The following is an 84429-nucleotide window of genomic DNA, read 5'->3' as shown; positions in this document are numbered from 1 at the left end:
ATTACATTGGCAATCAATTTATTATAAAGTTTTATTCTTTTTACGACAGTCCCTAATTAGATGTGATTTTTATGGAAGGATAAGTTAACAGATGGGCGGTAAAAGCAGAACCCTAAAAGCTATTCCAACTTTTAGGGTTCATAAAGAATGGGGGGAATCCCATTATGTTTTAGGGAAACTTATTGTTTTATAATCGAGCTTGATACGGTTCCATTTGTCGTTTTAATAACAATTTGGTAGAAGCCGGGTGCAAGGTCTTTTACTTGCAACTGTCCTGAGGCTAAGATGTTTGACGAGAGTACCAGTGTACCGGTAATGGAGTAAACATCGGCCTGATAAGCATTGATTGCTCTGATGTAGAGTACATCGCTGACCGGATTGGGGTAGCATACAACTGCTGATTTTTCGGCATTGATATGGCTGATTGCACTAGATGTGCCGGAATATTGGTAGGCTCCCAAGTCGATGTTGAGGTCATCGTCGATGCAGGGATTACCGTCCAAATCGTAAGCTGTGCCTAAAAGGCCTGCAGGGTCATCGCCTGCGGCTATTAACGGAGAAGTGGAAGAAAGGTGGAAATCTCCATTTTCGGGATCGACAAAGAGCGGAGCTTTAGCATCGCCATTATCTTGATTATTGTCCATTGCCAATTTGATGCAGTTATCATTGATGACAATTTGTGAACCTTCTTTTTGAGATTCGGTGATGAGATAGTCGTAACCCCAAGTATTGCGTCCGTCGGCATTTTCGGTAAGTCCGATTGCTGTATTTGAAAATTCTACCGAGGCGCCCGAGGTGGCGTCGCAACGGATGTTGCCCGGTGTATTTCCCCAGAGTATCGTGTTGTAGAATCGCACGTTGCCTTTTTCGATGAAGATACCGCCAACTCGGTTCCAGTCGAAGTTGCCAGAGCCCACATTATTGACGATGGTGGTATTACAGAATGTTACGTCACCTTGGCTGCGCATGATACCAAACTTGGACGAGACGGTATTGTTGGCAAACAGACAGTTCGAGATGGTAAGGTCGCAACCCGCATAGGCCAGGATACCGGCCGTTTCGGTGGCTTTGTTGTTGCGGAAGATACAGTTGTTGAATTGAGCCGAACCGTAGACTTCGATGATTATGCGGTTCCCGGCACTAAGCAAATCGCAGTTAGCAATCTCCAATCCGTCGAAATAGACTGTGCGGGAGGTGCTGTTGCCTCCGACTGACATCATGGTGCAATTTGACGTTAAAACAGGTCTGATGGTTTTGTCGCGTTGGTCGAAGGAGGTTTCGTTACCTTTGAATCCGCCGTATAATTGGGCTCCTTGTCCCAAGTAGAATCCGGCATCGATAGTGTAGTTGCCTTCTTTAATCCAGGCCTCTACATCTACTTTTTTGGCTAATGAACTGATGTTGGCTCCATCTTCCCAGGAGGTTCCACTACCTGTTCCATTAGGAACGATGTAAATCACTTCGGCAGCAGCTTGGAGACCCCATGCTGCGATGGCTGCCGTTAAAAGAGAAGAAAGTAATCGTTTTGCTTTCATAGCTGTTAAATTTTAGTGAATGATTTTTATGATAGATCGAAGTCAATTATATATGGTTTAATCGTAGAAGTATTATGGTTTGTTTTCGATGATGAGAATCCCATTAGAAATTTTCCGGGCTCCTGTACTATCCGACGGTTTGTTTAGTAGAGGAAAGGAGGCCGATTCATCGGGTGTATCTTCTCTTATGATCATTGTAGAAGAACCTCCTCCATCTAATGCAATGGCATCTGAGCAGTTTAGGGCCTGGAATATTGTAGCGAGATCGTTTAGACTGGCACCGGCAGAGTAGCCCGGTTGACGGCCATCGACAACTATTAGGTAAAGCGTTTTACCATGGTTGGCGATTCCAACACCCGTACGGGGATGACGTTCTTCTGCCAGACTAACCTGATCGTTTACTATTTGTTTTATCCCATCTCTGATTAAAAGGCCTCGTCCGCCAATTACATCTTGCATTTCGAAGAGACGAGGAAGTATATCGTCGACGATGCCGATACCTACATTCCCGTCTTTCGTCTTGTAAATCACTTCGGTGTGTTGGTTGTAATAAGATGTTTGAATAGCGAAACCTTCTTTGTAAAAAATACTCATGGGAACTAAGCCGCCGGGAACCGAAGTGGTTCTGGCCCAATAGTCGCCGTTGACACCCAACCACACGGTCTTACCATTGTTTTCGGCAGCTTGAGCGTGAACAGAGAGTATGGCATCGGGATTAGCCAATTCGGGTTTGTCGTTGGGGGTAGAGGCAACCCAGGTAACCTGGTTGAGATCGACTTGTGCGACAAACATATGGGTTCTATCACCGTTACTTTGGCAGTCGATGTCAAATATTGTTACTCCATCTCGTAGTAAATGGACAGATTCGCCATTTATCTTTTCAATAATACCACTTTTTTTGTTTAGCGTATTTGATAAGTTGGAGTAAGAACGCTTCGAATTATTCGATATTTGATGTACAGGGGGATAACTGAAGGTATTATCGACCATCCAGCGAGCTTTATACATCTTATAATTCGGTTTTTGAAAAATTACCTTTCCAGAGGAATCGATCAGGCGGTCGGACCACCACGACTCCGTGGGTTGAAGCATCATTGTGGACGTGTTGTCCGGTCCCGACGAGATGCTTTTAATTTCTTTCAGGCAGTAGCAGACGTTACATTGCCCGGTAATGAGGTCGTATTTGTATACCTTGCTGTTGGTTGTCCAGAAGAGAGCGCTCTCGCCATAGACTGGGAACAGATCGTGCGAGCCTTCCGACCCGTTTCCGGTGAGGCGGTATATTTCTTTCCGGTTGAAGAGGGCCGGGGTATCTTGATTGAAATTGTATTCATAGGATACCAGGCAGTTATTGTCGGTTGTATACAACAGGCTTTTCATACGGTCCCACACGACATTGTGGGCTGCCGAGACCTTGTAGCTATTGATAGCTTGGCCGGTTCCGAGTACCGTGTCGGTGCGGAATATGCTTATTTGTTGGTCGGTCGACGACGCCGTGACAATGTTTCCGTCGGGGAGCAGCTCGGCCGAGTGCGGGTTTTCGCCAGCGTAAGCATAGAACATGACCTTCTTGTCGGCAATTCTGATTAGAGCCACCGCACCTCCCGAAGCAGTTACAAGCAGATATTTGCCGTTGTAGACCGGTTTTACCTCACTGGGGTTATGAAACCATATTTGTTTGGAGGCGGGAATTGACGATGAGGCGGCCTCCCATTTCCACAGAATTGTACCATTTTCTTGTGCGATGACAAAAGCCCGATTTGATTGTTCGGCAATGGCGATTGTCTTGGAGTTTTGCGGTGTGCAACTACAAGCAATTGCAAAAGACGGGAGGATAAACGAAATAAGAAGTCCCGATAAGAGAACTATTTTGTAATGTACACACATGGTATTATTGTTGTTTTTCGATAACCAGAATTCCATTGGATATAGTACGAGCTCCATCATTGTCTGAAGGCCTGTTTATGATGGGAAATGTAACTAATCCGTCGGGTTTTACCTTTCGTACAATCATCGTAGATGATCCACCTCCGTCTAATGCGATGGCATTGGTACAGTTTAGTGAATGAAGTAACGAAGCAATAGCATTTAGGTCGAGACCTGAAGAATATCCTTGTTGACGACCATCGACAACAAGAAAGTAGAGAGTATTGTTTTTTTTGTTAATGCCTACAGCCGTCCGGGGATAGCGTATGGTCGATTGTGAAATATCATCGAATACGGTTTGTTGAACGTCGTCTTTTATGAGTAGGCCTCGTCCGCCTATTACCTCTTGCATGTTATCTAATTGGGGGAAAATATCGTTGACGGTGCCGATACCTATATCTCCACTTTTTGTCTTGTAGATAACTTCGGTATGCTGATTGTAATAAGTCGTTCGAATAGCGACGCCATCTTTGTAAAATATACCCATAGGAACCAATCCTCCGGGAACCGAAGAGTTTTCGGCCCAATAATCTCCATTGACTCCTACCCATACGGTTTTTCCGTTGCCTTCAGCCGATCCGGCATGTACAGGCAGTATGGCATCGGGATTAGCCAATTCGGGTTTGTCGTTGGGCGTAGAAGCTATAATAGTTACTTGATTCAAGTCTATTTGGGCAATGAACATATGAGTTCGTTCTCCTTCGCTTTCAAAGTCGATGTCATGTACGGTAACCCCATTGCGCAAAGAATTGATAGACTCATTATATATATCACCAATAATCCCGGTCTCTGTTTTTAGGGTATTGAGTAAATTGGAAAAGTTTTTTTCCTCTTCATCAGATGAAGTACAAGACATAGATATGGTGATGAGAGATAAGAACAACAATATGGAAGTCAGTTTATATAATTTCATAATCGATGTTTTTTAGTATTTAGAAATTTATCATTGAGGGTATTCATAGGCTCCTATATCGACTGATGATCCTGCAATACGATGATTCCCTGTGATGTCGTAGAAGATATTTAATGTTTCAATGGCACTGCTCAGCCCTTTGTCTATGCAGCTTGAAGAACTCCGAAGACTAAAATCTTCGGTTCCTGAATTGATGTTAGTAAATTGAGGCCCGTCGGATGCATCGTTGTCGGAAGATAAAGAAATCACATTACTCTTGGTTGGCTCTTGGTAAATGGCATCTCCAGTCTGTATAGCACAATTATATAGTTTTACATTTGAGTCGGAGTATAATTGGTGGTATCCTCCTTTGGGTCGGGTGTCTTTGTTGCCCCACAGAATGGTGTTGTAAGCTTCGGTTCCTTTATCCATTCGGATACCACCTCCGGCTCCACCACCACCTTGGTTGTTGACGATAGTTACATTATAGAGTTTTGTGCCGTTGGCAACATGAACCACGGCTCCGGTAGAGCCTAACGAGGAGTTTCCATAGAAGAGGCAGTTTATAAGTTCGCAATTATCATAATATCCACCGGAGTTTTTCCCGTATGTATTGTTCCTGATAATACAGTTTCTAAGTCCACGCCCTTTGTATATCTCAAGCGGACCCATGTAATCTGATTGGCTATTGGCTCCTTCAAAAATGAATCCATCGATGAATACTCGAATTCCATTCTCATTGTTCCAGGCATTCATCGTCTGGAACGGACCTCCGATGATTCGTGATTTTTGGGAAAAATCCCGGTCTTTGCGTTTTACTTCATTCCCTTCGAAGCCACCGAAAACATTAACCTCTTTCCAGTTGAGGGTAGTGGTGATTTGATAATCTCCTTTGGCCACCCACAGTTCTTTCAATTTGGCATAGTCGGCAGCTGTCATACCTGCAGAAATGGTATTAAATGCTCTTTCCCAGGAACTTCCGTCACCACCTGCCGGGGCATCGGCTCTTACATATACTATCTCATTGGCTGCACGTTGAGCAATATAAATAGTATCGCAAGAGTTGTCGATATTCCCTTTCTCTCCGACAAGGATATAGCCGTAACGCTCATCATAGTCGAGGTTCTCGTCGATTGATACCGTTACTTTTACATCTGTCTTCTCGGTACTGTTTGTTGCCGGGATTGCACTCACCTTAATCCAGTTGGCCGAGCTTCGGGTCTCGGCTTCCCGGTTGAGTGTAACCAGAAATTCGTGACTTTCGCCGGCTCGTTGTACGATGCAGTCTTTTTCTTCGGGGAGAAGAGCCCATGCCACTAGTTCGTCTCGGGTACTTTGGATAATTGTTAACTGATTTTCGACCGTACGGTTTTCGTCAAAGAGTCTGATGGATTGTTGGCGGGTATTACCGGTTGTATTCATCTCGGCATGGATAACCATCTTCCCGTTTTCCGATTTCGAGATAGAGAAACCCTCACCAGAGATGGTTTCGAACTGCCAATCTTGTTCGGTGATGATGTCGACGATTTCGTCGCCGCCCTGACGGTTAAAATAGATAACCTTCTTGGGGAGTGTGATGAGGCTGCCCCGGCTCAGTTGGGTGACAGGTATTCTCTTGGAGAGTTGGTCCATCAGTCGTATTTCGATATATCCTGTACGGTTGGCCATTTCGGTATTCTCGGCAATTTCGAGAATGATGGAGTCGGGTTTAAGGGCATGGCCTCTCACTCGACGAATGTTTATCCAGTCGGCTTCGGTCTCGGCAAACCAGGGGTACGACGATTTCAGGTTGATCACTAGTCGTTCGGCCATGGGGCCGACCGAAATTTCGTCTTGAATAGTGAGTTCAGGCGTTATTCGGCGAACGATTCCGTCATCGTCGCACGAAATCATAGCTCTCATAAAAAAGGAGAGGAATAGCCCTAAAAGGAGATAAGAGAATATTTTGTTTTTCATCGTTTGTCGCTTTAATATGTTACTGTTTTTGAGTAATTATTAACCCATTCAAAACCTTTTGAGGTGTATTTTGAGAAAGCCTGTTAATCGTCTTGAATACAACACCCGAAGGGGTTTCTTCCCGTACTGAAAAAGTTGAGTATACACCATCGCTGAGATTGGTCGCTTGATAGCAACCCGCCCCTTGGCAGATGAGCATGGCGTCTCGGAGTCTGATTCCGGTAGAATATTCGGGAGTGCTACCTTCGACTACGAAAATATAGAACTTGGATGCATCTATATTGGTACCTACGAAAGTGCGAGCTTGGAGGGACATGGTGTTGTCATCAGCCAGAAATGCACCAAGATTTCCATCTTCCATAAGACGTTGTTTGCCTCCTATGGTATGTACTGCCTGCTGACGTAGAACCAGAAATTCTGAAACGGAACAAACCCGTACTTTACCGTCGCGAGTGACTACGACACAGTTGTCATACTCTTTCTCTGCGGTCTCTTTGATAGCAACGCCGTCTTTATAGAAGAGACCTTTGGCTTCGGTTGAATTAAATTCTCCCCCGTTAATGGCTAACCAAACTTTCAATCCGGCCTGTTCGGCACTCATGGCCTGTTCGGGTATTGTTTGTAATTCGTTGATTCCGGTCGTTTTATTGTTAGGAGACGATGCTGCTACTATGACATTTTTACTTAAATCGATGACCGCAATGATCATGCGAGTAGGTTTTTTCATGTACGTAAAAGAGAGGTCGGTGATTTCTATTCCATCACATAAATTATAGGAGGTTTCCGATTGGATACTTTGGATATATTCTACATGAGTTGCAATATTTTGCACCATAGGTGATTGGGCTCCTTTGGTGTCGAGAGCGTTGTCGTTTTCTCCACAACCGGTTATCGTTGTAATTATCAGGAGCGTTGTTAGTATACGGGTACTATGTTTTGCTAGTTGTTTCATAATCGAATATTTTCGGGTTGAAATATATTATTCCCAACCTGGGTTTTGAGGTAAAAGATTGGGGTTCAATGAAATTTCGTTTAGAGGAATGTTGAATAGATAATTCTTCTCGGTGAAATTTGGCTGATAGTCTATTCGAAGATCATAAGGCATGATAAACCCATCTTTGATAGGAACTTTGTCGGTGAGATAAGCCAATTCTTTAGCTGTATACATGTTGGATTTTGCTCCTCTCCTTGGACGATTTAACAAGTGTCCACAGTGCCAACGCAAGATATCCATGTATCGAAGTCCTTCGGCAAAAAGTTCGACACGTCGTTCGCGTCTGATTTCACGAATGAGGTAGGCGTTAGGCCCCTTGATGTCGGGATATTTTTCAATCATGTCGGGATCTTCACCCTCTGCCGGGGGAGTAGGTGATAGCATGAATGTCAGCCCGGCTCGCTTTCGGAGTAGGTTTATTGTTTTATCCAGTTCGGGATCTTCACCCAGTTCGGCTCCAGCTTCAGCTCGGATCAATAAAATTTCGGCGTAGCGGAAGATGGGGGAGTCGACACTACCTTTGAAGCGTAAATCTACATATTCGGCGGGATTATAGTATTTGGCAATGCAGTATCCCGTCGTGGAGGTTCCGTAATAGGGTCTGTCATCGGTTCCTTCCATGTAAGAGAAGATATTGGGCGCACCGCCTACTCTTTTCCCATTGACAGTTTTCCAAAGGTAGTAGCAGTCTTCGCCATCGGCTGGGTTGCAGATCGTTTGCAATAAGCGAGGGTCACGAAGTCTCATCTCTATCGAAGAACTCTTGTTTTTGTGACAGCTACATTGCGAGATGGGCAATCCTGTTTTTGCACAGAGGTATTCTTCGAAGCAGTCGCGGCTCATGCCATAATTGGATAAGGGTAAAGTACGGCTTATGTCATGGCCCATATTGATAGATGCGTCATATTCTTTGGAAAGAATAATTTCACTGTTCCCGGTGTAATTGTCTTGAATGAAAAGATTGTAATAGGGTTTATTCCCAGTGTTGTATAGGCTATATCCATATTCGGGTTTCATAAGTTCTCCGGCGGCATTGTAAGCCTCTCGGAGGAATTTTTCAGATCCCTCAAGATTCCGATACAGCCGCCATGTTCCTTCAAATAGGCAGACTCTTGCTTTAAGAGCAAGTGCGGCATCTTTGCTAACACGGGCTACATTGGTCTTTTTGGCCATTAGTTCTACGGCTCTATCTAGGCACATGAGAATAGAGTCCATGACTTCGTATCGAGAGTTTCGACCTTGATACAGTTCGGGACTATTAGTCGTCAGAGGTTTTGTATACCAAGGTACATCGCCGAAACGAACAACCTTGTTGAAATAATCCAAAGCTTTAAAGAAGTATATTTCTCCGGCATATTGGTTTTTAGCCGATTCCCCTGCTGGAGATCGCTGATAGTTGTTCAAGAATTCGTTGCACCCTCTGATAATAGACCATGACCATTGACTATCGGAGGTGGTGATGAGATTTTGTCCCCAAGCGATGTTATTGGCGCCGGTCGAATAGATATTATCCGATTGGCAGTCGATTGAGATGAATTCCATGGCTCCGTCGGTATTGGGATTTCCTTGTCCGATAATAAGTTTTGGATAGAATGTATTACAATATTGCTCCAAGGCAGAGGCATTTGCAGTCTCCCAATAGTGATTACTTTCGATTACATCCTCGGGCTTGAGATCAAGGTAGTCGTTACATCCTGAAAACAGGGGACTCAATAAAACAGAACAATAAAAAAATATTTTTTTCATAAGACTTGATACATTAGAAAGTGATGTTAATACCACAGGAATAGCTTCTCATAAAAGCATATTCTTTTCCAGAGTTGACACCGGTATTGTTGACCATATTATCTACAATATCGGGCGTCATGAATGGAGGAAGACTCGTTTTTTCCCATAAATTGAGTCCGCTGGCATATATCTTGACCTGCTCTAAGCGTAATTTGGAGAACCATTTCTTTGGAAGAGTATAGCTTATTGTTACATCTTTTAACCGGATGTATGCAGCATTCTGAAGATATTTGGTCTGTACCTGTTTGCTATGATTGAGAGAGGACGGACGTGGATAGTAGGCACTGGTATTTTCGTAACTCCACGTATTATCGATATGGTATTGGGTGATGTTTGAATTGTATATACCCCGTGAAAATCCCCAAAACAGGTCACTGTTGGTCCATAAGTCTCGTTTCCCTATTCCCTCGAACATGACTCTTACGTCGAAATTGTACCAACTGAATCCTCCCTGTAGATTGAAGTGGTATCGAGGGGTGGTATTCCCGATAATTTTTACGTCGCCGGGGTCAGAGAGAGTTACACTCCCTCTGTCTATTACCCCGTCGCCGTTAAGGTCTTTGTAGCGAATATCTCCAGGCTTCCAATTTGAGTAGATGAATTTCTGGACATAGTCCATTTCAGATGCTTCTACTTCGTTTGTGATGAATCCTTCGGTGACATAGCCCCATATTTCGCCTAACTTTTGACCTTTGTAGTACATGCCGCCTGCGATAGATCCCGTAGGATTATCATATTTGGTAATCTCTGCTTGATAGTCGGAAAGGCCTACCGATACATAATATCCGAATGGGCTTCCAAGCAGGTCATTGATATGGTCTCTCCAACTTATCTCTAGTTCCCAACCCGTTGTACGCATATCGGCGATATTCTCTTTTCCACCACTGGCGCCTAATACGGCAGGGTATGTTTTGGATCGTACCATACCGTTGACATCGCGTATATAGAAGTCGAAAGAACCACTCAATCGATTATTCAGCAAATTCCAATCGAGACCTATATTTTTAGAAATTACTTTTTCCCATGTGATGTTGGTGCTTGCTAGTGTGGGTTGATTGAGCCCTGTAATGATAGATCCGTTTATTACGTAATTTTGTAATGAGGAACTTAAGTAGCTGTAGTGTTGGTAGTAGCCATCGGTTACCTGGTTGCCTAAAGACCCGATTGAAGCCCTTATTTTAAGGTTGTCCAACCAATCTGCTGCTTCCATGAATTTTTCTTCAGAGATTCTCCATCCAATTGAGGCCGAAGGAAAGAATCCCCATTTATGACCAACAGCATATTTGGAAGAGCCATCATAGCGGCCATTCAGTTCGAGCAGATAACGCGATTGATAATCGTAGTTTGCCCGAAAAAAGAGACCTTGTACAGCCCAACTTTTTTTGGTTTCGGTTGTCGATTTGAATGTTTCGGCCATACCGGCAATAGGTAGTTCGTTGTCGAAGAGATCGGAGACTATAACTTGATTGGTCTCATAGCTTTTTTTCTCTTGATTGTATCCTACCATTATTTGAAAGTTATGATTTTGGGCAAACGATTTTTGATACTCAGCCCAGATATTGAATACGGAATATATTTCGTGTTCTTGGTTATTGGTAACGCCATTAGGGGTGATATTTTCTTCTTGTATGGCACCTCCTTCACGGTCGGGCATGGTTTGGTAAATGGTTTTTTTGTGAGCCTTTTGAGTATTGTAGTATTGGTTTTGAGTGAAATCTCCCTTTATAGAGAGTCCTTTAATAGGCTTTAAAGTAAATTGGGCGCCATACCAAAAGTCTTGAGTCTTATTGGTTTTCCTTCCCGATTCGGCCATAGTGCCAATAACACTGTTGACACCTTTTCTAATGGTTATGCCGGCATAATCACCATTCGGGAGGAATATAGGAACAGTAGGAAACATGCGATAAACTTCGTAATACCAAGTTTCGGATGAACTCCCTTCTTTATAGGGTTCGTCACTTCTCATGTCGTTGTATTTGAAATTTACGCCAAAATCGAGCCATTTGGTTATGGCTGTATTGTAGTTGAATGTCGCATTTAAACGAGAGTACGAGTCGTTTCCATAGCGGAAGATTCCGGTTTGATCTTTATATCCGAGAGATGCGTAGTAGTTGTTCCGTTCGTTCCCACCCGACAAACTTACATTGTGTTGTTGCATAAAGGCGGCTTGACGGTAAAATTCTTTCATCCAGTCGGTATTCGACACATATAGCCAACCTGGGTTGGAGGGTGTATTACGAGGGTCTTGAATCCCTTCGGTATCAACCATTACGCCGGGATTGTTAGCAGGATCGGCGATATGGGCATCGAGTAATTCTAAGAAACGGTCGCTGAAGTAATAGTCTCCCGGAGTCTCATAGTCCATCATTTGATTGACGGCTCGGCACCAAATATCGGCGCGAGGCATATCGGGTAGTCGGGCCGGGGTATTCCAAGAGAAATTGTTGTTGTAGTTGATTCGTATTTTCTTATTGTTGTCACCTCTTTTGGTTGTAATAAGTATTACACCAAAAGCACCTCTTGGACCATATACGGCGGCCGTAGAGGCATCTTTGAGTACCGAAATGTTATCGATGTCCTGAGGATTGATAAGGGACAAATCGGATATTTCGACTCCATCGACTAAAATGAGAGCACTACCACCATTCAGAGAGGTATTTCCTCGGATGTTGTAACTGGCAGCTTGGTTGGGTTGTCCACTATTGAATGTAATATTGAGATTAGGAATTACACCTTGCAGACCTTGGGCTACATTTGCAATAGGGCGATCATTTAGAATATCACCAGATACAGAAGCGACAGCTCCTGTTAGATTCAGCTTTTTTTGTGTGCCATATCCTACTACTACAACCTCATTTAGAGACGAAGATATTTCTTTTAAAGTAATGTGTATAGAGTTGTTTGACGGGGAGACCTTTTGTGATTGAGTTTCAAACCCTACATAAGAGATGGTTAATTCGGCTTCTTTGTCCGAATCTATTTCAAGATGGAAATTTCCATCGATATCGGAGATGGTACGCTCTTTCCCATTGGCTATAAAGATATTGACCCCAGGTAGAGGGTCGCTGTTTTCATCGACAATACGACCTGAAACAATGTATCTGTTCGGCTCTGTTTCTATAGGGGTACTTTGAGCTGTCGTTCGGCTCTTTTTAGCTACAATGATTTGTCTCCCTTTTATAGTATAGGTGAGATTTTGTTGGGGTAATATCTTATCCAGAACTTTTACGACAGGTTCATTCGTGACTTTGACATTGATGCGGACATTGGGGTCGATGATACTTTTGTTGAAAAAGAAGATATATCCACTTTCTTTTTCAAGGGCATGAAAAAATGTAACTAACGAGACATTCGATAGGTTTAATGTTACCCCCTTTTTAGATTCATTGGCAACGGAGAGGAAAGGTAAACTTATAAAAAAGCAAAATAATAATGTTTTCTTTAAAATAAGTGTTAACTGATTGCCGGTCGTTTTTAACCGCAAATTTAATTTCATATCTTTGGATAATTAAAATTAGTGAATAACAAAACGGTTTTTTTACTAATTGTTAACCGGATAGTATCTAGCCCATATTATCCGGCTTTTTATGTGTTTTTGCTGTATTATTCGTTGTTCATAGGCATTAGTAGATTGTTGTGTTTATATTAGTGTCGGATATTAGGGCTTGGGATATACTATTATTTTTTCTCCTTCTCGTCGATAGGCGAGAGGCACTGTATAAGCAATTGCTTCCAATACGTCGTCAATCGAAAGGTTCAAATCCATATTTCCATAGCAGGTATCGTTATTTAGCGAGGTAATACCTTCGATAGGTATATTGTAATAGCGCGAGAGTGATTTGAGTATGTCGTGTAACTTCATATCATTGAAGTTGATGATATCGTCTTTCCAACAGATGTAAGGTGTTACATCGACATTCCTTACATTTGTTTGTCCGCATTCATAAGCTAGTCTCTGATTGGGTGAGAGTTTGGTACGGCTTTCGCCGGTTGTAACTTCTACACTCCCTTTTACAAGGGTAACTGACGATTGTGTATCGATATGATAGTCCGAAACATTAAACTTCGTACCTAAAACTTTTACTTCGATGCGATTGGTTTTTACGATGAACGGGTGATTTACGTCTCTTCGCACATCGAGGTAGATTTCACCATCGACATATAAGTGCCGATTCTCTTCGAAATCGGATTTATATATAACTCTAGAACCCGAATTGATCCATAAGGCCGAGCCATCGGGTAGCGTCATGTGTGAGCGTTTTCCGTAGGGTACTATTATTTGGCTGTTAGTCGTTTTGGATTTTGCATTTATGTTGGCAACTTGTACATCATCGACCATGATTACTCCACCTTTTTCAATTGATATACTTGCCATTGTTTTGTCGACATTGATAGATTGATTGTCGTCAATGATAATTTGAATGTTATTTCCCATTTCTACCGAATCGGAGAGAAGGGCTAGGCAAGCATCGGGAGTTTGTACAAAGTACTCTTTTGATAAGAACCAAACACTTGTAGAGAGTATGAGCCCTATTGCTATACTGGCTGCAATTCCCCATTTCTTGAAACTACGAGATCTTTTGCGCTTTTTCCCGGCTCGTTTGTAGATATTGTTGAGTAGATCGTTTTTGTAAGAATTTATGAAAATGTTCTTATCGGGAGTTATTGAGATACTACGTATCATGGAAATAGCCAAATCTATTTTTCTCTCTTCTCCCGGATATTTTTTCTTGTAAGCTTCTAAATCAAAATCGGATTTTTGAGGACCATACTTTGCCCACAGAAAAAGTTCATCGTCGAGAATGAATTTCTCTATATCTGTAAATGTATGGTCCTTGTTCATCTTTTTATGTTTTCTCGCTTTAGAGAGGTCCTTTCATATAGAAGACAAAGCAAGGGGCTATTTTATACTCACAGGGATGCTAATTTTTTGTGGAGGATTCAAGTTATATTAGGATAATAATGGATACTTTAGTAGAGCTTTCCCGTAATTTTTGCAGACTGCGAGAAATAAGATTCCGAGCCGATTGAGTGTTTATGTCCATGATTTGAGCTATTTCATCGATTGTCATATCATGGATGAATCGCAGGTAAATAATCTCTTTTTGCCTTTCGGTCAAAGAGTCCATTATGTTCTTTACTTCATCGGTTAGAGCATATTTATCTTGAGAAAATAGTTTTTCTTCTATGGTATAAGAAAGTGTAAACTCCAGATTTTCGATATTGAGTTCGGTACTTCTAGCGTTACGTATCAGTTGATTGTAAATTGTGTTTTTCAGAGCCCTAAATAGAAAAGGTTTAAGTCGGGAGGTGTCGTTGAGGGTAAAACTCTTCTGGTAAAGTTTCAGAAACAGGTCTTGAATAGCATCTTCAACGACTTCTTGGTTTCGACTCAAGCGCCAACCATAGTGCATTAAATCATCAAACAGAGCATTGTATAAGGGAGAAAATGCGTCGTCATCTCCACATAAGAATTGTAGATAGAGTTGTTGAATATGTTTTTCTTTGGTTAACATTATGGCAAATTAGATTTTGGTCAAAAGAGCTCAGTGTGAATGAATCCTGTCGAAATACGGCGGAAATTTACAAATATATTTAAGTTTACCAAAATTATATTCCAATTTTTATGGTTAATATATCTATTCTCTGATATATACAAAAAAAAAGTCGCCCCGGGTGAGAGGCGACTTTTGCGGTGTATGAAGGTCTGTTTTTATCGGGTTCGTCGTACCGAGCGGACAGGAGCCGATGAGGTCTTTTGCTGCTTGGGTTGCTTTTGCTTTTTGGCTTTGGCCTCTTTCTGTTTCTTGGCTCGGGAGGAGCGCGAGGTACTTTTTGCCTTCTCCTGTTTGTCGGTGGTTACCTCCTCGCCGTTGGCCTGAGCCTCTTTGGCCTCCTGAGCTTCGCGGGCTTTGGCCAGCTCCTCGGGGGTAGGTACCCACAGGTTTTTGTTGAAATTCTTCAGCTGGGTCTCGATGCTGTCTTGAGCCTGTTTGAGCGTCGAGTCGTTGGGGTACATCTGCATGAGCGACTGGTTGCGCAGGTTCTGCGTCTTGTAGATTTCGCCGTCGTACATGCGCATCTGGAAGTAGTCGTCGTAGTTATACTGCGCGATGTTGTTCTCGTTGCTGGCCAGGATATACTGGCGGGCGATGTAGGGGCGGATATCGTTGTACTTGACCCAGAACATGGGGTATTTCACCGGCTCGCCGCCGAAGTCGCCGGTGCGGTGCAGCACGGGGCAGAGGGCCTCGATCGAGGGTTTCAGCTGCGAGGTGCGGCGGTCGAATTTCCACTTCTCCAGAATGTAGTACGAGAGTACCTCGTTGGCGGGGATGTCGCTCTCTTCGAGGGTGAACCGGGGGTTCTTCTCGGAGTAGCCCTTGGCCTCGGCATAGAGTATGTGGAAGCGGTCGAACATCTCGCGCACCTTGATGCGGTATTCGTCGGTGAAGATTTCGCGCCCGTCGAGGTATTCGTATGCGGCTATCTGGTTGTTGGCCAGCAGCTTCATGATGATTCGGAAGAGGTTCTCCTGATCGGCGGTCGACTCTTCGGGGTAGTAGAGCGGCAGATTCTTCTCTTTGGTGAGGTCGATTTGACGATAGATGACCCGCATCCAGGGGATGTCGGCGTCCGAGGCATCCTGGGTGTCGTAGAGCGACTGGGCCCGCACGCTCAACTGGGTGTCGGGCTTTTTGCTGTCGTTGGAGTCGCTTTTCTTGATTACTTGCGCTTGACCTCCCACCACCGAGAGCAGCAGGCCGAGGGTGAGGCAGCTTTTTATCAGGATATTCATGTTTATCGAATTGTATGTCATGTTATTAGCCTTAGTTTACAATTACTTCGATAGGCGAGAGGTCGCGCTCTATGCCGTCGGGACCCACGGCCCGAACTCTCGAGATGTAGAACCGCTTGCCCCGCGAGAGCCGGCGGAAGGAGTCTTTCTGCCGTTGCGAGAAGTTGGCTCCGTCGGAGACTTCGGGAATAGCATTACCCATGGAGTCGAAGAAGACCGTTTCGAATCGCAATACGCGGTACGACACGTTCAGCAGGTCGTCGTCGATGGCCGCCTGTATGCCGGGGGCTGCGAGCAGCCGGGTCTTGGGGAAGGGTTTCCCGCCTTTGTATTTCTGTTCATAGCCGTTTTCGTCCTTGTAGGCGATGTAGGGCATGGGGTCGGGCAGTTGCCGCACGCGGAACTGGGTGTTGGCTACCGTCTGCGAACGGCCGTCCATGGTGGCCGTTACGGTGATGACAGCGTTTTGTCCTACCTTGGAGGGTTTGGCAATCCAGTTGTCGCCTTGCCGGGTGAGGGTTCCGTTGGTCATCGTGGCCTGGATGGCGTGGTTGGGGATGCCGGGAACCGATATGCTGATGGGGTTGCCGATACCGGCGTAGAGTACGTTCATCAAGGTGGCCGAGATGGTGGCGCTGGGTTCTACTACGGTGTAGGACGAGGAGAACTCGTGGCGCGTCATGGAGCCGTCGCCCCGCGGAACTTCGAGGTATCCCTTGAAGTCGAATATGCCGGTGCTGCCGCAATAGGTCTCGTAGAGGCCGCGGTTCTCGTCGGGCAGGCGTTTGCCGTTGATGTAGATGGCCGGCCGCTGGGTGGTATCGATGGCGGCCAGCACGATGTTGGCGCTGTATTTGCCGCCCCGCATGATGTTTTTGGAGTTGGGGATGACAAAGGCGTTGAGCTGGTTCACGCGCACGTCGCCCTCGTCGATGTTGTTGATGAGGGTGTGCAGGGCCTCGCTCTCGGCGTAGCGCACGTCGCTCTGTATTTTGGTGAGGATGGTGACGGCGGCGATGACGGGCATGTTTTCAAACATGGTCGTCTCCCACAGAGAGGGGTTGTGTACCACTCGTCTGTTGCCCGAGTGAATCGAGGTCGAGAGGTAGTTTTCGATGGTGGCCCGTTTCACCGAGTCGGTCATGAAGCCGCTGATGAGGGTACGGTAGTCGTCGATCTTTTTTCTCAGTTTCGCACCTTGCCGTTGGGCGGGCGAGAGCATGATGTATGAGGCGGCCTCGAGGTCGTCCTGGCGTTCGATATTGTTCACGTCGCCGTCTTTACCGTCGGCTTTCTTGACGATGAGGGTCTTGAGCGAGTCGATGTAGTTGTACAGCTCTGAGGTTTGTCTTTTGACATCCAGCGATTTTTTGTACCACTGGCCGCCCTTTTCGGGGTTCTGGCTGTTGAAGGCCGCCAGTTTCTGGTAGAGGGCGTCGTTTTGGAGCGAAGCATTCGAGGTAGATCTTTCCAATCCGTCTTCAACTTGCTTGAATCCGTTGAGCACATCGGACGACACGTTGAGGGCCAGCATGGCAGTGAGGACGATATACATGAGGTTTATCATCTTCTGCCGGGGTGAAAGTCTGTTGTTATTCGATGCCATGTCGTTACTTTTGTTCGGGGTCGTCTTTGGGTTTCTCGGTCGGGTCGGGGGTGGGTGCGGGTGCAGGTGCGCCTCCCATGGGCCGGTACATGTTGATGGTCATGGCGGTGATCATTTTCTCGTAGACCGAGTTGAGTTGTTGTATGTATTGGGTCATCTTTTCGGCCTCCTGGCAGTAGCGGGTACTGTCCGATGCCGAGCGTTCGTACATGTCGCGTATGTTGCGCAGGCCGGTGTTCACGCGGTCGATGTTGTCGATTTGCGAACTGATGCTCTTCAGCTGTATCTCGTAGATGGTGTTCAAGCCGTTGATGTTGCGGTTGAGGGTCTCCATGCCGGTGACGTAGCCTTGCGAGGTGTCCGAGATGCCCTCGGAGTTCTCGGTGATGTTGCGGTACGACTGCAACAGCGTGTTCGATACGGCCGTGAGGCTCTCGGTGGTCTGGCGCAACCGGTCCATCTGCTCGGCGATACCCGAGAGTTGGGTAAGGTATTGCTGGGTAGCGTCGGTGAGTTCGGCCATGCGCGAGAGCTGGTCGGCTGCGGCCGACATCTTCTGGATGCTGTCGGTGAGGCTTTGGGTATCGGCTTCGCTCAGGTTGAGACCTTCGGGGATACCTACGGCCCGACGGGCGTCTGCGGCCGATACTTCGGGTTGGCCGCCTCCGGCATATCCACCGCCGTTACCGCCATTACCACCATTGCCGCCTTTGCCGTTACCGCCGATGATGACGGTTCCGCCACCACCGCCCGAGAAATCGGGACGGTCTTCGGGGTTCTTGCTGTTCAGCACGGGGAATACCTCTTCCCAGTGATAGGTCTTGGGCGGGGTATCGAAGGCCGAGAGGATGAACATGAGCACCTCGGTACCCATACCGATCGACAGCAGCAAGCTGCCGCCGGGGAGGTGCAGAATCTTGAACAGGGCACCCCAGATAACGACGGCGGCGCCTAAACTGTATGCAAAATTGAAAAAGCGTTGTCCCTTGTCGCTCGAAAGGAACTTTTCAATGCGGTTTTTATATCTTTTGTATTTTCCCATGATTCCTGAACTGTTTTATATAGGTGGGGTTGAATTATCTACGTACTTTGGCGAACCCGATCTGGGAGCGTACGCAGCGGAAGCCGATGTAGGAGCGTTGCTCGTTCTGGTATTCCCACATGCGTATGTCGGAACGGATAAAGTTCGACACATCTTTCCACGAACCGCCCCGTACCACCTTGCGCTTCATGCGGTAGGGGTCCTCTTTGGCGGCGTTGTACTTGTATTCGGGGTTGAGGTCGCTGGTGTTTTGCGAGATGGCCTCGGTGTAGGCCGTCGAGGTCCATTCCGATACGTTACCGGCCATGTCGTAGAGGCCGAACTCGTTGGGCGAGTAGGAGCCTACGGGCGAGGTGATGAGGTTGCCGTCCTTCACGTAGTTACCGTCGTCGGGTTTGAAGTTGGCATAGAAGCACCCCTTTTCGGCCATCGGCAGGTTGCCGGCCCAGGGGTATTTGTTCTCGTTCTTTCCGGCACGGGCGGCATATTCCCACTCGGCCTCGGTGGGGAGGCGGTAGGGCTCTATCACGACGGAGTTGCGGCCGAGCGAGCCCTTGAGCAGGGCGGTGCGCCAGGCGCAGAAGGCGTTGGCCTGTTCCCACGACACACCCACCACGGGATAGTCGTTGTAGCCGGCGTGCGAGAAGTAGAGCCGCACGTAGGGTTCGTTGTAGGCATTCTCGAAATCGTTGACCCATACCGTGGTGTCGGGGTAGATGTTGATGATATAGGTGTTGAGGAAATCGAACTCGCTGCCCAGGGGACGGGTGATGGTCTCGCGGATGATGCGGCCGTCGTCGTCGATATAGGCGGTGTCTTTCGAAATCATCACCACTTCGTCGTAGTTGGGGGTGTGGTCGGTGTTGAGGTCGCGCAAGGCGGGGTCGAGGCGGTTTTTCCGCTTCGAAGCCTCGGTATAGTCATACACCTCGTACCGATAGTTCATTTGCGAGGCGTCGAGCTGTTTCTGACCCGTAATGGGGTTGATGCGGTAGACGCTCTCGATGGCGCGGGCCTCGTCTTCGGTGGGGTTGCGCCAGGGGATAGCCTTGTCCCAGTTGAGGCGGGGCTTGATGGGGTTTCCTTCGCGGTCCTCTTCGATTTTGAAGACCTCGTTACCGCCGTAGGCAGGGTCGGCCAGACGCTCGCGGATGATGGAGTCGCGCACCCAGAATACAAACTGTTTGTATTTCGAGTTGGTGATTTCGGTCTCGTCCATCCAGAAGGCGTCGATCGAGACCGATCGGGGTTCCTGCTGGGTGCCCCAAACCGTGTCCTTCTCGGCGGGTCCCATCTTATACGAACCGCGGGAGATGAGTACCATGCCGTAGGGGGTGGGCTCATTCCATGCCGTACCTCCGACTCCTGTCACTTCACCGCTGTGGCGCGACGAGGGGGAGCACGATGCGAGGAGAATGGCGAGTGTGATATACACGATTATCTTTTTCATAGGCTACAGCTACATTATGCGTATGCTTTTATGTTTGTTCTTGTTCTTGTCCGACAGGTCGAGTTTCAAACGGTATCCGAGAAAGACCTCGTGGCTCCCGCTGCTGGCTTTGACGATAGCCGATGCCGGGTAGTCGTAGGCATATCCCGCGATGAAGTTCTTATATTCGGCACCTATCATGAATATGTAGGCATCTTTCCAGCGGTAGGAGAGGCCACCCCAAAACAACTTGTTGTATTTCAAGCGGCACGACAATTCGTATTGTGTCACGTTGAGGTTGCTTTTCACCATCATGGAAGGCTGCACTTCATATAACGTGTTTTTAATGGGAATATTGCTTCCGGCGATAAAATAATAGGATCGGCCGATATAGGTTTCGTATTTGTCCTCAAAAGTGAGATGGGGCTCGTTGAGGTGCGACACCGACAAGCCGGCATAGAACCAGGGGTGCGAGTACCACACGCCGAACGACATGTCGAAGGTCATGCCTTGCAGCTCGGTGGTGGGTATTCCGTCGTCGGTCGCCTGGTGATAGTCGCTCGTGGGGATGCTCACCTGGGTTCCGTCGAACCGTTCGTCGAGCATGCCCAACTGCACGCCCAGGCTGAGGACGCCCGTCCACAACTTCAGTTTGAAGGCGTATTGCGCCCCTACAATCAGGTGGGAGTAGAGACCCTCGGTCTCGGAGGTGACGACCAGACCCACGCCGTGGTTCTGTTTCAGAAACTTGAAGGGCATGTCGCCGGTGACGAAGTAGGTCTGCGGTGCTCCCGGCATGCCTATCCACTGTTGCCGGGTCGAAGTGAGTATGTTCAGTTTGTCGGTGCTGCCGGCGGCTGCCGGGTTGTAATAGCCGGGGAGCGCCCAGTATTGGCTGAACTGCGTGTCGATCTGGGCCTTTGCAGGGGCAAAGACCAGACAGCACAAGGCAACGACAACGATTTTCGCAATCTTCATACTCTCTTTCCCGGACGCTTTTCGGTGGCGTTCGTCAAAATCCCGGTATTTATAATAACTGAAAACAGCCTTTAAAATTGTTTGACACAACCGATTTCGGGCGCGAAATTACGAAAAGTGAAAGTATATGCGTGCTTTTTCGTCTCGAAAAATGTGCTTACAACCGCTCTCGGGGCGTTGTCGTCGGTTGTCTGTGGAGCTCGTGACGGACTTGGCTGATAAAAATCTGGAGCCGGCTTGTTTTTCTACTTTCGACTTTCTCATCTTTGCAGAAGACAAGATGCGGTTCGGCATAGCCAAAAATGAAAACTTGGCTTTCTTTTTGCCTCTGCTCTCACCTTTCATTATCTTTGTTACACGAAGATAAGATGCGTCTCAGTATAAAAATCAAGCGAGCTTGTTTTTCTACTTTCGACTTTCATTATCTTTGTAGGGCAGAAGGTTATCGACTGCCATTGGGTATATGGAAGAGAATTTGAAGAAAAAGACGACAAAGGCGCTCGTGTGGAGTTCGGCCGACAAGTTGGGGCAACAGCTGTTCTATCTGGTGGCCGGTATCATCTTGGCGCGGCAGCTTTCGCCTACCGACTACGGAAAGGTGGGGGTGCTTACCATCTTTATCGCGCTCTCGGGCATCTTGATCGATAGCGGTTTCTCTTCGGCACTTATCCGCAAGAAGGAGGCGACGCAGGCCGATTACAGCACGGTGTTCTATCTCAATATCGCCATCAGTTGCCTGCTCTACGGGTTGCTCTACGCGGCAGCTCCATGGATTGCCGACTTCTTCAACGAGCCCGACCTTACAGCCATCTGCCGGGTGCTCTTTCTGGTTATCCCCATGAATGCGCTCTCGCTCATTCAGCAGACGCTGCTTTTCAAGCACTTCAAGCTCTCGGTGAATGCGCGGGTCAACCTGTGGGCACTGGGGCTGGCCTCGATTGCGGCGGTAGTGATGGCCTACTGCGGCATGGGAGTATGGGCACTGGTTACCCAGACGCTGGGGTTGGCTGCACTGCGGGCCCTCTTTTTCTGGCTCTTTAACGACTGGCGGCCGCAGTGGGTCTTCCGCATGGAGTCGTTGCGCGAGTTTTTCGGCTACAGTTCCAACCTGGTGGTCTCGGGTATCATCAACAACGTGTTCAACAAAATCTATCCCATCATCATCGGTAAGTTCTACGGCATGACACAGACGGGCTATTATACCCAGGCCGACAAATATCAGGATATAGCCTCGTCGCTCATCAGCAACATATTCCGCTCGGTAGCCTTTCCGGTATTCTCGACCGTGCAGGACGACCTGCCGCGGCTCAACCGCATCTGCCGGAAGAATGTGCGGGCCATCGCCTTCTTCATTTTCCCCATCATGCTGCTCATGATTGTGGTATCCTACCCGTTTATCCTCCTGGTGCTCAAGGCTCAGTGGCTCCCTTCGGTGCCCTACTTCCGATTGTTGTGCCTCTCGGGTATCTGCTCGCCCTTTATCATTCTCTTTTACGATTTGTTCAATAGCTTGGGCTATTCGCGACTCAATCTCTTTATCGAGATTGGCAAGAAGTCTTATCTCTTTCTGGGTATCGCCCTGTTCTATTCGTCGGGAATTATGAGCCTTATCGTGTGGTGGGTCTCGTATTCGTTGCTGTCGCTGGTCACGGGCATATTTTTTGCCCGCAGGTTCATCGGCTATGGCTTTGGCGGATACCTCAAGGATATATCTCCTTATTTCCTGCTGGCATTAGGTTCGGCCATCGTTTCGGCTGGAGTCTACCTGTTGTTGCCGGGCGACGTGTGGAGGTTGTGCATTGTGCCGTTGGTCTACGCTGTCGCCTACCTGGGCGGAGCCTATCTGCTGAAGCTGGAGATGTGGCAAGAGAGCATGTCGATGTTGAAAGCCCGCTTGCAGAAAGGAGGTGAGGCATGACGTTACAGAATGGAGCTCAGTGCCCCCGGGTGCTCACGATTATCGTCTCGTACAACTTCGAGCCGTGGATAGAGCGTTGTCTGGGTAGCCTCGAGCAGTCGCACTATCCGACCGATGTAGTGGTGGTCGATAATGCTTCGACCGACCGCACGGTAGAGATTCTCGCTGAGAAATATCGATGGGTTCGTCTGTTGAGGAGTCAAAGAAACTTGGGCTTCGGACAGGCCAACAACTTGGGCATGAAGATAGCTATTGACGAAAATTACGACTATGTATTTCTGCTCAATCAGGATGCCTGGATTGAGCCCGACACCATAGGTTCATGGGTGGAGTTGTCGCAGCAGAATCCCGAGTATGGCGTGATTTCGCCGGTTCATTTCAACGGACAGGGCAGTCGTCTCGACAGTTCATTTGCCCGATATATAGGAGGTAAATTACCCATTTCATCGAAAAAATCGGCTCTCGTCGAGGTGACGTTCATCAATGCGGCATTTTGGTTTATACCCGTAACGGTATTGCGGAAAGTGGGTGGCTTCTCGCCCCTCTTCTTCCATTATGGCGAGGATGTCGACTATATCCATCGGGTTCGTTACTATGGCTATCGGGTGGGGTATGCTCCGCAGACAAAAGGGTATCACGACCGGCAGGATCGGCCTACACCTCGTGCCATGCAGATGCGCCTTGACCGCATCTATTACCTCACAGTGGTTGCCGATGTAAACGGCTCTCTTTTCAGCCGTCTGTGGGGAGGTATCCTGGCTCCGTGGAAACCGGCCTTGCGGGCTCTCTTGCGAGGGCGCTGGAGCGAGGTCCTTTTCTATGTTGCGGCAAGCGGTCGACTATTGTGGCAGTACAGCTACATTACCGCCGTGAGGGAGAGCTGCAAGCGAGGTCTCCCGGTATTCCTGGAATCTATTCATTCGAAAATACGACCGATATGGAATTAGCTCCTGTCATATTGTTTGTCTACAACCGGCCCGAGCACACCCGTATCTGCCTGGAGCATCTGGAGCAGAACAAGCTGGCTGCCGAGAGCGAGCTCTATATCTTTGCCGACGGGGCCAAACCGGGCAGCGAGGAGGCCGTGGCAGCCGTGCGCCGGGTGGTGTCCCGGCCCTGGAAATTCCGCCGGGTGACGGTGGTGGAGCGTCCCGAAAATAGGGGGTTGGCCGCCAATGTCATCGACGGAGTCACGACTGTGCTGAAGCAGTACGACCGGGTGATTGTGCTGGAAGATGACCTGGTGGTGTCGCCCTGGTTCCTGCGCTTTATGAACGACGCCCTTGAGACCTATAAAGAGGAGGAGCAGGTGTGCCATGTGACTTGCCACATGCTCGACCACAAGGGCCGCTTGCCCGAGACCTTCCTCATCAAGTGGTGCAACAGTTGGGGGTGGGGTACCTGGCGTCGGGCCTGGCAATACTTCGAGCCCGACGGGGCCAAGCTGTTGCACGAAATCGAGTCGCGCGGGCTCTGCTGGCAGTTCGACCTCGACGGCGGCTTTCACTTCACCCAGATGTTGCGCGACCAGATTGCCGGGCGCAACAACTCGTGGTTCGTGCGGTGGTATGCCTCGCTCTTCCTGCGTGACAAACTCATGCTGGGCACCGAGCGGTCGTTGGTCGACAACGTGGGTTTCGACGGCAGCGGCACCCACTGCAACACCATGCAGCTCTGCACGCAGACCCTCGACCCCAATCCCATCGAGGTGGTGCCCATTTCACCAATCAAGGAGTGCCAGCTTGCCCGCAAGGTCTATTCGCGTACCTATCGTTACAACTATTCCTACCGGCACAAACTGCTGGTATTTATCGGCAACCTGTGGATTCGATTATTTAAAAAGAGGAGATGAACCGATGAGAGACTTAACCCGCCTGGCCAGCCGCATCGTCATGTTTTTCATGCAGTTTTACTACCGCCTGGCCCACCATTCGCGTGTATCGTACAAGGCTTATATCAACGGCCGTACCCGCCTCGAGGGCTACAACACCATACAGGACAACGTGCTGCTGGCCGGGGCCCGCATAGGCCGGGGTACCTACATTTGCCGCGGCAGCAACTTCACCGATGCCGAGGTGGGGCCCTTCTGCTCCATCGGGCGCAACGTGCGCATTGTCAACGGGCAGCACCCCACCCATACCTTTGTCTCTACCCACCCCGCCTTCTTCTCGCCCCACGGCCAGCCGGGCTTCTCGTTTGTGCGGGAGCAGCGGTTCGAGGAGAGCCGCTACTGCGACCCCGAGCGGGGCATCAGCATCGAGGTGGGGGCCGACGTGTGGATGGGCAACAACGTGACGCTCATGTCGGGTATACGCATCGGCACGGGTGCCGTCATTGCCACGGGAGCCGTGGTGGTCGACGATGTGCCGCCCTATACGATTGTAGGCGGGGTACCTGCCCGTGAGATACGCAAGCGGTTCGACGACCGGCAGATTGCCTATCTGCTCGCCTCGCGCTGGTGGGAGCGCCCCTTCGACCAGCTCCGCCAACAGGCCGACAGCTTTACTGATATAGAGTTATTTATGAAAAACAAGTTATGATGGAGAGTCCGCTTTTCTCGATTATCACGATTACCTTCCATGCGGAGGCTACATTGCCCGCCACGTTGCAGAGTGTCGAGTGCCAAACCTTTACCGATTATGAGTATCTGGTGGTCGACGGAGCCTCGACCGACGGCACGGTAGCCCTGGCCCGGGCCTCGCGGGCCGTCACCTCGGTGACGAGCGAACCCGACCGGGGACTTTACGACGCCATGAACAAGGGACTGCGCCGGGCTAAGGGCCGATACCTCATCTTTCTGAATGCCGGCGATGCCCTGCATGCCCCCGATACGTTGCAGAAAATAGCCCGTTCCATCGAAAAAAACGACCCCGACATCGTCTATGGCGAGACGGCTCTCGTCGATGCCCGGCGTCGTTTCGTGGCCATGCGTCGGTTGCAGGCCCCCGAGGTGCTGACGGTGAAGAGTTTCCGTATGGGTATGCTGGTGTGCCACCAGGCTTTCGTGGTGCGGCGGGCGATAGCTCCCGAGTATGATTTGCAATATCGCTATTCGGCCGATTACGACTGGTGTATCCGCTGCATGCTGGCGGCCCGCACGATTACCAACACGCACGAGACCCTCGTCGACTACCTCAACGAGGGGGTTACCACCGCCAACCGCAAGGCCTCGCTGCGTGAGCGATATGCGATTATGTGCCGTTACTACGGCACGCTACCCACCTTCGTGCGCCACCTGTGGTTTGCCGTGCGCTTTGCCGTGGCCCGATTGACAGGCCGTGAATAGTAATATACAGCTTATGGAACAGGCACCGGCCACACCGCTCCCGACCGCTCCATGCGGTTACAGATTCATCACCTCCTGTTCGAATCGCTCCTTGTCGCCGGCTGCCTTGTTGCGTATCTTGCTGCGGTAGTTGTATACCGTGGCCAGCGAGTAGCTCAGGAAGTGGGCGATGCGGTTGGCATCGGTTACCCCCAGGCGGATGAGGGCAAAGATGCGCAACTCGGTGTTGAGCAGTTCGCCCGGTTTGGGATAGATGCGCCCCTCCTCGACCAGCAGTTTGTTGAAGTCTTCGATGAAGTTGGGGAAGAGGTCGAGAAACGACTTGTCGAACTCGCGGTAGAAGGCCTCGCGCTCGCTGCGCAGGAACTGGTCGGAGCGTATGGTCTTGAAGAGTTCGTCGATTTTGGAGGTCATGGCCAGCTTCTCCAGCGAACGGCGGTATTGCTCCAGTTTCTCGAGGTAGCCCACGCAGCGGTCCAGATAGCGGGCTATGTACACCTCTTTGATTTTGCCGATTTGTGCCAGCGTGGCGTTCGAGTTTTTCAGTTCGCAGTTGGCCTCGTACAGGCTCTTCCGCATGGCCGAGAGCTTCTTCATCCAGTGGTACAGGTAGAAGACCGCCACAATCAGCAGCAGCGACAATACGCTTATGCCCATCAACATGCCGCGCACGACCGACTGCTCATGCTCGTCTTTCTCGCGATAGGCCCGGTCGATGATGGGGTAGAACTCGGTCACCTCCAGGAACCGCAGGCGGGCGTTGCAGCTCACGGCATCCTCCATCGAGCAGTTCAGGTAGCAGTAGGCCCGGTCTATGTCGCCCTGTTCATACATCAGCCAGGCCAGTTTCTGCAGCGAGGCATACTCGCGTACCACCCGCTCCAGGTCGCAAATGGCGGTCTGTGCCAGGTAGTAGATCTGTTTCTCCACGTCGCCCTTGGCCCGATAGGCATCGTACATGGTGTAGTTGAGATACGACAGGTACTGCATGTCGCGGACCGTGGCCAGTTGCTTGTCGAGCATCGGGATAGCCTCGTCGGGGTTGCCGTTCAGAGTCAGCCGCTCGGCCATCAGGATGGTGCGGTCGGTCTCGTTCAGGGGAAATTGGGCGATGGAGTCGCGATAGAGGTCGGTCTTCTCCAGATACTTCTGCTTCACCTGCGGGTCTACGATGTTGTCGGCCAGCCAGCCATAGCACGAGCGGCAAGCATAGTAGTATTTGAGGCGGGTCTCCTCGCCCAGGCGACCGGGGGTTATGGTCTCCAACTCGAGCAAGGCATCGTTGTACATGCCCATTACACTCATCACCTCGGCCCGGCATATCGTGTGTTCGGCCTTGCTGTCGGGGAATATGGGGTCTGGGTTTATCTCCTCCTTCAGATTGAGGTAGCGGGTAGCCGAGTCGGCTTGATAGTGAAGGTATTCATAGAAAAGCGAATTGCAGAATCTGTATTTCTCCGAGGGAGATGAGGCTTGGCGCAACTTTTGCTTCAGTTCGCCGATTTTGGCCTCCTTGCGGGACCGGTAGCTCTCCTTCTGTGCAATCACGGCATCCAATCGTTCCAGTACCTGTTGTGTCTCTGTATTCTCTGCACCGGCCACGGGGCAAAGAATCAGCATCCATAGAGCAAATACAACCTTACGCATAAACAGTTTTTAATCCTTAATACAAATATATAATAAATTTTCCATTAAAAAATGAAAACGAGAGGGATTATTCTCGCCTTGCTCGAAGTTCTGGGAGCGGGTAGAAATCGAGTGGGGGAGTACCCCGGGGGCTTTGTGGCCATACACCCCCTTTAAGGGGAGACGAAATGGTTTGAAAAAGCGGGAACAGGCGTTGAAACGGTTTATATTTTCTTTCCTGTATAAAAATTCAATCGATTGTTTTACAATATAATAGACCGTTGCATGATTTATAAAAACATGTTGGCTCTCCGGCTGCGTTCACATTTTTTATATATTTGTATTACACCAATATTCTAATAGTATGAAAAGGACCTGCACATTGTTTATCATCATGTTTAGCTTCTTGATTTGGCCGGCTCATCTCTTTGCCTCTGCACCGATTGTAAAGAAAGTTGCCCCTACCTTCTGGTGGGCGGGTATGAAGAATCCGGAGTTACAGATTTTATTGTATGGCGACCGCATTGCCGCCTGCGACGTGACCCTCTCGAGTTGCGACGTAGAGCTGAAAGAGGTCGTGAAACAGACCAATCCCAACTACCTGCTGTTGTATGTCGACCTCTCCGAGGCGGCTCCGCAGACCTTCGACATTGTGCTGAAGAAGGGAAAAAAGGTCGTTACGGTCCCCTATGAGCTGAAAGCCCGCAGCCGGAACGGCAACGACATCGAGGGCTTTACCGCCTCGGATGTACTCTATCTGATTATGCCCGACCGATTTGCCAACGGTAACCCCAACAACGACGTGGTGCCCGGCATGTTGGAGAATAAGGTCGACCGCAACGGACAGTATGCCCGCCACGGCGGCGACCTGAAGGGGGTGGCCGACCACCTCGACTATCTGGCCGATTTGGGCGTGACTACCATCTGGCTCAATCCCATCCAGGAAAACGACATGCCCGACGGTTCGTATCACGGCTATGCCATCACCGACTACTATCAGGTAGACCGCCGCCTGGGCAGCAACGAGGAGTTCAAGGCGTTGGCCGAGCAGGCTCACCAGAAGGGGCTGAAGGTGGTGATGGATATGATTTTCAACCACTGCGGCAGCGAGAACTACCTGTTCAAGGATAAGCCCTCGACCGACTGGTTCAACTTCAAGTCGCACTATACCCAGACCTCATTCAAGACGGCCAGCGTGCAGGACATCCATGCCAGCGAGTATGAGCGTCGGCTGGCTACCGACGGCTGGTTTACCCAGGTGATGCCCGACTTGAACCACCGCAACCGCCACGTGGCCCGCTACCTGATTCAGAGCAGCATCTGGTGGATCGAGTATGCCGGTATCAACGGCATCCGCCAGGATACGCACCCCTATGCCGATTTCGACTTCATGTCGCAGTGGTGTCGCGAGGTACTCGACGAGTATCCCCGCTTCAACATCGTGGGCGAGACGTGGCTCAACAGCAATGTGCTGGTGTCGTTCTGGCAGAAGGACAGCCGGCTGGCTGCACCCCGCAACTCCAACCTGCCCACCGTCATGGACTTCCCCCTCACCGACCTGATGAACAAAGCCTTTGACGAGGAGACGACCGACTGGGGCGGCGGCCTCTACCGGTTGTACGACTACCTCACGCAAGACCTGGTCTATCCCAATCCCATGAGTCTGCTCATCTTCCTCGACAACCACGACACCTCGCGTTTCTACAAGAAAGCGGAGGATACCGCCAACCTCACCCGCTACAAACAGGCGCTGCTCTTCCTGCTCACCACACGCGGCATCCCGCAACTCTACTACGGCACCGAGATTGTGATGGCGGCCGACAAGAGCGAAGGCGACGGTATGCTGCGTCGCGACTTCCCCGGCGGCTGGTCGGGCGACAAGAGCGACTGCTTCACGGCCGAGGGGCGCTCCGACCTGCAAAACGAAGCCTTCGACTACACCCGCAAGCTGTTGAACTGGCGTAAGGGCAACGACGTAATCGGGAAAGGAAGTCTGACCCACTTCTCGATTATGAGTAACGTATATGTGTATGAGCGGAAGTATGGCGAGCATTCGGCCGTTGTGATTATGAACGGGTCGGACGAGCCGCAAGAGATCAACCTCACTCCCTATCGCGAGGTGTTGCCCGCAGCTTCGGCTACCGACTTCTTGAGCGGCCGCACGGTCGAACTGGGGGAGAAACTCTCGCTCGAGCCTCGCGAATCGCTGCTGCTCTGCTTCTAAACCGTTTATAATATTTCGGTGGATCGAAAGATTCAATTGTTTGTAAATAAGAAGTTTGAGAAGATAAAGCGTTTATAAATTTATTCTATCCGAATAGAAAGGGCTCTTTATCCTCTAATTTTGAAACCAAACTCAAACACGTAACAAGTTAACCAAAAAAACGCACCATGAATAGCATCAAACATCTCATCCTGGCCGGGGCCATGGTATGTATACCCATCCTGTCGAATGGCCAGCAGTTGGTTTCGCCAGACGGCAATCTGGTGATGAACTTCAGCCTCACTGCCAACGGGGCACCTGCCTACGATTTGTCTTATAAAGGAAAGCCGGTCATCAAGACCAGCACCCTGGGTCTGGAACTCAAGCAGGAGGACCCCAACGCACAAACCGACTTTCAACTCTCCGGTCCGAAAAAAATCGAAGGGCTGGAAGCCAAGGCCAATCTGATGAACGGATTCACGGTGGCCCAGACTCAGACGTCGAGTTTCGACGAGACCTGGACTCCGGTTTGGGGCGAAGAGAGCCAGATACGCAACCACTACAACGAGCTGGCCGTGACCCTCGACCAGCCTCAGAACAAACGTCAGATTGTCATTCGCTTCCGGCTGTTCAACGATGGTCTGGGCTTCCGCTACGAGTTCCCGCAGCAGAAAGAGCTCAACTATTTCGTTATCAAGGAGGAACACTCTCAGTTTGCCATGGCCGGCGACCATACCGCCTTCTGGATTCCGGGCGACTACGATACCCAGGAGTACGACTACACCACTTCGCGCCTCTCCGAGATTCGGGGGCTGATGAAGCAAGCCATTACGCCCAACTCGTCGCAAACTCCCTTCTCGCCCACCGGCGTGCAGACGGCCCTGATGATGAAGACCGACGACGGCCTCTACATCAACCTGCACGAAGCCGCTCTGGTCGATTACTCGTGCATGCACCTGAACCTCGACGACAAGAACCTGGTGTTCGAGTCGTGGCTCACCCCCGATGCCAAAGGCGACAAGGGCTACATGCAGACCCCCTGCCGTTCGCCCTGGCGCACGATTATCGTGAGCGACGATGCCCGCGACATCCTCGCCTCGCGCATCACCCTCAACCTGAACGAACCTTGCAAACTCACCGATACCTCCTGGATAAAACCGACGAAATACATCGGCATCTGGTGGGATATGATTACCGGCAAAGGCACCTGGGCCTATACCAACGACCTGTATAGCGTGCATCTGGACGAGACCGACTACTCCAAGACCAAGCCCAATGGCACCCACTCGGCCAACACCGAGAACGTGAAGCGCTACATCGACTTTGCGGCGGCCAACGGTTTCGATGCCGTGCTGGTCGAAGGCTGGAACATCGGTTGGGAAGACTGGTTCGGAAACAGCAAGGACTATGTATTCGATTTCGTAACTCCCTATCCCGACTTCGACGTGCAGGAGATTCACCGCTATGCCGCCGAGAAAGGGGTGGAGATGATCATGCACCACGAGACCTCCTCGTCGGTACGCAACTACGAGCGTCACATGGACAATGCCTACCGCTTCATGGTCGACAACGGTTACCATGCCGTCAAGAGCGGATATGTGGGCGACATCATTCCCCGTGGCGAACACCACTACGGGCAATGGATGGTCAACCACTACCTCTATGCCGTAGACAAGGCTGCCGACTATAAGATCATGGTCAATGCCCACGAGGCCGTGCGCCCCACCGGGTTGTGCCGCACCTATCCCAACCTCATTGCCAACGAGTCGGCCCGGGGTACCGAGTACGAGGCATTCGGCGGCAACCACGTGAACCACACCACCATTCTGCCCTTTACCCGCCTCATTGGCGGCCCGATGGACTACACCCCGGGTATCTTCGAGACCGATTGCAGCAAGATGACCCCCTCGAACACCTCGCGTGCCCGCACCACGCTGGCCCGTCAGCTGGCCCTCTATGTGACTATGTACAGCCCGCTGCAGATGGCTGCCGACATTCCCGAGAACTACCAGCGCTTCCCCGATGCCTTCCAGTTCATCAAGGATGTGGCCATCGACTGGGACGAGAGCAAATACCTGGAGGCCGAGCCGGGCGAATACATCACCATAGCCCGCCGGGCCAAGGGGACCGACGACTGGTACATAGGCTGTACGGCCGGTTACAACGGACATAAGTCGGAGCTCGTGCTCGACTTCCTCACCCCGGGCAAGAAGTACGAGGCCACCATCTATGCCGACGCCAAGGATGCCCACTGGGAGACCAATCCGCAGGCCTATACCATTACTCACAAGAAAGTAACCAACAAGAGCAAACTCAAACTTACCGCAGCCGTGGGTGGCGGATACGCCATCTCGATTAAAGAGATTAAGTAAATTTCTCCCCTCGTGAAAGAAGTCGAGGCTCCCGTCGGGGAGCCCGGCCTCTTTCTCTATCGCGGAGGCACACGGTATTTTCACAGAAGTCATTGATTCGTAGCCGCAAAGGCGTTATGTCTGGAGGGGCCCGCATTCGATGATTCCAATAATATTAAGAAATCTTTTTACTTTAAGCTAATAACATGAAAAGAAAAATTCTGAAAATTGCGAGCAAAATCCTATTATGGTGTATAGTAGGTTTCTTGCTACCTGCACATGCTTTCGCACAGAGCATGACAGTGAAGGGTGTTGTATTGGACAACACGGGTATGGCTATTATCGGAGCCAACGTCCTGGTGAAGGGAACTGGCAACGGAACGAGTACCAATATCGACGGAAACTTTACCATCAAGGCCAACAAGGGCGACATCATCGCCGTTTCGTACATTGGCTATCAACCTCAGGAACAACCCGCCAGCGAGTTGATGAAATTTGTTTTGCACGAAAACGAAGAGCTGCTTGACGAGGTGGTTGTGATTGGTTACGGTACGGTGAAAAAGACCGACCTCACCGGTTCGATTACCGCCATCAAGGCCGAGGACATCAACCGCGGTGCCGTCACTTCGCCCGACCAGATGCTGCAGGGCAAGGTACCGGGCCTGTTGGTTACTCCCGCAGCGGGCGACCCCACCGGTAGTGCAACGATTCGTATTCGTGGCGCCGCTTCGTTGAAGGCCAAGAACGACCCCTTGATCGTAATCGACGGGGTACCTGTTACGGCCGAGGGTGGTGCCGGCATGGCCAACCCGCTGGCATCGGTCAACCCCAACGACATCGACACCTATACGGTATTGAAGGATGCTTCGGCCACCGCCATCTACGGTTCGCGTGCTTCGAATGGTGTGATTATCATCACCACCAAGAAGGGCACCGGCAAAAATGTGCAGGTGAGCTACAACTCCAGCTACAGTTTGAAACAGAACAGCTCGACACTCGACGTGATGACGGGCGACCAATATCGCGACTACATGCGCAGCACTTATGCCGGCACCAGCCGTCTGGAGACCGTAGAGTCGCTCATGGGTACGGCCAATACTAACTGGCAGGACCTCATCTACCGCACGGCCTTCACGACCGACCAGAACCTGAGTGTCTATGGCAATGTGAAAGGCAAGTTCCCCTACCGGGTGAGCATGGGCTATACCTACGACGAGGCTACGTTGAAGGTGGGCGACAACCAGCGTGCCAACCTCTCGATAAGCATGACTCCCAAATTCTTCGACGACCACCTGAGCGTGAACATCAACGCCAAGGGTATCTACAACAAGGCCAACTATCCCAACTCGGGAGCCGTGGGCAGCGCCATCTCCTTCACCCCGACGCAGGAACCCTACTTCCGCAATGCCGACGGCAGCATCAACAAAGAGCTCTTCAACGGCTACTGGAACTGGAACGTGGGCGGTCAGGTAAGTACCAACTACGGCATCAACCCCCTGTCGCAACTCTACGACTATACCAACCGCAACGACTCGTGGCGTTCGTTGGGTAACGTGCAGTTGGACTATAAGATTCACGGCCTCGAAGACCTGCGCCTGAACCTGAACCTGGGTTACGACGTGGCCCGTACCGACGGCTACAAATATGCCGCTCTCGGGTCGGTAACCTCGGCTCGCAACAACATGTCGGGTCGCGACCTCTACGAAGAGTATGCCAACATCAACTCCAACACGCTGCTCGAGCTGTATGCCAACTACAACAAGCAGTTCGGTATCCACCACCTCGACGTGATGGCCGGTTACTCCTGGCAACACAACTATGTGAAGTACGACAACATCTCGTTCTATAACGCCAACCGCGACGAGGTTTACCTCGACAGCCCCTCGGACCGTCGTGAGTATTACCTGCTCTCGTTCTTCGGCCGTGTAAACTACTCGATCGACTCGAAATACCTGTTCACCTTCTCGTTGCGCGACGATGCCTCTTCGCGTTTCTCCAAGGAGAACCGCTGGGGTCTCTTCCCCTCGGCCGCCTTTGCCTGGAATATCGTGGAAGAAGACTTTATCAAGGACCACCAGACACCGCTCTCCAACTTGAAAATTCGGTTGGGTTGGGGTCGCACCGGTCAGCAGGACATCGGTATGGACAACTGCTACGCCTATCAGCCGCGGTATGTCATCTCGACCAGCCCCAACATGATGATTCCCGGATTCCCCGGTTTGGGCGACGGCGTTGACGGCTATGCCTATACCATCTCGCCCATGGCCTACAACAAGAATATCAAGTGGGAGACCACCGAAACCTACAACGTGGGTGTCGACTTCGGCTTCCTGAACGGCCGCATCAGCGGTAGCGTGGATGCTTATCTGCGTCACACCTACGACCTGCTCAACGACATCACCACGCCGCTCGGCTCCAACTTCTCCAACACGGTGATTACCAACGTAGGCGACATGGAAAATAAGGGTGTAGAGGTGAACTTGAGCTTCGTACCCATCGAGACCAAAGACCTGCACTGGGACATCAACCTGAACGGTACCTGGCAAGACACCAAAATTACCAAGCTGAGCAATGTGCCTACCGAGGACTATCTGGGCGTACGCGTCGGTTCCAACCTGAGCGGTACCAGCGGATACTCGTCGCTCTACCGGGTAGGCTATGCTCCCTACACCTATCACCTCTTCCAACAGGTATACGACTCCAACGGCAACCCCATAGAGAATGCGCTGGTCGACCGCAACGGCGACGGCCAAATCACGCAGGACGACCGCTATGTGACCGGCAAGAGCATCATGCCCTATTTCTATTTCGGTATCAGCACGCAAATCGTGTACAAGAACTGGGACTTCGGTTTCAATGCCCACGGTTCACTGGGCGGCTATGCCCTCAACAAGGTGGCCAAGGATAACTCCAGCGGTTACAAGGACGACTACACCAAGGGCTACATCGACAACCTCATGCCCATTTGCCAGAAGACCGGTTGGACCGAGAGCCTCACCGAGTTCCAGCACTTCTCCGACATGTTCCTCGAGGATGCCTCGTTCTTCCGCATGGACGACATCAACGTAGGCTACACCTTCGACAAAATCAAGAACTGGAAGGGCAAAATCCGCATCGGTGCTTCGGTACAGAATGTATTTGTCATCACCAAGTACAGCGGCCTCGACCCCGAACTCACGGTCAACAGCAGCGGCGAACTCGACGGTGTGGACCAGAACCTCATTCCCCGTCCCCGTCTCTACACCTTGCGACTCAACATTAACTTCTAACTACCCTAAGACACAGCATTATGAAAAAACTGATATATTATACACTGGCCATCGCAGCGACGGCGCTCTCGATGACCTCCTGTCTCGGCGACCTGGATACCGTACCTCTGAACGAGACAGACAAGACCGGCGAAACGGCCTACCAGAACATACAGGACTTTCAGCGGGGACTGGCCTACATCTACGGCTCCTTCTCGCTGTCGAGCCAGAACGACCCGGGAAAGGCCGACATCAATGTCGACGATGCCGGACAGAGCGAGTTTATCCGCCAGATTGTGGTACTGAACGAGATGAGTACCGACGCCATGAAATGTATCTGGGGCGACAGCTACATTACCGAGACCCAAACGGCTTCGTGGACAGCCGGCGGTAATGCCGCCCTGGTGGCCACCTACACCCGTGGTCTCATCACGGTTACCCGTGCCAACGAGTTCCTCACCCGTGCCACGGGCCGCGAGATGGACGGTCTGCCCGGGCTGATTGCCGAGGCCCGTTTCCTGCGCGCCTATGCCTATTTCGTGTTGATGGATCTGTATGGCAATCCGCCCTTTGCTACCGAAGAGAACATCGGTGGCGGTTCGCTGCCGACGCAGATAGGACGTCCGGCGCTGTTTGCCTGGATCGAGAGTGAGCTGAAAGCGCTGGCCGACCCCAACAGCGCCATGCCCAACGTAGGCGAGGTTCCCTATCCGCGTGCCACGAAAGGCAGTGCACAGGCTCTGCTGGCCCGTCTCTACCTCAATGCCGAGGTCTATACCGGCACTCCCCGTTGGGAAGATGCCCGCACGGCAGCCGAGAAGGTGATTGGCATGGGTTACGGCTTGTGCTCGAACTATGCCCACCTCTTCCTGCAGGATAACGGCGAGAATCCCGACGCTCAGAAAGAGATGATTTTTGCCATCGGTTACGACAGCAACCAGATGCAGAGCTGGGGCGGAACCACCCACCTGGTGAGCGGTAACGTGCACGATGCAGCCAGTCAGGCCATTGCCAAGGAGCTGGGCTTCGGCGACAACACCTTCATGTCGCCCGAGCGTTGGAACGGATACCACATCCCCAACGAATATGTAGAGGCCAACTTCGAGATGAAGAATGTCTCGTGGGGCGGTACCGGCATCGGTTACGACCGCGAGGGCAGCGACAAGCGCGCCTTCTTCTGCAACACGGGTTGTGAGAAAGAGTTCGACCTGAAGGTGGCCGAGACCGGCTGGCGTTGCTGGAAGTTCAACAGCATGGATTCTCAAAATCAGCTCCACCTCGACAACAACTTCTCGTCGGCCGACTTCCCCGTGATTCGTCTGGCCGAGATGTACCTCATCTACGCCGAGGCACAAGCCCGCCTGGACAACGGCATTACCACCGACGCCAAGGCCCTCGGTTATATCAAGCAGTTGCGCGACCGTGCCGGGCTCGATACTCCCGCATCGATCGACCTCGACTTCATCCTGAAAGAGCGTGCCTGCGAGTTGATGATGGAGGGTCACCGTCGTACCGACCTCATTCGCTACGGCTACTTCACCTCCATGAGCTTCCCCTGGCCCTACAAGGGCGGTGTGCCCACCGGAGCCGTAGAGATTCCGGCCTATCGCACCATATTCCCGCTGCTCGACAACGACGTGGCTGAGAACTCCAACCTCACGCAGAATCCGGGTTACTAATCATCACCACAATATCATCAATCCTCAATAAGAAACGATTATGAAACTATTCAAAAATATAGCATTATTCGCAGCGGTAGCCCTGCTGGCCGGCTGCGAAACGGAGATAGATACTCCGCAACTCAATGCGCCTGCCGACTTTGTGGCTCCCGTCATGAGCGATTGCGGCAACGTGGTTGTCAATGCCGACAACTCCGACGACGAGAATGTCATCTTCTCGTGGACTCCGGCCGACTTCGGGCAGCCGGTGCAGATACTCTATTCGGTCTATCTCACCCTGGGCGAGAAAGAGGGCTTGTTGGGAACGACCAACGGCACCTCGCTGGCCGTGAAGAAGGGCGACCTGAATGGCGTGGTGATCAATAGCCTGGGTGTGACCAAAAACGACAAGGCCGAGGGCGTGACCGCCTATGTATCGGCCCAGATTGCCAGTGCCGCCTATGCCGAGGTGGTGAAATCGCCCCTCTCCAATCCCTTCTCGGTACAGACCTATGCCGCCCCGCTTAAGTGGCTGTTCCTGTGCGGCGAGTTCAACAAGTGGACCATCGACCAGGCATCCCAGTTCTGGGAGACCGGTGGCGGAACCAATACCTACGAGTGCATGGTCGACCTCTCCATCCCCTCGGATTGCACGCCTACCGATGGCGAAAACTCCTACTTCAAGGTGACGGTGGCCCGGTCGTGGTCCGATGCCAACTGGGGTTACAGTGCGTTGCAGTCGAACTGGACCAACGTGGAGAACAACGACAACAACCTCAACCTGCCCATTACCGAGACCAACATCTATGCCTTGTCGGTCAATACCGTGGCCATGTCTATCACGCAGACACCCATAGGTAAGACCCTGGGGCTGGCCGGCGACTTCTCGGGTTGGGCCGACGGTGCCGATGCACCTCTGGTTTATGACTGGACCGACAATACCTGGAAGACCGCACCCCTCGAACTGGAGGGTGGCAAGGAGTTGAAGGTGCGTGCCGATGGTGCCTGGACTACCAACTGGGGCGGCGACGGCTCGACCAGTACCGATGTGCCCGGCGGTTTCGTGCTGGCAGCCGGTGGCGATAACCTCAAGGTGCCCGAGAGCGGAACCTTCGTGGTCGTGCTCCATGCCAACCGCACCCCCTATGTACTGGAATTTCAAAAACAATAAAACCGATAACCTTTAATCGATACAATCATGATAAAATATCTCAAATACATAGCCATAGCAGCCATCACCCTGATGGCCGCCACGGGGTGTCAGGACGACCCGGAAGATACCTTCTCGACCGCGCCTGTGGCTCCCTCGTTGCAAAACAACGGGAGCATCCTGATGACCCAGAACACCATGGACGAACCTATCCGGTGGGCCTGGACCGCCGCCCGTTTCCTGAAGGGTGATGTCACCTATTCGCTCTTCGTGAAGTATGGGCAGGAAGAGCCCGTGCAGGTAGGCGGGAGCACCACGGCTCTGACCCTCACGATGAGCAAGACCGCATTCCGCACCTTGCTGGAGGGCATTACCGCCATTCCCGAAAACTCGACCTTCGACCTCAACTTCTATGTCGAGGCTGCCGATGCCGAGGCGGTCTACAAGTCGGCCGAGCTGATGATGACCGTCTATTCCTACGGCAACTTTATTTCGGCCGTAGCCACACCGGCCGAGAGCGAGTTCACGCTCGACATCAACAACCTCACCGAGGAGCTCACGTTGCTCACCTGGGAGCCGGCCCGGCTGAACTACAACGAGGCCATCACCTACGACGTGCTGGTTAGCTGCGGGGGAGGCGAGCCCGTTACCGCCGCTACCGGTCTGACCGAAACCTCCTGCACCCTTACGGTCGACGCGTGGAACGAACTCTTTGTGAGTGTCGGGGCTGTCGAGGGGGCTGCCAGCGAAGTCTCCTTCACCGTGAAGGCCTATTCGCCTTCGTGTGAAGAGGGGTTGCCCTCGGCTCCTGCCACCATGACGGTGACTACCTACAAAGCCAACTTCCCCGCCTTCGTCACGTTGAAAGGTACCGACAAGCAGATACCTCAGAGCTCGGCTCAGAAGGGGTTGTTCGAGTGCTTCGTCAACTTCACCGAGGCAGCCAGCTTCACCTTCGAAGATGGTGATGCTCAGGTAGAGTATGGCGCTGATGCCCAGTTTGCCAACGATGCCAACGGTAACCTGGTGGCCAGCGGTGCCCTGACCGAGGGCGGAAGCGCCATCGGCGTAGAGGCCGGTTTGTACCGCGTATGTGCCAACATCAAGTTCAAGAACTTCATTCTGGTGAAGATCGAGAGCATGGGTATGATTGGCAACGCTACCCCCGGCGGGTGGGATGCCGAGACGCCCATGACCTACGATGCCGCCTCCAACACCTTCACCCTGAAGACCACCTTGACCGAGAGCGGCGAGTATAAATACCGTGCCAACAACAACTGGGGCTATGCCATCGACGGCGAGGGCAGCTTCTCCGACGGAACTCCCAATATCGTATTCGACAAGGCTACCGGCGAGTACAACGTGACTCTCGACGTGAGCAAGCACCCCTATGTGGCCAAGATTGTGAGCACGGCCTTCCCCACCGAAGAGTATATCTACGTGCCCGGTAACCACCAGACCCCCACGGCTTGGGATCCCGCTACGGCTCCGGCCCTGCGTTCGCTCGAGATGAACGGCATCTATACCGGTTTCAGCCGTCTGGACGGTGAGTTCAAGTTCACCCTGGCCCGCAACTGGGAGGATGGTGAGTACAACAGCACCCACTTCACCGATTATAGCGAGGGTCTCGCTCCTGCCAGCGGCAGCACCAACATCAACATGGCCAATCCGGGCTTCTACTACATCGAGGCCGACGTGATGACGCAGAGTCTCAAGGCTACCCTCATCGAGAGCTGGGGCCTCATCGGTGCCGCTACTCCCGGCGGATGGGATAGCGAAACGGTCATGACCTACGACGCCGAGAAAGGTTGCTGGAGCTGTACGGTTGCCCTCACGGCCGGTGAGATGAAGTTCCGGGCCAATGGCACCTGGGATTCGGGTGTCGACCTGGGCGGCTCTTTGGACGATCTCGTATTCAAAGGGAGTAACATTGCGGTGGCCGAGGCCGGTACCTATCTCGTAGAGATGTACCTGCAACGCACCAGCAGCGCACAGATGTACTGCACACTTACCGCTCAATAGCAGAAATCCGATAGCACAGAGAGACCGGCCGGACCCCGGGTATCCGGGTAGAGACCGGTCTCTCTCTTTTTATTCCCGATGACCGCAGCTCTCTTGCGGGAGATGTGCATCGCAATTTACGATTATGGACAAGACAGTATGAAAAAGTTTCTATTCTCATTTCTGGTAGGGTGTAGCCTGTTGTTCGCCGGTACGGCGTGCACCGAAGAGCACTTTGTCGGCGACGATAACGGGGCCGGCGGTTCGGGCCAATGGACCGATGTGGTTCCCTCGCCCGACGAGTGGGACGGTACTCCGCGGGCCGACATCACCTATCAGTTGCTCGTCTACTCATTTGCCGACAGCGATGGCGACGGTACGGGCGACTTCAACGGCATCACCGCCAAACTCGATTACTTGCAACAGTTGGGCATCACGGCCATCTGGTTGTCGCCCATACACCCCGCCATGTCGTACCACGGTTACGACGTGACCGACTATACAGCGGTGAATCCGCAATACGGCACCCTCGACGACTTCGACCGGCTGGTGAGCGAGGCCCGGGCGCGGGGCATCACCATCTATCTCGACTACGTGATGAACCACACGGGTCGCAATCACCCCTGGTTTACCCAGGCCACCTCGTCGCTCGACAATCCCTATCGCGATTATTACACCTTTTCGCAAGACCCGGCAGCCGATATTCAGGCCGGTCGGGTGCCCATGATTGCCAGCGAGGGGGCAGCCGGCTATAAGTCGGGCGAATGGTTTGCCGTGCCTACCGAGGCCGGCGGCTACTACACCTTTACCCTCGACTGGAGCTCGCCGTCGCAACCCACGGTCACGGTGACCCAGGCCACCCGGGCCGATGTCGACGCCGACAACACGAGCCCTTCGACCAGTAGCGACAAGTATCTGTACTACGGCGATGCCGTCTGCAAAAAGTTCTACGACAAGGGAAACGGCATCTACGAGCTGACGGTCGACTTTGCCTCGTCGTGGGGATTCCTCATTCGCACCAGCAACACCCAGTGGGGCAACTACAAATATGGTGCGGCCCGGCAGGGCGACCAGGCCCGGTTGGGAGAGCCCTTTGCCCTGAAGCAGGGCGAGAATGCCCAGAATATTTTGCTCGAGGGGATGGAGATGTGGTATTTCCACTCGGCTTTCGGTACCGACTGGTTTGCCGATTTGAACTACGGTCCCGTAGACCAGGCGGCCGAGTCGCCCGCCTATCAGGCCATCAGCCGTGCGGCCAAGGGTTGGATAGACCGTGGGGTAGGGGGCTTCCGCCTCGATGCCGTGAAGCACATCTACCACAATGCCACCTCCGACGAGAACCCCCGTTTCCTACGCCTCTTCTACGACGACATGAACAGCTATTACAAGCAGCAGGGCCACACCGACGACTTCTACATGGTGGGCGAGGTGCTCTCGGAGCACAACGAGGTGGCACCCTATTATCAGGGGTTGCCCGCCTTGTTCGAGTTCTCGTTCTGGTATCGGGTAGAGTGGGCCATCAACAACAACCAGGGCTGCTATCTGGTCAAAGACCTGCTTTCGTATCAGGAGGAGTATGCCGCTTATCGACCCGACTATATCCGGGCGACCAAACTGAGCAACCACGACGAGGACCGGGCGGCCTCGAAGCTGAACCGCTCGGCCAACAAGTGCCGCCTGGCTGCGGCCGTTTTGCTCACGGCACCGGGTTCGCCCTATATCTATTATGGCGAAGAGCTGGGCATCTATGGCACCAAGGCGAATGGCGACGAGTATGTGCGCAGTCCCATGCTCTGGGGCGACAGCTACACCACGAGCTACACCTCCAAGGTAGACCCCTCGGTGGCTTCGCAGGTGAAGCCGGTGAGCGAGCAGCAAACCGATGCGGCTTCGCTCCTGAACACCTATCTCACTTTTGCTCACGTGCGGCAGACCTATCCGGCTTTGGCCTCGGGTACGATGTCGCGGCACGAGGTCTATAACGAGGAGAATACGCAATATCCCACGGTTGCCGCCTGGTATATGACGGCGGGCGACCAGCGGGTACTGGTCGTGCACAATTTCGGGAGTGCTATTATCAGTCTGCCGCTTCTCGACCCGATAGAGAAGGCTGTAGCCACATCGGGTTCGGTGGCCTCGAAGGTAGAGGGCGAGACGACTACCCTCAGGCTGGGGGCCTATTCGTCGGTAGTCTATCTGTTGAAGAACAACTGACCGGGTGTCGGGCGCTTGAGAGCCCCGACCGACGGTGGAAACGTGATAGTGTAATTGGTAAGCGACGGCCTCTTTGCGGGGCCGTCGCTTGGTTTATAGCGGGTTGCCCGAAGGTCCTGGAGTCCCGTTTCTCTCTTGGACTTTGAATAAGTCAGGATGCGGTTTGGCAAAAAAACTCAAACAAGTTTGGCTTTTTTGCGCTCACCTTTCGCTATCTTTGGATAAGCCAGGAGTCGGTTCGGCAAAGTCAAATGTTGAAAACTTCGTTTTCCATTTGCCTCTGCGCTCACCTTTCTGCTTATCTTTGGATAAGATAGGATGCGGTTCGGCAAAAAAACTCAAACAAGTTTGGTCTTTTTGCGCTCACCTTTCACTATCTTTGGATAAGATAGGAGTCGGTTCGGCATAGACAAATGTTGAAAACTTCGTTTTCCATTTGCCTCTGCACTCACCTTTCACTATCTTTGTACAAAATGCCGAAAACCGTGCGGGAACCGGGATACCGACCGTGCGGAAATCGGTGGGGGAAATACCCCTAAGGTTGTATTTAACTGGATAGAAATTAAGGAAATATGGAGAAGAAATTCAAACGTACGCTGGTTACGACCGCATTGCCCTATGCCAACGGTCCTGTGCATATAGGTCACTTGGCAGGTGTGTATGTACCGGCAGATATCTACACACGGTATCTGCGCTTGAAGGGCGAAGATGTGATTATGATAGGCGGTAGCGATGAGCACGGTGTGCCCATCACCATCAAGGCCAAAGCCGAGGGGGTGACCCCGCAGGATATTGTGGACCGCTACCACAACATTATTAAGAAATCGTTCGAGGAGTTTGGCATATCGTTCGATATTTACTCGCGCACGACTTCGGCCATCCACACGCAGATGGCTTCCGATTTCTTCCGCAAACTGTACGACAAGGGTGAGTTTATCGAGAAGACCTCGATGCAGTATTACGACGAGGAGGCCAACCAGTTCCTCGCCGACCGCTATATCACGGGTACCTGTCCGCACTGCGGCAACGAGCACGCCTATGGCGACCAGTGCGAGGCTTGTGGTACTTCGCTGAATGCGACCGACCTCATCAATCCCAAGTCGGCCATCACGGGCAACAAACCGGTGTTGCGCGAGACGAAACACTGGTATCTGCCGCTCGACAAGTGGGAGCCCTTCCTGCGTCACTGGATTCTCGATGAGCACAAGGAGTGGAAACCCAATGTTTACGGCCAGTGTAAGTCGTGGCTCGATATGGGGCTGCAACCTCGCGCCGTGAGCCGCGACCTCGACTGGGGTGTGCCGGTGCCGGTCGAAGGGGCCGAGGGCAAGGTGCTCTATGTGTGGTTCGATGCTCCCATCGGTTACATCTCGAATACCAAGGAGTTGCTGCCCGATACGTGGGAGCTCTACTGGAAAGACCCCGAGACGAAGATGGTGCACTTCATCGGCAAGGACAATATCGTGTTCCACTGCATTGTATTCCCGGCCATGCTGAAGGCTGAGGGCAGCTACATCTTGCCCGACAATGTGCCGGCCAACGAGTTCCTCAACCTCGAGGGCGACAAGATTTCGACCTCGCGCAATTGGGCCGTATGGCTGCACGAGTATCTCGAGGACTTCCCCGGCAAGCAGGACGTGCTGCGCTATGTGCTCACGGCCAATGCGCCCGAGACGAAAGACAACGACTTTACCTGGAAGGACTTCCAGGCCCGCAACAACAACGAGCTGGTGGCTATTCTGGGCAACTTTGTGAACCGTGCCCTGGTGCTTACCCACAAATATTTCGACGGCAAGGTGCCCGAGGCCGGCGAGTTGACCGACTACGACCGCGAAACCTTGAAGGAGTTTGCCGACGTGAAGGCTTCGGTAGAGAATTATCTCGACCACTACCGCTTCCGCGATGCCCTCAAGGAGGCCATGAACCTGGCCCGTATCGGCAACAAGTATCTGGCCGATACCGAGCCCTGGAAGTTGGCCAAGACCGACATGCCGCGGGTGGCTACCATCTTGAATCTGGCTTTGCAGATCACGGCCAATCTGGCGATTGCCTTCGAGCCCTTCCTCCCCTTCTCGGCCGAGAAGTTGCGCGGCATGCTTCACATGGGTCACTGCGACTGGAACATGCTGGGTCGTACCGACATTCTGCCGGCCGGGGCCGAACTGGGCAAACCCGAACTGCTCTTCGAGAAAATCGACGACAGCGTAATCGAGGCTCAGGTGAACAAACTGCTGGAGACCAAGAAGGCCAACGAGCTGAAGAATCACAAGGCTGCACCGGTGCGCGAGAATGTGGCCTTCGACGACTTTGCCAAACTCGACATCCGCGTAGGCAAAGTGCTCGAGTGCCAGAAGGTGCCCAAGGCCGACAAGCTGCTGCAGTTCCGCATCGACGACGGTCTGGGCGGCCGCACCATCGTGTCGGGTATTGCCAAGCACTACAAGCCCGAGGATCTGGTGGGCAAGAATGTCTGCTTCGTGGCCAATCTCGAACCCCGTAAACTGAAGGGCATCGAGTCGCAGGGCATGATACTCTCGGCTGAGGATGCCGATGGCCGACTGATTGTCATCTCGCCGGCTACCGACGAGATTGCTCCGGGTTCGGAGGTGAAATAGAGACGTACGATAAAATCGTGATACAGAAAGAGCCCCGCACGAATCATCCGTGCGGGGCTCTTTTCGTATGGTTGAAGAAGAGAGCGAGAGACTCGTAGAGCCCTATTTCGGCTCTTCTGTGGCTTTATCGGTTGTTGTACTGGAGTATCTCCTCGATGATGTCGCGACGGTTGTAGAGGCGCGGAATCTTGTGCTGGCCGCCCAGTTTGTTGTGGTCGCGCAGCCAGTCGTCGAATATGCCCGGTTTGGCCGGGATTACCTCGAGGCACTCGAGGGCGATGCTCTTGAATCGCTTGGCTTCGTAGTCGGAGTTGAGGTTTTGCAGGTTCTGGTCGAGCCGTTGGGCAAACTCCTCGACCGGTACGGGCAGTTTGCTGAACTCGATGAGCCACTGGTGCCGCCCCTTGCTGTGGTCGGTCATGTATACCGGGGCTGCCGTGTAGTTGAGCACGCTGGCGCCCGTCTGCTCGCAGGTGCGGGCAATGGCCTGCTCGGCATTGTCGACCATCAGCTCCTCGCCGAAGGCGTTGATGTAGTGCTTGGTGCGGCCCGATACACAGATCTTCAGCGGGTGGGTCGAGAGCACCTTCACGGTGTCGCCCATGCGGTACCGCCACAAGCCGCCGTTCGAGGTGATGACCAGTTCGTAGTTGTGCCCGGCCTCCACCTCCCACAGGGGAACCGCCTGCTCGAGCGCTCCGCCCAGGGGGATAAATTCGAAGAAGATACCCAGGTCGATGAGCAGCAGCATGCCGGGTGTGGTCAGGTCGTTCTGCACGGCAAAGAAGCCCTCCGAGGCGTTGTAGGTCTCGACATAGTGCATCCGGGGGCTGGAGATAAGCTGGCGGTATTGCTCGCGATAGGGGGCAAAGCTGATGCCTCCGTGGAAAAACACCTCGAGGTTGGGCCACACCTCCGAAAGGTCCTGCCGTCCGCTCTTGTTCAGGATATGCTTGATGAGGACCAGGAACCACGAGGGGACCCCCGAGAGGTTGGTGATGTCGCGCCGGCCGATGGTGCTGTTGGCGATGGCCTCGAGTTTGGTGTCCCACTCGCTCATGAGGGCAATCTTTTTCGAGGGCACCCGGATGAGGTTGACCAGCGGGCTGATGTTCTGGATGAGGATGGCCGAGAGGTCGCCGCAATAGGCCTGCCCGAAAGGATTCTGTGCCCGGCTGCCTCCCAGTATGAGCCCTTTGCCCGAGAAGAAGCGGCTTTCGGGGTTGGCTCGCAGATAGAGGGCCACGCAATCGGCTCCTCCCTGATAGTGGCAATAGCGCAGCGCCTCGGCGCTCACGGGGATGAACTTGCTCTTGTCGTTGGTCGTGCCCGACGATTTGGCAAAGTGCCGTATGGGGGTAGGCCACAGGATATTCTGCTCGCCTTGCATCGTGCGTTCGATGTAGGGCTTCAGCTCCTCATAGCCGCTGATGGGTACGCGCTCGGTGAAACTTTTGTAGGAGTTTATTTCGTCGAACCGGTAGGTGGTGCCCAGTCGTGTTTTCCGGGCCTTTCGCAGCAGGTCGATCAGTGTTTTTTGTTGTATGATGTCGCCATATTCGGCATAGCGATCGATTTGGGCGAGTCGTTTGTCAAATACCGGGCGTAACCACTTCGTGAGATTCATTTGTCGCAAGTTTTCAATGCGGAGCAAAAATAAAAAATTCTCGTGTGATTCCTATCGTAGGCTTGTGATTTTTATATGACAATCTCGGGATTGTCGTTTTTGTGGACGGTTGCCAGTACCATTTGCCGAAACTCTTTGTCTTTGTGGAGCCGGCCTATGGCAATGTGGGCCGCATTCTGTTGCGACTCTTTTTTGGAGTATCCGATACCGATGCCGCCCGAGATGCCGCCCAGCAGGGCTTGCGACTGGAATACCGGGTTGTTGTTCTGGTCGACCAGCGTTTCGACCAGGGCAAACTGGATGTCGATTTTGTGTTTCTGGCACCACTCGATAAGTCGTGATTTGAAGTTGCTCTCCTCTTTCGAGAGTTTGTCGAGGTCGATAAACGAGTCGATGATGCGTGTCTCGACAAACCGCTTGCAAAACTCATATCCCTGGTCGAGGTAGATGGCGCCGATGAGGGCCTCGAAGGCATTGCCATACAGGTAGCTGTTGTGCGAGCTGATGTGCATGGAGCAGGTGATAAAGCGGTCGAGCCCAATCTTCAGGGCAATCTCGTTGAGCGACTCGCGCTTGACAATCTTGGCTCGCGTGTTGGTGAGGAACCCCTCCTTGCGGTCGCCGAACCGGTGGAAGAGGATGTCGGCCACGATGGCATCGAGAATGGCGTCGCCCAGGAACTCGAGGCGCTCGTTGTTGATGCGTTTCCCCTGTTCGCAAATCGACGAGGAGCTGTGCAGGCAGGCCACCTCGTACAGGTGTATGTCGTTGGGCCAGAACCCCAACAGGTCGTGGTATAGAACATAAGGCTCCTTATGACGAAGCATAAGGAGCCTTATACGGTTATAAATCGTTTTAAGCACGTTTATTTCGTGAATTTCTTTACGATTATGCTGGCATTGTGTCCGCCGAAACCAAAGGTGTTGGACAGAGCGGCGTTTACTTCGCGTTTCTGTGCCTGGTTGAATGTGAAATTCAACTTGCTGTCGATTTCGGGATCGTCGTCGCCCTCGGCATGATTGATGGTGGGAGGTACGATGCTTTCGTCGATAGTCTTCACGCAGATAAGAGCCTCGAGTGCGCCGGTAGCGCCCAGCAGGTGACCGGTCATCGACTTGGTCGAGCTGATGTTGAGGTTATAGGCGTGATCGCCGAATACTTCCAAAATCGCTTTGGCTTCTGATTTGTCACCGACGGGGGTCGATGTACCGTGCACGTTGATGTAGTCGATCTCTTCGGGAGCCATGTGGGCATCGTCGAGAGCGTTTTGCATCACGAGTTTGGCACCTAAGCCTTCGGGGTGAGTAGCCGTCAGGTGATAAGCGTCGGCCGACATACCGCCACCTACGACTTCGGCATAGATTTTAGCCCCACGGGCCAATGCGTGTTCCAGTTCTTCAAGAATAAGGCAGGCACTACCTTCACCCATTACGAAGCCGTCGCGCGAAGCGCTGAACGGACGCGATGCCGTCGTGGGCGAATCGTTGCGGGTAGAGAGTGCGTGCATGGCATTGAATCCACCTACTCCCGATACTGTGATTGCAGCTTCGGCACCACCCGATACGATCAAGTCGGCTTTGCCCAGACGGATATAGTTATAAGCGTCGATAAGGGCATGGGTGGACGATGCGCAGGCCGATACGATACCGAAGTTGGGACCCCGGAAACCGTACTGCATGGAGATTTGTCCTGCGGCAATGTCGGCAATCATCTTGGGAATGAAGAAGGGGCTGAAGCGCGGCCCTTTTTCGGGGGCAACGGCATAGTTTCCTACCTCTTGCTCAAAGGTGCTGATACCGCCGATACCGGCCGAGAAGATAACACCGGCACGGTCTTTGTTTACTTTCTCGAGGTCGAGACCCGAGTCGGCCATGCTCTCTTGCGTAGCGGCCAGAGCAAACTGGGTATAGCGGTCGAGTTTACGAACCTCCTTGGCGTTGAAGTATTTCAGCGGGTCGAAGTCCTTTACCTCGCAAGCGAATTGAGTCTTGAATTCAGATGCGTCGAAAAGCGTAATAGGTCCTGCTCCGCTTACTCCTTTCAGCAGGTTGTCCCATGTCGTGGGGACATCGTTTCCCAGCGGAGTGATTGCGCCAAGACCTGTTACTACAACTCTTTTAAGCTCCATAAAATTATTTATTCTCTTTCTCTGCGATAGCTTTTTCGATGTGAGCGATAGCCTCACCTACAGTCGTAATTTTTTCTGCTTGATCGTCAGGGATCTTGATGTCGAACTTAGTCTCGAACTCCATGATCATTTCAACAGTGTCCAAAGAATCGGCACCGAGGTCGTTGGTGAAGTTGGCTTCGGGAGTTACCTCTGATTCTTTAACACCCAATTTTTCTACGATAATTTCTTTTACTGTTGATGCTACGTCAGACATAATTTTCAAATTTTAATTAATAAATAAATTAACGTTCTTATTTTTTGCAACTGCAAAGGAATATATTTTTCTCCGAACAAAAAAAATTTTCCCTTATAAATTACTCATTTTTTGCACATTTATCGGGTTTTTGTGCAAAAATAAGCCACTTTTATCCTCTTCTATGTTCTAAAACAGTCTCTTTTTGTTGTGTGGGACAATACTTTTTCTTTAAGTCCCGGCTATAAATATGTGTATATTTATTCAATGCAAAAGCCTAATTTTTCTAAAATGATACGGTCGGTTGTCGATGCTCCCGCTACGTGGTAGGCTCCGAATTCCCGCCGCAACGGATAGAGTCCGCGTTGCATCTCGAAGGTCTCGGGCGACTTGCGCAGCCTGAGGTCGTCGTCGAAGGGGTTGTAGGTGTCCCACACCGCCTTTTGCAGAGGCGTAGGTATACCGGCGAGGTCGATATGCGGTTGCGCCGGGGCAGGGGGAGCGATGTGTTGTGTGGGAATGTTGCACCCGATCCACCGGCTCACGGCCTCGACAATCATGCGGGTAGCGGTCGACTTGCCGTCGGCCGAATATCCGGCGATGTGGGGGGTGGCGATGAAAGCCTGTTCGAGCAGTTCCCGGTCGATGCGGGGTTCGTTTTCCCAGCAGTCGAGCACGACGGCTGCCACCTGCTTCTGCTTCAAGGCCTGTTTCAGGGCCTCGGTCTCCACGATTTCGCCCCGGGCCGTATTGATGAGGAGCGGCGAGCGGGAGAGCGCATCGAAGAACCGGGTATCGGCCAGGTGGTAGGTGGGATATTTGCCGGTTCGAGTCAGCGGGGTGTGAAAGGTGATGATGTCGGCTTCGCGACAGACGGTCTCGAGCGGGGTAAACCCGGCCGCACCCTCGGCCTCCTCGCGCGGAGGGTCGTTCAGGAGAACCCGCATGCCCAGCAACCGGGCATACCGGGCCACGATGCTGCCCACATGGCCTACACCCACCACGCCCAGTGTGCATTCGTGCAGCGGCTTGCGGTGGCTCTTGCTCCAGGCCAGCAGCGAGGCGAGTATGTATTGGCCCACCGATGCGGCGTTGCAGCCGGGGCAGTTCACCCACTCGATGCCCCGTTCGCGGCAATAGGCGGCGTCGATGTGGTCGTATCCGATTGTAGCCGTGGCAATGTATCGGCAACGGCTCTGGTCGAGCAGTTGGCTGTTGCACTTCGTGCGGGTACGTATCAAAAGAATGTCGGCGTCGCGCACGGCGTCGGCGTCTATCCGGTCGGGCGAAAGGTAGTCGATACGGGCATAGGGCTCGAGTACACCCTTTAAATAGGGTATCTTGTTATCGGCTATAATGTATGGAATCGTAGTCATAATTGTCTGCTTTTTATCCAAAGGTACGAAATTTTTGCAGGATTGTATCGAAGAACTATTTTTATATTGTGAAAATAATGGTTTTTCCTAAAACTATTCTTATGTTTGTAAAATGAAACCCGGGTACACCAGGCTTGTCGACAAGAGCCTTACAGAAAAACAGGTGTGCTCATAACGATTGGGAACTATGACTTTTGCAGAAACCTGTAATCACATTTTTTGGAACACCACACAATATTATCATCGGTTCGATAATGTGGATGCTTCGTTGGAAAATCCGTATGCCGAAGGAAGTATTGAATATTATCTGTGTCTGAAAAACTGGATCGATGTGGTTCAATGGCACCTGGAAGATATTATCCGCAACCCCGACATCGACCCCAAGGAGGCGTTGGCTATCAAGCGGCGCATCGACAAGTCGAATCAGGAGCGTACCGATTTGGTCGAGATGATCGACGACTATTTTCTGAAGAAATATGCCGACGTCGAGGTGAAGAGCGATGCTACCATAAATACCGAGAGCCCGGCCTGGGCCATAGACCGGCTGTCGATTCTGGCCGTGAAAATCTATCACATGCAGCAGGAGGTAGAGCGCAAGGATGCGTCGCCCGAGCATGTGGAGAAGTGCCGGGCCAAGTTGCGCGTGCTGCTCGAACAGCGAGCCGACCTCTCTGCGGCCATTGACCAACTGCTCGACGAGATCGAGGCCGGCCGTAAATATATGAAGGTATATAAACAGATGAAGATGTACAACGATCCGGCACTGAACCCGGTTTTGTATAAGAAGTAGCAGGGGTCGGGAGTATGTCGTATAGCAAGGTTTTAATTATTCGACTGTCGGCTCTGGGCGATGTAGCCATGACCATACCTATTGTTTACTCGGTGTGTAGGGCCAATCCCGACACGACTTTCGTCATGCTCACCCAGAAGGTGGCTTCGCAACTTTTTCTGCAGGCTCCGCGCAATTTGCAAGTAGTGGTAGCCGATGTGAAGGGTCGCCACAAAGGTATCGGCGGGCTCTACGAACTGGCCAAAGAGATGCGGGCACTGTCGATTGACGCCGTGGCCGATTTGCACGATGTGTTGCGCACGAAGTTCCTGCGAATTTTTTTTAAGATGTGGGGCATTCGGGTAGCCGTCATCGACAAGGGCCGCCAGGAGAAAAAGCAGATTACCGCCCGCCACAAGTGCGAGGCGTTGCATCCGCTGCGCACTTCGTTCGAACGCTATGGCGAGGTATTCACCGCGTTGGGATTCAAGTTCACGCCCGATTTCGGTTCGCTGTTCGGCACCGAAAAGGGCGACGAGGGGCTCTACTCTCACTTGACGCCGCCCAAGCAACCGGGCGAGTATTGGGTAGGCATAGCCCCCTTTGCCAAGCATGAGGGTAAGATTTATCCGCTCGATCGTATGGAAAATGTGGTGGCCAAGCTGGCTGCCGAACCGCATGTAAAGCTGTTCCTGTTCGGGTCGGGCGAACGTGAGCGCGACATCCTCTCCGTCTGGCAGGAGCGCTATCCCCATGTAACTTCCCTGGCCGACAAACGTCACGGTTTTGCCATCGAGCTGGCATTGATGAGTCATCTCGACGTGATGGTCTCGATGGACTCGGCCAACATGCACTTGGCCTCGCTGGTAGCGGTGCCGGTCGTTTCGGTGTGGGGAGCCACCCATCCCTGTTGCGGATTCCTGGGGTGGCATCAGAGCGAGGCGAATGTAGTGCAGTTGTCGCTCGATTGCCGTCCTTGTTCCATCTTTGGCAACAAACCGTGCTATCGGAAAGACTATGCCTGCCTGGATATAGCACCGGCTGTCATTGTCGAGCGGGTGAAAAATCTGCGGGCTCGGGCCTCGCAAGCGTAATAGTAGAGATAGGCTGCCGGGTCGAAACCCGAAATTCCCCGGTACGTTTAGTTGATAAATAATTATTCGGGAAGAAGATGAAACTGGTATTGAATCCGGCATATCGCCGGCTCGAGAAGTTTATGCAGCAACTGCCGCTCGCATTCCCTACGTTGGGCGAGTGTATCTACAAGGCTCGTAACGAGCTTCGTCAATTTTCGTACGAGGGGCAGAACTATGTGGTGAAGGGGTACAAGGTACCGATTTTCATCAATCGGATAGCCTACACGTTTTTCCGCCCGAGTAAGGCCGAGCGAGCCTACAAGTATGCCCTCAGGCTGCGGGCCATGGGCATAGAGACTCCGGCTCCGATCGCTTATATCGAGGTGAAGCGGGGCGGACTGTTGTGGCATTCGTATTTCGTGTCGGAGACCTGTCCCTATACCCGCATGATGCGCGAGTTCGACGGCGGTGGCGTAGCAGGGCGCGAAGATATACTCAAGGCTTTTGCCGCCTTTACCGTCGAGTTGCACGAGAAGGGGGTGCAGCATCTCGACTATTCGGCCGGGAATATCTTGTTCGACAAGCAAGACGGGCAGATACGATTCTCGCTTCTCGACCTCAACCGCATGCGATTTCACGCCATGACCCCGAAGATGTGTCTGGCCAACTTCAGCCGCTTCTGCCACGACGAGGTCATTGTGCGCTACGTGGTGGCCGAGTATGCCCGGTTGCGGGGTTGGGACCCGCAGCGTTCGGTCGACGAGGCCCTGGTGGCCTATCGCGAGTTCTGGTCGCGCATCGAGCGGAAAGAGGAGCTGAAGCGCCGTCACAAGAGTTTAGCCTCGTAAAATAGCGGGAATCACAAAATAAATTGCTAAGTTTGCTGTCGAAATGCGGTGAACGTAAAACATCTGTGGAAAATAATCGCTTCGACATACGAGAACAGAGAATATCGGATACCGAACGGGAATTCGAGAAGGCGTTGCGTCCCCTGTCGTTCGACGACTTCAGCGGGCAAGACAAGATAATCGAGAACCTGCGGGTATTCGTGATGGCCGCCCGCATGCGTCAGGAGCCCCTCGACCATGTGTTGCTGCACGGCCCTCCCGGGTTGGGTAAAACGACGCTGGCCAATATCGTGGCCAACGAGTTGGGCGTGGGGTTCAAAATCACATCGGGACCGGTGCTCGACAAGCCTGGCGATCTGGCCGGTCTGTTGACTTCGCTCGAGGAGAACGACGTGCTCTTTATCGACGAGATACACCGGTTGAGTCCCGTGGTGGAGGAGTATCTCTACTCGGCAATGGAAGATTTCCGCATCGACATCATGATAGACAAGGGGCCGAGTGCCCGGTCGATACAGATCGAGCTGAATCCCTTCACGCTGGTGGGTGCCACCACCCGCAGCGGTTTGCTCACCAGCCCGTTGCGGGCCCGGTTTGGGATTAACTGTCACCTCGAGTATTACGACCACGCTGTGCTGACGCACATCATCGAGCGATCGTCGAGCCTGCTGGGGGTACCCTGCACCCGCGAAGCGGCTACCGAGATAGCCCTGCGCAGCCGCGGTACACCCCGTATCGGCAACGCCCTGTTACGGCGGGTACGCGACTTTGCCCAGGTGAAGGGGTCGGGCAGTATCGACCTCGAGATAGCCCGTTATGCGCTCGAGTCGCTCAATATCGACCAGTACGGTCTCGACGAAATCGACAACAAGATACTCTCGATTATCATCGACAAGTTCAAGGGCGGCCCCGTGGGGCTCACCACGATAGCTACGGCACTGGGCGAGGACCCCGGTACGCTCGAGGAGGTGTATGAGCCCTATCTCATCAAAGAGGGATTTATCAAACGTACGCCCCGGGGACGCGAGGTGACCGACTTGGCCTATACCCACTTGAATCGTCACCGCCTCTCGGAACAGGGTACATTGTTTTAATCGAAAAAATGTAGACGCTTATGGCCGGCATGAAGAGTTTGGCAAAGGATACCGCAATATACGGTTTGAGCAGTATATTGGGGCGGTTTCTCAACTGGTGTTTTGTATTCCTCTATGTAAACGTGTTGAAGACCACGGCCGAGTATGGTATTGTGACCAACCTCTACGCCTACATGGCCTTGCTGTTGATCATTCTCACCTACGGCATGGAGACGGGCTTCTTCCGCTTTGCCAACGACAAGGAGGAGAAAGACCCGCAGAAGGTCTACACCACCGGCCTCATCTCGCTGGCTACCACCTCGACCCTCTTTTTCGTGCTCGTGTGGCTCTTCCTCTCGCCGCTGTCGAGGCTGCTGGGCTATCCCGGGCATGAAGATTATGTGCTGATGATGGCTCTGATTATCGCCATCGATGCCTTCACGGCGTTGCCCTTTGCCTACCTGCGTTACCAGCGCCGCCCCATCCGGTTTGCCGCCGTCAAGTTGCTGTCGATTTTTCTCAACATTGCGTTGAATCTCTTTTTTATCCTGCTCTGCCCGTGGCTCTATGGCATTCACCCCGAGTGGATTTCGTGGTTCTTCGACCCCGACTTCCTGGTGGGGTATATCCTGGTGTCGAACGTCATCAGTTCGGGCGTGGTGCTGCTGGTGCTTTTTCCCGAGATATTCCGGGTGCGCTACCGGTTCGACGGTCGCCTGCTGTCGCGCATGCTCAAATACTCCTTCCCCTTGCTCATCCTGGGAATTGCCGGCATCATGAACCAAACCTTCGATAAGATGTTTTATCCTTTGCTGGCAGGGAGTCGCCCCGACGCCATGTCGGAACTGGGTATATACGGGGCAGTTTACAAGATTGCGATTGTGATGGTGATGTTTACACAAGCCTTTCGATTTGCCTACGAGCCCTTCATCTTTGCGCGAAACAAGGAGGCGGGCAACGAGAACAAGAAGTCCTATTCCGAGGCGATGAAATATTTTATCATCTTCGGCCTCTTCATCTTCCTGGCGGTGATGTTCTATATCGACATCGTGCGCTTCTTCATGCCGGCGACCTACTGCACGGGATTGAAGGTGGTGCCTATCGTCATGCTGGCCGAACTCTTCTTCGGCATCTTCTTCAACCTCTCGTTGTGGTACAAGCTCACCGACCGCACGCAGTGGGGGGCCTGGTTCTCGCTGTTCGGGTTTGCCATTACGGCGGTAATCAATATCGTGGGTGTGCCCCGTTACGGCTATATGGCGTGTGCCTGGGCGGCATTTGCCTGCTACCTGTGCATGATGCTGGCTTCGTTCTTCATCGGGCAACGGGTCTATCCCATCAAGTACGAGCTGGGCAATGCGCTGCGTTACACGCTGCTCACGGCCGTTCTCTATGCGGTAGGTACTCTGGTGCCCATCGAGTCGCTGGTGTTGCGCCTGGCCTTCCGCACGGTGCTCTTGGCCCTGTTCCTGATCTATCTGTTCCGCCACGATTTGCCGTTGCGCGAAATTCCGGTATTGAATCGTTTTGTGTCCAGGTCGTGAAACCCGTGCGGGAGGCACGCAGGACTATCCTAATAGTTTAGACTATGACATTTTCCAATTTTATCGATTCGGTCAAACGATTTTTGACCCACTACCTCGACATGAGCCAAGATCGAGAGGACGAAGCCGCCTCGGTAGAGGCTATCCGGGCCGGGGTAGAGTTCAAGGGCTCGACCATCCTCATTCTGGTTTTTGCCATATTTATCGCCTCGCTGGGGTTGAACACCAACTCGGCGGCGGTCATCATCGGCGCCATGTTGATTTCGCCCCTCATGGGCCCCATTATGGGTATAGGTCTGGGGTTGGGCATCAACGACTACGAACTCATCAAGCGGTCGTTCCGCAACCTGGCGGTGGCCACACTCTTCAGTGTGATTACCTCGACCGTCTACTTCTGGATTTCGCCCCTGAACGAAGCCCGCAGCGAGCTGCTGGCCCGTACTTCGCCCACCATCTACGACGTGCTCATCGCCTTCTTCGGCGGGTTGGCCGGCATCGTGGCCATGTCGTCGAAGCAGAAGGGCAACGTGCTGCCCGGTGTGGCCATTGCCACGGCATTGATGCCGCCCCTGTGTACGGCCGGATTCGGGTTGGCCACGGGCAACTTCTACTATTTCTTCGGGGCCTTCTACCTCTTTTTCATCAACTCGGTGTTCATTGCCTTTGCCACCACGCTGGGGGTGAAGCTGATGAAGTATTCAAAGAAGGAGTTTGTCGATGACGAGCGCCGCAAAAAGGTCGAGCGCATTGTCTATACGATTCTTATCCTCACGATGGCCCCCAGCATCTACCTCACCTACAACATGGTGAAGGAGAACTTTTTCGAGGTCGCCGCCGCACGGTTTGTCTCGCAGAACTTCAACTACCCCGATACCCAGGTGTTGAGCAAGAGTGCCGAGATAGAGCATGGCAAGCGCATCATACGGGTGTCGCTGGTGGGGGCCGAGATACCGCAGGATTCCATCGCCGTGGCCCAGGCGCGGTTGCCGCAGTATGGTTTGGGAGGCGCCGTGCTAGAGGTTCGTCAGGGATACGGCTCCAACTCGATGGACATGACGACGCTCAGCAGTACGATGTTCAAGGATATTTATCTGCACAACCAGGAGCAGATAACCCGCCAGCAGCAGGTGATTGACTCGCTGGAAAATGTGACCTCGCATTACCAGCAATACGACTCGGTGGGTATTTCGGTGGCTCCCGAGATTAAGGTGCTTTTCCCCAACGTCACCGATATTGCCATCTCGAAAACCATCTTCAGCAGCATCGAGACCGATGTGCGCGATACCACCACGCTGGCCGTCGTGCGCTACTCGCGAGCCTTCTCGGCCACCGAGCAGAAGCAGTTTCAGGAGTGGTTGCAGGCCCGGTTGGGAGCCAAAAAGGTACAGCTCGTTCTGGAGCATTGAGCCGGATAGCCGTGCCGCGTAGCGCATGGCTATCGTTGAGGCTTGGCAATCGCCTGTACCTTGGGTCCCGAGTTATTTCCTCTCGTACCTGTCAAACCCTTGTATAAAAGCAGAGAACCCTAAAAGTCTCTCAGGACTTTTAGGGTTCTCTCTATGTAATGGGCCGTGCAACCCCGAGGGGCTGCGCGGTGTGTTTGGGGATTACTTCACGATCACTTTCACGGTCTCGGTGTAGTCGGCACCCTTGACAACCATGAAGTAGATGCCCGGCGTCAGGTCGTCGGTCGAGACGAAGGTGATGGTCTCTTCGGCCCGTTCGGCTTTCACCAAAGCACCCTGCATCGAATAGATTTCGATGCTTTCGGCCTGGTCGGCAGCTACGGCCATCTTTTGGCCCTGGTTGACGGGGTTGGGAGCTACCAGTACGCGGCTTACCGTAATCTCGTCGATAGCCGTTCCATCCTTGCCATAGACTTCGAGTTCGGCAATCGGGGTAGTCATCCATAATCCGAGGCCGATGGTAAAGGCTACAGCCTTGGCGTCGCGGGCTTCGGGCAGGTTGTACGACACGTCGGTACCCGCGGCTGCGGTGTTGCTCGATGGTTACTTTACCGGCCGAACCGTAGTTGGCAAAGAACGAGGTGTTGGGGTTGGCCATCATGATGTCCAGGGCATTGTTGACGTACATGCTGGCGTCGTACCATTGGATATACATGTCGTGGTTCCCGTCGGCTTCGGCACATTGGTAGAAGTATTTGATCCACTCTACCCAGTCGCTGGCCGTAGAGGCGTAGGTCTCTTCGTTGATGAACCAGCCGTCGAAGCCGTAGTATTTGGCAATCTCGTACATCTTCTCGGCATAGGGGTAGGTGTTGCCCTCTTTGGTCAGCATCTGTTCTACCCATTCCGGGTCGCCGCTGTATGCTTGGGGCGGGAAGAACACGTTACCCAGAATCTTCACACCGTTCATGTGGCAGGCGTCGATGACGGGGGCCGACGGCGGAACGATGATACCCTCGCCGGCCATGGGCACGGTCATGATCTGGTTTTTGGTGAGGCTGCGGTAGTAGGTGAAGTCGAACCCGAGCCGGTTGTTGAAGAACTTCATGTCGAGACCGGCTTCGTAGGCCGACGAAATCTCGGGTTTCAGGTCGGGGTTGGCCTTGATTTTCGGGTAGCTGATTTCGGGCCCGTTTACCCCCTGGGTGTAGGTGAGGTAGTTGTAGAGCACATAGGGGTCGGTGTCCTTACCTACCTGGGCGGCCGACAGACGCAGTTTACCGAAGGTAATCCACGAGGGGAGTCCCATGTCGTAGCGGCGCATCATGTCGCTGAATACCCAGCTGAGGTTGGCCGAGGGGTAGAAGTAGGAGCAGTTGTTCTTGGGCAGGGTCGACGACCAGTCGTTACGGGCCGTGAGGTCGAGGGCAATCCATTCGTCCCAGGCAAATTGCAGGGTACCGAATACCGACCGGGTTTCACGCTCGGTGAAGGTCTGTTCGGCGGTGTTCTTGCCCAGGGCCGAGTTGTGGTACCAGATGCCCTCCTTGGCCATGTTCTCGGAGTAGCCCGTCAGGCCGCTGGTGCGCTGGTACATGATGTTTCCACCCAGCGAGTATCCCAGGCGGAAGCGCTCGGCAAAGGTGTTGTGTCCCAAAATCATACCCTCGATGTTGTGCTCGTAGTAGCGTTGTTCCATCGACTTGTACGACTCTTTGCTCTGGTCGTCGATACCGTTGGTGCGGTTCTGCTCTTCGATGCTGGTATCGTAGTAGTCGAAGGAGTACTTGCCCGTGGCATAGAGCCAGGGGGTGAAGCCGATCTTGACCGTGTAGTAACCGAAGGCGCGCCAACGCTCGTCCATGTTGCTGTACTGGTAGTTGATGTAGTAGGGGTTCAGCTCTTGCAACGTGGGGTTCACGTAGTAGATGTGACGCTGGGTGTCGCTGCGGAAGGTCTTCAGGTCGTTCAACGGGATGTTGCGGGGAATGTAGAGCAGTTGGTATACCTCGCCGCCCTTACCGTATTGGGGACGGTCGGTGGCCTTGGTGCGGCTCAGCGAGATTTTCGAGTCCATGCTCAGGTATTTGTTCATCTTCATGCCGGCCTTGAGGTCGATGTTGATTTTGCTCAACCTCTCGCCGTCGAAGAGGCCCTGGCTCTCGGTGCTGCCGAACGAGGCCCGGTAGTTGTAGTTCTCTTCGGCCTTGCCGACGGCTACGTTGTGGGTCTGGGTAAAGCCGGTGTTGAAATATTGGTCGAACTTGTTGCCGTAGTCCTTGTACTGCAGCTCCTGACCCAGCCAGCCGGTATAGGTGTGGCCGTCGAGCGGGGCGCCGAAACTCTCGAATACGTTCGGGTCGAATACGCCGCCTTTACCTTGTCCGTAGGTGGTCTGCTGCTCGAGCGAAGAGGCTACGCTGGTTCAGGTGAAGTTGCCCGAGTAGGTGACGCCGAATCCTTTCTCCTTGACACCGCGTTTCGTGGTGATGAGGATGACACCGTTTCAGGCTCGTGAACCGTAGAGGGCGGCTGCATTCGGGCCCTTCAGTACCGAGATCGACTCGATGTCTTCGGGGTTGATGTCGACAGCCGAGCCTCCCCGGTCGACACCGCCGAAGAGCGAAGCGTCGGAGCTGCTGTTGTCGCTGAAGGGTACACCGTCGACAACCCACAGCGGCTGGTTGTTGTCGGTCAACGACGAGTTACCGCGCAGGGTAATCTTGGTCGAACCGCTCAAACCGGTGCCGGCCGTGTTCATTTGCAGACCGGCCACCTTGCCGCTCAAGGCTCCGATGACCGAGGGGTCGCCGGTCGTGTTCAGTTTGTCGGCCTTGATGTCTTGCACGGCATAGCCCAACATCTTCTTTTCACGTTTGATACCGAGAGCCGTTACCACGACCTCGTCGAGATTCTGGGTGCTTTCGCCCATCTCGATGGCAAAGAAGGTACGGTCGCCTACCTTCACACTCACGGGGTTGTAGCCGACGTAGCTGAATTCGAGTACGGCTTCGGGACTCGAAACCGACAGACCGAAGTTTCCGTCCAAGTCGGTAATCATGCCATTGGTCGTTCCCTTTTCCACTACACTTACGCCGATTAACGGCTCGCCATTCTTATCCTTGACGGTTCCAGAGACAGCAATCTTTCCTTGCACGACTCCCGAAGCCGATGAATCGGCCATGGAATCCGCGCTCTTTTCGGTTGCATAAGCTGTCAGGCTGGAAGAAAATAAAGCGGCACAAAGCAACACACAGTTTGCTCCTGTCATTTTCAGTTTAAATACCATAGAACATTTATTAGATTTTTATATGATTAGATTCCTCTTTATATCTTGTTTTTCAAATAATTAGAATAGGTACATAACTCTCGTAAGGTATAATTCGACAACAAATTATACAGGTTAAAACTATTTTACAAAAATTTACTGTTAATATTTGGGTTTGCGATTATTAACATAAAATTGGATTTCTCGCATACCTGTTGATACAGGCGGGTAGAGCCGGTATGGCCCTTGAGTAGGAAAGGGGGAAAGTGTTGATTGACAGTTTGCAAGTGATAAATCGAAAGAGCCGTAACAGGTTCCGCATTTGCGGGCTTGTTACGACTCTCTATTGGACGATTCGAGGAAGTTTGGTTTCAATTTGAAAGTAGCGAGGTCTTTGTTTCAAGAGGGAACCGTGCACTTTCCCCGAATGGGATTATTGTGCTCAACAGTATTTGTCGAGGCGGTCGAGTGCCTGTTGGGCATCTTCGTATCCCAGTTCGAGCGCCTGTTGATACAGTTTTTTGGCCTGCGGGTAATTCTGCTCGACTCCCAGTCCGTATTCAAAAGCTTCGCCCAGTACCTGATAGGCCCGGCCATACTTCTCGTTCAGGCAGGGTTCCAGCAGGTCGTAGGCTTTCTCCGGGTCTTGTTGCGTGCCTTGTCCGTAGAAAAACATTCGGGCCAGGTCGATGCGGGCCGACATGTTTCCGTGCTCGACGGCCTTTGCCAGGTAGGAGCAGGCCCGTTTGTAATCTTTGGGCAGACCTTTGCCCTCGAGGTAGTTGAGTGCCAGGTAGCGCATCGAGCCCGAGTCGCCCAGTTCGCACCCTCTGAGGTACATCTTGTTGGCCAACTCGATATTCTGGGCCGTTGCGGTACCTTGTTCGTAGAGCAGCCCCAACAGGCAGCAGGCCTCGGGGTAGTTGGCATCGTAGGCCTTTTGCAGATAGTCGAGGGCCACCTTCATGTTGCGGGCTACGCCTTCGCCAAAGTAGTAGATGCGCCCCAGGTGGTACATGGCCCAGGCGTTGCCCTTGTCGGCAGCCTTTCGCAGGTAGAAGGCGGCCATGGCGTTGTTCTGGGGAACGCCTTGTCCCATCATGTAGAGCGAGGCCATGCCTTTGATGGCGTTTATCTCGTCGGCATCGATACCCTTCTGGTAGTAACGTTTGGCCTCGGCATAGTCGCGAATCTCGTCGGGGCCGTTGCGGTAGATGTCGCCGATGAAGCCCAGGGCGTAGGTGTATCCCCGTTGGGCCGCTTTTTTCAGGTATTGCAGTGCCAGTTGGGGGTCATGTATTTCGTTGGGACCGTTCCAGTAGAGGAACCCCAGGTTGAAGTAGCCGTAGACGCTGTCGCGCTCGGCTGCCTGTTTGTACAGTTCGAGCGCCTTCGTCTCGTCGGCAGCGACGCCCCGGCCGTAGAAATACATGTCGCCCAGTTGGTTGAACGACTCGGCGTGACCCTTTTCCGCCAGGTGCGAGAAGTAGGCGAAGGCCGTCTTGAACTGAGCCTTGTCGAGAGCCTCCTTGGCCTCGTTGAACAGTTCGTCGTCGCTCTTGTCGGGAATCTCGACCTCGCTGGTGTTCTCGTCGACCAGGTTCTGTTGCAGCTGTTCGAGCCACTCCCGGGCATTCTCGAAGCCTTGCGCGATTGCCTTCTGGTAGTATTCGATTGCCTTGCGGGTATCCTTTTCGAGTTGCCCGATGCCGTCGGTGTGGAGGCGCCCCAGCCAGTAGGAGGACTTGCCGTATCCCTTGTCCGAGGCCGTCGAGAAGCAGGCGATGGCTTTGGAGATGTTGGCGGGGACAATCTCGCCGAAGAGGTAGAGCTCGCCTATCTTGTTGATGGCCGCCTCTACACCGTTGTCGGCCGCCAGCTGGTAGTATCGGATAGCCGCTTCGGGGTTGGGCTCTATCCCTTCGATACCCCCTTCGAAGAGGAGACCCAGTTGGAAAGAGGCCTGGTGGTTGCCCCGTCGGGAGGCTTCGGTGAGGAGTGCGACCTCGCGTTGGCTGTCGGGCTGCAGGCCGCCGCGTCCGTTGTGCAGGTAGTAACAGAAGCGTCGCATGGCGTTGGAGTCGCCCTGCTCGATAGCCTTTTGCAGGTAGTAGACTGCCATCCGCTCGTTTTCGTCGTTCTCCTCGGCATTCATGTAGATACCTCCCAGGAAGTTGTTGGCCTGTCCCGTTTCGTCGTATTCGGCGGCGCGTTCGTAGTACTTCTTGGCCAGTTCGATGTCGCAGGGAACCCCCAGCCCGGTCTCGTAAATGAGCCCGATGTGAATCAGAGCACTGGCATCTTTGGGATACTCTTCGATGTATTGCTGGTAGTAGTCGAGAGCCTGCCGGGCCCCCTCCTCGGTATCGAGCATGTCGTAGTATCGGGCCAGGTCGCGGTTGGCGGCCGTGTAGCCTTGCTCAACGGCCAGACGGAGCATGGCCAGCCCCTTGTCGATGTCGCGGGGCACCTCGTCGGCTCCGCGCAGGAGCATGAACCCGCAACTGTACGAACCGTAGCCCGACCCCTTTTGCGAGGCTTTTGCAAAGTAGTCGTAGGCCTTGGCCATGTCGGCGGGTACCGACTCGCCGTTGAAGTAGAGGTCGCCCAGGTCGTTCATGGCCTGGATGTACCCCAGGTTGGCCGCCTGGGTGAGCAGATTGACATACCGTTCGGTCTCTTTCGCCTCGAGCGCCTGACGGGCGTCGAGGTAGGCCTGTTTGGCAAAGGGGTCTACCCCTTGCTCTTCGTCGGGCGAGGCTTGGTCGGCCTCCATCTGGTTGAGCAGCTGGAAGGCGCTCTCGTTGCCCATGGCGGCCGCCTGGCTCAGGTATTCCATCGCCTTTTCGCGGTTGGGGGCGGTCCCCTGGCCGCGCAGGTACATGAATCCTACCGAGTAGAAGGCGTAGGGATAGCCCTCGTCGCAGGCCTTCAGGTAATATTCCAGCGCTTTGGCGAAGTCTCGTTCTACCCCCTTGCCGGCATAGTAGAGGTCGCCCAGCTCGGTCAGGGCCCGGTAGTGGTTGGCCTCGGCCGCTTTTCCATACCAGTAGAGCGCCTTTTCGTAGTCGACGGTGAGCCCGTCTTCGGCCGAGTACATGTCGCCCAGGTTGCACATGGCGTCGGGCAGATTCTGCTCGGCCGCCTTGGTAAACCAGTTGGTGGCCCTCACGGGGTTTACCTTGACATTCCAGCCGAAGCGGTAGGCTTTGCCCATGTAGTTCTGGGCGTAGGAGTATCCGGCCTCGGCGGCCTGTTGTATGAGACTGAAACCCTTTTCGGTCTCACCGGCAACCTCTTTCTCAATCATGAGCATGCCCAGCCGGTAAAGGCACGAGGGGATACCGGCGTTAGCTCCCCGCTGGTACCATTCGGTGGCTTTGAGTATGTTTTTCTGCACGCCGTCGCCCTCTTCGTAGATGAGGCCGAGGGTGAAGAGGCAGGTAGGTTCGTTGTTGCGGGCGCCCATCTCGTACCATTTGATGGCCTCCTTCATGTCGCGACGACAGCCGAAAGAGCCGTAGTAATGGTATTCGCCCATGTTTTTCTGGGCCTCGGTGTAGCCGTTTTCGGCGGCGAGTTTCATGTATTTGATGACTTGAGCATGGTCCTGCTCGACAAAGAGCCCCTTCATGTACATGAAAGCGAGGGAGTATTGGGCGTAGGCGTTGTTGCTTTGGGCGGCATTGGAGAACCAGTAGTAGGCCTGTTCGTAGTCGACCTCGACCCCGGTGCCGTAGAAGTAGATGTCGCCCAAGCGGTTGGCCGCCTCGGCTTCACCCATCTGAGCCGCTTGCAGCAGCGGGGCGATGGCCTCGGTGTACCGTTCGATGTCGCACAGGTCGATGCCACGTTGCAGAAACTCGTGGCTGAGGCTCTGGGTCATGCCTGCCTGTCGGCCGGCCTGCTCGAACTTCAGGGCCTTCTGGTAGAGTTCGCTGGCCTGGGGGGCGGCATAGTCCTGGGGTGTCATCTTCTCGACGGCAATGCGCATGAGTCCCTCGTAGGCAATGTCGGCATGTTCGCCCTCGGCGATATGGGTCAGATAGGCGATGGCCTTTTCGTATCCGTTTTCCTGTCCCGACTGCATGTAGAGTTCGGCAATGGCCTTGATGGCGTCGACATATCCAGCCTCGGCCGCTTTCTGGAAATACTCCTCGGCCTTCTGCAGGTTGGGGCTGACTACCCCCTTGGCCTCGTAGTAGGCCAAACCCAGGAAGTAGTAGGCGTCGGGGATTTGCAGGGCCTCGGCCTTGCGGAAGTAGTCCATCGCCTTGAATTCGTCCATCTCGGTGCCGCGGCCGTAGAAGTAGAGCTCGCCCAGTTTGCAGAGGCAGATGCCGTCGTTGAGTTGGGCGCCCCGCTTGCACCAGTCGAAGAGTTCGCTCAGGCGGTCGGGGTCGTCCTGGATGTGGCGGATGACCTCGTGGATGGCATCGATGTCGTTGCGCTTGGCAGCTTTGATGTAGAACTCGAGCTCGCGGCCGGCGAAGGAGGCGGGGGCCTCTCCGCTCTCAATGAGTTGGGCTATCTTGAGGTAGGCGGGCGAGAAGCGCTGCTCGGCCGAGGCCAGATAGAGGCTCCAGGCCTTCGGCTTGTTGACCGGGGTGCCGAAGCCCCCTTCGTACATGGTGGCCAGGTAGTAGAGCCCGAGGCTGTCGCCCAGGTCGGCCGACTTGGTGAACCAGCGGAATGCCTGGGAATTGCCTTTGTTGTCGGGCATGTTGTAGTAGATGAGGGCCAACCCGTTCATGCCGTCGGGGTTCCCCATCTGCGCGGCACGGTAGTAGGCTTGTTGTGCCTTCTCGAGGTCCTGGTATTTCTCGTCGAACTGATAGAGAAGGCCCAGTTCGAAGTAGGCGTCGATATACTCCTTGTCGAGGGCGCGCTGTATCCACTCGAGTCGTTTGTCCGAGTTGCCCCGTTCCATCTCGAGGTAGGAGAGCTTGATCATCGACCACTCGTCGTCGCGCTCTTCGGCCAGTTGGCGATATGTCTTTTCGGCCTCTTCCCGGTTTATGGGCAGGCCGTAGCCGTTTTCCTTCATGTAGGCAATCTCGCCCAGGGCCATGATGTTGTTCTGGGCGGCGGCATTTTTGTAGTAGGAGAGGGCCGTGTCGTAGTTTTGCTCGACATGGATGCCGTTTTCGTACATGTTGCCCAGCAGGTATTGGGCGTAGGAGTTGCCTTTCTCGGCCGCTTTCTGGAACCATTCGTAGGCCTTCCCGTAGTCGCGCCCTTTCAGGCTGCCCCGATAGTAGACCCTCCCCACGATGACCTGGGCGAAATCCATGCCCTCTTCGGCATAGGGAAGGAAGGTATCCAGAATTTCGGGCCACAACTGGTAGCCCCGCACCTTGTTGCAGAGGATGTCGCAGAGCAGATGCTGAGCCTCGATGTTGTTGGCGACGGCCAGCTTCAACAGCATCTCCGAGGCCTCTTTGTATTTGTGGTTGCGGTAGAGCTTCACGGCCTCCTGGTAGATGGCCGGGCTGACTCCGCTGCCGGTGGCTGCCACCTTGTTGGGGCTCTTTCCTTCACCCCCTTCGGCCGCAGCACTGGTAGGGCGAAATTCGGTCCGGAGCGGAGCTGGTTGGGGCTCGGGCTGACGCTCGCTGAGCAGTTGTGCCTCGAGTGCCTGGTCTATCTTCGAGTCGATGATGTTGAGGATGCTCGTAATCATGTGGTCCCACTGGGCCTTGTCGTTGAGGTAGTTGCACAGGGGCTGCGTCTCCGAGGGGTGAATCTGCCGCTGGTAAATCCAGTCGATGATGCGCTTTGACTTCTCGGTGATGTTGCCGATGAGCAGAGGCACGATTTTCATGTCGTTCTGCTCGACCTGCTCCCGTATCCATACCAGTTCCTTGTTGACGATATAGTCCGACGAGACGAAGCTCTCGCTGATGAGCAGAATGGAGATGTGCGCCTGGACGATGTGGCTGTGAATCTCTTCGTCCCACTTTTCGCCGATGACCAAACCTTCGTCGAACCATATTTCGGCGTCGGGGCTGGTGTGGCGTCTGATGCGGGGAATGAGGTGAATATTACCGGGACCTTCGAGAACCCACTCCTTGTCTTCGTGGGCATAACTGATGAAAATGCGAGCTTTAGCCATGGCATGTAAGATTTATCTGTTGTTGTATTATTCGATTGTTATAAATAGAGAGGGTGTGTGATTATGATATCTATCGTAACAAAGATAATTCTTTTCGGCTCCAGACCGTCGGGATGGCATTATGTTCTATAACACAAAAGGCTGCCTGCGGGCAGCCTTTTGTGTAGAATTTATGGAGGAGCTTATTGGGCCTCTTTGCGGATAAATACCAGTCCCGAGGTGTCGTTGCCGCCTTCGCCCCAGGCTTCGACTTCGATGAAGAAGGGGGTACCGGCCTCGAACGCGTCGACCGAGAAACGGTATGCGGTGGTACCATCGTTCGAGTCGGAGGTCGACGATTGGGCTACCTCGGCCAGCAGTTCGTCACGTTTGTAGAGTTTCAGTCCGCCCAGTTGCAGCGAGTTTTCGCCCTTGGTAGGAATGAAGGTGATGACGTAGTCGCCGTTCCCGGCAATCTTGCCCGTGCACTCGAATCTCCACGGGGCCTTTTGGGTCTGGACGATGAGGGGTTTCCATTCGGCGGTGAACTCGCCGTACGGCTTGTAGGCTGAGTAGTCGGGGGCAAAGTAGATGGGCAGCGAGTAGTGGGTGTCGGTCACTACGGTGATGGCGTGGAAGTCGCTCTTGTCGGCTACCGTTACCGGGCCGGTGTAGATGGGCGAGTGTACCGTGGGATAGGAACCGTCGGTGGTGTAGCGTATGACAGCCTGGTCGATGGCCGGAGTCAGGGTGAATCGCAGGGCTCCGTTATCGACCGTCTCCATCTTCTCGATATGAGGTTCGGGTACGCGGTAGTGGCACCCCTTGGCATCGAGCCGTGCAAAGTGAGTGGCCAGGCGGTAGCTGAAGTCGGGGTAGTTGCGGGCGGCTTGCGGGGTCCAGGCTACCTCGGAGAGGGCGAGCAGACGGGGGAAGGTGAGGTACTCGGCATAGTTTTCCGACCGGTTCTCGTCGAGGCAATCAATCTCTTGCAGCACGGTTCCGTGGATGAACTGGTCGCTCCAGAAGCAGCCTTGCACACCGAGTACGGTCGACTCGGGGGAGTAGTCGTTGACCTCCATGCCGTAGCACTTCTCGACCGAAATCGGGGGCATCCAGGTAGCCGCTTTCACCTCGCCGGGAGTCGAGCTCTCGGGGAAGTCGAAATACATGTGCGTGGCCGGTGAGAGTATGGCCTTGTGTCCGGTCTTGGTCGCCTCGATGGTGTCGGCCACATTGTGCCAGAACACCCCTACGACAGGCGTTTTTACCTCGCCCCGGAGCAGAATCTCTTCCCACCCTACGACGGTGCGGTTCTTCTCTTTCATCATCTCGGCCACGACATTGGTCAGATAGCCTTGCAGGTCCGAGGCCTTTTTCAATCCTTCTCGCTGGATGATTGCCTGGCAGTGGGGACACGATTCCCACCGCACATAGTTGGCCTCGTCGCCGCCGATGTTGATGTAGGCGCTGGGGAAGAGAGCCACCGTCTCGTCCAGAATATCGCGCAGGAACTGGATAGAGCTCTCTTTGCCCACACACAGCAGATCTTTGCTGATGAAGTGTTGCGTGGGCACCTCGTGTTGCAGGCCGGTGCAACTGAGCCAGGGGTAGGCCACGATGGCCGACAGGATATGGGCCGGGAACTCAATCTCGGGGATAATCTCGACATTGCGCACCTGGGCGTAGGCAATCAGCTCCTTGATATCTTCCTGGGTATAGTATCCGCCCAGACGCTTGGCATCGGTACCGGCCCAGGCTCCCACCTCGGTGAGGCGGGGATACTTCTTGATTTCGAGGCGCCAACCCGAGTCGTCGATGAGGTGCAGCTGCAGTTTGTTGAGCTTGTACATGGCCATCATGTCGATATACTTCTTTACAAACTCCTTGTGGTAGAAGTAGCGGGCCACGTCGAGCATCATGCCCCGCCACGGACGGTTGGGGGCATCGTATACCGTCACGGCCGGAGCCGACCACACGACATCGTGCTGGCGACGGTCGCTGTACACCTCGGTTGGGAAGAGCTGCAGCAACGTCTGTATGCCGTAGAAGACACCCCCGCGGTCTTCGCCCGTCACGGTGATGCTCTTGGGGGTCACGGTCAGGCGGTACCCTTCGGGGTGACCCACCTCGCCCGGTTTCAGTTCGAGGCGGATGGTCGCCTTGCGGGCCTCGGGTTTCAGCGTCAGGTCCCAGCCGGTCGACTGACCGAGCAGCTGTTGCAGATATTCGGCCTGCTCCTCGAGCGCGGCATCGTAGCCGATGGTCGCTTTGGCGGTGAGCACGAAGTGGCCTTCGCCCTCTTCGACCCGGAGCGGTTTGGGTATCAGGTTGAGTTCGCCGGCCCAGGCCGTTGAGAGGGAACAAATGGTTACCAGCAGGGCTACCAGTCGTTTCCCTCGTAGAATGATGTCATGTTTCATAAGCACTTTATGGTTTTTAAATTTGAAAAATCGGGAGATAACGGTATCGTGTAGAATGTTTTTCAGATGATATTAACTTGTTGTTTCTTATGGATTTACGTTTGTATTCTTTCTTGCGGGGCTTTCTGAACAAGTAAAGATACGTAAATATTTTTATTCCCCACGCATTATCTGGGAAAAATGGCTATTGCATATATCAAACGAACGCTTAACTTTGTGAGCGTATATGTTTGTCTCGCTACAACTTAGGGGACTCTCGTAATACAGATATGGGGGCCTTAACATCGTAAATTGGATAGTATGAAAACAAAATCACCTGTCTATATTCATTTGGGCGAGGCGGTTGAAAATCCGCCGGTGGGCAGCAGCCACTGGTTTGGCTATCCCGACCTGCCGCCCGACGTGGAGATTCCGCAAATCGAGGAGGGCGGAGAGTCGTATGCGTTGACTCTGGTTTGCCAGATCAATCTGTCGGAGCTCCCGTTGCAGCCGGCACAGAAGGGGCTTCTGCTCTTTTTTGCCGATATTGCCTACTATGGCGGTCATTGGGACGAGCCGTCGATTGGCTCGGATATTTCGGACAACCGGGTCTGCCGGGTGGTCTATGTGCCGGCCGAGAAGATGGGTACACTGGTGAGTTGCCGCGAATACTTTTTCGAACAGGACGAGCCGAAGTCCATCGGCTTGACGTTCAATCGGGATAAACCGACGTTGGCCGAGCCCGAGCTGCAGTTGTTCGGGCGAACCGATCATCTGGAGTGGGAAGACTGGCCGAGCCCTTGCGAAGGGTGGCAACTGCTCTTGATGATGGACTCGATGTCGGGAGCAGACTATTCTTATAATTTCATCGACTGGGGTGTCTTGTGTTTCCTGATTGAGTGTGAGGCCCTCGAACGGAACGATTTTTCGAATGTAAGAACCTTAATTTTATCCACATGATACTGTTTGTTACTCTTGTGACCGATGCGTTAGGCACTGTTTCGCGCGACCATTACAGTGTTTCGCCCGACGCCGTAGACCGGGGCATCTATGTGAATGCTCTTTTCCCGGAGAGTTATGGCGATTTTGTCAAGGCTATCCGTGTACAAAGTGTAGACGGAGGAGAGGCTGTGCAGATAACGAGCCAGTATGGCTCGTGCAAATATTCGGCATATGAACACGCCCAATGGGAGTCGGGCTCAATCGGGTTGAGCTATGCTTCGTGCAAGGTGTTCATAAGTTTGGTCCCCAAATATATGCCTACCTGGGACATCTTGACCGTCAAGCACGAGGGGGCTATCCTGGTGTTCCAACGCGAAGACATTGTGGCCGGAGCTCATCTCGGGACTGTCCGTCCTCGTGTAGACGGCAGCCAGATTCCTTGGTTGGATACGCGGGTTGAATTTGCCGGCGACGACAGGGTTATGCTCAGCGCCTCCGAGCGAATTATGGTTGTCTTGGGGGGAGAGCCTGTCGTGTCGGGTGAGGAGACGTATGAATTGTGCTCCTTCTCGACCATCGTCTACGAATGGGACGACCTGGAGAACAAACCCGTGAAGTTCATTGTCGATACCCAGGACCTGACCGCCAGCGCCGACGATGCCGAGGCCGCACTCCGGGTGGCCGACTCTATCGAAGAGCAGCAGCCCGAGATGCTCGAGATTGTGGCCCGCTATATGGAGCATGCCGCCGATCTGGGCTCGGAAGAGGCCTTGGCCTGGTTGCGCGACTATCACGAGGTAGACGACTCGCGGAATCACCCGTATGTGTAGCCGACCCGATTAGTTGGATATAGTTTTATCTATTTCTTCTCATGTTTATAAGCGATATGATAGGCAATATCTTTTGCAATAAGCCATCGCTTTAAAACCACCGGCGCGACAAACAAACCGCACAGTCTGCGAGGGAGTAGGGATGAGGTAGGGATGAGGTAGGGATGAGGAAGCAAACAGATACCATGCTATTCTGGGAGAGTAGAAGGCAAACTAAGTTGTTTGCCCTCTACTCGATTATTGTCTATCGAAAGATGTGCTCTTTTATGGCTTGACCTTCAACTGTTTGATTATGTCGTCGCAGGCCCTAAGCACTTTTCGGTCAATGAAATACTGGATACAGATACCGGCAAAGATAGCCACGCACATGAAGGTGATGGCAGCGATGCCCCGCTCCGGGACGCGGAATGTGTTGTAGATTGCCGGAAATATGAAGCACATGAGACCTATCGCCAGAACCCACGAGACTGTATTGACAATCATGTAGTTCCGTTTGAATTTCCGTAATCGGGTTACCGTCGAGAGCAGGTCGTCTGCGCCGTATTCTATTTTCCCGAGTTTGTGGTATATGAATACATAACCCATCAGCAGCAGTACATAGAACGCTGCAAGCATGCCGGCAAGGCACATGTCAAGTCCCTTGATATAGGAGGCTGCCAATATAATCAGTATCGCTGCACCTACACCGGCCAGGGTGGTTCTCCTGTTTGAATCCAGCACATCGACATGGTTCCGCAAAACCAGTTCCATAAGTTGCCGGTTGATAATCAACTGTTTGTCCATATCTGCCTTGAGATAGTCATAGTCCGACTTCATTTGCCGGAGTTCATCATACATGGATAAATTGTCGTTCTGCATAGCCTTTTACTTAATTGTTCATTTTCTTAAGCTCCTCTTTAATCCTGTAGAGTTGGAAGGAGACATTCTTTACGGAAATGCCTATGACCGCCCCGATTTCTTCATAAGACAATCCTTCAAGCCACAGGAGAATCAGAGCACGGTCAACCAGTCCGAGGCGGTTTATCCTGTCATACAGACGTCTTACTTGCAGGGTCCTGTCGCTTATTTCTTCAAAGAAATCGACATCGATGCTTAACGGGATATGTTTGATTCCCTTTCTTTTCCTTTTCTGTCCGTTAATGCAGGTGTTGAGGCTTACACGGTAGATCCAGGTTCTGGCATCTGACTCTCCGCGGAATGCGTCATATCCTTTCCAGAGCCTGATCAGCACATCTTGAAAAAGGTCTTCCGCCTCCTCTCTGCTTCCGGAAAACATATAGCAGACGGTATAGATAACGGTCTTGTGCTGCTCTACCAATCGGGTGAATTGCTGTTCCTTCTGTTCCATCATGATTTCAGATTTCTACCCTATTAGACAACAAAGTATCTGAAAAACTATAAATCATCGGTTATATTTTCGTCGTTTGAGGCTATCAAACACGTTTGGATAAACAAATAAATCCCTGCTAATCTGTTCGATTAACAGGGATTTATTTGTTATCTTGCGCTTAAGAACGCATCAATACTCTTCCTCGTTGAAGAAGTTTATATATATTGATTATTAACATATTATGCATAAATTAATGAAGTTTGCGCAAACAAACTACGCCGTCTGAGACGGTCTGAGGCGATGGGAATGGGATACAGACAAACAATAATTTTCATTCTTTACAACAACCTTACTCAAATGTAAACGTATATAATGGATACATCTTTTGTAGCTTACATTCCCACTTATCCGGCAACTGTTTGTACTGCCACTGATGTCTTCTTCCACATACTCTATTCCCTACAATGGTGCGCCCCATAAAGACTTTAAAATTTGAGTCGAAATCCTCATGAAAGCCAAGATCCTTATGATTACCTGCTATCCAAAGTTGACCGTCAGTAATTATATCAAAAAAAATGGCAAGACGCCTATCGTCCCATTTGGGACCAGTAAAGCACCTATTTCTTTCGTCCGAAAAGAATTCATCTTGTTTCCTGCCTATGAAATCAGATAAGTCATCCTGAGTAAACGCATATGTATAATTATTACTGATCTCCTTATAGAATCTTAAGAAAGCACCATGACGTACAATCCGTTTCCATGAAGAAGTTTCATAATTCCTGTCGTAGTATGGACTCACTCGCCTCCAAAATGCATTCCCTTCGCTGTCTTCATAATGGAGGAGAATTCGCTTGAGAAGGATCTCGTTTCTTGATGTTGCATCCTTAGGGAACATGACATCATAGTTATGTATCAAATTTTCAAGAGCTTCTTTAACATCAATATTGAGAACGGCAATATCCTCGAGATAACTGATGATTGTATCACCTCCGACGTCTTCGCCATCAAGGAAATAGGATTTGTCTTGAATCTTCCAAATTAAAGATTCAATCTCAGGATCATTTATATATCTTGAAACATATAAATGTTCTTTAGATATGAATTTACGGTTTTCCTCATCGAGTTCAACCAAATTCGTCATATTGCAACGAGTGGAATGAATAGTTTGAACAAAAGTCTCTAATGACGTATCATTGGTTTTCCTTGAATGAAAGTTAAGGTAGCAGAGATGCATGAGTCTAACAAAGGTCATTTTATTGATTCGTTCCGGATTCTTTGATGACTTTTCGAGAAAGTAATAGTAGAACAATGGCCACAGAAAGACTGCGTTTTCTCTTTGAGTCGTGTCAGTGTCTTTTTCAATAAGCCATTTAGCATCTGTTGTATTGATTTTTGCCCAAATATCTTGTTTCAAAGTACTAATCCAGTCAGTATAGTATCCTGGATATATTTGTTGCAATTCTTTGTTCCAATCCGTGTCAACCATGAATTGCAGAGCCTCTACTGAGTTTTTCATATCTTCAATGGAGCCAAGTTGAATCTTTAAGCTATTTTCCATTGCGTCTATACATGCAATGAGATTATTGAAGCCTTTGTCTGCATCATAGTTTGCCTTACTGCCGCACCCTTTGGCTCGATTCCGCCAAAAGTATGTTTGCCATTCTTCCCAAAGTCTTCCCCATTCCTTCAATTGAGACACCTCTGCTACTTTCAGCCTTCTTGATTTCTGCATTTCATTGTTTGACAGTTCTTCTCCTCTTGAGTTCATGGTGATGTAAAGTTCTTCTCCTTGAGAAGTTACATCAGTCTTAAAATGCCAAAAATGTATCTTGGTGAGAAGATAGTCATAATAGAAAGCATCGGAATTACTAAATACATCTTCAATGCATTTAATTGCTCTCATGATATTGCTGACGGTAATATCATTCTGATAGTCTTTCAAAAGCCAGCACGGATAAGTCTCATTGGTAATCTCTTTCAATGCTTGCAGACTATCGTCAGATTTAAAGTGCTCAACCAAATCATAGATAAACCTGTGTGTAAGTTGGCGAACCTTGTAGTCAAAAGCTATTGATCCGTCATCCCAACGTATCAGATTACAGAAATCCGTCATTCGGTTCTCCCTGACCGCTCTTACAAGTAGCAGGATAAATAGAGTCGTGAATCGTTGCTGGCCATCTATAAGGTATTCATCTACAATTCGGCTGGATAGGTCACGGATGTACTGAGGCTTGTAAGAATAGAGGAATCCTATATGATGGTTTTCTTGACTATGCGCATAATGACAATGTTCATCAATTTGTGCTTCGTCTCTAATGCTTTCCAAGAATGGAATAAGAACACTATTGCAATTGTCGGGACTGCCCCAAACATATTCTCTTTGTATCTCAGGAACTATAAAATCATGCAGAGAGAGTAGTGTTAGCAAATTCTCATCTCTCAAATATGTTTGTCTTTTCATAATAATATCATTAAAATAGGAAGTTCCTAATCTGACCTACAATGTATCGCCTCCTTAACACAATGTCTCTCTTATCCCATTGTAGCATATATGAAGGATCTGACCGTTGGTCTTCGGTTGCCATTATTTTTGAGAAGGCATCAAGGACATGTGGCCTGATATACTCGCCCTTTGCGGCTTTCTTCATAATGTCAAAATGCTTCTGTGTGTATGAGGCATTGCCATAACCTCTATTTATTTTATCTTGCAGAAGACAGACGTTTCCCAAAGAGTTTAGAGGTATAATCTCGTTTGTCATCTTATTGTTGAACCAATTTCTGAAGTTTTCATTGTCATGAATCCTGGTCCAATAGTAGTCAACTAATCCAAAGGCCCATTGTTCTGTTTTCTTGCCGTACCCACATTTATAGGCAATTTTAATGTAATCCTTTAATGTCTCGATCCGATATTCGGTGTTTAACGGCGTTTGCGGGAAGATATGCTCTTTATCCTCTTTGACAGCACAGAAATGCTGGGAATCCAGATTGGCAATTGGGAATTTGGTTGCTTTTGAGTTCTGAATACGGATAACATCCAAGAGTACCATAACAGGAATCATATCCTCATCGTCATACCAGTTTTGTTGGAAGTTTAAATCCTCATCCGAAAGGGTTTCCCCATTATCATCGGTGGTTTTGAGTACGGATTTGATCCAACCTTTCTCCCGAATCTTCTCTTTCAAGTTCGAGATGAATGATAAGCGGTTGTGAGAAAACCATAGATTTGTGAGTTCATTGAATGTCATTCCCAAATAGACAGCACAGTACATGACTAAATGGTACAACTCAGAATCATCGTACCAATATTCGACAAGACGCTGGATATCCTGTATATAAATAAACAGGCGACACAGATTATCAGAATGTTCAAAATACATCAGTTTGATTGTACCACTTCCTCTCAAAAGAGTATCTTCATGAATGCCAAGATAGTTTTGTCCTTCAGAAGTCTGAACTATCAACTTGTAGAGGGTATTAATGGGGTATCTACTTTCATCGAACTTTATGTGTTCTCCTTTTGAGTTGATATTTCTGGTGAAATATCTGAAATAATTCTGTCGCTCCTCGTTACACCACCAATTGTTGATTGAATCTAGTTTTAGGCCATTTTTTACACGATTCTCATTAAGAATAACATCATGCTTGATAGGATCATGAATATCTTCTACGTCCTTTCTGGCTACCCGGGTAATCACTATTGCACGAATAAGATCAGCCCCATCCAGAGGAACCCGCTTACCATTAAGGTTGTCAAACAAGTCGAACTCTTGATATGAATTAATTTGAGGAAGGTTGACAATCAATTTTACATGGTTCAGGATTTTGTCCTTCATCATATCTTTTTTTTCTGAATGTTCCTTGAACCACGATTCGATTGTTCTACATGCATTGTACATGTAAAATATATCCTGATAATTGTATTGATCGTCTTCTTCTATGCCCAGTTCGCTCCATTCCAGCAACCTGCCTCCTTGTTGACTAGCATTGTTTTTGAATGCTGACAACTTCCTGTTAAATACATAATTTTTAAGAAAATTCATTGATTCCTCACGGACATCATATTGCAATTTTCCTTCAACCAACTCAAATTCCCCAAAATATGCCAAAAGTAACGAAAGGGTTGTAAGTCTCTGTTGCCCATCAACTACATTATAATTTTTATCCTTTTGGGCTATTATTGTAATATTCTGGAGACAATAAAAGACATCGTTATCTCCATGAGTCTCGAAAGAGTCAATATCATCTAATAATTGCTCTATATCTGTTATCTTCCATTTATATCCACGTTGATATGCTGGAATTGTAAAATGTTCTCCAGATTTAAGATATTCCGCAAATAACTCTCGTACTGAAAAAATAAGTTCCATGTTCAAATAAAGTATTATGGCTTGTTATTATTTTCTATTGTTAATGTAAAATCTTTAGAAAACTAGACAATGCATTATACCAGTCTATAAAAACTGAATAACTATTCCAAGATTCATCATGAAGAAATTAACAAACTTATGATGTTAGCAACAGAGCCTGTCTTACCAATATTGAATACTTTACAAAAGTACAAAAACGCTCCAAATTTATCAAATAAAATTCCCTATATTTGCATTATTAAATCAAGACATAATATGAAACTAAATAGGATAAAAGCAGTATTGGCAGAGAAAGGAATTTCCCAGACATGGTTGGCAAAGCAACTTGGTAAAAGTTTCAGTATGGTGAATGCTTATGCATGCAATAGGATTCAACCAAACCTGGAGACCCTTCAGCAGATAGCTGTTATCCTACAGGTGGATTTAAAAGACCTGATAACCGATAAAGAAGAAAGGTGAAGCTCATGGAATATAAATTCAATGAAAATACACGTGTGCAGGTTCCTGCCGCCATGCATTTGTGTAGGCTTGGATATACTTATTTGGACAATATAACAGAATATGACAGTAAAACAAATATTCTGACGGATGTGTTTTTGCGTAGCGTTCAACGTTTGAATCCGGAACTGTCCGAATTACAGGCAAGACAATTGCTGAATGAAATCACATTGATACTTGACAATAATGACCTTGGAAGGGAGTTTTATAACAAACTGTCTTCCAATAGCAATATCAGGCTGATAGACTTTCAGGATGCTGATCGTAACGAATGGCATGTAACTACCGAATTCACTTGTGAAAATCAGGATAGCGGAGACAGTTTCAGACCGGACATAACATGTTTTGTAAACGGACTGCCATTAGCTTTTATTGAGGTCAAGAAGCCAAATAACCATGACGGCATTCTGGCAGAAAGGGAGCGTATCAACGTGCGGATGCGTAACGAAAAATTCAGAAGATTCTTGAATGTCACCCAGCTGATGATATTTTCCAACAATCAGGAATATGACAATGAAAACAGGGTTCCTATTCAAGGTGCGTTCTATTGCTGCTCTTCGAAGGATAAGGCTTTCTTCAATGTTTTCCGTGAGGCTGATAAAGATTTTGTGACTAAATATCCATATAAGGCCGTATCTGACAGTGTGGAGAAACAGATATTGCAACACCGGAATTGTGTCGTGATCAAGAATCTGCCTGATTACAATACGAACAAAGATACGAATACTCCAACCAACAGGATTCTGACATCAATGCTCAGCAAAGAGCGTTTTCTGTTTTTATTGAGATATGGTTTTGCCTATGTGGACAGAAAGATTGAACTGGAAGACGGCAGTAAGACTACACAGTTGGAAAAGCATGTAATGCGTTATCAGCAGCTTTTTGCCTCACTGGCCATTCGAAAGAAATTGGATAATGATATCAAGAGCGGTATTATCTGGCACACACAAGGCAGTGGAAAAACAGCCTTGGCATATTATTCCGTACGCAGTCTGACTGATTTTTATGCGGCAAAGAATACAGCTGTAAAATTTTATTTCATTGTTGACCGCCTTGACTTGATGGAGCAGGCCAAGGATGAATTTGTGGCAAGAGGACTGTTCGTCAGAACTGCAAACAGCAGGGATGAATTGATGTCAGATATACGCAGCACGAATTTGACAGAAAATGCGGAGGGTAAAGCTGAGATAATGGTGGTAAATATCCAGAAATTCAAACAGGATTCTGCCAAAATACAAATTGATTCCAATTACAGCATCCGGTTGCAACGTATTTTCTTTATTGATGAAGCGCATAGAGGATACAATCCACATGGAAGTTTCTTGGCAAACCTATTGGCAGCCGATAAGGATGCTATAAAAATTGCTTTGACAGGTACGCCTTTGTTAAAAGAGGAGAGGGAGTCATGGCGTGTATTCGGTGATTACATTGATACCTATTATTACGACAAGTCAATAGCAGACGGTTATACACTGAAACTCATGCGGGAACCTGTCGAAACAATCTATAAAGAGAAAATAGAGAATATTCTTGACAAGCTGGCAGGCGGCATAGAAGTCAGAAAAAGTGATATTGACCGCAACAAGATCATTGAACATGAATCTTACCTCAATGCATTGATAGACTATATTATTGCCGATTTCCGTCGGTTCCGTATCGAACAGGCTGATGATACTGTAGGTGCAATGATTGTGTGCAAGACAAATCCTCAAGCCCGTGAAATGTATCGTTTGTGGCAAGAGCGTTTCAACAAAGCTTTGTATATCGAAGGGAAACATGATGAAAGTCTGATGTTGGCGGCTGAACCTATGATTGCCTATGGATATCATGCAAAACCTTTGAGAGCTTCTTTGATTTTGCATGATGAAGGAGACAAGGAAGAGCGTAAGGCGTACATTGATGAGTACAAGAAAAAACTATCAGTCGATGTCCTGATTGTCAATCAGATGCTTCTGACTGGGTTCGATGCTCCCCGTTTGAAGAAACTCTATCTGGGTCGAAGTCTGGACGGACACGATTTGCTGCAGGCACTGACTAGAGTAAACAGACCATACCATAAATTCAAATATGGTTATGTAGTGGATTTTGTAAACATCAAGGAAAATTTTGATGCGACTAATGCCCGCTATCTGCGTGAACTGAATCGTACTGCCGATATTCAGGAAACAGGCGAAAAAGAAACAGTAGGAGAAGCTCTCATTGTAGATAAAGAGCTGATTGTAGAGCAGATAAAAGAAATCCGCAGCGTTTTATTCAATTATACATGCGACAATCCTGAAGAGTTCAGAAAGGAAATAGATGAGATTGAAAACAAAGACAATCTGTATACGCTCCGATCTACTCTTGAAAATGCCAAGGCAATCATTAACCAAGTAAGGGCTTTTGGCGATGAAGAGTTGAAAGATAAAATCAACAGTTTGCCTAAAGGTACTATTCCTACTCTGATCACTGAAGTTTCTCACCGTATAGAACGAATGAATTTTCTGGAAAGTACCGAACATAAGGCAGATGTATCTGGAATTATCAATGTCGCTCTTTCTGAACTGGAATTTGAGTTCAAAAAAGGCATTTCAGAAGAATTACGTATTATTGTCAACGATATTCGGGAGCGTTGTGAAAAAGTACAGGCTGAATTTGAAGCCAACTTTGACAAGGCGGAAGACAAGTATGTGATTTTGGCTGAAGAGTTCCGGGAATACTTCAGAAAGAAAGGCTTCGTTCCTCAAAATACGCAAGAAGCTAAAGAAAGCATTGATTATATGGATTCGGTAATGAAGAAAATCCGTGAGATAAACCGTCGCAATAATATACTCAAAAAGAAATATCAGGGAGACGAGCGCTTTGTCCGTATCCACAAGCGTATAGAAGAAGAAAATGAAAAACGAGAAAAGCCTCTTATTTCCAAAACTGAATACGAAATAGCAGAAAGTCTGTCAAAAATGAAGCGTGAGATTGATAACCGTATCTACCTTGATATAAACATCATAGCGAATGAAAACAGTTTCAAACGGGATACGTTGGCTATGATAGGCCATCAACTCGTCGACTTGGGGATAAAAGCGAGTCTTCCCGACAGGAAGTTTATCAACAATCTCATTGCAAATGAATATATAAACCAATACAATCAACTTTACTTGAGATAATATGGATGCAAATACGCAGAATATATCAGAAGCTACTATAGCCCTTATTGATTCATTGAAATCGACCACTTCCTATTTTGGTCTTGCCAATAGTGGTGGTGAGTACAAGATTATTACGGAAATGTTTCTGTATAAGTATTTCAATGATAAATTCGGATATGAAGCAAAGCGGGATAAGATATACGGAGAAAGATTGAGCAAGGCAGACAAGTGGGATGCGGAATATGATAAATTCACTGAAGAGGAAGTCGAAGATCTGTTCAGCTATCTTCCCGCATCTGTTCCGTTGCTTAAACCTGAGCATACATTGGCGCATTTGTATAATACTTCAGGAGCAGGAGATTTTTCAACACGTCTGGATGCGACACTGATTGACATTGCCAATCTGAATGCGGATACTTTTTCTGTTGTAACTTCAGGGAAAAGCAGAGTCAATATATTCAGTGCACTCACACAGTTTGTAACAGATCCGCAGAAAAGGGATGATTTTGCACGTTCATTGATGAGTGCCGTTGCTTCATTCAATTTTGAAAGTGTTTTTGCGGAAAAGTATGACTTCTTCTCACGGATATTTGAATATCTTATAAAGGATTACAACAATGCAGGGGGAGGGAAATATGCTGAGTATTACACTCCGAGAGCCATCGCACAAGTAATGGCTCGCCTGCTGGTCGGAGATGAAGCAAACCTACGTGGAGTGACCTGTTATGACCCATCGGCAGGAACAGGTACTTTGCTTATGGCTTTGGCTCATCAGATAGGTGAAGACCGTTGTACGATCTTCAGTCAAGACATATCGGAAAAATCCAGTGAGATGCTCCGGCTGAATCTCATTCTGAACAATCTGTCAGGAAGTCTTCCTAATGTTGTACAAGGGAATACTCTTACGGAACCATACCACAAGGAAGAAAACGGATCTCTCCGAAAATTCGATTTCGTTGTGTCCAATCCGCCATTCAATCTGGATTTCTCAGATTTTAGAGATACATTGGCTTCTGATACGGTGCGTTTTTGGGCGGGAGTCCCATCTGTGCCGGCAAAGAAGAAAGATTCAATGTCTATCTACTTGTGTTTTATCCAGCATCTCATCAATTCGCTGAAAACAAATGGCAAGGGGGCTATTGTCATTCCTACGGGATTCATTACAGCCAAAAGTGGTGTTGAAAGAAAAGTCCTGACGAAAATTGTAGATAACCGCTGGGTGTATGGCTGTATTTCTATGCCAAGCAATGTGTTCGCAAATACAGGTACGAATGTTTCCGTTCTGTTCTTTGACAAAGCTGCTTCTGCTGAGAAAGTCATATTGATTGATGCGAGCAAGTTAGGAGAGGAATATAAGGAAGGGAAAAATAAAAAACGTAGATTGCTGAAGGACGACATTGACTTAATTGTCAATACATTCAAAAATAAAGAAGCCATAGAGGATTTTTCGGTTGCGGTAAGCTATGATGAAATAAAGGAGAAAGGTTATTCGTTGTCTGCCGGACAGTATTTCGACATCAAGATTGACTATGTGGACATTACCGAAGAAGAGTTCAATAACCGCATGGCAAATTATAAGGCTGAACTGTCACGTCAATTTGCAGAGAGCCATCGTCTGGAGCAGGAGATAATGAAGCAGTTGGACGCTTTGCACTTTAATGTAAATGTTGGAAGTAATGAGTAAAGAATTGACCATCATAGATAAAGACTACATCCGGTGGGTGGAAGACCTTAGTGTACGCTATCGTCAAAGTCAAATTAAAGCAGCGGTCAGGGTTAACCGTGAGTTGCTTAAATATTACTGGGAACTTGGTCGTGACATAGAAGAAATGCGTGTGGAAGAACGGTGGGGTGAGAAAGTCATCAAGAACCTTTCTGTGGATTTACAACGCAGGAATCCCAACGCCACAGGCCTTTCTCGAACCAACATATATTACGCAAAGAAATTCTATCTACTTTATTCTCAGTATTTAAAAGTTGTCCCACAAGCTGTGGAACAATTAGAAGAGAGAAAAGTGCCACAACCTGTGGCAGAATCCTCGAAACCTGTCCCACAAGCTGTGGGACAATTGGAAGAAATGCTTTTTTCCATACCTTGGGGGCATCACCGTTATTTGATGGACAGGTACAGTAAAGAACCGGCAAAGGCTCTCTTCTATGTGAGAAAGACTATGGAAGAGGGTTGGAGTCGAGACACATTGCTCAACTTTATGGATAGCGGCCTGTATGAACGGGAAGGAAAGGCTTTGACAAATTTCACCCGCACATTGCCGGAAGCGACAAGCGATCTTGCACAAGAACTGACAAAAGACCCTTATAACTTTGCCTTTACAGGAATAACTCAACCTTATAATGAGCATATTCTCAAAGATGCGCTGCTTGCCAATATCTCGCAATTCCTGCTGGAACTCGGTACCGGATTCGCATACATAGGCAAAGAGTATAGACTTCAGATCGGACAAAAGGAGAAATTTATCGATCTGCTTTTCTACAACTTGAATCTATCATGCTATGTAGTGATTGAAGTAAAAATCGGCGAATTTGATTTTCAAGACCTCGGACAGTTAAGCGGCTATGTGGTCGCTTGTAATCATATTCTTAGAAAAGAGGGAAGAGACAATCCTACAATCGGTTTGCTTATTTGCCGCCAAAAGGATTCAATGCTTGCCCAATACGCATTGGAAGGCAGCAATCTCCCATTGGGAATATCTGAATATGAGCTATCAAAACTTTATCCAGAAAAAGTGGAGGGAACTATGCCTACTATCGAAGAGATTGAAGCAAGATTAGGTGAAAATCTAAATGGAAAACAAACTGAATTATGATCGACAACCTGGTTCAATGGGCTACCTTATTAAGCCCAATAATTAGTGTAATTGCTATAGTTGCCGCACTAAAAGTAGCCAACGGTTCATCTAAGGATGCGCAAAAGCAGATTGCTGCAATTCGTCACTTGCTTGATGTGTTTGTAGCTGCTAATAATCTGGATATAGTAGAAGCACAACGAAAATATCAAGAGCAACTTGCAAAATTGGATAAAGAGATTGAAGATGCTCAAATGAAGTTTGATATGGTATCCCCTTTTATAGGAGGAGCAAAAATTCACCAGATCATGGCTGTGCAAGAAAAGGCGGAACAGAAAGCGCATCTCGATCAGTTATTGACTAAGCGCATGGAGATTGAAGTAAATTTATCTTTAATTCAAGATTATATTAAAAAAGCAACACGGTAAATGGAATTGAAAAAATATAAGCTTGGAGAAATCCTCGATGTCACAAGAGGGACAAGTCTCAGTGGCGAGTTTTATGCCACCGAGGGTGAATACATCCGTCTGACTTGTGGTAACTTTGACTATCAGAATAATTGCTTCAAAGAGAATAAGTCCAAAGATAATCTCTATTATACAGGTGACTTTCGGTCTGAGTTCTTAATGGAAAAAGGAGATATTATCACTCCTTTGACAGAACAGGCTATAGGTCTGCTTGGCTCAACTGCTATTATTCCCGAAAGTGGCAAATATATCCAAAGCCAAGATGTGGCAAAAATTATTTGCAAAGAGGACTTGTTAGACAAAGATTTTGCATTTTATCTTATATCCTCTACTTTGGTCAAACAGCAACTAAGTGCAGCTGCCCAACAAACAAAAATTCGCCACACTTCACCAGATAAAATTAAGGATTGCACCGTGTGGATTCCTGAATTGGCAGAACAGAAACGTATTAGCAAGTTGCTTTGTGGTCTTGACCGCAAAATAGAGCTTAACAGAGCTATAAATCAGAATTTACCGATACTTGGCCATTCATCAGGAGAGGCAAAAGTTCGTTACTCTGTTTAGTGAGTTCTATGTTACAGAATATATTCTTAGTCCATTCTTCAAATAATGGCTTGACAATATTTTTAAATTTGTTTGCAATTTTCAGATCTGGAATAATAATTGGCAATTCTTTGAGATATTTGAAATGGCGAGAATACCCTGGATTGGGAATTTGCAATGCACTTACTGCCAAATACAAATAGTATTGAGATACAGCCTTGTTTGAGGAATATAAAATTTGGGTACCATCAGCTCCTCGTGCAAAATCAAAGTCCAAGAATTTGACCTTTGTGGAGTGGTCGCCAAACAAAACCGCAGGATGTCGTGTTAAAAGATGGTCAATTTCATTTGTAAAGCCAGCAATATACGAATCACTTTGGTCTATAATTGGATATTTCCCACAAGAAAGATATTCCTTCGTTTCATACCGTTTTGTTGTAGGATACTTAGGGACAGTCGTTTAAT

At 50.9% G+C, this 84429-nt stretch carries 55 protein-coding genes and 1 pseudogene; 27 read left to right on the top strand and 29 right to left on the bottom strand.

All coding sequences use genetic code 11. The features are described from left to right. Positions 1-179: 179 nt before the first annotated feature. The 14 genes from NW211_RS10720 to NW211_RS10655 form a co-directional block, all read right to left on the bottom strand. A complete protein-coding gene (locus NW211_RS10720; RefSeq protein ID WP_258327837.1) occupies positions 180-1535 on the bottom strand; it encodes a T9SS type A sorting domain-containing protein in 1356 nt (451 codons plus the stop codon). Positions 1536-1607: 72 nt separating this feature from the next. Continuing rightward, the gene (locus NW211_RS10715) at positions 1608-3482 is read right to left on the bottom strand and encodes a phosphodiester glycosidase family protein (protein ID WP_258327836.1); all 1875 of its coding nucleotides are present in this window, start codon (positions 3480-3482) and stop codon (positions 1608-1610) included. Further along, positions 3427-4374 carry a phosphodiester glycosidase family protein gene (locus tag NW211_RS10710; protein ID WP_258327835.1) on the bottom strand — a complete coding sequence of 316 codons (948 nt, stop codon included), beginning with the start codon at positions 4372-4374 and terminating at the stop codon, positions 3427-3429. Before NW211_RS10710 ends, NW211_RS10715 begins: the two co-directional genes overlap by 56 nt. Before the next feature lie 30 nt (positions 4375-4404). After that, a complete protein-coding gene (locus NW211_RS10705; RefSeq protein ID WP_258327834.1) occupies positions 4405-6309 on the bottom strand; it encodes a BACON domain-containing protein in 1905 nt (634 codons plus the stop codon). A 19-nt stretch (positions 6310-6328) separates the two neighbouring features. Continuing rightward, complete coding sequence (locus NW211_RS10700) at positions 6329-7261, bottom strand: phosphodiester glycosidase family protein (RefSeq protein ID WP_258327833.1); 933 nt, start codon at positions 7259-7261, stop codon at positions 6329-6331. Between the two features lie 27 nt (positions 7262-7288). After that, positions 7289-9049 (bottom strand): RagB/SusD family nutrient uptake outer membrane protein, encoded by a 1761-nt coding sequence (locus NW211_RS10695; RefSeq protein WP_258327832.1) that lies wholly within the window; start codon positions 9047-9049, stop codon positions 7289-7291. A 13-nt stretch (positions 9050-9062) separates the two neighbouring features. Then, the gene (locus tag NW211_RS10690; protein WP_258327831.1) at positions 9063-12587 is read right to left on the bottom strand and encodes a TonB-dependent receptor; all 3525 of its coding nucleotides are present in this window, start codon (positions 12585-12587) and stop codon (positions 9063-9065) included. A 162-nt stretch (positions 12588-12749) separates the two neighbouring features. Beyond that, positions 12750-13934 (bottom strand): FecR family protein, encoded by a 1185-nt coding sequence (locus NW211_RS10685; protein WP_258327830.1) that lies wholly within the window; start codon positions 13932-13934, stop codon positions 12750-12752. A 103-nt stretch (positions 13935-14037) separates the two neighbouring features. Further along, on the bottom strand, positions 14038-14607 hold the full coding sequence (locus NW211_RS10680; protein WP_258327829.1) for an RNA polymerase sigma factor: 570 nt from the start codon (positions 14605-14607) through the stop codon (positions 14038-14040). Between the two features lie 197 nt (positions 14608-14804). Then, the gene (gldN, locus tag NW211_RS10675; protein ID WP_241147793.1) at positions 14805-15890 is read right to left on the bottom strand and encodes a gliding motility protein GldN; all 1086 of its coding nucleotides are present in this window, start codon (positions 15888-15890) and stop codon (positions 14805-14807) included. A gap of 31 nt (positions 15891-15921) precedes the next feature. Further along, positions 15922-17496 (bottom strand): gliding motility protein GldM, encoded by a 1575-nt coding sequence (gene gldM / locus NW211_RS10670; RefSeq protein ID WP_258327828.1) that lies wholly within the window; start codon positions 17494-17496, stop codon positions 15922-15924. A 4-nt stretch (positions 17497-17500) separates the two neighbouring features. Beyond that, the gene (gene gldL / locus NW211_RS10665; protein ID WP_258327827.1) at positions 17501-18538 is read right to left on the bottom strand and encodes a gliding motility protein GldL; all 1038 of its coding nucleotides are present in this window, start codon (positions 18536-18538) and stop codon (positions 17501-17503) included. A gap of 34 nt (positions 18539-18572) precedes the next feature. Further along, positions 18573-19988, bottom strand: a complete 1416-nt coding sequence (locus tag NW211_RS10660) for an SUMF1/EgtB/PvdO family nonheme iron enzyme (protein ID WP_087407789.1) — start codon at positions 19986-19988, stop codon at positions 18573-18575. 9 nt (positions 19989-19997) lie between these two features. Then, positions 19998-20945 (bottom strand): type IX secretion system membrane protein PorP/SprF, encoded by a 948-nt coding sequence (locus NW211_RS10655; protein WP_087407788.1) that lies wholly within the window; start codon positions 20943-20945, stop codon positions 19998-20000. Between the two features lie 463 nt (positions 20946-21408). Here NW211_RS10655 and NW211_RS10650 point away from each other — a divergent pair, with 463 nt between their 5' ends. From NW211_RS10650 to NW211_RS10630, 5 genes are read left to right on the top strand one after another with little or no spacing between them, the layout of a single operon-like run. Then, on the top strand, positions 21409-22863 hold the full coding sequence (locus NW211_RS10650) for a lipopolysaccharide biosynthesis protein (RefSeq protein ID WP_087407786.1): 1455 nt from the start codon (positions 21409-21411) through the stop codon (positions 22861-22863). Further along, positions 22860-23810 (top strand): glycosyltransferase family 2 protein, encoded by a 951-nt coding sequence (locus NW211_RS10645; RefSeq protein ID WP_087407785.1) that lies wholly within the window; start codon positions 22860-22862, stop codon positions 23808-23810. The genes NW211_RS10650 and NW211_RS10645 overlap by 4 nt, the downstream gene beginning before the upstream one ends. Further along, on the top strand, positions 23801-24715 hold the full coding sequence (locus NW211_RS10640; RefSeq protein WP_258327826.1) for a glycosyltransferase family 2 protein: 915 nt from the start codon (positions 23801-23803) through the stop codon (positions 24713-24715). Before NW211_RS10645 ends, NW211_RS10640 begins: the two co-directional genes overlap by 10 nt. Before the next feature lie 4 nt (positions 24716-24719). After that, entirely contained in the window at positions 24720-25403 is a 684-nt protein-coding gene (locus tag NW211_RS10635) for a CatB-related O-acetyltransferase (protein WP_258327825.1), read from the top strand. Further along, positions 25400-26149: a glycosyltransferase family 2 protein gene (locus tag NW211_RS10630; RefSeq protein ID WP_258327824.1), complete on the top strand. Its 750-nt coding sequence runs from the start codon at positions 25400-25402 to the stop codon at positions 26147-26149. The genes NW211_RS10635 and NW211_RS10630 overlap by 4 nt, the downstream gene beginning before the upstream one ends. 57 nt (positions 26150-26206) lie before the next feature. Here the strand turns inward: NW211_RS10630 and NW211_RS10625 are convergent, their stop codons facing one another. Next, positions 26207-27796 (bottom strand): DUF6377 domain-containing protein, encoded by a 1590-nt coding sequence (locus NW211_RS10625; protein WP_258327823.1) that lies wholly within the window; start codon positions 27794-27796, stop codon positions 26207-26209. A gap of 343 nt (positions 27797-28139) precedes the next feature. Between NW211_RS10625 and NW211_RS10620 the strand changes: the two genes are divergently transcribed. The 8 genes from NW211_RS10620 to metG all read left to right on the top strand — a co-directional run bounded on the left by NW211_RS10620 (position 28140) and on the right by metG (position 45215). Continuing rightward, the gene (locus tag NW211_RS10620; RefSeq protein ID WP_375379588.1) at positions 28140-29999 is read left to right on the top strand and encodes a glycoside hydrolase family 13 protein; all 1860 of its coding nucleotides are present in this window, start codon (positions 28140-28142) and stop codon (positions 29997-29999) included. Between the two features lie 203 nt (positions 30000-30202). Then, entirely contained in the window at positions 30203-32350 is a 2148-nt protein-coding gene (locus tag NW211_RS10615; protein WP_375379589.1) for a glycoside hydrolase family 97 protein, read from the top strand. Positions 32351-32625: 275 nt separating this feature from the next. Beyond that, positions 32626-35598 carry a TonB-dependent receptor gene (locus NW211_RS10610; RefSeq protein WP_309249707.1) on the top strand — a complete coding sequence of 991 codons (2973 nt, stop codon included), beginning with the start codon at positions 32626-32628 and terminating at the stop codon, positions 35596-35598. A gap of 20 nt (positions 35599-35618) precedes the next feature. Continuing rightward, positions 35619-37256 (top strand): RagB/SusD family nutrient uptake outer membrane protein, encoded by a 1638-nt coding sequence (locus tag NW211_RS10605; protein ID WP_087407778.1) that lies wholly within the window; start codon positions 35619-35621, stop codon positions 37254-37256. Positions 37257-37296: 40 nt separating this feature from the next. Further along, positions 37297-38406 carry a SusE domain-containing protein gene (locus NW211_RS10600; protein ID WP_087407777.1) on the top strand — a complete coding sequence of 370 codons (1110 nt, stop codon included), beginning with the start codon at positions 37297-37299 and terminating at the stop codon, positions 38404-38406. A gap of 27 nt (positions 38407-38433) precedes the next feature. Continuing rightward, entirely contained in the window at positions 38434-40407 is a 1974-nt protein-coding gene (locus NW211_RS10595; RefSeq protein WP_258327822.1) for a SusF/SusE family outer membrane protein, read from the top strand. 138 nt (positions 40408-40545) lie between these two features. Beyond that, positions 40546-42600 carry an alpha-amylase family glycosyl hydrolase gene (locus NW211_RS10590; protein WP_258327821.1) on the top strand — a complete coding sequence of 685 codons (2055 nt, stop codon included), beginning with the start codon at positions 40546-40548 and terminating at the stop codon, positions 42598-42600. Between the two features lie 572 nt (positions 42601-43172). Next, positions 43173-45215: a methionine--tRNA ligase gene (metG, locus tag NW211_RS10585; protein ID WP_258327820.1), complete on the top strand. Its 2043-nt coding sequence runs from the start codon at positions 43173-43175 to the stop codon at positions 45213-45215. A gap of 124 nt (positions 45216-45339) precedes the next feature. Here the strand turns inward: metG and NW211_RS10580 are convergent, their stop codons facing one another. The 5 genes from NW211_RS10580 to pdxB all read right to left on the bottom strand — a co-directional run bounded on the left by NW211_RS10580 (position 45340) and on the right by pdxB (position 50581). After that, complete coding sequence (locus tag NW211_RS10580) at positions 45340-46842, bottom strand: GH3 auxin-responsive promoter family protein (protein WP_258327819.1); 1503 nt, start codon at positions 46840-46842, stop codon at positions 45340-45342. A gap of 71 nt (positions 46843-46913) precedes the next feature. Then, a complete protein-coding gene (gene rnc / locus NW211_RS10575; RefSeq protein WP_087409478.1) occupies positions 46914-47669 on the bottom strand; it encodes a ribonuclease III in 756 nt (251 codons plus the stop codon). Positions 47670-47707: 38 nt separating this feature from the next. Further along, a complete protein-coding gene (gene fabF, locus NW211_RS10570; RefSeq protein WP_087409479.1) occupies positions 47708-48970 on the bottom strand; it encodes a beta-ketoacyl-ACP synthase II in 1263 nt (420 codons plus the stop codon). Positions 48971-48974: 4 nt separating this feature from the next. Beyond that, positions 48975-49226, bottom strand: coding sequence for an acyl carrier protein (locus NW211_RS10565; protein WP_025278500.1), 252 nt, complete (start codon positions 49224-49226; stop codon positions 48975-48977). A 239-nt stretch (positions 49227-49465) separates the two neighbouring features. Beyond that, entirely contained in the window at positions 49466-50581 is a 1116-nt protein-coding gene (pdxB, locus tag NW211_RS10560; protein WP_258327818.1) for a 4-phosphoerythronate dehydrogenase PdxB, read from the bottom strand. Between the two features lie 187 nt (positions 50582-50768). Here pdxB and NW211_RS10555 point away from each other — a divergent pair, with 187 nt between their 5' ends. The 6 genes from NW211_RS10555 (at position 50769) to NW211_RS10530 (ending at position 57294) form a co-directional block, all read left to right on the top strand. Further along, on the top strand, positions 50769-51371 hold the full coding sequence (locus NW211_RS10555; RefSeq protein ID WP_258327817.1) for a DUF4254 domain-containing protein: 603 nt from the start codon (positions 50769-50771) through the stop codon (positions 51369-51371). A 14-nt stretch (positions 51372-51385) separates the two neighbouring features. Further along, the gene (locus NW211_RS10550) at positions 51386-52444 is read left to right on the top strand and encodes a glycosyltransferase family 9 protein (RefSeq protein ID WP_258327816.1); all 1059 of its coding nucleotides are present in this window, start codon (positions 51386-51388) and stop codon (positions 52442-52444) included. Positions 52445-52521: 77 nt separating this feature from the next. Next, positions 52522-53274: a lipopolysaccharide kinase InaA family protein gene (locus tag NW211_RS10545; protein WP_087409483.1), complete on the top strand. Its 753-nt coding sequence runs from the start codon at positions 52522-52524 to the stop codon at positions 53272-53274. A 65-nt stretch (positions 53275-53339) separates the two neighbouring features. Further along, complete coding sequence (gene ruvB, locus NW211_RS10540; protein WP_258327815.1) at positions 53340-54365, top strand: Holliday junction branch migration DNA helicase RuvB; 1026 nt, start codon at positions 53340-53342, stop codon at positions 54363-54365. Positions 54366-54385: 20 nt separating this feature from the next. Next, positions 54386-55888, top strand: a complete 1503-nt coding sequence (locus tag NW211_RS10535) for a lipopolysaccharide biosynthesis protein (protein ID WP_258327814.1) — start codon at positions 54386-54388, stop codon at positions 55886-55888. Positions 55889-55932: 44 nt separating this feature from the next. After that, a complete protein-coding gene (locus NW211_RS10530; RefSeq protein WP_087409486.1) occupies positions 55933-57294 on the top strand; it encodes a TIGR00341 family protein in 1362 nt (453 codons plus the stop codon). 201 nt (positions 57295-57495) lie between these two features. Here the strand turns inward: NW211_RS10530 and NW211_RS14185 are convergent, their stop codons facing one another. The 5 genes and pseudogenes from NW211_RS14185 to NW211_RS10510 form a co-directional block, all read right to left on the bottom strand. Continuing rightward, positions 57496-57681: a T9SS type A sorting domain-containing protein gene (locus NW211_RS14185; RefSeq protein WP_367182367.1), complete on the bottom strand. Its 186-nt coding sequence runs from the start codon at positions 57679-57681 to the stop codon at positions 57496-57498. 250 nt (positions 57682-57931) lie between these two features. Then, a pseudogene (locus NW211_RS10525) lies at positions 57932-59371 on the bottom strand (TonB-dependent receptor domain-containing protein); the annotation flags it as partial. 429 nt (positions 59372-59800) lie between these two features. After that, on the bottom strand, positions 59801-60478 hold the full coding sequence (locus NW211_RS10520; protein WP_258327812.1) for a carboxypeptidase-like regulatory domain-containing protein: 678 nt from the start codon (positions 60476-60478) through the stop codon (positions 59801-59803). A gap of 526 nt (positions 60479-61004) precedes the next feature. Then, positions 61005-66677 (bottom strand): TIR domain-containing protein, encoded by a 5673-nt coding sequence (locus NW211_RS10515; RefSeq protein ID WP_258327811.1) that lies wholly within the window; start codon positions 66675-66677, stop codon positions 61005-61007. 182 nt (positions 66678-66859) lie between these two features. Further along, positions 66860-69079, bottom strand: coding sequence for a beta-N-acetylhexosaminidase (locus NW211_RS10510; protein ID WP_258327810.1), 2220 nt, complete (start codon positions 69077-69079; stop codon positions 66860-66862). Positions 69080-69379: 300 nt separating this feature from the next. On the opposite strand from NW211_RS10510, the gene NW211_RS10505 reads away from it, so the two are divergent. Beyond that, positions 69380-70018 carry a YwqG family protein gene (locus tag NW211_RS10505; RefSeq protein WP_258327809.1) on the top strand — a complete coding sequence of 213 codons (639 nt, stop codon included), beginning with the start codon at positions 69380-69382 and terminating at the stop codon, positions 70016-70018. Beyond that, complete coding sequence (locus NW211_RS10500; protein ID WP_258327808.1) at positions 70015-70830, top strand: hypothetical protein; 816 nt, start codon at positions 70015-70017, stop codon at positions 70828-70830. Before NW211_RS10505 ends, NW211_RS10500 begins: the two co-directional genes overlap by 4 nt. 264 nt (positions 70831-71094) lie before the next feature. Here NW211_RS10500 and NW211_RS10495 read toward each other — a convergent pair whose 3' ends face one another. The 4 genes from NW211_RS10495 to NW211_RS10480 form a co-directional block, all read right to left on the bottom strand. Continuing rightward, the gene (locus NW211_RS10495) at positions 71095-71688 is read right to left on the bottom strand and encodes a hypothetical protein (protein WP_087409493.1); all 594 of its coding nucleotides are present in this window, start codon (positions 71686-71688) and stop codon (positions 71095-71097) included. 10 nt (positions 71689-71698) lie between these two features. Continuing rightward, on the bottom strand, positions 71699-72178 hold the full coding sequence (locus tag NW211_RS10490) for an RNA polymerase sigma factor (protein WP_258327838.1): 480 nt from the start codon (positions 72176-72178) through the stop codon (positions 71699-71701). A gap of 331 nt (positions 72179-72509) precedes the next feature. Further along, a complete protein-coding gene (locus NW211_RS10485; RefSeq protein ID WP_258327807.1) occupies positions 72510-74621 on the bottom strand; it encodes a DUF262 domain-containing protein in 2112 nt (703 codons plus the stop codon). Positions 74622-74631: 10 nt separating this feature from the next. Then, positions 74632-76527, bottom strand: coding sequence for a DUF262 domain-containing protein (locus NW211_RS10480; RefSeq protein ID WP_258327806.1), 1896 nt, complete (start codon positions 76525-76527; stop codon positions 74632-74634). Between the two features lie 255 nt (positions 76528-76782). On the opposite strand from NW211_RS10480, the gene NW211_RS10475 reads away from it, so the two are divergent. Genes NW211_RS10475 through NW211_RS10450 form a run of 6 tightly spaced genes read left to right on the top strand, consistent with a single transcriptional unit; the run spans position 76783 to position 83985 of the window. Continuing rightward, positions 76783-76986: a helix-turn-helix domain-containing protein gene (locus NW211_RS10475; protein WP_008863164.1), complete on the top strand. Its 204-nt coding sequence runs from the start codon at positions 76783-76785 to the stop codon at positions 76984-76986. 5 nt (positions 76987-76991) lie between these two features. Then, on the top strand, positions 76992-80168 hold the full coding sequence (locus tag NW211_RS10470) for a type I restriction endonuclease (protein WP_258327805.1): 3177 nt from the start codon (positions 76992-76994) through the stop codon (positions 80166-80168). 1 nt (position 80169) lies between these two features. Next, complete coding sequence (locus tag NW211_RS10465; RefSeq protein ID WP_258327804.1) at positions 80170-81834, top strand: class I SAM-dependent DNA methyltransferase; 1665 nt, start codon at positions 80170-80172, stop codon at positions 81832-81834. Then, positions 81827-82975 carry a YhcG family protein gene (locus NW211_RS10460; protein ID WP_258327803.1) on the top strand — a complete coding sequence of 383 codons (1149 nt, stop codon included), beginning with the start codon at positions 81827-81829 and terminating at the stop codon, positions 82973-82975. Before NW211_RS10465 ends, NW211_RS10460 begins: the two co-directional genes overlap by 8 nt. Beyond that, a complete protein-coding gene (locus NW211_RS10455; RefSeq protein ID WP_258327802.1) occupies positions 82972-83382 on the top strand; it encodes a hypothetical protein in 411 nt (136 codons plus the stop codon). Before NW211_RS10460 ends, NW211_RS10455 begins: the two co-directional genes overlap by 4 nt. Then, entirely contained in the window at positions 83383-83985 is a 603-nt protein-coding gene (locus NW211_RS10450) for a restriction endonuclease subunit S (RefSeq protein ID WP_258327801.1), read from the top strand. The last annotated feature ends 444 nt before the right edge of the window (positions 83986-84429 follow it).

Source organism: Barnesiella sp. ET7 (assembly GCF_024733785.1).
Classification (GTDB): Bacteria; Bacteroidota; Bacteroidia; order Bacteroidales; family Barnesiellaceae; genus Barnesiella; species Barnesiella merdigallinarum.
The sequence above is the reverse complement of the archived record's forward strand: the minus strand, read 5'-3'. Positions and strand labels throughout refer to the sequence as shown.

Bases quoted from the DNA above. Each gene is read 5' to 3' on its own strand.
- NW211_RS10720 (WP_258327837.1), bottom strand. From the start codon at position 1,535: ATGAAAGCAAAACGATTACTTTCTTCTCTTTTAACGGCAGCCATCGCA.
- NW211_RS10715 (WP_258327836.1), bottom strand. From the start codon at position 3,482: ATGATGGAGCTCGTACTATATCCAATGGAATTCTGGTTATCGAAAAAC.
- NW211_RS10710 (WP_258327835.1), bottom strand. From the start codon at position 4,374: ATGAAATTATATAAACTGACTTCCATATTGTTGTTCTTATCTCTCATC.
- NW211_RS10705 (WP_258327834.1), bottom strand. From the start codon at position 6,309: ATGAAAAACAAAATATTCTCTTATCTCCTTTTAGGGCTATTCCTCTCC.
- NW211_RS10700 (WP_258327833.1), bottom strand. From the start codon at position 7,261: ATGAAACAACTAGCAAAACATAGTACCCGTATACTAACAACGCTCCTG.
- NW211_RS10695 (WP_258327832.1), bottom strand. From the start codon at position 9,049: ATGAAAAAAATATTTTTTTATTGTTCTGTTTTATTGAGTCCCCTGTTT.
- NW211_RS10690 (WP_258327831.1), bottom strand. From the start codon at position 12,587: ATGAAATTAAATTTGCGGTTAAAAACGACCGGCAATCAGTTAACACTT.
- NW211_RS10685 (WP_258327830.1), bottom strand. From the start codon at position 13,934: ATGAACAAGGACCATACATTTACAGATATAGAGAAATTCATTCTCGAC.
- NW211_RS10680 (WP_258327829.1), bottom strand. From the start codon at position 14,607: ATGTTAACCAAAGAAAAACATATTCAACAACTCTATCTACAATTCTTA.
- gldN (WP_241147793.1), bottom strand. From the start codon at position 15,890: ATGAATATCCTGATAAAAAGCTGCCTCACCCTCGGCCTGCTGCTCTCG.
- gldM (WP_258327828.1), bottom strand. From the start codon at position 17,496: ATGGCATCGAATAACAACAGACTTTCACCCCGGCAGAAGATGATAAAC.
- gldL (WP_258327827.1), bottom strand. From the start codon at position 18,538: ATGGGAAAATACAAAAGATATAAAAACCGCATTGAAAAGTTCCTTTCG.
- NW211_RS10660 (WP_087407789.1), bottom strand. From the start codon at position 19,988: ATGAAAAAGATAATCGTGTATATCACACTCGCCATTCTCCTCGCATCG.
- NW211_RS10655 (WP_087407788.1), bottom strand. From the start codon at position 20,945: ATGAAGATTGCGAAAATCGTTGTCGTTGCCTTGTGCTGTCTGGTCTTT.
- NW211_RS10650 (WP_087407786.1), top strand. From the start codon at position 21,409: ATGGAAGAGAATTTGAAGAAAAAGACGACAAAGGCGCTCGTGTGGAGT.
- NW211_RS10645 (WP_087407785.1), top strand. From the start codon at position 22,860: ATGACGTTACAGAATGGAGCTCAGTGCCCCCGGGTGCTCACGATTATC.
- NW211_RS10640 (WP_258327826.1), top strand. From the start codon at position 23,801: ATGGAATTAGCTCCTGTCATATTGTTTGTCTACAACCGGCCCGAGCAC.
- NW211_RS10635 (WP_258327825.1), top strand. From the start codon at position 24,720: ATGAGAGACTTAACCCGCCTGGCCAGCCGCATCGTCATGTTTTTCATG.
- NW211_RS10630 (WP_258327824.1), top strand. From the start codon at position 25,400: ATGATGGAGAGTCCGCTTTTCTCGATTATCACGATTACCTTCCATGCG.
- NW211_RS10625 (WP_258327823.1), bottom strand. From the start codon at position 27,796: ATGCGTAAGGTTGTATTTGCTCTATGGATGCTGATTCTTTGCCCCGTG.
- NW211_RS10620 (WP_375379588.1), top strand. From the start codon at position 28,140: ATGAAAAGGACCTGCACATTGTTTATCATCATGTTTAGCTTCTTGATT.
- NW211_RS10615 (WP_375379589.1), top strand. From the start codon at position 30,203: ATGGTATGTATACCCATCCTGTCGAATGGCCAGCAGTTGGTTTCGCCA.
- NW211_RS10610 (WP_309249707.1), top strand. From the start codon at position 32,626: ATGACAGTGAAGGGTGTTGTATTGGACAACACGGGTATGGCTATTATC.
- NW211_RS10605 (WP_087407778.1), top strand. From the start codon at position 35,619: ATGAAAAAACTGATATATTATACACTGGCCATCGCAGCGACGGCGCTC.
- NW211_RS10600 (WP_087407777.1), top strand. From the start codon at position 37,297: ATGAAACTATTCAAAAATATAGCATTATTCGCAGCGGTAGCCCTGCTG.
- NW211_RS10595 (WP_258327822.1), top strand. From the start codon at position 38,434: ATGATAAAATATCTCAAATACATAGCCATAGCAGCCATCACCCTGATG.
- NW211_RS10590 (WP_258327821.1), top strand. From the start codon at position 40,546: ATGAAAAAGTTTCTATTCTCATTTCTGGTAGGGTGTAGCCTGTTGTTC.
- metG (WP_258327820.1), top strand. From the start codon at position 43,173: ATGGAGAAGAAATTCAAACGTACGCTGGTTACGACCGCATTGCCCTAT.
- NW211_RS10580 (WP_258327819.1), bottom strand. From the start codon at position 46,842: ATGAATCTCACGAAGTGGTTACGCCCGGTATTTGACAAACGACTCGCC.
- rnc (WP_087409478.1), bottom strand. From the start codon at position 47,669: ATGCTTCGTCATAAGGAGCCTTATGTTCTATACCACGACCTGTTGGGG.
- fabF (WP_087409479.1), bottom strand. From the start codon at position 48,970: ATGGAGCTTAAAAGAGTTGTAGTAACAGGTCTTGGCGCAATCACTCCG.
- NW211_RS10565 (WP_025278500.1), bottom strand. From the start codon at position 49,226: ATGTCTGACGTAGCATCAACAGTAAAAGAAATTATCGTAGAAAAATTG.
- pdxB (WP_258327818.1), bottom strand. From the start codon at position 50,581: ATGACTACGATTCCATACATTATAGCCGATAACAAGATACCCTATTTA.
- NW211_RS10555 (WP_258327817.1), top strand. From the start codon at position 50,769: ATGACTTTTGCAGAAACCTGTAATCACATTTTTTGGAACACCACACAA.
- NW211_RS10550 (WP_258327816.1), top strand. From the start codon at position 51,386: ATGTCGTATAGCAAGGTTTTAATTATTCGACTGTCGGCTCTGGGCGAT.
- NW211_RS10545 (WP_087409483.1), top strand. From the start codon at position 52,522: ATGAAACTGGTATTGAATCCGGCATATCGCCGGCTCGAGAAGTTTATG.
- NW211_RS10535 (WP_258327814.1), top strand. From the start codon at position 54,386: ATGGCCGGCATGAAGAGTTTGGCAAAGGATACCGCAATATACGGTTTG.
- NW211_RS10530 (WP_087409486.1), top strand. From the start codon at position 55,933: ATGACATTTTCCAATTTTATCGATTCGGTCAAACGATTTTTGACCCAC.
- NW211_RS14185 (WP_367182367.1), bottom strand. From the start codon at position 57,681: ATGGCCGTAGCTGCCGACCAGGCCGAAAGCATCGAAATCTATTCGATG.
- NW211_RS10520 (WP_258327812.1), bottom strand. From the start codon at position 60,478: ATGGCCGATTCATCGGCTTCGGGAGTCGTGCAAGGAAAGATTGCTGTC.
- NW211_RS10515 (WP_258327811.1), bottom strand. From the start codon at position 66,677: ATGGCTAAAGCTCGCATTTTCATCAGTTATGCCCACGAAGACAAGGAG.
- NW211_RS10510 (WP_258327810.1), bottom strand. From the start codon at position 69,079: ATGAAACATGACATCATTCTACGAGGGAAACGACTGGTAGCCCTGCTG.
- NW211_RS10505 (WP_258327809.1), top strand. From the start codon at position 69,380: ATGAAAACAAAATCACCTGTCTATATTCATTTGGGCGAGGCGGTTGAA.
- NW211_RS10500 (WP_258327808.1), top strand. From the start codon at position 70,015: ATGATACTGTTTGTTACTCTTGTGACCGATGCGTTAGGCACTGTTTCG.
- NW211_RS10495 (WP_087409493.1), bottom strand. From the start codon at position 71,688: ATGCAGAACGACAATTTATCCATGTATGATGAACTCCGGCAAATGAAG.
- NW211_RS10490 (WP_258327838.1), bottom strand. From the start codon at position 72,178: ATGGAACAGAAGGAACAGCAATTCACCCGATTGGTAGAGCAGCACAAG.
- NW211_RS10485 (WP_258327807.1), bottom strand. From the start codon at position 74,621: ATGAAAAGACAAACATATTTGAGAGATGAGAATTTGCTAACACTACTC.
- NW211_RS10480 (WP_258327806.1), bottom strand. From the start codon at position 76,527: ATGGAACTTATTTTTTCAGTACGAGAGTTATTTGCGGAATATCTTAAA.
- NW211_RS10475 (WP_008863164.1), top strand. From the start codon at position 76,783: ATGAAACTAAATAGGATAAAAGCAGTATTGGCAGAGAAAGGAATTTCC.
- NW211_RS10470 (WP_258327805.1), top strand. From the start codon at position 76,992: ATGGAATATAAATTCAATGAAAATACACGTGTGCAGGTTCCTGCCGCC.
- NW211_RS10465 (WP_258327804.1), top strand. From the start codon at position 80,170: ATGGATGCAAATACGCAGAATATATCAGAAGCTACTATAGCCCTTATT.
- NW211_RS10460 (WP_258327803.1), top strand. From the start codon at position 81,827: ATGAGTAAAGAATTGACCATCATAGATAAAGACTACATCCGGTGGGTG.
- NW211_RS10455 (WP_258327802.1), top strand. From the start codon at position 82,972: ATGATCGACAACCTGGTTCAATGGGCTACCTTATTAAGCCCAATAATT.
- NW211_RS10450 (WP_258327801.1), top strand. From the start codon at position 83,383: ATGGAATTGAAAAAATATAAGCTTGGAGAAATCCTCGATGTCACAAGA.